General features: G+C 65.4%; 97 protein-coding genes, 1 pseudogene and 1 riboswitch. Of the genes and pseudogenes, 61 read left to right on the top strand and 37 right to left on the bottom strand.

The genetic code is table 11. From position 1 onward, the window contains the following. Positions 1-185: 185 nt before the first annotated feature. Complete coding sequence (locus AC13GI_RS13900) at positions 186-1,670, bottom strand: AAA family ATPase (RefSeq protein ID WP_482996601.1); 1,485 nt, start codon at positions 1,668-1,670, stop codon at positions 186-188. Between the two features lie 124 nt (positions 1,671-1,794). Here AC13GI_RS13900 and AC13GI_RS13895 point away from each other — a divergent pair, with 124 nt between their 5' ends. From AC13GI_RS13895 to AC13GI_RS13855, 9 genes are all read left to right on the top strand, one after another. Continuing rightward, positions 1,795-2,424 carry a ParA family protein gene (locus tag AC13GI_RS13895; RefSeq protein ID WP_099819504.1) on the top strand — a complete coding sequence of 210 codons (630 nt, stop codon included), beginning with the start codon at positions 1,795-1,797 and terminating at the stop codon, positions 2,422-2,424. Positions 2,425-2,461: 37 nt separating this feature from the next. Continuing rightward, on the top strand, positions 2,462-2,938 hold the full coding sequence (locus AC13GI_RS13890) for a SixA phosphatase family protein (RefSeq protein WP_482996600.1): 477 nt from the start codon (positions 2,462-2,464) through the stop codon (positions 2,936-2,938). Between the two features lie 4 nt (positions 2,939-2,942). Continuing rightward, positions 2,943-3,560 carry a YceI family protein gene (locus AC13GI_RS13885; protein WP_099819506.1) on the top strand — a complete coding sequence of 206 codons (618 nt, stop codon included), beginning with the start codon at positions 2,943-2,945 and terminating at the stop codon, positions 3,558-3,560. Beyond that, complete coding sequence (locus AC13GI_RS13880) at positions 3,557-5,611, top strand: phospholipase D family protein (RefSeq protein WP_482996599.1); 2,055 nt, start codon at positions 3,557-3,559, stop codon at positions 5,609-5,611. Before AC13GI_RS13885 ends, AC13GI_RS13880 begins: the two co-directional genes overlap by 4 nt. A gap of 10 nt (positions 5,612-5,621) precedes the next feature. Then, positions 5,622-6,056: a hotdog fold thioesterase gene (locus tag AC13GI_RS13875; RefSeq protein ID WP_099819508.1), complete on the top strand. Its 435-nt coding sequence runs from the start codon at positions 5,622-5,624 to the stop codon at positions 6,054-6,056. Positions 6,057-6,175: 119 nt separating this feature from the next. Then, positions 6,176-6,967: a lysophospholipid acyltransferase family protein gene (locus AC13GI_RS13870; RefSeq protein ID WP_380657310.1), complete on the top strand. Its 792-nt coding sequence runs from the start codon at positions 6,176-6,178 to the stop codon at positions 6,965-6,967. 7 nt (positions 6,968-6,974) lie between these two features. Continuing rightward, the gene (locus AC13GI_RS13865) at positions 6,975-8,009 is read left to right on the top strand and encodes a YheT family hydrolase (RefSeq protein WP_099819510.1); all 1,035 of its coding nucleotides are present in this window, start codon (positions 6,975-6,977) and stop codon (positions 8,007-8,009) included. A 56-nt stretch (positions 8,010-8,065) separates the two neighbouring features. Further along, the gene (locus AC13GI_RS13860; protein WP_482996598.1) at positions 8,066-10,144 is read left to right on the top strand and encodes a tetratricopeptide repeat protein; all 2,079 of its coding nucleotides are present in this window, start codon (positions 8,066-8,068) and stop codon (positions 10,142-10,144) included. 10 nt (positions 10,145-10,154) lie between these two features. Next, a complete protein-coding gene (locus AC13GI_RS13855; protein ID WP_099819512.1) occupies positions 10,155-10,766 on the top strand; it encodes a YbhB/YbcL family Raf kinase inhibitor-like protein in 612 nt (203 codons plus the stop codon). Positions 10,767-10,889: 123 nt separating this feature from the next. Here the strand turns inward: AC13GI_RS13855 and AC13GI_RS13850 are convergent, their stop codons facing one another. From AC13GI_RS13850 to AC13GI_RS13840, 3 genes are all read right to left on the bottom strand, one after another. Next, entirely contained in the window at positions 10,890-11,354 is a 465-nt protein-coding gene (locus tag AC13GI_RS13850) for an META domain-containing protein (RefSeq protein ID WP_099819513.1), read from the bottom strand. Between the two features lie 168 nt (positions 11,355-11,522). Next, positions 11,523-12,347 carry a DUF4377 domain-containing protein gene (locus AC13GI_RS13845; RefSeq protein WP_482996597.1) on the bottom strand — a complete coding sequence of 275 codons (825 nt, stop codon included), beginning with the start codon at positions 12,345-12,347 and terminating at the stop codon, positions 11,523-11,525. A 73-nt stretch (positions 12,348-12,420) separates the two neighbouring features. Beyond that, positions 12,421-13,215, bottom strand: coding sequence for an undecaprenyl-diphosphate phosphatase (locus AC13GI_RS13840; RefSeq protein WP_099819515.1), 795 nt, complete (start codon positions 13,213-13,215; stop codon positions 12,421-12,423). Between the two features lie 219 nt (positions 13,216-13,434). Between AC13GI_RS13840 and glnA the strand changes: the two genes are divergently transcribed. From glnA to AC13GI_RS13820, 4 genes are all read left to right on the top strand, one after another. Continuing rightward, the gene (gene glnA / locus AC13GI_RS13835; RefSeq protein ID WP_380655366.1) at positions 13,435-14,844 is read left to right on the top strand and encodes a type I glutamate--ammonia ligase; all 1,410 of its coding nucleotides are present in this window, start codon (positions 13,435-13,437) and stop codon (positions 14,842-14,844) included. Positions 14,845-15,193: 349 nt separating this feature from the next. Further along, complete coding sequence (locus tag AC13GI_RS13830) at positions 15,194-15,532, top strand: P-II family nitrogen regulator (protein ID WP_004134334.1); 339 nt, start codon at positions 15,194-15,196, stop codon at positions 15,530-15,532. A gap of 22 nt (positions 15,533-15,554) precedes the next feature. Continuing rightward, the gene (locus AC13GI_RS13825; RefSeq protein WP_089241711.1) at positions 15,555-16,985 is read left to right on the top strand and encodes an ammonium transporter; all 1,431 of its coding nucleotides are present in this window, start codon (positions 15,555-15,557) and stop codon (positions 16,983-16,985) included. Between the two features lie 201 nt (positions 16,986-17,186). After that, positions 17,187-17,933: an N-acetylmuramoyl-L-alanine amidase gene (locus tag AC13GI_RS13820; RefSeq protein WP_482996596.1), complete on the top strand. Its 747-nt coding sequence runs from the start codon at positions 17,187-17,189 to the stop codon at positions 17,931-17,933. Positions 17,934-17,963: 30 nt separating this feature from the next. Here the strand turns inward: AC13GI_RS13820 and AC13GI_RS13815 are convergent, their stop codons facing one another. Together AC13GI_RS13815 and AC13GI_RS13810 are read right to left on the bottom strand one after the other, a co-directional pair. After that, entirely contained in the window at positions 17,964-18,665 is a 702-nt protein-coding gene (locus AC13GI_RS13815) for a LytR/AlgR family response regulator transcription factor (RefSeq protein WP_482996595.1), read from the bottom strand. Further along, complete coding sequence (locus tag AC13GI_RS13810; RefSeq protein ID WP_482996594.1) at positions 18,653-20,251, bottom strand: histidine kinase; 1,599 nt, start codon at positions 20,249-20,251, stop codon at positions 18,653-18,655. The genes AC13GI_RS13815 and AC13GI_RS13810 overlap by 13 nt, the downstream gene beginning before the upstream one ends. Positions 20,252-20,489: 238 nt before the next feature. On the opposite strand from AC13GI_RS13810, the gene AC13GI_RS13805 reads away from it, so the two are divergent. From AC13GI_RS13805 to AC13GI_RS13790, 4 genes are all read left to right on the top strand, one after another. Then, positions 20,490-21,998 carry an alpha/beta fold hydrolase gene (locus AC13GI_RS13805; protein WP_482996593.1) on the top strand — a complete coding sequence of 503 codons (1,509 nt, stop codon included), beginning with the start codon at positions 20,490-20,492 and terminating at the stop codon, positions 21,996-21,998. 67 nt (positions 21,999-22,065) lie between these two features. Next, positions 22,066-23,223, top strand: coding sequence for a murein transglycosylase A (gene mltA, locus AC13GI_RS13800; protein WP_482996592.1), 1,158 nt, complete (start codon positions 22,066-22,068; stop codon positions 23,221-23,223). Between the two features lie 108 nt (positions 23,224-23,331). After that, positions 23,332-23,634, top strand: a complete 303-nt coding sequence (locus AC13GI_RS13795; protein ID WP_033832709.1) for a hypothetical protein — start codon at positions 23,332-23,334, stop codon at positions 23,632-23,634. An 83-nt stretch (positions 23,635-23,717) separates the two neighbouring features. After that, entirely contained in the window at positions 23,718-25,763 is a 2,046-nt protein-coding gene (locus AC13GI_RS13790; RefSeq protein ID WP_482996591.1) for a TonB-dependent receptor, read from the top strand. A gap of 43 nt (positions 25,764-25,806) precedes the next feature. Here AC13GI_RS13790 and AC13GI_RS13785 read toward each other — a convergent pair whose 3' ends face one another. Next, positions 25,807-26,103 carry a HigA family addiction module antitoxin gene (locus AC13GI_RS13785; protein ID WP_482996590.1) on the bottom strand — a complete coding sequence of 99 codons (297 nt, stop codon included), beginning with the start codon at positions 26,101-26,103 and terminating at the stop codon, positions 25,807-25,809. 266 nt (positions 26,104-26,369) lie between these two features. Here AC13GI_RS13785 and AC13GI_RS13780 point away from each other — a divergent pair, with 266 nt between their 5' ends. Continuing rightward, entirely contained in the window at positions 26,370-27,086 is a 717-nt protein-coding gene (locus AC13GI_RS13780; protein WP_482996589.1) for a histidine phosphatase family protein, read from the top strand. A gap of 139 nt (positions 27,087-27,225) precedes the next feature. On the opposite strand, the gene AC13GI_RS13775 is transcribed toward AC13GI_RS13780, so the two are convergent. Then, positions 27,226-28,176 (bottom strand): GlxA family transcriptional regulator, encoded by a 951-nt coding sequence (locus AC13GI_RS13775; RefSeq protein WP_482996588.1) that lies wholly within the window; start codon positions 28,174-28,176, stop codon positions 27,226-27,228. 117 nt (positions 28,177-28,293) lie between these two features. Between AC13GI_RS13775 and AC13GI_RS13770 the strand changes: the two genes are divergently transcribed. The 6 genes from AC13GI_RS13770 (at position 28,294) to AC13GI_RS13745 (ending at position 46,535) form a co-directional block, all read left to right on the top strand. Continuing rightward, complete coding sequence (locus AC13GI_RS13770) at positions 28,294-29,142, top strand: DJ-1/PfpI family protein (protein ID WP_482996587.1); 849 nt, start codon at positions 28,294-28,296, stop codon at positions 29,140-29,142. A 518-nt stretch (positions 29,143-29,660) separates the two neighbouring features. Continuing rightward, a complete protein-coding gene (locus AC13GI_RS13765) occupies positions 29,661-32,486 on the top strand; it encodes a response regulator (protein WP_482996586.1) in 2,826 nt (941 codons plus the stop codon). Then, positions 32,483-33,694 carry an EAL domain-containing response regulator gene (locus AC13GI_RS13760; protein ID WP_482996585.1) on the top strand — a complete coding sequence of 404 codons (1,212 nt, stop codon included), beginning with the start codon at positions 32,483-32,485 and terminating at the stop codon, positions 33,692-33,694. Before AC13GI_RS13765 ends, AC13GI_RS13760 begins: the two co-directional genes overlap by 4 nt. Before the next feature lie 463 nt (positions 33,695-34,157). After that, the gene (locus AC13GI_RS13755) at positions 34,158-42,584 is read left to right on the top strand and encodes an ESPR-type extended signal peptide-containing protein (protein ID WP_482996584.1); all 8,427 of its coding nucleotides are present in this window, start codon (positions 34,158-34,160) and stop codon (positions 42,582-42,584) included. A 93-nt stretch (positions 42,585-42,677) separates the two neighbouring features. Continuing rightward, positions 42,678-45,866: a hybrid sensor histidine kinase/response regulator gene (locus AC13GI_RS13750; RefSeq protein WP_482996583.1), complete on the top strand. Its 3,189-nt coding sequence runs from the start codon at positions 42,678-42,680 to the stop codon at positions 45,864-45,866. A gap of 27 nt (positions 45,867-45,893) precedes the next feature. Further along, a complete protein-coding gene (locus AC13GI_RS13745) occupies positions 45,894-46,535 on the top strand; it encodes a response regulator (protein WP_482996582.1) in 642 nt (213 codons plus the stop codon). A gap of 756 nt (positions 46,536-47,291) precedes the next feature. Here the strand turns inward: AC13GI_RS13745 and AC13GI_RS13740 are convergent. From AC13GI_RS13740 to AC13GI_RS13730, 3 genes are read right to left on the bottom strand one after another with little or no spacing between them, the layout of a single operon-like run. After that, entirely contained in the window at positions 47,292-48,428 is a 1,137-nt protein-coding gene (locus AC13GI_RS13740; RefSeq protein WP_482996581.1) for a hypothetical protein, read from the bottom strand. Further along, a complete protein-coding gene (locus AC13GI_RS13735; RefSeq protein WP_482996580.1) occupies positions 48,428-49,366 on the bottom strand; it encodes a PD-(D/E)XK nuclease domain-containing protein in 939 nt (312 codons plus the stop codon). The genes AC13GI_RS13740 and AC13GI_RS13735 overlap by 1 nt, the downstream gene beginning before the upstream one ends. After that, positions 49,363-50,373, bottom strand: coding sequence for a nucleoid-associated protein (locus AC13GI_RS13730; protein WP_482996579.1), 1,011 nt, complete (start codon positions 50,371-50,373; stop codon positions 49,363-49,365). Before AC13GI_RS13730 ends, AC13GI_RS13735 begins: the two co-directional genes overlap by 4 nt. Before the next feature lie 459 nt (positions 50,374-50,832). Between AC13GI_RS13730 and AC13GI_RS13725 the strand changes: the two genes are divergently transcribed. The 4 genes from AC13GI_RS13725 (at position 50,833) to AC13GI_RS13710 (ending at position 54,664) form a co-directional block, all read left to right on the top strand. Next, positions 50,833-51,894, top strand: coding sequence for a two-component system sensor histidine kinase NtrB (locus tag AC13GI_RS13725; protein ID WP_099819524.1), 1,062 nt, complete (start codon positions 50,833-50,835; stop codon positions 51,892-51,894). Then, positions 51,887-53,335: a nitrogen regulation protein NR(I) gene (gene ntrC, locus AC13GI_RS13720; RefSeq protein ID WP_447933789.1), complete on the top strand. Its 1,449-nt coding sequence runs from the start codon at positions 51,887-51,889 to the stop codon at positions 53,333-53,335. Before AC13GI_RS13725 ends, ntrC begins: the two co-directional genes overlap by 8 nt. Before the next feature lie 93 nt (positions 53,336-53,428). Continuing rightward, entirely contained in the window at positions 53,429-53,998 is a 570-nt protein-coding gene (locus AC13GI_RS13715; protein WP_099819526.1) for a superoxide dismutase family protein, read from the top strand. Between the two features lie 33 nt (positions 53,999-54,031). Further along, the gene (locus AC13GI_RS13710) at positions 54,032-54,664 is read left to right on the top strand and encodes a superoxide dismutase family protein (RefSeq protein WP_380655329.1); all 633 of its coding nucleotides are present in this window, start codon (positions 54,032-54,034) and stop codon (positions 54,662-54,664) included. A gap of 141 nt (positions 54,665-54,805) precedes the next feature. Here AC13GI_RS13710 and AC13GI_RS13705 read toward each other — a convergent pair whose 3' ends face one another. Further along, positions 54,806-55,693: a hypothetical protein gene (locus tag AC13GI_RS13705; protein ID WP_380655326.1), complete on the bottom strand. Its 888-nt coding sequence runs from the start codon at positions 55,691-55,693 to the stop codon at positions 54,806-54,808. A gap of 93 nt (positions 55,694-55,786) precedes the next feature. Here AC13GI_RS13705 and AC13GI_RS13700 point away from each other — a divergent pair, with 93 nt between their 5' ends. After that, positions 55,787-57,082, top strand: coding sequence for an acetyl-CoA C-acetyltransferase (locus tag AC13GI_RS13700; protein WP_088100805.1), 1,296 nt, complete (start codon positions 55,787-55,789; stop codon positions 57,080-57,082). 160 nt (positions 57,083-57,242) lie between these two features. Here AC13GI_RS13700 and AC13GI_RS13695 read toward each other — a convergent pair whose 3' ends face one another. The 3 genes from AC13GI_RS13695 to AC13GI_RS13685 all read right to left on the bottom strand — a co-directional run bounded on the left by AC13GI_RS13695 (position 57,243) and on the right by AC13GI_RS13685 (position 60,430). Continuing rightward, positions 57,243-58,550, bottom strand: a complete 1,308-nt coding sequence (locus AC13GI_RS13695; protein ID WP_380655322.1) for a heme biosynthesis HemY N-terminal domain-containing protein — start codon at positions 58,548-58,550, stop codon at positions 57,243-57,245. A 6-nt stretch (positions 58,551-58,556) separates the two neighbouring features. Then, positions 58,557-59,537 (bottom strand): uroporphyrinogen-III C-methyltransferase, encoded by a 981-nt coding sequence (locus tag AC13GI_RS13690; protein WP_482996578.1) that lies wholly within the window; start codon positions 59,535-59,537, stop codon positions 58,557-58,559. Positions 59,538-59,641: 104 nt separating this feature from the next. Next, entirely contained in the window at positions 59,642-60,430 is a 789-nt protein-coding gene (locus AC13GI_RS13685; protein WP_482996577.1) for a uroporphyrinogen-III synthase, read from the bottom strand. Positions 60,431-60,463: 33 nt separating this feature from the next. Between AC13GI_RS13685 and AC13GI_RS13680 the strand changes: the two genes are divergently transcribed. From AC13GI_RS13680 to AC13GI_RS13655, 6 genes are all read left to right on the top strand, one after another. Next, complete coding sequence (locus tag AC13GI_RS13680; protein WP_089242022.1) at positions 60,464-60,931, top strand: YiiD C-terminal domain-containing protein; 468 nt, start codon at positions 60,464-60,466, stop codon at positions 60,929-60,931. Between the two features lie 32 nt (positions 60,932-60,963). Next, complete coding sequence (locus tag AC13GI_RS13675; protein WP_099819532.1) at positions 60,964-61,395, top strand: hypothetical protein; 432 nt, start codon at positions 60,964-60,966, stop codon at positions 61,393-61,395. A 57-nt stretch (positions 61,396-61,452) separates the two neighbouring features. Further along, a complete protein-coding gene (locus AC13GI_RS13670; RefSeq protein WP_025875933.1) occupies positions 61,453-61,890 on the top strand; it encodes a rhodanese-like domain-containing protein in 438 nt (145 codons plus the stop codon). Positions 61,891-61,989: 99 nt separating this feature from the next. Beyond that, entirely contained in the window at positions 61,990-62,508 is a 519-nt protein-coding gene (gene secB, locus AC13GI_RS13665; protein ID WP_025875931.1) for a protein-export chaperone SecB, read from the top strand. A 20-nt stretch (positions 62,509-62,528) separates the two neighbouring features. Next, on the top strand, positions 62,529-63,554 hold the full coding sequence (locus AC13GI_RS13660; protein WP_025875929.1) for an NAD(P)H-dependent glycerol-3-phosphate dehydrogenase: 1,026 nt from the start codon (positions 62,529-62,531) through the stop codon (positions 63,552-63,554). Positions 63,555-63,687: 133 nt separating this feature from the next. After that, the gene (locus AC13GI_RS13655) at positions 63,688-64,374 is read left to right on the top strand and encodes a hypothetical protein (RefSeq protein ID WP_482996576.1); all 687 of its coding nucleotides are present in this window, start codon (positions 63,688-63,690) and stop codon (positions 64,372-64,374) included. Between the two features lie 30 nt (positions 64,375-64,404). On the opposite strand, the gene AC13GI_RS13650 is transcribed toward AC13GI_RS13655, so the two are convergent. After that, positions 64,405-64,773, bottom strand: coding sequence for a hypothetical protein (locus AC13GI_RS13650; RefSeq protein ID WP_482996575.1), 369 nt, complete (start codon positions 64,771-64,773; stop codon positions 64,405-64,407). Positions 64,774-65,201: 428 nt separating this feature from the next. On the opposite strand from AC13GI_RS13650, the gene AC13GI_RS13645 reads away from it, so the two are divergent. From AC13GI_RS13645 to AC13GI_RS13635, 3 genes are all read left to right on the top strand, one after another. Beyond that, positions 65,202-65,456, top strand: coding sequence for a hypothetical protein (locus AC13GI_RS13645; protein WP_482996574.1), 255 nt, complete (start codon positions 65,202-65,204; stop codon positions 65,454-65,456). A gap of 180 nt (positions 65,457-65,636) precedes the next feature. Then, positions 65,637-66,401 carry an EAL domain-containing protein gene (locus AC13GI_RS13640; protein WP_482996573.1) on the top strand — a complete coding sequence of 255 codons (765 nt, stop codon included), beginning with the start codon at positions 65,637-65,639 and terminating at the stop codon, positions 66,399-66,401. 212 nt (positions 66,402-66,613) lie between these two features. Then, positions 66,614-67,810, top strand: coding sequence for a GAF domain-containing sensor histidine kinase (locus tag AC13GI_RS13635; protein ID WP_482996572.1), 1,197 nt, complete (start codon positions 66,614-66,616; stop codon positions 67,808-67,810). Between the two features lie 58 nt (positions 67,811-67,868). Here the strand turns inward: AC13GI_RS13635 and AC13GI_RS13630 are convergent, their stop codons facing one another. After that, positions 67,869-68,570: a hypothetical protein gene (locus AC13GI_RS13630; protein ID WP_482996604.1), complete on the bottom strand. Its 702-nt coding sequence runs from the start codon at positions 68,568-68,570 to the stop codon at positions 67,869-67,871. A 156-nt stretch (positions 68,571-68,726) separates the two neighbouring features. Further along, positions 68,727-68,996: a hypothetical protein gene (locus AC13GI_RS13625; protein WP_099819538.1), complete on the bottom strand. Its 270-nt coding sequence runs from the start codon at positions 68,994-68,996 to the stop codon at positions 68,727-68,729. Between the two features lie 524 nt (positions 68,997-69,520). Here AC13GI_RS13625 and AC13GI_RS13620 point away from each other — a divergent pair. From AC13GI_RS13620 to AC13GI_RS13590, 7 genes are all read left to right on the top strand, one after another. Further along, positions 69,521-70,093 carry an OmpO family porin gene (locus AC13GI_RS13620; protein WP_176022450.1) on the top strand — a complete coding sequence of 191 codons (573 nt, stop codon included), beginning with the start codon at positions 69,521-69,523 and terminating at the stop codon, positions 70,091-70,093. A gap of 115 nt (positions 70,094-70,208) precedes the next feature. Further along, positions 70,209-70,976: a DUF6597 domain-containing transcriptional factor gene (locus tag AC13GI_RS13615; protein WP_482996571.1), complete on the top strand. Its 768-nt coding sequence runs from the start codon at positions 70,209-70,211 to the stop codon at positions 70,974-70,976. A 69-nt stretch (positions 70,977-71,045) separates the two neighbouring features. Then, complete coding sequence (locus AC13GI_RS13610; protein ID WP_482996570.1) at positions 71,046-71,414, top strand: VOC family protein; 369 nt, start codon at positions 71,046-71,048, stop codon at positions 71,412-71,414. Between the two features lie 54 nt (positions 71,415-71,468). Next, a complete protein-coding gene (locus tag AC13GI_RS13605) occupies positions 71,469-71,795 on the top strand; it encodes a hypothetical protein (protein WP_482996569.1) in 327 nt (108 codons plus the stop codon). Positions 71,796-71,810: 15 nt separating this feature from the next. Then, positions 71,811-72,077, top strand: a complete 267-nt coding sequence (locus AC13GI_RS13600) for a hypothetical protein (RefSeq protein WP_482996568.1) — start codon at positions 71,811-71,813, stop codon at positions 72,075-72,077. A 91-nt stretch (positions 72,078-72,168) separates the two neighbouring features. Further along, positions 72,169-73,143 (top strand): Dyp-type peroxidase, encoded by a 975-nt coding sequence (locus AC13GI_RS13595; protein WP_482996567.1) that lies wholly within the window; start codon positions 72,169-72,171, stop codon positions 73,141-73,143. A 163-nt stretch (positions 73,144-73,306) separates the two neighbouring features. Continuing rightward, entirely contained in the window at positions 73,307-73,723 is a 417-nt protein-coding gene (locus AC13GI_RS13590) for a hypothetical protein (RefSeq protein WP_482996603.1), read from the top strand. Between the two features lie 187 nt (positions 73,724-73,910). Here AC13GI_RS13590 and pnuC read toward each other — a convergent pair whose 3' ends face one another. The 7 genes from pnuC to AC13GI_RS13555 all read right to left on the bottom strand — a co-directional run bounded on the left by pnuC (position 73,911) and on the right by AC13GI_RS13555 (position 82,813). Next, positions 73,911-74,492 carry a nicotinamide riboside transporter PnuC gene (gene pnuC / locus AC13GI_RS13585; RefSeq protein ID WP_099819546.1) on the bottom strand — a complete coding sequence of 194 codons (582 nt, stop codon included), beginning with the start codon at positions 74,490-74,492 and terminating at the stop codon, positions 73,911-73,913. Beyond that, complete coding sequence (locus AC13GI_RS13580; protein ID WP_482996566.1) at positions 74,489-76,669, bottom strand: TonB-dependent siderophore receptor; 2,181 nt, start codon at positions 76,667-76,669, stop codon at positions 74,489-74,491. The genes pnuC and AC13GI_RS13580 overlap by 4 nt, the downstream gene beginning before the upstream one ends. 70 nt (positions 76,670-76,739) lie before the next feature. Then, a riboswitch (TPP riboswitch) is annotated at positions 76,740-76,835 on the bottom strand. 155 nt (positions 76,836-76,990) lie between these two features. Next, a complete protein-coding gene (locus tag AC13GI_RS13575) occupies positions 76,991-78,118 on the bottom strand; it encodes a phosphotransferase enzyme family protein (protein WP_482996565.1) in 1,128 nt (375 codons plus the stop codon). Between the two features lie 129 nt (positions 78,119-78,247). After that, entirely contained in the window at positions 78,248-78,658 is a 411-nt protein-coding gene (locus tag AC13GI_RS13570) for a glycine zipper 2TM domain-containing protein (RefSeq protein WP_059063181.1), read from the bottom strand. Positions 78,659-78,902: 244 nt separating this feature from the next. After that, a complete protein-coding gene (locus tag AC13GI_RS13565; RefSeq protein ID WP_482996564.1) occupies positions 78,903-80,930 on the bottom strand; it encodes an XVIPCD domain-containing protein in 2,028 nt (675 codons plus the stop codon). A gap of 107 nt (positions 80,931-81,037) precedes the next feature. Further along, a complete protein-coding gene (locus AC13GI_RS13560) occupies positions 81,038-81,814 on the bottom strand; it encodes a hypothetical protein (RefSeq protein ID WP_482996563.1) in 777 nt (258 codons plus the stop codon). A 360-nt stretch (positions 81,815-82,174) separates the two neighbouring features. Continuing rightward, positions 82,175-82,813: a response regulator gene (locus tag AC13GI_RS13555; protein ID WP_099819551.1), complete on the bottom strand. Its 639-nt coding sequence runs from the start codon at positions 82,811-82,813 to the stop codon at positions 82,175-82,177. 75 nt (positions 82,814-82,888) lie between these two features. Here AC13GI_RS13555 and AC13GI_RS13550 point away from each other — a divergent pair, with 75 nt between their 5' ends. Continuing rightward, positions 82,889-86,497: an ATP-binding protein gene (locus AC13GI_RS13550; protein WP_482996562.1), complete on the top strand. Its 3,609-nt coding sequence runs from the start codon at positions 82,889-82,891 to the stop codon at positions 86,495-86,497. On the opposite strand, the gene AC13GI_RS13545 is transcribed toward AC13GI_RS13550, so the two are convergent. Next, positions 86,491-86,892, bottom strand: a complete 402-nt coding sequence (locus AC13GI_RS13545) for a c-type cytochrome (RefSeq protein ID WP_482996561.1) — start codon at positions 86,890-86,892, stop codon at positions 86,491-86,493. The two genes, AC13GI_RS13550 and AC13GI_RS13545, sit on opposite strands and share 7 nt — an antisense overlap. Positions 86,893-86,957: 65 nt before the next feature. Then, entirely contained in the window at positions 86,958-88,634 is a 1,677-nt protein-coding gene (locus tag AC13GI_RS13540) for an electron transfer flavoprotein-ubiquinone oxidoreductase (protein ID WP_482996560.1), read from the bottom strand. 303 nt (positions 88,635-88,937) lie between these two features. On the opposite strand from AC13GI_RS13540, the gene AC13GI_RS13535 reads away from it, so the two are divergent. Further along, positions 88,938-90,101: an acyl-CoA dehydrogenase family protein gene (locus AC13GI_RS13535; RefSeq protein ID WP_100461852.1), complete on the top strand. Its 1,164-nt coding sequence runs from the start codon at positions 88,938-88,940 to the stop codon at positions 90,099-90,101. A gap of 118 nt (positions 90,102-90,219) precedes the next feature. Here AC13GI_RS13535 and AC13GI_RS13530 read toward each other — a convergent pair whose 3' ends face one another. Then, positions 90,220-90,699 carry a tRNA (cytidine(34)-2'-O)-methyltransferase gene (locus tag AC13GI_RS13530; RefSeq protein WP_482996559.1) on the bottom strand — a complete coding sequence of 160 codons (480 nt, stop codon included), beginning with the start codon at positions 90,697-90,699 and terminating at the stop codon, positions 90,220-90,222. 70 nt (positions 90,700-90,769) lie between these two features. Continuing rightward, positions 90,770-91,246, bottom strand: a complete 477-nt coding sequence (locus AC13GI_RS13525) for an XAC0231 family protein (protein ID WP_380655251.1) — start codon at positions 91,244-91,246, stop codon at positions 90,770-90,772. Between the two features lie 404 nt (positions 91,247-91,650). On the opposite strand from AC13GI_RS13525, the gene AC13GI_RS13520 reads away from it, so the two are divergent. The 4 genes from AC13GI_RS13520 (at position 91,651) to AC13GI_RS13505 (ending at position 97,166) form a co-directional block, all read left to right on the top strand. Beyond that, positions 91,651-94,500 carry a M16 family metallopeptidase gene (locus tag AC13GI_RS13520; protein ID WP_223487238.1) on the top strand — a complete coding sequence of 950 codons (2,850 nt, stop codon included), beginning with the start codon at positions 91,651-91,653 and terminating at the stop codon, positions 94,498-94,500. Between the two features lie 197 nt (positions 94,501-94,697). Continuing rightward, positions 94,698-95,015, top strand: a complete 318-nt coding sequence (locus tag AC13GI_RS13515) for a DUF4156 domain-containing protein (RefSeq protein ID WP_025875855.1) — start codon at positions 94,698-94,700, stop codon at positions 95,013-95,015. 102 nt (positions 95,016-95,117) lie between these two features. Beyond that, positions 95,118-96,134, top strand: coding sequence for a 3-oxoacyl-ACP synthase III (locus tag AC13GI_RS13510; protein ID WP_025875853.1), 1,017 nt, complete (start codon positions 95,118-95,120; stop codon positions 96,132-96,134). Between the two features lie 141 nt (positions 96,135-96,275). Continuing rightward, positions 96,276-97,166, top strand: a complete 891-nt coding sequence (locus AC13GI_RS13505; protein ID WP_099819558.1) for an alpha/beta fold hydrolase — start codon at positions 96,276-96,278, stop codon at positions 97,164-97,166. A 76-nt stretch (positions 97,167-97,242) separates the two neighbouring features. Here the strand turns inward: AC13GI_RS13505 and AC13GI_RS13500 are convergent, their stop codons facing one another. After that, positions 97,243-97,668, bottom strand: coding sequence for a YkgJ family cysteine cluster protein (locus tag AC13GI_RS13500; RefSeq protein WP_004135417.1), 426 nt, complete (start codon positions 97,666-97,668; stop codon positions 97,243-97,245). A gap of 102 nt (positions 97,669-97,770) precedes the next feature. Between AC13GI_RS13500 and oleC the strand changes: the two genes are divergently transcribed. The 3 genes from oleC (at position 97,771) to AC13GI_RS13485 (ending at position 100,689) form a co-directional block, all read left to right on the top strand. After that, entirely contained in the window at positions 97,771-99,429 is a 1,659-nt protein-coding gene (oleC, locus tag AC13GI_RS13495) for an olefin beta-lactone synthetase (protein ID WP_176019323.1), read from the top strand. Beyond that, a complete protein-coding gene (oleD, locus tag AC13GI_RS13490) occupies positions 99,426-100,412 on the top strand; it encodes a 2-alkyl-3-oxoalkanoate reductase (RefSeq protein WP_482996558.1) in 987 nt (328 codons plus the stop codon). The genes oleC and oleD overlap by 4 nt, the downstream gene beginning before the upstream one ends. 121 nt (positions 100,413-100,533) lie before the next feature. Next, positions 100,534-100,689: a DUF1328 domain-containing protein gene (locus AC13GI_RS13485; RefSeq protein WP_025875842.1), complete on the top strand. Its 156-nt coding sequence runs from the start codon at positions 100,534-100,536 to the stop codon at positions 100,687-100,689. A gap of 86 nt (positions 100,690-100,775) precedes the next feature. Here the strand turns inward: AC13GI_RS13485 and ddlA are convergent, their stop codons facing one another. Continuing rightward, positions 100,776-101,873 (bottom strand): D-alanine--D-alanine ligase, encoded by a 1,098-nt coding sequence (gene ddlA, locus AC13GI_RS13480; protein ID WP_482996557.1) that lies wholly within the window; start codon positions 101,871-101,873, stop codon positions 100,776-100,778. Between the two features lie 403 nt (positions 101,874-102,276). Here ddlA and AC13GI_RS13475 point away from each other — a divergent pair, with 403 nt between their 5' ends. Next, positions 102,277-102,912, top strand: coding sequence for a ubiquinone biosynthesis accessory factor UbiJ (locus AC13GI_RS13475; protein WP_099819562.1), 636 nt, complete (start codon positions 102,277-102,279; stop codon positions 102,910-102,912). Beyond that, positions 102,909-104,564 (top strand): ubiquinone biosynthesis regulatory protein kinase UbiB, encoded by a 1,656-nt coding sequence (ubiB, locus tag AC13GI_RS13470; RefSeq protein WP_482996556.1) that lies wholly within the window; start codon positions 102,909-102,911, stop codon positions 104,562-104,564. The genes AC13GI_RS13475 and ubiB overlap by 4 nt, the downstream gene beginning before the upstream one ends. 50 nt (positions 104,565-104,614) lie before the next feature. On the opposite strand, the gene AC13GI_RS13465 is transcribed toward ubiB, so the two are convergent. The 4 genes from AC13GI_RS13465 to AC13GI_RS13450 are packed head-to-tail and all read right to left on the bottom strand — an operon-like array spanning position 104,615 to position 107,748. Further along, complete coding sequence (locus tag AC13GI_RS13465) at positions 104,615-105,400, bottom strand: YaiO family outer membrane beta-barrel protein (RefSeq protein WP_482996555.1); 786 nt, start codon at positions 105,398-105,400, stop codon at positions 104,615-104,617. Positions 105,401-105,405: 5 nt separating this feature from the next. After that, positions 105,406-106,011 (bottom strand): LbetaH domain-containing protein, encoded by a 606-nt coding sequence (locus tag AC13GI_RS13460; protein ID WP_099819565.1) that lies wholly within the window; start codon positions 106,009-106,011, stop codon positions 105,406-105,408. Further along, entirely contained in the window at positions 105,998-107,137 is a 1,140-nt protein-coding gene (locus AC13GI_RS13455) for a glycosyltransferase family 2 protein (protein WP_482996554.1), read from the bottom strand. The genes AC13GI_RS13460 and AC13GI_RS13455 overlap by 14 nt, the downstream gene beginning before the upstream one ends. After that, the gene (locus AC13GI_RS13450; RefSeq protein WP_099819684.1) at positions 107,137-107,748 is read right to left on the bottom strand and encodes a PIG-L deacetylase family protein; all 612 of its coding nucleotides are present in this window, start codon (positions 107,746-107,748) and stop codon (positions 107,137-107,139) included. The genes AC13GI_RS13455 and AC13GI_RS13450 overlap by 1 nt, the downstream gene beginning before the upstream one ends. Before the next feature lie 308 nt (positions 107,749-108,056). On the opposite strand from AC13GI_RS13450, the gene AC13GI_RS13445 reads away from it, so the two are divergent. Both AC13GI_RS13445 and AC13GI_RS13440 read left to right on the top strand, forming a co-directional pair. Continuing rightward, positions 108,057-108,638: an O-methyltransferase gene (locus tag AC13GI_RS13445; RefSeq protein WP_099819685.1), complete on the top strand. Its 582-nt coding sequence runs from the start codon at positions 108,057-108,059 to the stop codon at positions 108,636-108,638. 107 nt (positions 108,639-108,745) lie between these two features. Next, positions 108,746-109,486, top strand: coding sequence for a pseudouridine synthase (locus tag AC13GI_RS13440; protein ID WP_099819567.1), 741 nt, complete (start codon positions 108,746-108,748; stop codon positions 109,484-109,486). Positions 109,487-109,592: 106 nt separating this feature from the next. On the opposite strand, the gene AC13GI_RS13435 is transcribed toward AC13GI_RS13440, so the two are convergent. Then, complete coding sequence (locus AC13GI_RS13435) at positions 109,593-110,111, bottom strand: DUF2059 domain-containing protein (protein WP_099819568.1); 519 nt, start codon at positions 110,109-110,111, stop codon at positions 109,593-109,595. A 134-nt stretch (positions 110,112-110,245) separates the two neighbouring features. Between AC13GI_RS13435 and arfB the strand changes: the two genes are divergently transcribed. The 3 genes from arfB to dcp all read left to right on the top strand — a co-directional run bounded on the left by arfB (position 110,246) and on the right by dcp (position 113,552). Next, positions 110,246-110,677, top strand: a complete 432-nt coding sequence (arfB, locus tag AC13GI_RS13430; RefSeq protein ID WP_089241560.1) for an alternative ribosome rescue aminoacyl-tRNA hydrolase ArfB — start codon at positions 110,246-110,248, stop codon at positions 110,675-110,677. 4 nt (positions 110,678-110,681) lie between these two features. Next, the gene (locus tag AC13GI_RS13425; RefSeq protein WP_099819569.1) at positions 110,682-111,284 is read left to right on the top strand and encodes a lysophospholipid acyltransferase family protein; all 603 of its coding nucleotides are present in this window, start codon (positions 110,682-110,684) and stop codon (positions 111,282-111,284) included. A 111-nt stretch (positions 111,285-111,395) separates the two neighbouring features. Then, a complete protein-coding gene (dcp, locus tag AC13GI_RS13420; protein ID WP_482996553.1) occupies positions 111,396-113,552 on the top strand; it encodes a peptidyl-dipeptidase Dcp in 2,157 nt (718 codons plus the stop codon). A 68-nt stretch (positions 113,553-113,620) separates the two neighbouring features. Here dcp and AC13GI_RS13415 read toward each other — a convergent pair. Further along, positions 113,621-113,861 (bottom strand): annotated as a pseudogene (locus AC13GI_RS13415) (IS110 family transposase); the annotation flags it as partial.

Here is a 113,861-nt window from a genome sequence, read left to right as displayed (position 1 = left end):
GGGGTGAAGGCGCTTTGCTTGCGAAGCACTGCTTCGCAAGCGCCTGAACGCACAGCCGCCAGCGGCTGGGCCGGGCCCCGGAGGGGGACTTGCAGCGTCCCCTGCGCAGCCTACCCACCCGGCCAACCCACAGCTGGCTCCTTCAGCGACCAACCACGAGGGGCTGCGCCGTTCGCAGGAAATCCTCAGTCGTCCGCGGACACCGTGCGCCCCGACGCCCACTCCCGCAACGCCGCCACCTGCTCGGCCATCAACACCGACAACGGCCGCGTCGTGCGGATCTCGCCCATCAGCAGCTCGGTATCCAGCGGCCGGCCTTCGGCGTGCGCCGAATACAGCCCGGCCACGATCGCCTGCTCGATCTCCGCACCGGAAAACCCGTTGGCCGCCGCCGCCAGTGCCGGCAGCGCGAAGTCGTCGGCATTGAGCTGGCGCCGCCCCAGGTGCAGCCGCAGCAGTTCCACGCGCACATCGGCCGAGGGCAGGTCGACGAAGAAGATCTCGTCGAAGCGGCCCTTGCGCAGCAGCTCGGCCGGCAGCTCGTGTACCTGGTTGGCGGTGGCCACGATGAACACCGGCGCCTTGCGCTCGGCCATCCAGGTCAGCAGGTAGCCGAGTACACGGCGCGACACGCCGCCATCCTCGGTGCCGGTGGCCAGGCCCTTCTCGATCTCATCCATCCACAGCACGCATGGCGCCAGCTGCTCGGCCGAGGCCAGTGCCTGGCGCAGGTTGGCTTCGGTCTCGCCGTGGTACTTGTTGTACAGCGCGCCTACGTCCAGGCGCAGCAGCGGCACGCCAAAGCCGGCGGCGGTAGCCTTGGCCAGCATCGATTTGCCGCAGCCCTGCACGCCCAGCAGCAGCATGCCGCGTGGCGGGTCCAGCCCGGCCGGTGCCGAGCCGGCGATGAAGGCGACGCGACGCTGGTTGATCCAGCGCTTCAGCCGGTTGGCCCCGGCCACGTCGCCGAAGCGCGCGCTGTCGTGCTCGAAGAACAGGTGGCCGCTGCGGTTGAGCAGCTCGAACTTCAGCCGCGCCAACTGTGGCAGGTCGTCGTCGCGCAGCGCGCCATCGGCATAGATCAGCTGCCGCGCGATGCGCCGCGCATCGACCAGGCTCAGCCCCTGCAGGTTCTTCAGGATCTTCTTGACCGCCTCGCTGTCCACTTCCACCCGGCGCCCGCCGTGTTCGCGTGCATAGGCATCGGCTTCTTCGCGCAGCATCTTCAGCAGTGCGTTGGCGTCGGGCAGGCGCGGATTGAAGCGCACCGCCAGGGCTTCCAGTTCGGCCGGCAGTTCCACCTTGGCGCCGATCAGCACCAGCACGTGCGATTCGCTGTGGCGGCGCTGGATCAGATCGCGCAGCGCACGCTGGTGGCTGGCATAGCCCAGGTAAGGGTGGAAATCGAGCAGCAGGTACACGCCGCGCTGGTCGGCCTGGCGGATCATCTGCAGTGCGGCGCTGGCGTCGGGCGGGCCCACAGGCTCGTCCTCGCGCTCCAGGTCGATGCGGCGCAGGCCCTCGGTGATCGACCAGCGGTGCAGGGCCCGCCAGACATGCATCAGCGTCTGCCGGAACAGCTCGACGATGCGACCCTCATCCTGGGTCTCGACCACGATCAACGGCGTGTTGGCGCGGATCAGTGCGCTCAGGTCCTGCAGTTCGCTCATGGCGGTTCGGTCCTTCGGGGGCGCCACGATAGCAAAGGCCGGGGGGCACGGGTTCAGCACGGCTCTACCTTCCGTCACCATCGGCGGTGTACGCTCGGGGCACGTACCCGGAAGCGAGGCTGGCATGAAGACGATCCTGGTGGCCGGTTCCAAAGGCGGGGTGGGCAAGTCCACCATCGCCACCCACCTGGCCGCGTACGCGGCATTGCAAGGCAAGGCCACGGTGATCGCCGATGCCGACCCGCAGGGCTCCAGCACGCGCTGGGCACAGCGCCGGGCCGGGCTGGAAAGCGCGGTGCTGCCGATCGACGTGTACCGCAAGAAGCAATGGGCGCAGAAGCTGCCCGACGGTACCGATACCGTGGTGATCGATGCACCGGCCGGCGCACTGGCCGACGATATCCCGCATTTCCTCGACGCTGCCGATGCCGTGGTGGTGCCGGTGCTGCCCTCGGCACTGGACATCGAAGCCATCGTAGGCTTCCTCAACAGCCTGGCCCAGGTACCGCGCGTGCACAGCCGCAAGCTGCCGGTCGGGCTGGTGCTGAACCGCACCAAGCCCTGGACCCAGACCTCGCAGCAGGCCCTGCAGATGCTGGCTGACTGGCCGTATCCGGTGGTCGCCCAGCTGCGCGACAGCCAGAGCTATGTGGTCATGACCGGCCTGGGCCGCAGTCTTTTCGATTACCGCTCCGCCCAGGTGCGCGAGCACCAGGCCGACTGGGAACCCCTGTTGTCCTGGCTGAAGCTGTAACAGCCGTAGGTCTCCATCCCTTTATTGGAATCCCGCAATGCGCGAACTGATCCTGCTCCGCCACGCCCACGCCGAACCGGCCACCACCGGCCAGGCCGACCTTGACCGGCCGTTGTCGCCGGTGGGCCTCGCCGAAGCCGAAGCCGCCGGCAAGTGGCTGAAGGAAAACAACCTGCTGCCCGATTGCGTGCTGTGTTCCCCCTCGCGGCGGACCCGCGAAACCCTGGAAGCGGTGATGACGGCCATCGGCTATGTCGAAAAGCGCCTGGAGGACCGCATCTACGAGGCTACCCCGGGCGCCCTGGCGGCGCTGGTGGACGAGCGCCGTGACCTGGACCGGGTGTTGATCGTCGGCCACAACCCCGGGCTGGAGCAGCTGGTGGCGCTGATGACCGATGGCACCAGCAGTGATTACCGTGGCATGCCGCCGGGCGGCGTCGCCGTGCTCGGTTTCGCCCGCGAGGCAACGATCGAGCCGGGCGTGGCCAGCCTGAACGCCTTCTGGTGGCCGTGAGCCGATGAGGGTGGCGTTGCCGGGCCGCTGCCTGCTGCCGGTCGTTCTGGCGATCGGCCCGGCCTGGGCCGCCGCACCGCCACCGACCGCGCTGCCGGCGGTCGTGGCCGAGTCGCCGCGTACGCTGCAGCTGGATGTGGTGCGCTCGCAGATCGGTTTCGAAGTCCGCACCCGCTTCGGCCAGCGCATCGAGGGCGTGTTCCCGCGTTTCGAGGGGCGTATCGAGGTGCTGTCCGATGGCCGTCACCAGGTCCACCTGAAGATGTTCACCCGCACCGTGGAGATCCCCGGCAAGGACCGCTATACCGGCTGGATGCGCGGCCCGGAGTTCTTCGACGCTGGCCGTTACCCGTTCGTGGAATTCGACTCGCTGCCGTACTGGCCGGAGACGGTCGCCGACGGAGGCGGCATCGACGGTCGGCTGACCCTGCGCGGCGTCAGCCATCCGGAGACACTCAAGGTCGAGAAAGCGGAATGTGCCCGACCCGGCTATGATTGCGACGTCGTCAGCCGCGGTACCGTGCAACGAGGCCGGTACGGCATGGACAGCTGGCAGCTTGCCTTGAGTGACCGAGTGACTTTCGTATTGCGTGCACGTCTCAGCGAGGCGTCGAAACCGTGAATCCCTTGCTGCGTGTACTGGTGCTGGCAACCGTGTTGCTGGGCAGTGGCTGTGCGTCGCTGTCGCACGCCCAGCGTGATCGCGCCGAGGCGATCGCCGTACAGGCACGCTCGACCCAGGTGGATTGCCAGCAGGCCGACCGCTGCGCGCTGGATTCGCCCCTGCGGGCTTTGGCCGGCCGGGCGTTCAGCGAATCGACCCCGGAACAGCCGCGGCACTACGCCACCCTGCTGGACGAGGGCGAAGGCGCGCTGGTCGCGCGCCTGAACCTGCTGCGCAGCGCCACCCGCAGCATCGACCTGCAGACCTACATCTTCGACAAGGACGACAGCGCCCGCTTGGTCATCGACGAATTGCTGGCGGCGTCGCGGCGCGGGGTGAAGGTGCGGTTGTTGATCGACCAGCTTTCGGCGATCTCCGACCTGCAGATCCTCGGCGCACTGGCCGGCGCCCACCAGAACTTCCAGCTGCGGGTCTACAACCCGACGTTCGGCAAGGCCCGGCTGAACTACTTCGACTATGCCGGCAGCGTGCTGTGCTGCTTCCGCCGCTTCAACCAGCGCATGCACAACAAGCTGCTGGTGGTCGACGATGCGATCGGCGTGGTCGGTGGGCGCAACTACCAGGACGACTATTACGACTGGGATCGCGAATACAACTTCCGTGACCGCGATGTGCTGATCGCCGGTCCTGAAGCGCGCGCGATGGCGGCCAACTTCGATGCCTTCTGGCGTGCGCAGCGCAGCGTGCCGGCCGAGCGCCTGAACGATGTCGGCCGTACCCTGCTCAAGCAGGGCGTGCCGCTGCTGCCGCCCGCGCAGTTCCGCAGGCCCGAACGGGTGGAGCGGGTCAGCGAGGAGGCCAACGATGTCGACTTCGTCACCCGTTCGTTCGTGGACACCGCCTTGCCGGTCGCCTCGGTGCGCTATGTGGCCGATCTGCCGCGCAAGCACCGCCGTGAGCGCGCCGACGCACCACTGGCCGGGCAGCATGTCACCGAGCCGCAGCTGGATGCACTGATCTCCAGTGCACAGCATGAAGTGATCCTGCAGACGCCCTACCTGGTGCTGTCCAAGCCGGCACAGAAGCTGTTCCGCGAGCTGCGCAAGCGGCCGGAACCACCGCGCGTGGTGGTGTCCAGCAACAGCCTGGCCGCCACCGACAACCCGATCGTGTATGCGCTGTCGTACAAGTACAAGCGCCGCAACATGCGCGAGCTGGGCTTCAACATCTTCGAATTCAAGCCGTTCCCGCTGGATGCCCCGGTCGATTACCGCAACCTGCTGCCCGACCCGATCGCCGCGCCGGGCAGCGATACCGGTCGCAATCCGCTGCTCGGGGGTAGTGCCGCTGGCAGCAATGCCGGTGGCGGCAGTGGTGATGTGGTGGCCACTGCGGAAGCGGACGCTCCGCCGGCGCGGGTGATCCATCCGCGTACCGGCAGCGCCTATGAGAACGGTCGTGCGCGTCGGCGTGCCGCCGGCAGCGAAGTCGAGACCCGCCTGCTGCGTACCGAAACGCGCCCTTCGTTCCTGGGCAGCAAGGCGGTCAACAAGCCGCTGCCGGTCACCCGCAAGGGCGCGCGCATGGGCCTGCATGCCAAGTCGCTGGTGGTCGACCGCCGTATCGGCGTGGTCGGTACCCACAACTTCGATCCGCGCAGCGAAAACTACAACACCGAAGGCGCGGTGATCATCGACGATCCGGCCTTCGCTGAGCAGCTGGCGCAGAGCATCCTGCGCGATACCCACCCGCAGAACTCCTGGACGGTGGCGCCGCGTGCCAAGCCGCCGGTCTTGTCCGGCCTGAACTACAGCGTCGGCAAGGCCTCCGAGGCACTGCCGATCCTCGACTTCTGGCCGTGGCGCTACGCCACCGACTACGAGTTCAAGCCGGGCCCGGACTGCCCGCAGCCACTGCCGCGGCAGAGCGCCGATTTCCACCGCTGCTATGTCGCGGTGGGCGACTTCCCCGAGGTCAACGTCGGGCCGAAGTGGCTGCTGGTGCGCATGCTGACCGCATTCGGCGCCGGCCTCGTCCCCATCCTCTGAAGGTAGCCGCATGACCCAGGTATTCCGCGAAGCCGTTTCCATCGAGCAGCTCAACGCACTCAGCCACAACACTGCCATCAGCACCCTGGGCATCGTCTTCAGTGCCGCTGGCGAGGACTGGCTGCAGGCGACCATGCCGGTGGATGAGCGCACCCGCCAGCCGTACGGCATCCTCCACGGCGGCGCCTCGGTGGTGCTGGCCGAAACCCTGGGCAGCAGCGCCGGCAACCTCTGCGTGGATACCGCCAAGCAGGTCTGCGTGGGCCTGGAGATCAACGCCAACCACGTGCGCGCCGTGCGTTCGGGGACGGTCACCGGCACCGCGCGCGCGGTGCACGTGGGCCGCAGCACCCAGCTGTGGGAAATCCGCATCGAGGACGAGCAGGGCCGGCTGGTCTGCATCTCGCGGCTGACCCTGGCCGTGGTGGCGGCCGGCCACGGTTGAGCCCTGGCGGCAGCAGTGACGGCGGCGGAACCCAGCGTTCCCCGCCGATGGCCGCCGTCAATGAGACTTATGGCCGAATTCGGCTGGCAGCGATGGCAGCCCTCCGGTATCGTGCGTGGATGACTTCCCCCACTCCGGCCCCCCGCGGCGGCGTGGCGCGTGTGTGCCGTTACCTGTACCGCGTACCGCTGCTGTTGGTCCACATCACCGTGTTCCTGCCGCTGATCCTGATCGGCATGCTTCCGCCATGGGGCGAGCTGCGCGTGGGCGACGATACCTTCGGCGCCAAGGTGGTGAACTGGTGGCAGGGCGGGCTGATGTGGATCTTCGGCTTCCGCCTGTCGCGTATCGGCCAGCCGCTGCCGGGCGCGGTGCTGTTCGTCGCCAACCATGTCAGCTGGGTCGATATCTCCATCCTGCACAGCCAGCGCATGATGGGCTTTGTCGCCAAGCGCGAGATCGCCAGCTGGCCGGTGGTCGGTTGGCTCGCCGCGCGCGGCCAGACCATTTTCCACCAGCGTGGCAACACCGAATCACTCGGTGGAGTGATGCAGGTGATGGCCGACCGCCTGCGCGCCGGCAAGGCCGTGGGCGTGTTCCCGGAAGGACGTACCCGCGGCGGCCACGACGTTGGCCCGTTCCATGCACGCATCTTCCAGGCGGCAGTCGAAACCAGCGTGCCGGTGCAGCCGGTGGCGCTGGTCTATGGCGTGCGCGGGGATGCACAGACCATCGTGGCCTTCGGCCCGGGCGAGAGTTTCTTCGCCAATTTCCTGCGCCTGCTCGGTGAGCCGGCGCGGCATACCGAAGTGCATTTCCTGGAGCCGATCGGCACCCAGGACCTGGAAGGCCGTCGGCGCATCGCGGAAACCTCGCGCGCGCGCATCGTGGCGGCCATGAGCGGGGATTGAGGCCAGGGTGGCCGTGTTTCCGCCACCGACCCTCGACGCTGATGCGCCGATGCTCACCGCGTCCGACTATCAGCCGCCGCGCTGGCTGCGCAATCCGCACCTGCAGTCGATGCTCAGCTCCAGCCGCATGCGCCTGCAACGCGGCCTGCTGCTGCTGGCCGCCACCGGCGCGGTCAGCGAGGAGCTGATCCTCGATGGTGGCGAGGGCGTGCGCCTGCAGGGCTGGCACAGCCATGTCGAAGGGCGCGAACCGCGCGGCATCGCCCTGTTGCTGCACGGCTGGGAAGGCAGCGCCGAATCCAGCTACATGCGCATGGCCGCTGCCCGCATGCTGGAGCAGGGGTTCGACGTGGTGCGGCTGAACTTCCGCGACCACGGCAATACCCATCACCTCAATCCCGGCATCTTCCACTCCAATCTCATAGACGAAGTGGTGCATGCCGCAGGCGATGTCGCCCAGCGCTGGCCCGATCTGCCGCTGGTTGCGGCGGGCTATTCGCTGGGTGGCAACTTCGTGCTGCGGCTGGCGCTGCGCGCGCCGGCCGCCGGTGTGCCGCTGCAGCACGTGGCCGCCGTCTGCCCGGTGCTGGACCCGGGGCTGACCATGGAGAACATCGAGAACGGCCCGGCGATGTACGACTGGTACTTCCGCCGCAAGTGGGCCGGTTCGCTGCGTCGCAAGCGCGATCTGTTCCCCGAACTGAGCGATTGCGACGACCGCGTGCTGAACATGGACATCCGTTCGCTGACCGCCTGGCTGGTCGAACGGCACACCACGTTTGGTTCGCTGCAGGCCTATTTCGATGGTTATTCCATCGCCGGCGACCGCCTGTCCACGCTGCAGGTGCCCGCTGACATCCTGATGGCGCAGGACGATCCGGTGATCCCCTACGCGACCTTCCGCGATTGGCAGCTGCCGCAGCAGGCGCGGCTGGAAACCGCCTGCTGGGGCGGCCACTGTGGCTTCCTGGAAAACTGGCGCGGCGATGGGTTCTCCGAACGCTGGGTCGCGCAGCGCCTGCGGCGCGTCCTGGCGGGCTGAACCGGCACCGGCGCGCGGCCCGCTACAATGCGGGTTTGACCTTGAACCGGACGGCCATGCAAGACCAGATCCTCCAAGCGTTGCGCCAGAACGATGCCGGCCAGGCCGTGCAGCTGGCCCAGGCGTGGACCCGTGACGAACCCGGCAAGGCCGAGGCCCACCGCTGGCTGGCGCTTGCGCTGCAGCAGCAGGGCCAGGCCGAGGCCGCGATGGAGGCGTTGCAGCAGGCGCTGCAGCTGGCTCCCGATGATGCGCAGCTGCACCTGCAGCATGCCGGCCTGCTGCTGGCACTGCGCCAGTTCGACGGCGCCGATGAAGCCCTGCAGCGCACCACCGGGCTGGACCCCAACGCCTTCCCGGCCTACCTGATGCAGGCGCACCTGGCGGTGGGCCGCAACGACTTCGACGAGGCCCAGCGGCTGTCGACCCTGGCCTCGCGGCTGGAGCCGGACCATCCGGAACTTCTGACCATCGATGGCATGGTTGCGCTGCGCCGTGGCGATGCCGACCGCGCGCTGGCCCTGCTGTCGGCGGCCAGCCAGGCGCTGCCGGACGATACCCGCGTGCTGTACGCACTGGGCTTTGCCTATCTGGGCAAGGACATGCTGGCGTTCGCCGAGCAGGCATTCCGCCGCGTGCTGGCGTTGAACCCGAAGATGTCCTCGCTGCACGGCATGGTGGTGCAGCTGGCCTTGCGCCAGGGCAACGTCGAGGCCGCCGCCGAGGCAATGCAGCAGGCGCTGCAGCAGCCGGAGCTGGACGTGCCGCCGATGCGCCGCCTGGCCGGTGAACTGGCACTGCGCAGTGGCCAGCCGCTGCAGGCGCTGGAGCACCTGCTGCCGCTGCTGGAATCGCTGCAGGGTGATCGCCAGGTGCTGCAGCTGCTGCTGATGTCCTGGCAGCGCCTGGGCCGCGAAGATGAAGCCCGCGTACGTCTGGATGACGCGCTGGAAAGCAATGACCAGCTGCATGACCTGTGGCTGGCACGGCTGGCCGTGGAAGACGTCGGCAGTGCCGGCGCCGTGGCCGTCGTGGAGCGCTGGATGGCAGCGATGCCCAGCCACTTGCCGGCGCTGGAAGCGCGCATGCGCCTGCATGACATGGCCGGCGAGCACGAGCAGGGCGAAGCCATCGCCGAGCGCATCACCACCCTGGAACCGGGCCGCGTCAGCGGTGAAAGCCGTCGCGTCGAGGGTCTGCTGCAGCGTGACCCGGCCGCCGCCGTGGAGCGCGTGCAGGCCTTGATCGCACAGGCACCGGAGGGACACCGCGCCGACCTGCGCACCTGGCTGGGCGAGATCCAGGATCGCGCCGGGCAGCCGGAAGAAGCGCTGCGTACGTGGATGGCGCTGCAGACCGACCAGGCCTCGCAGCGGCTGCCGCTGCCGCCGCAGGCCAAGGCACCGCCGAGCTGGCCGGAGATGGCCAGCATCGACGAAGCGACGCGCGACAGTGGCTCGGCACCGATCTTCCTGTGGGGCGCCCCGGGTTCGGGCGTGGAGCGGGTGGCAACCGGCCTGGCCGCTGCCAGCCCGGTACTGCGCAGTGATCGTTACACCGCCAATCCCCCCGACGATGCCTTCCAGAACTACAACACGCTGCAGGACCTGGCGTCGGGCGTGCTGAGCCCGGAACGCCTGGTCGAGCGCTGGCGCGAACACCTGCCGGCCCGCGGCCTGGAAAGCGACACCGTGATCGACTGGCTGCTGTGGTGGGACAACGCGCTGTTGTGGGCATTGCGCCCGCAGCTGCCGCAGGGTCGCCTGCTGCTGGTGCTGCGCGACCCGCGCGACATGCTGCTGGACTGGATCGCCTATGGCGCCGCTGCACCGCTGGCGATGACCTCGATGGCCGAAGCCAGCCAGTGGCTGGTGCGTTCGCTGACCCAGATCGCCGCGCTGCACGAGGAGGACCTGTATCCGCACGTGCTGCTGCGCATCGACGACATCGGCAACGATGCACATGCGATGGCTGACCTGCTGGGCCGCGTGTTCGGACGTCCGATGCCGCCGGCTGCACAGCTGGGTGCACCGCGTCTGCCCGCCGGCCACTGGCGCCGGTATCGCGACGTGATGGGCGCCGCTTTCGCCCAGCTCACCCCGGTCGCGGTGCGATTGGGTTACCCGGAAGAGTGAGGAGCATCAGATGCAACTGAGCAGTCACAGCCTGGTCAACGGTGCGCCGATCGACCGTGAGTTCGCCGCTGGCGATGCCAACGGCTTCGCCCCCGACCGCAACCCGCACCTGGCCTGGAGCGGCGCGCCCGACGGCACCCGTTCGTTCCTGCTGGTGTGCGTGGACCCGGACGTACCGACGGTGCCGGAGACGGTCGGCCGCGATGACATGCGCGTGCCGCGCGATCAGCCGCGCTGCGATTTCGTGCACTGGGTGATGGCCGACATCCCGGCCTCGGTGCAGGAAATTGCCGCGGGCAGCTGCAGCGACGGCTTCGTGGTGAAGGGCAAGACCGCGCCGGCCGGCCCGGCCGGCAGCCGCCAGGGCCTGAACGATTTCACCGGCTGGTTCGCCGGCAATCCGGACATGGCCGGTGACTACCTGGGCTACGACGGCCCGTACCCGCCGTTCAACGACGAGCGCGTGCACCGCTACTTCTTCCGCGTGTTCGCGCTGGATGTGGCCACGCTGCAGCTGCCCGAGCGCTTCACCGCCGCAGATGCGTTCCGTGCCATGCACGGCCACGTACTGGCCGAAGCGGCGTTGCACGGCACCTACACGTTGAACCCGGCGTTGGCCTGAGCGGGCAATGTGCTTCTGTAGAGCCGAGCCCATGCTCGGCTGCTTTTCCCGATAGACAGCAGCCGAGCATGGGCTCGGCTCTACAACGCACAACGAAGAAGGGCGACCTCGCGGCCGCCCTTTTCATTTCGCAGGCAGCGGCGCGGGTTTGAACACCAGCACTTCGCCCTTGGCATTGCGCACGACCAATGCGCCGGTGTCGTCCAACGCGAGGGTCGGTGCGGTATCGCGACCGTGAAGCAGCGTTTCGGCTCGCCGTTCCTGCGCATCCACCTTGGGATTGATGCACAGCGCGGTGGTCTGGATGCCGTTCTCCAGGATCAGCCGGTCGTCCTGCAGGTGGTAATGACTGCTGGCCTGGTTGCACAGGTTCAACTCGCTCATGTAGCCGGGCTGGAAGCGCAGGGTGTACGGCGCCCGGCCCCTTACGAACAACGCGTCGATGCGCTTGCCCTGCGCGTCGGTGGCGCGTGCGAGCTGCCACAGATGGGCTTCAAGCTGGTCGGTGGTGGGTGTGCTGGCGGCGTATGCACTGCTGCCACTACCGATGGCCAGCAAAGCCAGTGCGAGCATGTACGTCCGTTTCATGCCGATCTCCCTGATGCATGTGGGTAGTGCCGGCCGCTGGCCGGCATGTTCCGTATGTCGCCGGAGCGGTGTGCAGCAACCGGCCAGCGGCCGGCACTACCCCACAACGAAGAAGGGCGACCTCGCGGCCGCCCTTCAAGAGCCAGCCGACCAGCAGTCGGCTCTACATCACTTCTCGATGGCCGACTCGACCACCATGTCCAGCACGTACGCCTGCGACGGCGCATCGGCCGGCGGGTTCTTCACTTCGTAGCGCTTCACGCGCACCACGTTGCGCACGCCGTCTTCGTGGGTGTAGCCCTCGATGCTGCCGTAGAAGTTCTCGAACGCGCCCGGCTCACCCTGCTTCAGGCCCTTGTCGTCGAACTTCACTTCGCGCACCTGCAGGCACTGGTAGTCCGGGATCATCGGGTGCGAGCACTTCTCGGTCTTCGCCGCAACTTCCAGGAACACGGTTTCGCCGGCGCCGCCGTAGCGGGTTTCAGCGGTCGGTTCCGGGTTGAACACCAGCACGTCGCCCTTGGCGGTGGTCAGGGTCAGCACGCCGTTGGCGTCCTGTTCGGCCTTCAGTTCGCCCTGCAGGCGGCTGGAGACGGCTTCGTCCAGCGCCATCAGCGCCTTGTCGGTGCAGGCCATCAGGGTCGAGGCCATCGCGCTGACGCTCAGCTTGCCGTCGGCCAGGGTGTAGCCGCCGCCCATGCGGTTGCAGGTGTTGCTGACCGAAAGGCGGCCATCAGCGAAGTCCAGGGTGACCGGCTTGTCTTCGCGGGCGAACAGCGCATCGATGCGCTTGCCATCGGCCGCGGTGGCCTGCTGCAGCAGCCAGTGCTGGCTCTGCAGGCGCTGCGCATCCAGGTGTGCCAGCGCCTTCTGGTCGCCGGCCTTGGCCGCCGCCGGGGCCAGATCGTCACCGCCGGTACCGGCCGGGGCGGGGGTCTGGCTGCAGGCGGCCAGCAGGGCCAGCGGGAGGAGCAGGGTGAGCTTGCGGTTCATGGTGATTCTCCTTGGGGAACCGAGGGGGAAACGGATCGGGGCCGGCAACGGGGTTACCGTGCCCCGGCGCTGTTCAGCTGCCGGACGGCAACCACAGCAGCAACGCAGCGCCCAGGGCGATGCGGTAAATCGCGAAGGCCGTGAAACGGTGCGACTTGATGTAGCCCATCAGCCACTTCACTACGACGAAGCCGGTGACGGCGGCGGCAACGAAGGCGACACCGACGTCGGTCCAGTTCTCGCTGGCCAGGTTTCCTTCCTTGGCCAGTTCCAGGAAGGTGTAGGCGCTTGCGGCGAACATGGTGGGAATGCCGACCAGGAACACGAACTCGGCGGCGGCCGCGCGGCGGCTCAGGCCCAGCAGCATGGCCAGGAAGATCGCCGAAGCCGAGCGCGAGGTACCGGGGAACACACCGGCCACCACCTGTGCCAGGCCGACGCCGATGGCCACCGTCCAGGTCACCTGGTCGCGGTCGGGCAGGCGCGCGGTATAGGCCTCCACCAGCAGCATCCAGATGCCACCGATGATCAGCGCCCAGGCCACCGGGCTGACGGTTTCCGGCAGTGACCAGCCAGCCTTGCGCACCACCAGGCCGACCACGGCGGTTACCAGGAAGGCCGCGCCGAGCTTGAACACGTACTCGCGGTTCTCGCGCTGGCCGAAGCCGGTGGCCAGCTGCAGCAGGCGCTGCCGGAACACCAGCACCACGGCCAGGATCGCACCGGCCTGGATGATGATGTTGAAGAAGTCCGATCGCGCGCCCAGCCAGTGCTGGGCGATCAGCAGGTGGCCGGTGCTGGAGATCGGCAGGAATTCGGTCAAGCCTTCGAGGATGCCCAGCAGCAGGGCGGAGAGCAGATCGGACATGGACGGTGCGGGCGCGGGCGGCGGAAGAAGCTCGAAAGAATAGACGATCCATGCCGCACCAAACGGGTGCGTCTGGTCATCGGCGCACCCGTTTGGTGCGCATGGTTCTGCACCTCGCTGGGGCAGCGGCTTTGAAATCAACGACTTGTGAAGGCTGAAAAGTTGGCACGGTCATTGCTGTACCTCAGCAGGCATTCATTCCCATCCGAGGTCGTACCGATGTCCGTGGAAACCGTAGAGAAGCTGATCAAGGACAACCAGATCGAGTTCGTCGATCTGCGCTTCGTCGACATGCGTGGTGTCGAACAGCATGTGACCTTCCCGGTCAGCATCGTCGAGCCGTCGCTGTTTGAAGAAGGCAAGATGTTCGATGGCAGCTCGATCGCCGGCTGGAAGGGCATCAACGAGTCGGACATGGTGCTGCTGCCGGATACCGCCAGCGCCTACGTCGACCCGTTCTACGCCGATCCGACCATCGTGATCAGCTGCGACATCCTCGACCCGGCCACCATGCAGCCGTATGGCCGTTGCCCGCGCGGCATCGCCAAGCGCGCCGAGTCGTACCTGAAGTCCTCGGGCATCGCCGAAACCGCGTTCTTCGGCCCGGAGCCGGAGTTCTTCATCTTCGATTCGGTGCGTTTCGCCAATGAAATGGGCCACACCTTCTTCCAGGTCGATTCGGAAGAAGCGGCGTGGAACAGCGGCGCCAAGTACGACGGCGCCAACAGCGGCTACCGTCCGGGCGTGAAGGGCGGCTACTTCCCGGTGCCGCCGACCGACACCCTGCACGACCTGCGTGCGGAGATGTGCAAGACCCTGGAACAGGTCGGCATCGAAGTGGAAGTGCAGCACCACGAAGTGGCCACCGCCGGCCAGTGCGAGATCGGCACCAAGTTCAGCACCCTGGTGCAGAAGGCCGACGAACTGCTGCGGATGAAGTACGTCATCAAGAACGTCGCCCACCGCAACGGCAAGACCGTCACCTTCATGCCCAAGCCGATCGTCGGCGACAACGGCAGCGGCATGCACGTGCACCAGTCGCTGTCCAAGGGCGGCACCAACCTGTTCTCCGGTGATGGCTACGGCGGCCTGAGCCAGATGGCGCTGTGGTACATCGGCGGCATCTTCAAGCATGCCAAGGCCATCAACGCCTTCGCCAACTCGGGTACCAACAGCTACAAGCGCCTGGTGCCGGGCTTCGAAGCCCCGGTGATGCTGGCCTACTCGGCGCGCAACCGTTCGGCCTCGTGCCGCATTCCGTGGGTGTCCAACCCGAAGGCGCGCCGCATCGAAATGCGCTTCCCCGATCCGATCCAGTCGGGCTACCTGACCTTCACTGCGCTGATGATGGCCGGCCTGGACGGCATCAAGAACCAGATCGACCCGGGCGCACCGAGCGACAAGGATCTGTACGACCTGCCGCCGGAAGAAGAGAAGCTGATTCCGCAGGTCTGCTCCTCGCTGGACCAGGCCCTGGAAGCGCTGGACAAGGACCGCGAGTTCCTCAAGGCCGGTGGCGTGATGAGCGATGACTTCATCGACGGCTACATCGCGCTGAAGATGCAGGAAGTGACCAAGTTCCGCGCGGCGACCCACCCGCTGGAATACCAGTTGTACTACGCCAGCTGACCGGTTGCGATGGCGGTGGGTAACCCCTCCCACCCGCCGCCATCGCATCCGTCTTCGCGGCTGGGGAGCCGCGGTCAGATCGGGGTCGTTGCACGGGGTCGGATCCCTTTCATGCATGAAAGGGCTCTGACCCCACGCCAAGGACCCCTGATCCAGGGGCAAGAGAGAGACCGGATACGCGACATGGGCCGCCCTCCCTCCCGCGTCGGCCGTGCAAGGAGAGAGGCACGGCTGTCCCGGCCCGGTTCGTGTCCGGTGCAACAGCCACGGCCATCACCACGATGGCCCGTGGTTGCCTGATGCCATCGCGCGTTGGCGCGCTGGCCCCATCCACCATCGGGACATGCGCATGAAACTGATCTCCGCCATCATCCGACCGTTCAAGCTCGACGAGGTCCGCGAGGCCCTGTCCGATGCCGGCGTGTCGGGCATCACCGTGACCGAAGTGAAAGGCTTCGGCCGCCAGAAGGGCCACACCGAGCTGTATCGCGGTGCCGAGTACGTTGTCGACTTCCTGCCCAAGATCAAGATCGAAACCGTCGTCACCGACGAGCGTGCCGACGCCGTGATCGAAGCGATCCAGTCGTCTGCCGGCACCGGCAAGATCGGCGACGGCAAGATCTTCGTGACCGCTGTCGAGCAGGTCATCCGCATCCGCACCGGCGAAATCGGCGCCGACGCGCTGTAAACCCCCTTCCGGAGACTCCCCCATGAAGATGCGCCTTCTCACCGGGTGGCAAGCCCGGTTCCATCTGGTGTGCCTGCTGATGCTGCTCAGCGCGCTGGCCGCCGGTATCTGGCCCGGCAGTGCACATGCCCAGGCCCAGGTCACGCCGCTGCAGAGCGAGGCCGTGGCCGTCGAGCCCCTGCAGGACCCGACTGCCGCCGCGCCGGCTGCCGCCGAAGCGGTGGCAGCGCCCGCCTATGACCATGGCGACGTCGCCTGGATGCTCACCTCCACCCTGCTGGTGCTGCTGATGGTGGTGCCGGGCCTGGCCCTGTTCTACGGCGGCCTGGTGCGTTCGAAGAACGTGCTGTCGGTGCTCAGCCAGATCCTCGTGGTGTTCTCGCTGGTGCTGCTGTTGTGGGTGGCCTATGGCTACAGCGCAGTGTTCAGTGCCGGCAATCCGTTCTTCGGCTCGTTCACCGAATTCGCCTTCCTCAAGGGCTTCACCCCGGAGTCGGTGGGCAACACGCCGATCAAGGGCCTGCCGGATTACCTGTTCGTCGCTTTCCAGTCGACCTTCGCCGGCATCACCACCGCGCTGATCGTCGGTGCCTTCGCCGAGCGCATCAAGTTCCGCGCGGTGCTGCTGTTCTCGGCGCTGTGGTTCACCCTCAGCTACATCCCGATGGCGCACATCGTCTGGGGTGGTGGCTACCTGGGTGAGATGGGAGCGATCGATTTCGCCGGCGGCACCGTGGTGCACATCAACGCCGGCGTGGCCGGTCTGGTCGCTGCATGGTTCGTCGGCAAGCGCCTGGGCTACGGGCAGACTGCACTGAAGCCGCACAACGTGCCGTTCACCTATATCGGCGCGATGCTGCTGTGGGTCGGCTGGTTCGGCTTCAACGCCGGTTCTGCCGCTGCAGCCGACACGGTTGCCTCGCTGGCCTTCCTCAACACCGTGCTGGCCACGGCTGCAGCGGTGCTGGGCTGGACGCTGGTTGAAGCGATCAGCAAGGGCAAGCCGTCGGCACTGGGCGCGGCCTCGGGTGCGGTGGCAGGCCTGGTCGGCATCACCCCGGCGTGCGGTACCGTCGGCCCGCTCGGCGCGATCGTCATCGGCCTGGTTGCCGGCGTGGTCTGCGTGTGGGGCGTGACCGGCCTCAAGCGCCTGCTGAAGGTGGATGACACCGCCGACGTGTTCGGTGTGCATGGCGTGGGCGGCATCGTCGGCGCGATCCTCACCGGTGTGTTCAGCGCGCAGTCGCTGGGCGGCACCAAGGCCGATCTGGATATCGGCCACCAGGTGTGGGTGCAGGTGGTCAGCGTCGGCCTCACCGTGGTCTGGTCGGCGGTGGTGACCGCAGCCATCCTGCTGCTGGTCAAGGTGGTCGTCGGCCTGCGCGTGACCGAGGAGGCCGAGCGCACCGGCCTGGATGTGACCTCGCATGGTGAATCGGCCTACGAGGCCTGATGCATCTACAGGGTGGGTGCCGACCGTTGGTCGGCACTGCACCTGCTCTGGTAGGTGCCAAGCTTGCTTGGCACTGCTCCTGCTCTGGACTGCTCTGCTCTGCTCTGGTGGGTGCCGACCGTTGGTCGGCACGGTCGGTGGCCCAGCCACGCATGGCGTGGCGCTACTGCATCGTCCGCGCTTATCGCGCACAATCAGGGCATGCACCCGATCCGCACGTCCCTGATGCTCTCGGCCTGCCTGCTGCTGGCCGCCTGTGCCTCCACGCCGCAGGAGATCCGCAACCCGCTTGCCACCTGGGTGCCGTCGCCGAACCAGAACGCGCGTACGCCGGTCATCATCGTCATCCACCACACCGAGCAGAAATCGGTGCAGCAGAGCCTGCACACGCTGCGTACCGCCAACAGTGGCGGGCGGGTCAGCGCGCACTATCTGATCGGCGCCGATGGCCATCGCTACCAGCTGGTGGCCGATGAACGGCGCGCCTGGCATGCCGGTTCCGGGCGCTGGGGCACCATCACCGACCTCAACTCCGCGTCCATCGGCATCGAACTGGACAACGATGGCCGTACGCCTTTCAGCCCGGCGCAGATCGAATCGCTGATCGTGCTGCTGCGTGATCTCACTGAACGGCTGAACATCCCGCCGCGGCAGGTGATCGGCCACGCCGACCTGGCGCCGACGCGCAAGGAAGATCCCAGTCGCTTCTTCCCGTGGCAACAGTTGGCCGAAGCAGGTTTCGGCGTATGGCCGCGCGCGGCCGACGGTGCTGCGCCGGAAGGCTTCGATGCATGGGCTGCGTTGGCGCGCTTCGGCTATCCGCTGGACAACCGCGATGCAGCGGTACGTGCGTTCCACCGTCGCTTCCGTGGCAGTGACACCCTGCCGAAGACACTCGACGCCGAAGATGCCCGCATCCTGCATTCGCTGCTGCTGCAGACCCCCTGACCCAGTAGTGCCAGCCCATGGCTGGCAGCCTCACTCCATTCCCAGCGCAGCGCGTATTGCCGCGACATGCGCACGCCCAACAGGCAACTCGCTGCCGTCGCTCAACACCAGCCAGTAGCGGCTGCCTGAGGCCGCATGCAGCGTGCGGATCTGGTGCAGGTTGACCAGATAGGAACGGTGGCAGCGGACGAAATCCGCAGGCAGTACCGTGGCCAGCGCGGCCAGGGATTTGTCATGCAGTTCACTGCGGCCGTCGCGCAGGCGCACCTGGCTGTAGTCGCCGTCGGCACGGATCCAGAGCACGTCCGCCAGTTCGACGGTCGCTGTGCCCTGCGCGCGCCAGATGCCGAGATAGCGGGCGCAGCCGGGCCGGTAGCGGCTTGCGTCGAGCAGCCGTTCCAGCGCCTGGGCGAGGCGCTCGCGTGAGAAGGGCTTGGGCACGAAGTCGAGCACGCCGTGCTCGAACGCCTGCAATGCGCGTTCGCGGTGTGCCGACACCACCACGCACTGGTAGCGCCCGGCAACAGCGCGGCGCAGCAGCTCGAAGCCATCGTCGCCGCCAAGGTTGAGGTCCAGCAGCAGGCCGTCATAGACGCTGCGCTGCAACCGGTCGCCGGCCGCTTCCAGATCGGCTACTGCATCGAAACGCGCGCGTGCACCGGCCAACTCGCCGCACATGCGCAGCAGGCGCTGTTGCACCAGGGGTTCGTCCTCGACGATCAGGATGCGCATGTCAGCTCGATCCGGCCGCACCAGTGGTCGCCGTCGATGCCCTGCACGAAGCTCCAGCCGGCGGGGCTGGCCGCCGCCAGGCTGGCCTCGATGTAACGTGTACCGGTGCCACGGCCGCGGTGCGGGGCTGAGCCGCGCGCACTGCGCAGTTCCAGTATCCAGCGCGCCTCGTCGCGCTGCACGTGCAGGCGGAACGGGTGCAGTGCACAGGCAACAGCGCCGGCATGGGTCAGTGCGTTTTCCACCTGTGCGTGCAGGATGCCTGGCGGCAGCGAAAGCGCCGCATCGCCGCCATCGACTTCCAGCACCATGCGCCGGTCCAGGGCAAGGCCGACGATGTCCAGGTGGCTGCGGCACAAGGCCAACTCATCCTGCAGGGGAACGCTCTGGCGGCTGCTGCTGTCGCGCAGGCGATCGAACTGATTGGCCAGCGACTCCACCAGACGGCTGGCGCGCATCGGCGACTGCTCGATCAGTTCCTGCAGGCAGGTCAGCGTGTTCATCAGCCAGTGCGGCTGGATGCCCCGTTGCAACAACTGCAATGAAAGCCGTGCGCGCTCTTCGCGCAGCCAGGCGTTGTGCCGGTCCAGCGCCTGCAACTGGGCGACGTGGCGCAGCAGAAGGAACACCATCAGCACCGCCAGCAGCAAGAAGTATGGGCCATCAAGGAAGGCGCCGCGTGCGACCAGCAACGCCAGCAGGCCGGCAGACAGCAGCGCCAGGATCGGCCACCGGTCTTCCTGGTCAGCAGGTGCGCGCAACAGCACCCAGGCCGAAGCGAGCAGGCTCAACAGCAGCGCCGCAGCGGAGCGGGTGTCGAAGCCGGGCAGCGCGATGGCCGCTGCCATGATCAGCGCCAGATAGATGAAACAGCCAGCCCTCGGTAAGGCCACCTCGAAGCGACGCGCAAGATAGGCAGGCAGCAGCAGCGCTGCGGCCACATGCAGGGCCAGCAGCGCGACCAGGCGAACGCCGTGCCAGGGATAGGGGTAGCCCAGCAATGATCGCCACGCCTCGACCGCGGGCAGCGCCAGCCCCACCACGCCCAACGCCAGCAGCAGGTGCGCGCCGGGCGTGCGTGTCTGCCCACGCAGCACCGCCAGGAAATACAGGCATGCGGCTGCCAGCGCGCCGGTGGCGAAGGCCGCGATCAGCCATGGCAGGATGATCTGGCCGTACAGCACGGGGGCTGGCGCGATCAGCACCATCGCATCTGCGCCATGCAGGGCGAAATGCTGCTGCTGGCTGGATGCAAGCACCAGCAGTTCATCGGTGGCGTTTCCCGACGGCGGCGGTAGCACGCGCACGACGTCTATGCGCCCGGGCCTCTCTTCTTCCGGCGTGCGACCGACAGCGCCATTGCTGATCCATGGCATCCCGTTCCAGTACAGCTGGCTGGCAGCGCGCAACGACAGCCTCACTGTGCGTCCATGATCGGCGTCGCTTTCCGGCGCCGGCACCTGCCAGCGCAGCCAGTACGGGCCATGCCACTCCGCCAGCTGCTGCTGGTCCAGCGGCCGCCAAGCCAGGTTCTGCGGCGGGTGCGTTGGCAGGCCGCCGGATGCCCCGACATTCGCAGGTGCCATCTGTGCTCCCTGCACAACCCTCATTTCCGGTGGCGGCGTCGACACGATCAACCAGGCAGCCACGGCCGCAAGCAGTACAGCAAGGACAGCGAGGGTTCGTGTGATCTGCATGGCGGCCATCGTATCGGTTGCGTGGAGACATTGGACCGGCGTCTGGAGACGTTCGGCAGAGGGACGCGTCCGCAGCGCTGCGCGGGAGCAGATGCTGGCGGCGCACATCCTTCCATCGGAGCCCAACATGACCCGCAGCGCCTCTACGTCTTCCGGCAGTTTCCAGGTTCGTCGCCCCGTCGTGGCCGCCGCCCTGGCCGCACTCTACCTGGCCCTCGCTGTCGCCCTTCCTGCGCAGGCCGGTCCGGCGACTCTGGCCTTCGAGCCCTACACACTGCAGACCAGGAACCATGGCGATATTGCCGCCGAGATCGCCACGCTGGAGGTCCCGCGACGGCACAGCGAGCCGGACGGTCCGCGCCTGCACCTGAAGGTGGTGCGCCTGCGTGCGACGGCTGGCACTGGCCGCACTGCACCGGTGGTCTACCTGGCCGGTGGTCCGGGTGGTTCTGGAATCGATACCGCACGTGGTCCGCGCTGGCCAGTGTTCGACCAGGTCCGCCGCGAGACGGATGTGCTGCTGCTCGACCAGCGCGGTGCGGGTCTGTCCGAGCCGCCGCCGGAATGTCCGCACGAGAGCCGTTTCGACGATGCGCAGCCGTTGCAGCGCGATGCCGCGTTGGCCGTGTTGCAGGCGACGGCCGCCAAGTGCGTAGCGTTCTGGCGGCAGGCCGGTGTCGACCTTGGTGCCTACACCACGGCCGAGAGTGCCGGCGACCTCGACGACCTGCGGCGCGCGCTGGACGTGCCGAAGATCAGCCTGTGGGGTATGAGCTATGGCACCCATCTGGCCCTGGCCACGGTGCGCCTGCACGGCGCCGGTCTTGAGCGCGTGGTGCTGATGGGATCCGAAGGTCCCGACGACACGCTGAAGCTGCCGCTGAGCAGCGATGTGCTGCTGCAGGAGCTGGCGGTGCTTGCCCGCAAGGACGGCTTCGATGACCTCGCCGGATCGACCACCCGCGTGCTGCAGGCGCTGCGCGAGCAGCCGCGGCAGGGCCGCAGCCACATGCATGAGGGCCGCCAGGTCAACATCGGCCTGTACGACGCGCAGATCGTCATCGCCAACATGCTGGGGCAGCGCATCACCCAGCAGTGGCTGCCGTTGGTGCTGCGCGAGGCCGAGACGGGCAACTACGACCCGCTGGCCGACCTGGTGCTGATCGGGCGCGCCCAGTTCGCGAAGTTCCCGGCCATGGGTCTGGCGATGGACGTCGCCTCCGGGCAGAGCCCGCAGCGCCGGGCACTGGCCGAAGCACAGGCACGCCAGAGCCTGTTCGGCGACGGGCTGAACTTCCCGTTCCCGGCCATCGGTAATGGCCTTGGCCTGGCCGATCTGGGTGCGGGCTTCCGCGGCCCGCTGCACAGTGAGGTGCCGGTGCTGTTCATCAGCGGCACGCTGGATGGGCGTACGCCTTCGGCCAACGCCGAGGCACTGCGGCCGGGCTTCAGCAACGGCCACTCGCTGCTGGTGCGCAATGCAAGCCATCACAACGAGTTGTGGACAGGCAACCCGGCCATCGCCCGCAGCATCGTCGACTTCCTCGCCGGCCGCGTCGTCAGCGAAACCGTGCTGGACGTGCCGCCGCCGGTGTTCGCCACCCACAGCAGTGAGCTGCTGGGCGGCACGCGATAAGGCCCCTCGTGTGGTGCAGGATGCGATCCCGGTCCTGCGCCACGCCCGATTGCACTACATTGGGGCAATGACTGACCTCATCGCCCCCTTCAACCGCACGTGCTGGAGCCTTCTCGCGCTTGCCGTGCTTGCTGGTTGTTCCAGCACCGGCACCCGCCCTGAAGCCCCCGCCGCAGCAACGCCTGCCGCCACCTACGCCAAGGTCGACTGGAACACGTTGCCGACCGTATCCGATGCCGACCTGCAGGCAGGCTTCGCCGCCTGGCGCAGCAGCTGCACCCGGTTGAAGAACGATGCGATCTGGGCAAAACCCTGCGCGACCGCCAGCGCCGTGTCCGACAAGGACGCCAGCGCGATCCGCGCATTCCTGCAGCGCGATCTCGATGTCTATTCCCTGCGCGCCGGCGGTCATCAGGCCGACGGCCTGATCACCGGCTACTACGAACCCATCTATCCGGGAAGCCTCACCCGCACCGACACCGCCACCGTGCCGGTGTACGGCACACCCGATGATCTGGTGGTGGTGCAGCTGGAGAGTGTCTATCCCGAATTGAAGGGCAAGCGCCTGCGCGGCCGCGTGGAGGGCAAGGTGCTGAAGCCCTACGACGATGCCGGCAGCATTGCGACCAAGGGCGCCAAGGCGCCGGTGCTGGCCTGGCTGACCGATCCGATGGACCTGCAGCTGCTGCAGATCCAGGGTTCGGGGCGTGTGCGCCTGGCCGATGGCAAGCAGGTGCGGCTGGCCTACGCCGAACAGAACGGCCATCCCTATCGCGCGATCGGCCGCTGGCTGGTGGAGCAGGGCGAGCTGAAGAAGGAAGACGTGACCATGGACGCGATCCGCGCATGGGCGAAAGCACATCCGGCACGCGTACCGGAGCTGCTGCGCAGCAATCCCAGCTACGTGTTCTTCGTGCGCAGCGCGGACAGCCCGGAAGGTCCGCGTGGTTCATTGAACGTGCCGCTGACCGCCGGCTACAGCGTGGCGGTGGACCGCACCGTGGTGCCGCTGGGCAGCCTGCTGTGGCTGTCGACCACGCGCCCGGACGGCACGCCGGTGGTGCGCCCGGTGGCGGCACAGGACACCGGTGGCGCCATTGCCGGCGAGGTACGCGCCGACCTGTACTGGGGCAGTGGCGATGCCGCCGGCAAGCTGGCCGGCGACATGAAGCAGCAGGGCAGGATCTGGATGCTGTGGCCGAAGGGCGTGGCGTTGCCGCAGTAGGTCAGCAGGGGTCAGATCCCCTTCCGCAGGAAAGGGATCTGACCCCATATGCCTGATAATGGCGCCCTTCCGATCTCTCCGGCCGCACCTGTGGCCAGGACAAACGCAATGAAATACGCAAAGAACAACGCAAAATCCAACACCAAGAAGTACTACAAGCACTGGGCCGAATCGGGCCTGGGCAAGGGCAACGTGCTGATGGAAGCCCGTGGCGAGAAGATCGTGCGCCAGGTGGAAATCTACGGGGCCAAGGTCGTGTGGGCCGATGAAACCGGCCAGAGCGATGACCGCTTCGTGCTGGCTGACCAGCCGGTGTCGTTCATGGATTTCGACGAAGACGACGAGATCAGCGCGCGCGAGTTTGAGATCGCCTGGAAGAAGGCCCGGGAAGCCACCGGCTACCCCGTTTAAGGTCGAGGGGCCTGCAGTCATCGGATGGTCGGCGGAATCGAAATGTTATAAAGTTTCATTTCCAGCCTCCCCCCTGCCTCCCGATGAAGACTTCCACGCTGGTGGCCGCGCTCGCGGCCGCCCCGTTCGCCCCTGAAGCATTCGCCCAGTCCGCCGACGCCGCGCTCACCCTGGGCAAGGTCGATGTGCACCAGCACAGCGAGGGGCAACTGAGCGCGCACCAGGTGCTGACTTCGGTGGACGTGCTGGGCGCGGACCAGATCGAAAGCCGCAACGTGTCGCACAGCTGGGAACTGCTCGGGCAGATGCCCGGCATCCAGCTGACCGAAACCCGGCAGGGTGCCGAGTCGGGCAAGGTCAGCTTCCGCGCCTTCAACGGCGAGGGCTACCTCAATGCCATCAAGACCCTGATCGACGGCATCCCCAGCAACGTCAACAGCGGCAACCAGCGCTTCATCGACATGCTGTTTCCGCTGGAAATCAGCTACATCGAAGTGGTGCGCGGTACCAACGACCCGCGCTACGGCCTGCACAACATCGGTGGCAACGTGAACTTCGGCACGCGCCAGGGCGGCACCTACACCGACGCGCGCCTGGCCTACGGCAGCTACAACACCCGCGACGCGCAGCTGGCGGTGGGTCGCGAAGCCAACGGCTTCGCGCAGAACTACTTCGTCGGCACCCAGGCCAGCGACGGCTACCGCGACCACGACAGCTCGAAGAAGTACTCGCTGGGCGGCAAGTGGTTCTTCGGTTCGCTGGAGGACGGGCTGCGCATCGGCCTGACCGCGCGCGCCTACCACCACGAGGCCGACGAGCCCGGTTTCATGACAGCCGAAGAGCTGCACGCCGGCCGCCGCCGCAGCGACCTGCGCAACGCCAACGACGGCGATGACCGCGACATGCGCCAGTTCGCCGCGCACCTGGACATGAAGCTCAGCGACGCGGTGACCTTCGGCACGCGGCTGTACTACAACCGCTATGAAGACGACCGCCGGGTGACCTTCAGCGATCTGCCCACCGGTAATCTGCCGCGCCAGCGCAGGCTGTGGGACGAGCGCCAGGCCGGCCTGCTCGGCACGCTCACCTGGCAGGCCAGCCCCACGCTCACCGTGGAGGGCGGGCTGAACTACGAGCAGCAGGACAACGGCTACCTCCGCGAGCGTTACGCCTACGCCGAACCCACCGATTTCAGCCGTCCGCCGGCACGCGTGCAGAACAACGACCGCCACAGCTTCGACAACTGGGGCGCGTACGTGCAGGCGATCTACCAGCCCGCCGACGCATGGAAGATCGTGCCGGCCTACCGCGTGGACCGTTTCAGCGGCCACACCCGGCTGATGAACGGCGCCACCGGCCGCCTGCAGGACTACGGCAGCATCGGCCAGCCCAAGCTGAGCGTCATCCACAGCCTGGGTGAACACACCCACGTCTATGCCAACTGGGGCCGCACGTTCCAGGTGCTGACCGGTTCCACCGCGCCGGCCTATCTCACCCCGGGGCAGGCACCGATGCAGCCCTCCACCAACACGGGCATGGAACTGGGCCTGAAATTCCAGCCCTTCGCCGGCAGCCAGGCCCGCTTGGCGGTATGGCAGCAGGATGCGGAAAACGAAGTGTCCAACATGCCGGCCACCGGCACCACGGTCACGCTGGGCAAGACCCGTCGCCGCGGTGTGGATGCGCAGATCAGCGCGCAGCTGGGAGACGCGTGGACGTTGTGGGCTTCGCATGCCTACCAGGAAGCGAAGATCACCCGCGACGACCGCGCGCCCGGCGTGTCCCTGCAGGGACGCGAAGTCGCGGCCACGCCGCGCCACATCAGCAACCTCGGTCTGGACTACCAGGCCAGCGATGCCCTGCAGCTGGGCCTGCAGGCGCGCGCGCAGGGCGATTACTACCTGGAAGAGCGCAACGTCACGGGCAAGTTCGGTGGCTTCGCCGTGCTCGACCTCAGCGCCAGGTACCAGATCACCCCGGCCTGGAGCGTCGACCTGCAGCTGAAGAACGTCACCGGCCGTGAGTACGCCTACGCGTGGTACGACAGCTTCTTCTGGGACAGCGCCCGGCCGATGTTCTCGCCCGCCCCGGGCCGCGCGGTCTTCGTCGGCCTCAACATGAAGCTGTAACCGCAACGCCGGTAGCGGTCGAGCTTGCTCGACCCGCGCGGACTCACGTCACCGCGTTGTACGGTTCGATGCGGGCCAGCACGTCGGCCAGTCTCTCCTTGGTCATCGCAGCATCGAAATCGGCCTGCAGGCCGATCCAGAACTTGTCGGATACACCGAAGTAGCGGGACAGGCGCAGCCCGGTATCCGCCGTCACGGCGCGATGGCCAGTGACGATCTCGCCGATCCGGCGCTGCGACACGCCGATCGCCTTGGCCAGGCGGTACTGGGTGATGCCCAGCGGCTCCAGGAATTCGTGCAGCAGGATCTCGCCGGGAGTGGGGTAGGGAACGGTTCGCATGGGAGGGCTGCTCGAAAAGCTGATGCAGAGGGCAGTGTGTCGACGGCGTGTTGCTGTGGGAATCGGGTAATCCGACCACGTTCGACGCATTCGGCTTGATGGGGTCAGAGCCCTTTCCTTGTGGTGAACCCATCACCAAAGTGAGTGCTCATCGGACCTCTATAGTCTGTGCAGACCGTCAGGGTTTGGACCGAACTTTGCCCGCTCTTTGAGCGGCAAAGATTGTGTAGCGCAAGGCACGCGAGCGTAGCCCTCCTCAGCAGACAATGGTCCAGAACCATTGCGACAATGGGGGGCGGCCTAATAGCTCTTGGTACCAGGCCTATGCGTCGAATTTTGGGTGCATCCTAGACTCAGGAATCAGGCACCTGCCCGGGAGACAAGCAGAACAGAGGAGAGGGAAGATGCTAGTGGTAGTTAGGCATGCGCAAAGCCTGGCTAATGCGGGATTCGTAACTGCCGACCCGGAATCCATTGCCCTTACGGCCATGGGGGAGGAGCAAGCTCGCGCAATGGCAATGACCTGGTCGACTACGCCTGACCGCATCTTTACCTCACCATTCCTCCGGGCTAGGCAGACATCACAACCACTCGCCGAGCGCTTCAGGATGGTCGCTGCGCCCCTGGAGGTCCATGAGTTCACGTATCTGTCGCCCGAGCGGTGCGTGGGTACCTCGGCGGCAGACCGCAAGCAGTGGGTAGCGGACTACTGGTCCCGTTGCGATCCAAACTATGTGGATGGGCCTGGTGCCGAGTCATTTGCCCAGCTAATTGCCCGCGCTGGGCGAGCGCTGCACATACTTGAATCCTATTCTGAGCATGAGCAGGTGGTCGTGTTTAGCCACGGTCAGTTGATGCAGGCGATGCGCTGGATTTGCGGGAACAAGGCTCCCTCGGTGGTGAACGCTGCAGCGATGGATGCATTTCGAAAGCTGGATTTGGATCAGCCTATTGCCCATTGCCAGAGGCTGTTTATCGAATAGGAGGCGATCGCGGACACTGCCCAACCTCTCCGCCCCGCCCTCCGGTCGCAGATCGTTGGTCTCGTCGAGCCAGAAGGCTATCCGTTGCCGCATAGCGATGAATGCCCGACAGATGGCCCTGCAGGAATTGCAAAAAGACTCATCTCTGGGCCAGCCGCCTCAAATTGTCTCGCCTGACAGCTTGGGGAGGCGCTCCCAAGACTCTAATGAAGGCGCGGCGCATCCTTTCAGGATCTCCAAACCCAACGGAGCGAGCTATCCGCTCGACGGCTTCTGAGCCATCCTCGACACGTACTCGAGCTGCCTCAACCCGAAGGCGCTCCACCGCCTTGGCTGGAGTGATTCCGGTTTCCTTCTGGAACCTTCTGCCGAACTGTCGAACGCTCAGGTTCACCGCGTCTGCTAGGCGCTGAATAGATAAATCTTCGTGAAGATGATCACGTGCGAACGCGAGTGCAAATCGGATTCGATCTGACGCTGGCTCCAGACTGGACATTGCGGAAAACTGCGACTGCCCGCCTGATCGACGATGATAGACGACGAGCTCCCGGGATATCGAGTTTGCGACGTCTAAACCAATGTCCAACTCTATCAATGCAAGTGCGAGATCTATGCCTGCAGTAGTTCCCGCCGAGGTCCAAATGGGTCCGTCGGCAACAAATATCCGATCCGCTTCAACTTTTACGCTGGGATAGCTTTGCTGAAGCTGGCGAGCATTTCGCCAATGGGTCGTAGCCCGTCGGCTGTCGAGCAGACCCATTTCGGCAAGTAAAAATGCTCCAGTACAAACGCTTGCGACGCGCCCAGTAGTCTTTGCGACCTGTGCAACCTGCTGAACATTGCTCGGACAAAGCATGGAGGGGATTTCTCCCCCGACGATGATCAGCGTATCGAGCTGCGCCTCGCTTAAGCAGCTAGTTCCGACGGCAACACCGGAGCAGCTTAGTACTGGTCCTCCTTCAAGAGACAGCACCTCGAGCGAATAGAATTTCCGCCTAAAAAATCTTGGAACGAAATCAAACGCCGCGAGAGGCCCTGCGAGGTCAAGGATCTGATGGCCAGGAAAGATAAAGAAGCCGATCTTGTGCATGGTGGCCGATTCTGAGGGAATTTGGTCCTTTACGCCACAGGTCCATCTTTCACAATCTGGTCTGCCCTGAGAGCAACGCAAGGTAGGGCGGCCCCACCACATTAGGTAGAGTTCCATATGGTTGACAGTTCCGGAGATGGCTCCAACGAGCGAGGCCTTGATCGACGCGACTCGCGGCGATCGTTCCTCAAGCTTGGAAGCATTGCCACGTTGGGCGCAGTTCTGGGCGGCGGCTACCTCTATGGATGGCCATCTCTTGGTCTGGCGAAGACGAGAAGCGCGGGCAGCGCCACAGGCACAGTGTTCACTATTGTCATCGCCACTTATGCCGGCGGGACACTTCTCGACTTCGCGGGCCCCAGCGAGATCTTCCACAGACTACCCAACACCGAAGTCCGTATCGCGAGTCTGAATGGTGGTGCTGTCAATCTTGAGTTTGGCATCCAAATCGGCAGCACTGAGCGACTGTCCGACATTGCCACCGCCGATCTGCTGCTGATCCCGGGAGGACCAGATCTCACCGAACCGACCAAGCCAGAGTATCTTGCCGAGGTTCGTCGCCTGGCCGCGGGTGCCAAGCACATCACATCCGTCTGCACGGGTTCTCTCGTACTAGCAGCCGCTGGGCTGCTTAAGGGCAAGCGCAGCGCCTGTCACTGGGCCGCCATCAATAGGCTCTCTCACTACGGAGCCATACCTGTTTCGGAGCGATTCGTGGAAGACGATAACGGGCGCTTTATGAGTGGGGGCGGAATCACATCAGGGATTGATTTCGCTCTTAGGGTTGCTGCAAAGCTGCACGGGCGGGTTGCGGCGGAACTTGCACAAATGGTCGTTGAATATGATCCCGACCCGCCCTACCATTCCGGCCACCCGAGATTGGCGTCCCCAGAAGTGCTTGAGATGGTAAAGGAGATGATGCCAGGCGCCTTAGAAGGGCTTGCCCCTATTCCAGGCATCCTTTGAGCCCTCAAGCAGACTTAGGTCGTCAAATCAGTTCGTTTTCCTAACGACATGACGGAAGATTCGCCAATGCGCCTAGCGGGCGTTGGCGGATGCTCTACGGTCAAGAGACGGAGTGCAGAGATCGATCTTTTCAGCGCGCTCCCAGCTCAGGCTTTTAGAGTGGAACTGTGTACTGGCACAACCGCTCTTTGATTGCGGTCATGTGCTTCCGCAGGTGCGCCAGTTCCATCTCGCGCTACACCATGGCGCCCTCCTAGGTACGGCCAAACCCTCTTCCGCCGCATTCACTCCTAGGGGAAGGTGAATTGACTGGTCAACACAGAGCGCGAGACAGGCGGGGCAATGCCGTCGAAACAGCGCGCTCTGGTCGGAAGCAGTGCAGATCCCTCGTCGCAGAGTTGCTGCCGCGCTTGTCATACGGACGGTACTGGTCATCAATTTCTTAAGCCTCCGGCAGTCTGCATCTTTTTAGGGATCGCCTGATGGAGTAGCTCGGTACAGCCTTCTAGGATGCTGCCATGCATCGCCTCCTGCCGCAGCACCCTTCCACTAACGCCCCGTCCGTAGCGGCCACGGTTCTGTTGCGCTGGTTGTCGCTGTGCGCGCTTCTCTGTCTGCTGGGCACTGCCTCCTTCTACGTACTAGCTCAGTTGGGGGATGACGTCTCGGTGCATCGACGCGATATGAATGCTGCTGCCTATCGGGCTCAGCTCTATGTAGATCAGCGCGAGGCCCTGCTCAACCACTTGATTGATTCTGTGGTCGAATCACCCGCGCCAGAGCGCAACATCGCTACTAGCCGGAAGGTACCGGATTCAAGCGTGCAAGACCTGCAACTGGGAAGATCGCGTAGTGGGGGTGACTTAACTCTGCTGCTGCCAGAACGAGCAAAGCAAACTCTGGCCGAATTTGATGTGCAGCTGATACACGTCGGTAGCGCACCAGCCGTGGTGCGCGCAGCCCTTCCCAGTCAGTACGAGGACGCAGCGGCGTCTGCTAGTGGGCTGAGCGCAGAGGTTCTGCGTGCCCATGCGATGAATTCACCTAGCAACATGGGAGTGCACTGGTTGCCCCCGGTCCGCGCCGGCGCGCCGATCTACATCTACAGGGAAATTGAAGATGGATCGGATCCTAGACATTGGCTAGTACTGGCCTTGGATTCTAGGGCCATGTCTCAGATGATCGACGGAGGGGGCATTGGTGACTTTGCTCTTCTGGATGCGCGCAACCAAGCAGTACTCGCCAAAGGAAGCCACACGCTGCCCACGAGGTGGCTGCAAAGTCATCCTAAAGATGCATTTGGCTGGATCTGGCATGATCTTCGCCCAGGGGGGCTGGCTCTGCTGAAGGGAGTCGGAGAGGATGGATGGCGCCTCCTATACCGTCTTCCCATGAGCCTGCTGCTCGGCGACATCGCCCTGCATTTGGTCGCGTCGCTGTTTATGTGCGCGGGGGCCATCATCGCTCTGCATGCGTTGTTCAAACGCATCGATCGGCACTTGATTCAGCCTTCGTTGCGGCAGCATCAACATCTGTTAGAGAGTTTCGACTTTGCCAGCACGGTCATTGAGATGGCACCTGTCGGAGTGTGCGTACTGCATGGCCACGATGGCAGAGTGCTGTTGGAGAATCATCTCGCCCGCGACTGGCTGGGGAGCGACACCAATGCAGCCGATTGGATCGGCAGCTGGCGTCAGAGCGTGTGCAGCGCCGCGGACGAGCGGCGAACTGTCGAATACGCGACGCGGGTGGGCCGTCAACTGCAAGTATTGGGTACGCGCACCCGCTACCAGGGTGAAGATGTTTTCCTATGCGTTTTCAACGATATAGGTCGCCACCGTCAAGTCCAGGCGGCACTGTCGGCCGCCAAGATATCGGCCGATCAAGCTAGTCAAGCTAAGAGCATATTCCTAGCTACCATGAGCCATGAAATTCGGACGCCTCTATATGGGCTGCTTGGGACGCTTGAGCTGTTGGAGAACACCAGCCTGGACTGCCGGCAGACCCAATACTTGAACACCATCCAGCAATCATCTTCTACGCTATTGCAGCTGATCAGCGACATCTTGGATGTCTCAAAGATCGAATCAGGTCAGTTCTCTCTCAGCGTGGAGCCCTTCTCGCCGCTGGACTTGGCCGAATCCACTTTGCGCGCATATGCGGCAGCGGCAGCTCGGAAAAATCTACAGATCCTAGTCTGCGCAGACCCGCAACTCCCGGATCGAGTGCTGGGCGATGCCGGACGGATACGTCAGATCTTGGGCAACCTGTTGAGCAACGCAATCAAATTTACGGAGGGCGGGCAAATTTTTCTGCGCGTCAAACAGGTGGGCAGCGACGGCGATAGTGTTTCGATCAACTGGCAGGTCACCGACACCGGGATTGGCATCGCTCCGAGCGAGCATGCTGACCTTTTCGAACCATTCCGACAAGTTGGCGTGCACAGCCGAATGGAAGGCACGGGATTAGGCCTGTCGATCAGTGATCGATTGGTTCGCTTGATGAATGGAGAAATCCGCCTGGTCAGTGAGCCGGGTCTAGGTAGCAGCTTCAGCGTGGTGCTGCCAATGGCACTTGCTAAGTCGAAAGGCACCGATGAAGCTATGCCGGAGCTGTTGCCGAACCCGATCATCTATCTTCGATGCACAATTCCTGAGCTTGCTGCCAGTGGGCGTAAGTGGCTCGAGCGGTGGGGAGCCAGCGTGCGCCTCTATGCGGCCGGGGCGCCGTCGGCTGACAAACAGGATGCGATCCTGCTCGATGTCGCTCCGCGCGATGAGATGCCAATCTACTGGCCGGGTCCCAAGGTCACGGCGCTTCCCGATGCTGGCGACTTGGCTTATGTCGACCCAGCGAATCCCGAACGCCTGACTGTCAGCCTCTTCAGCATCCGCGCCATCGCTAACGCGCTCGCACAACTGCAACAAGGTAATCGTCCGGCTCTGCCAAGTGCCAATAAACTGCCTGCCAAGTTGAATCTCCGGGTGCTGGTGGTAGAAGACAATCCAATCAACAGGGTAATTCTGAAGGAGCAGTTGGAGTCGCTGGGTTGCAGTGTGGTCACCGCCGTTGACGGTCAGCAGGCATTAGAGCTGTGCCTGGCTAAGGCATTTGACGTTGTTCTGACCGACATCAACATGCCGCGGCTCAACGGGCATGCACTGATTCAGGCCCTGCGTGAACAGGAAATTGGAGTTCCGGTGATTGGGGCCACAGCTAGTGCCACATCAGATGATCGTATGCGCTGTCTTGCAAGTGGCATGATCGACTACATCGTTAAGCCGATTAGCACGAGCACGCTTCATCACGCATTGAGCGGGCTTATCCAAGGAGCGCCGGCATGACCAGTCCCCAAGTGCTTATCCTGGAAGATCAGCCGTTCCAGCGCGGCTTCTTGGCCAGCCTATTCAATGCTCTGCCGGGCATCTATTCCGACACCGCCGGTGACGGGACCGATGCTCTGGCGATGTGCCAATGGCGCAACTACGACTTGGTGGTGACAGATTTGATGATGCCAGGAGTGGATGGAATTCAGTTCATTCAGAGCTTGGCGGCGCAGGAGCAAAAGCCAGCGCTAGTGTTAGTGAGTTCGGCCTCAGAGCGGATGATGGCATCCGCCCGCCTAATGGCGGAGTCGCTTGGTCTTACCGTGCTAACCGTATTGCAGAAGCCGATCTCGCCCGGTGACGTCGCAGATGTGATGGGCCTACTAGATCAGTATCGCTTTAAAGGCCCCGTCCCATCTGCGCCCATTGACTCACCGCTAAACGTCACCCGTGAAGAGCTTTGTAGCGCCATAGCTAGTGGGGAAATCACGGTCTGGTTCCAACCGAAGAAGTCACTGGAATCGGGAAGGCTAGAGGCGGCCGAAGCGCTGGTGCGATGGTGTCACCCCGAGCTGGGGACAGTCTCACCTGGGCGCTTTCTGCCGCTCATCGAGTCCAATGCCTTGGAATTGGCGCTGCTGCGCCACGTACTCGCCGCGAGTATCCGTGCTCAGGCCGTGTGGAGGGAGAGAGGTTTTCGTGTTCCGGTTTCAATAAATCTGCCGCCGCACCTGCTAGAACAGAGCAGTCTGCCCGATGAACTGCTAGCGTTGACCCTGCAGCAGGGCGGGTTACCCGCAGACTTGTGCTTTGAGCTGATGGAAAGCAGCACCACCCAGCACGTCAGCGACTACTACGCCGGTGCTTGTCGCTTGCGCATGAAAGGATTCGGTTTAGCGCAAGACGACTTTGGGCAAGGGCTTAGCTCGGTACACAACCTTGTCAGTACACCTTTCACTGAAGTCAAGATTGATCGAGCCTTGGTGAAAGGCTGCGCTGAGAACAGTGCATTGCACAGTGCCTTGGCTACAGTGATTTCGTTGGGCCGCAGACTTGGTCTGAACGTCGTTGCGGAGGGTGTAGAGACCGACGAAGAGCTCGCGACGCTCCGAAACCTTGGTTGCACACAAGTGCAGGGTTTTCTCATATCGCCGGCCATTCCGGTGAAAGCGTTCGCCGCTCTACTGGATGCAGAGAAACCGGGTGACCACTCTGAGGGTCAATAAGTGCAAGGGATGGCTATCGAGCTGGCACTACACAACAAGCAGTCCGGTCCTCTGACAGTCTCGGAGTCGCGTCGAGCCCTACCTGAGTAGTCGAGCCACACCTGGGTATGAGGACAGAGATGACCCGCAGGCTTGTGGGTCCGCTCGTCATGGCCGGCCATGGGGTGAGTAAGGCGATGTACTTAGATGGGTTTCTCCCTTGATAGTGCCATCTTCGGCTGCGCGCGCATGCCGAGAGACCTGCCTAGGCGTGTGGGTTCAAGTTCCTGACTATTGATAGCTGTCCGTCAGGCTCGTTGGTCAGGTGTTGTGATCATGCTTGACGCCTGGCTGATGATCCACAAGTCGTAGTGCCATAAGCATGCGTCGTAGTTCACGAGGCAGGTGAGTGCAAGGTTGTGAGCGGCTGTGCTCTTGTATGGGAGAAGCTGGCGCACCTTGTGCATGTCTCAAATGAGCCTGTATGCGCAGACGTCCCGATAGTCTGCCGGGCGGCGATCCCAGGTTCAAAAAATTGATCGAAGGCGGGAAGAGCTTCGCCGTGTTGCAAGTGGGTACGCCACGCGAGAGCTCGCCCTACTCCTCGTTGTCAATCGTTGCATCAGCTCAACAGAGCTTTTCAATGCCATGCGAAAGACAGATGCAGCGCGGGACGGTGAGTCACAGAATTCCGTCCAAATCACAGGTTTTCGGTCAGACGATGCACTGGCTGAAGCTGAATATGCTTGATATCGCACCGATCAATAAGGCTAAGCCACCTGTCTTTAGGATTCTGCTGATTTCTCTAGAGGTGCCAGATGGCGAGGATGGTCCTATCCGGACAAACCGGAACCATGGCTCCCCCTCTACTTCGCGCTGCAGTCTACGCAGCTCCTGGGAAAATCTGATGAACTTTGTCTACAAGCTGATCTTCAATACATCAACTGGAACATGGGCTGTTGCCCATGAGCTTACGGCTTCTCGCGGCAAGAAGAGCCGCACTCGACTGGCTGCAGCAATGGCCATCGTGCTTGCACTGCCGGCGGGATCCGCGATGGCCGCAGAATCGCCCGGTCAGCTCGAATGCGAGAATGGAGACGTCATCGCCATTGGCAATGATGAGTGCCAGCCTTCGCCTTCTGCGCGACAGGGTTCCCGTGCCATTAGCGTCTTCAACACCTCGTTGGATGGCGGCACTGTTACCGGCCCGGCCGGTATCGCCGTTGGAAGCTCAGCGGTTGCCGCTGAGAATGCAATTGCGATGTTGCCCGGCGCCAAGGCAGCTCTTCAATCGATCTCGCTTGGCGTTGGTAGCGAGGGCGGCGTGGCGGCGGTCGCAATAGGTACCGGCGCAAAGGGGACTGGCGTTCGCTCTGTTGCAGTTGGCAACGTTGCCAGGGCTAATGCTAATTACGCCACTGCAATTGGCAATGATGCCAGTGTGACCGCCGAAGAGGCGATTGCGATCGGAAATCACTCGGTCGCTAACGTTGCGGGTACGGTTTCGGTTGGTAATGCCACGACAAAGCGCAGCATCGTCAATGTCGATGCCGGAAAACTTGCTTCGGATGCTGCCACTGTGGGTCAGCTGACCCCATTGGTTGCCGGATTGGGTGGAGGTGCCGCCATCGATGCTGTGACCGGTATTGTCACCGGTCCCACCTACAAGGTGGACGGAGAGGATAAGACGAACTTGGGGGACGCGCTGAGCACCTTGGATGCCAACACAACCGCGTTGAAGGCCACGCTTGCCAGTAGCGGCCTGGTAACTGCCGATGGCAAGTCCATTGCGGCAGTTGCGTATGATGTCGATGCCAAGGGCGCTGCCAACTATCGCGCCGTCACACTCGGAAACGGGACTGGTAACGTCACACTGAAGAATGTTGCAAATGGCTCCGCCGACACCGATGCAGTGAATGTTGCGCAGCTGAAAGGCAAAGTGGACAACAAGGAATTCGCAGCAAATTCCCGGGGAACTGTGGGGGCTTCAGCGACGGGCATCAATGGCTACGCCATCGGGCTCAGCGCAAAGGCTGAGGGTGAGGCCTCCGTCGCCATTGGCGCTTCTGCACTTGCGTCCGGATATCACTCGACTGCGATCGGTGTGAATTCCACCACTGCGTCCGGACAAGGCTCACAAACTGCGCTTGGTGACCGGGCGGCTAGCGGCTCAACGAACGCGACTGCGCTGGGCGCGACCGCCAACGCGCAGGCTAGGGGCTCGGTTGCGCTTGGTTATGGTTCTGTGGCCGATAGCGCCGACACTGTGTCAATTGGCAACACCACCACGAAGCGTCGCCTCGTCAACATGGCTGCGGGCACTTCTGATACTGATGCTGTCAACCTCGGCCAGCTGAAGCCGCTGGTGGCGGGGCTGGGCGGTGGCGCATCCATCGACGCAACGACTGGCCTCGTTACTGGGCCTACGTACGTGGTTGACGGCAAAGAGACGAGCAGCTTGGGTGATGCGCTGAGCAGCCTCGATGCGGGCACGATCGCCCTGAAGGAAACGCTGGTCAACAGCGGTGTGGTGGCTACAGATGGAAAGGCAATTGCGGCTGTCAGCTATGATCGGGATCTGAAGGGTGTCACGAACTTCGGCTCGGTGACGCTGGGCAATGGAACCGGTGCCGTACAGCTGAAGAATGTGGCTGCGGGCACCGAGGGTAGCGACGCGGTCAATCTGGACCAGCTGAATACCGCTGTAGCCAGCGCTTCGCCGGCTGAAAACAACTACGTAGCTGGCAAGGGTGGTGGTGTGGCGGCCAGGGCCACCGGCTTCAATTCGCTGGCCCTGGGCATCAACTCGGTAGCTGACGAGGCTAATACAGTGTCCGTTGGCTCGAAGAGCGCTCAGCGTCGTATCACCAATGTTGCCTCGGCGCAGGAAGAGAGCGACGCCGCAACTTATGGTCAGGTCACTGCTCTGGTGGGCAACGCCACCTCGACGACCCAGCGTGCGCTGAAGGATGTCGATAGCCGGCTGTCGGCGTTGACCGCACGGAGTGCCAGGGCCGGTGTTGAGGACACGTTCCTCAAGATCGACGCGCCGGAGGGTTCGGATGCCGCGTACGTGGATCTGAACAACTCCGCAGTCGCTATTGGCGCCTCGTCCAGCTCGATCGGCAGCGCTGCTGCAGCTATTGGCGCTGCCTCCTCCGCCGAAGGTTCGCAGGCCGCAGCAATTGGCGGTGGCTCCTACGCAAAGGGCCAGGGGGCGTTGGCAATGGGCTCGGCCCGCGCAGAGGGGAACAACACTACCGCCTTGGGTAACGGCGCCCGCTCTACGGGCAGCTTCTCTCTGGCTGCAGGTGCCAACGCACGCTCGGCTGGCATGAACGCGGTCTCGCTGGGCAACAGCACGCGTGCTAACTCCGATAACTCGGTGGCCATCGGCACTCTTGCCAACATCGACGTGACGGCCGTCAATTCAATGGCGATCGGGCGAAACGCCAGCGTGGGTGCCGGCGCAACGAATGCCATGTCGCTGGGTAGCAACACGACCAACACGCGTGCCAATACGGTGTCGGTCGGCAGCCTGAACAACGAGCGGCAGATCACCAATGTGGCTGCTGCTACGGCTGACACCGATGCAGTCAACCTCAGCCAGCTGAAGACCATGGTCGGTGCAAGCGGTGGCGGCCCGCTGGCTGTTTCCTACGCTGATGAAACCAAGGCTGGGCTTGCCCTGGCAGGTGAGAACGGCACTACGATCAGCAATGTGAAGGGCGGCGCCGTATCGGCCACCAGCACCGAAGCAATCAACGGCGCTCAGCTGCATGGCAATGCGGCTTCCGTGGCTGCTGCCCTGGGTGGTGGTTCGACCGTCAACGCAGACGGCACCCTTTCGGCACCGAGCTACACCGTTGGCGGCGGCACCCATGCCTCCATTGGCGGCGCGCTGGGCGCAGTTGACACCTCGCTGTCCAATCTGGATGGGCGCACCAATGACCTGGCCGAGCAGTTGGCCAGCAGTGGCCTGGTGGACGAGAAGGGCAATGCCATCGCGGCAGTGACCTACGACCAGAAGAGTGACGGCTCGGCTGACTACGCTTCGATCACGCTGGGCGAGTCGGGCACCGCAGTGAAACTGTCCAACGTGGCCGCCGGTGCCGTGACTGCAACCAGCACTGACGCTATCAACGGCGCTCAGCTGCATGGCAACGCCGCTTCCGTGGCTGCTGCCCTGGGCGGTGGTTCGACCGTCAACGCAGACGGCACCCTTTCGGCACCGAGCTACACCGTTGGCGGCGGCACCCATGCCTCCATTGGCGGCGCGCTGGGCGCAGTTGACACCTCGCTGTCCAATCTGGATGGGCGCACCAATGACCTGGCCGAGCAGTTGGCCGGCAGTGGCTTGGTGGACGAGAAGGGCAATGCCATCGCGGCAGTGACCTACGATCAGAAGGAGGACGGCTCGGCTGACTACGCTTCGATCACGCTGGGCGAGTCGGGCACCGCAGTGAAGCTGTCCAACGTGGCCGCCGGTGCCGTGACTGCCACCAGCACTGACGCCATCAACGGCGCTCAGCTGCATGGCAACGCCGCTTCCGTGGCTGCTGCCCTGGGCGGTGGTTCGACCGTCAACGCAGACGGCACCCTTTCGGCACCGAGCTACACCGTTGGCGGCGGCACCCATGCCTCCATTGGCGGCGCGCTGGGCGCAGTTGACACCTCGCTGTCCAATCTGGATGGGCGCACCAATGACCTGGCCGAGCAGTTGGCCGGCAGTGGCTTGGTGGACGAGAAGGGCAATGCCATCGCGGCAGTGACCTACGATCAGAAGGAGGACGGCTCGGCTGACTACGCTTCGATCACGCTGGGCGAGTCGGGCACCGCAGTGAAGCTGTCCAACGTGGCTGCTGGTGCCGTGACTGCCACCAGCACTGACGCCATCAACGGCGCTCAGCTGCATGGCAACGCCGCTTCCGTGGCTGCTGCCCTGGGTGGTGGTTCGACCGTCAATGCAGATGGCACCCTTTCGGCACCGAGCTACACCGTTAGCGGCAGCAATCATGCTTCCATCGGCGGTGCGCTGGGCGCGGTTGACACCTCGCTGTCCAATCTGGATGGCCGCACCAATGACCTGGCCGAGCAGTTGGCCGGCAGTGGCCTGGTGGACGAGAAGGGCAATGCCATCGCGGCAGTGACCTACGATCAGAAGGAGGACGGCTCGACCGACTACGCTTCGGTCACGCTGGGTGACTCCGACACCGCCGTGAAGCTGTCCAACGTGGCCGCTGGTGCCGTGAATGCCACCAGCACTGACGCCATCAACGGCGCTCAGCTGCACGGCAATGCGGCTTCCGTGGCTGCGGCCCTGGGTGGTGGTTCGACCGTCAATGCAGATGGCACCCTTTCGGCACCGAGCTACAGCGTTGGCGGCAGCACTCATGCCTCCATCGGCGGCGCCCTGGGCGCGGTTGACACCTCGCTGTCCAATCTGGATGGCCGTACCAATGACCTGGCCGAACAGTTGGCCGGCAGTGGCCTGATGGACGAGAAGGGCAATGCTATCGCGGCGGTGACCTACGACCAGAAGAGTGACGGTTCGACCGACTACGCTTCGATCACGCTGGGCGAGTCGGGCACCCCGGTGAAGCTGTCCAACGTGGCCGCCGGTGCCGTGACTGCAACCAGCACTGACGCCATCAACGGCGCTCAGCTGCATGGCAACGCCGCTTCCGTGGCTGCTGCCCTGGGTGGTGGTTCGACCGTCAATGCAGACGGCACCCTCTCCGCGCCCAGCTATACCGTGGGCAGTGTCAAGCACGGTGACGTGGGTAGTGCCTTTGGCGCGGTCAACACTTCGCTGGATGACTTGGACGGACGTACCAAGCAGCTGGACGAAAAGATCGCCAACACTGGGCTGGTGGATGACAAGGGGAACGCATTGGCCGCTGTTGTGTACGGCCAGAACGCGGACGGCTCCACCAACTATGGCTCGGTGACCCTGGGCAGCGCCGCTGGGAGTGCACCCGTGCGGCTGAAGAACCTGGCTGCCGGCGTGGATGCCACTGACGCGGTCAACGTCAGTCAGCTGACCGCTGCAACGACCAACCCATGGTTCAGTGGCAAGGGTGGCGGTACGGCGGCCAAGGCAAACGGGTTTGGTTCGGTAGCCATCGGCATCAACTCGGTCGCTGACGGGAACAACGTCGTGTCTGTCGGCAGCGCCAACCTGCAGCGTCGCATCACCAACGTCGCTGGCGGTGAAGACGACAACGATGCAGCTACCTACGGCCAGCTGGTTTCGATGGTGTCCACCCAGAGCACCCGTACCCAGAGCGCGCTGAAGGATGTGAGCACCCGGGTTGCCGCGCTGGATGCGCGAGGCACTGTGGACGACTCGTTCCTCAAGATCGATGCGCCGGAAGGCTCCGACGCGGCGTTCGTTGATCTGAACAACTCCGCTGTTGCTATTGGTGCCTCGAGCAGCGCCATCGGCAGTACTGCAACTGCCATCGGCGCGACCGCTCATGCCCAGGGCTCACAGGCTGCTGCGATCGGTGGCAACTCGTTTGCCGAAGGACAAGGTGCGCTTGCAATGGGCTCGGCCCGCGCGGAAGGGAACAACACTACCGCCCTGGGTAACGGCGCCCGTTCCACCGGTAGCTTCTCCCTCGCAGCCGGTTCCAACGCACGGGCGGCCGGCATGAACGCGGTCGCATTGGGCAACAGCACGCGGGCCACCTCTGACAATGCAGTAGCCATCGGTACCCTCGCCAACATCGACGTCACAGCCGTGAACGCCATGGCGATTGGCCGCAACGCCAGCGTGGGTGCAGGTGCAATCAATGCGATGTCGCTGGGCAGCAACACGACCAATACGCGTGCCAATACGGTGTCGGTCGGTAGCCTGAACAACGAGCGGCAGATCACCAATGTGGCTGCCGGCACCGCCGAAACCGATGCTGTCAATTTCAGCCAGCTGAAGAAGTACGTCGGCGAGAACAGTGGCAGTGGTGGCGCAGCTAATCCGCTGGCCGTGGCCTACACCGATTCGGACAAGGGCACGGTCAGCCTGGGCGGAACCGAAGGCACCACTCTGTCCAACGTCAAGGCCGGCACCGCCGATACCGACGCGGCCAACGTGGCCCAGGTCAAGGGCGTAGCCAGTGCGATCGGCGGTGGCGCCGCAGTGGCAGCCGACGGCACCATCACCGCACCGAGCTTCAGCATCGGTGGCAAGAGCTACAGCAATGTCGGTGATACGTTCGGAGCGGTGGATACCTCGCTGACGGATCTGGATGGCCGTGTCACGGGCAACAGCACCAGCGTGACCAACCTGACCAAGCAGTACGAAGCACTTTCGGCGGGCACCAGTGGTCTGGTTACCTTCGATGCGTCGTCCAGCACGGTCAAGGTAGCGTCGGCTCAGGCAGGTAGCACGGTGGATTTCGCCAACAGCGACGGCGAAGCACGCACGCTGGCCAACGTGTCAGCAGGAACGGCCGATGGTGATGCAGTGAACGTGTCGCAGCTGAAGGGCACCGCAGCGAGTGTTGCCAACGCCCTTGGTGGCGGGTCAGTCGTCAATGCGGACGGTACCGTATCGCAGCCGAGCTACACCGTGGACGGCAAGACGGTGAACAACTTCGGCGATGCCATCACCAACATCGATGAGCGCACCACCAACATCGATAACCGCACCACCGCCAACGCTGCTGAACTCAGCAGCCTGGGCACCACCGTCAGCGACCTCTCCAACGGTACGGCGGGTCTGGTCACCCTCGACAAGACCACCGGCAACGTCCAGGTTGCAACGGCGCAGGGCGGCAGCGTAGTGGACATGGAAGGCACCGAAGGCAAGCGTCGCGTCAGCGGCGTGGCTAACGGCACCGAAGAGGACGACGTAGTGACCATTGCCCAGCTGCGTGCGGCTGGAGCAATCGACCCGGTCAGCGGCCAGACGCTCAGCGTGCTGACCTATGACGGCGCCGACCTGTCGCGTGCCACCTTGGGCGGTACTCATGGCACTGTGCTGGCCAATGTGGCCAACGGCGTCATCGGTACCGGCAGCATGGAAGCCATCAACGGCGGCCAGCTGTTTGAGATGAAGAACGCGCTGCAGGGCAAGATCGACGGACTGGATGGGCGCGTGGGCACTATCGAAAAGGGCATCGCCGACGGTTCCCTTGCGACGGGCAGTGGCGGCAATGGTAGCGGCTCTACCGGTGGAACCGGCAGTGCTGAAGGCGGCTTGGTGGCCCCGGGCGCGGGTGAGGGCGCTGTGGCCATCGGTGGTGGTTCGGCCGAAGGTACGGGCTCGATCAGCGTGGGTGGTGGCAGTTCGGCCGGTGGCAACAGCTCGGTCGGCGTCGGTGGCGGTAGCTCGGCCGGTGGCAACAACTCGGTCAGCGTCGGCAGCGGCAGCTCCGCTGGTGGTACCGGTTCGATCAGTGTCGGCGAAGGCAGCTCCGCCGGCGGTACTGGTTCGGTTGCCATCGGTGAGGGTGCCAAGGCGACCAATGAAAGCTCTGTTGCCATCGGCAGCGGCTCCTCCACCAGCCGTGACAACGAGGTGTCGGTCGGTACGGTGGGTGCGGAGCGTGTCATCAGCAACGTAGCCGCTGGCACTCAGAGTACCGACGCTGTCAACCTGCAGCAGATGGATGACCGCTTCAAAGCCGCTCAGGACTGGTCCAACAGTCGCTTCCAGGCGGTGGACAAGCGTATCGACCGGATGGGCGCCATCAGTGCGGCTTATGCTGGTATGGCGATCAATACAGCCGGCCTGAATGGTGACAACCGCTTGGGCGCCGGTGTTGGCTCGCAGAACGGTCGCACTGCCCTGGCGGTGGGTTACCAGCGCATCCTGGGCGAGAAGAAGAACGTTTCGGTCTCGCTGGGTGGCGCATTCAGTGGCAGCGACCAGAGCGTGTCGGCCGGTGCCGGCTTCAGCTGGTAAGTAGCACTCTGTGAAGATGTAGTGATAAGCCAAGCCCGCGGTCGCAAGACCGCGGGCTTTTTCCGTCATAGGTTGACGCTATGCACTATTCTTATGATTGACGCCTACGTCTGGCCCGAAGAGAGCTGCATGCCCAACGACGCGTCCCCTGTCCGCCTCCTCGCTCGCCGTTCGCTATGGCTACACGGCCTGCTGATCGGGACTATTGTGCTGGCTACGGTGCAGGCCGGGTTGGTACTTTCGAGCTCGCTTCAACTGTTGCGTGAGGAGCAGCAGAAGATCGACTTTCACTTCCGACGCTTATCCGGAGCGCTACACGAGCAGGAGCGCTTCATGGATCGCTGGCGGGGCCGCCAGCAGGGAGCTTATCCCGCAGCTCAGCACACGCCTGGCTTTCTTGATCCCAGCGCTCATCCTGCGGCGTATTCGCCATTTTCCGTGGCGGGCAACGGCAACCGTGCATCACAGGGTGCGCTTGAGCTGGGTACCGCGTTCTCACACTTCTATGGCGCGTTCTGGTCAGATTCGCGCTATCCATCGCCACGCTGCTTGCTGCTGGATGGAACCGGAAGTGAGGCTGTTCTGGTTCCGCACGCATTGACCTCAAATCCCACCGGGCAGATGGTGGAACCCGGGTTGCAGCGAGTGATGGACACAATCCATGCGCAGGCCATTGCCGGTAGCGCTCAGGGGCAGGGCATGGGCTGGCAACGACGTGATCTAGCCGATGGAAGTCGCTGGTTGCTCTCTGTGATGCGTTCACCGCAGGACGCAGTTACATGGGCCGACGGAGCCGGGATGCCAGCGATATCGTGCATGCTAGATGTGGCGCGTCTCGACGACTATCAGCAGGTGCTGGGCGAACCAATCTATGATCGTTTGTCGATTGTGGCACCGGATGGCCAGCTTCTGTACGGACCGGAGGTGGCCAGCCGCGGTAGCCAGAGCAAGCGCTACACCACACGTAGCGCGATTTATCGCATGCGCGACGCAGACGGCTGGCAGGCCGTGTATCAACTGGATTGGGCCCGGCTGCTGGTTCACCAGCGAGGCCCATTGCTGGGCAGTGTGATTGCCGCAATTCTCTTGGCGCTCGGTGGCATTCTGGCCCTGCGCAGCTATCGGCGATCAGTACTGGTGCCATTGCGCAATAACCAAAAGCGTCTACTGGAAAGTGAGGCGTTCAGCCGTACGGTGCTGGAGGCTGCGCCAATCGGGCTGTGCCTGTTGCGGAGCAGCGATGGTACGGTTGTGCTTGAAAATGCTCTGGCCCGGACTTGGCTTGGCGATCAGCACGACGCACCAGGTTGGGGCGGCGCCTGGCGCAGCGATGCGCTGGCGCAGGCCCAGCGTGGCCGTAGCGTCCCCTATCAGACCCCTGATGGCCGACACCTGTTGGTGACTGCCACCCAGGCGCGCTACCGTGGCGAACCGGTGACGTTGTGTCTGTTCATTGACCTAACCTCTCAGCACGAGGCTGAGCAGGTCCTGCAGCAGGCACGTCAAGAAGCCGATCAAGCCAACCGTGCAAAGAGCCTGTTCCTGGCGACCATGAGCCATGAGATCCGCACCCCTTTGTACGGCGTGCTAGGAACGCTGGAGCTGCTTGGTCTAACTGCGCTGGACAGCCATCAGAAAGAATACTTGAGCACTATCCAGCATTCTTCGGCGACGTTGATGCAGCTGATCAGCGACATCCTGGATGTCTCCAAGGCTGAGGCCGGGCAGTTGATTCTGGAGCCCGTGATGTTCTCACCTGCAGAGCTCACTGAGGACGTGCTGCGCTCGTATGCCGCCTCAGCAACGCGCAAGCACCTGCAGCTGTATGCCTGTATTGATGGCGACGTGCCCGACCTGGTGCGTGGCGACGCGGCTCGCATCCGTCAGGTGCTCAACAACTTGCTCAGCAATGCGATCAAGTTCACCGAGGCCGGCCGTGTGGTCGTTCGTCTGCAACTTCATGCATCCGAAGCGCAGTTGCCACGGATAAGTTGGCAGGTTGCTGATACCGGCATTGGTATCCAGAAAACTGATCAGGCGCAACTGTTCGAGGCATTCTACCAAGCCAATCCAAGTGCTGATGCACAGCGTGGTACCGGACTGGGCTTGGCCATTTGCGCGCAGCTGGTTGCGCTAATGGGCGGGGAGCTGCAAGTGGTCAGTGACGTAGGCTTGGGCAGTAGCTTCAGTTTCCATCTCGGCCTTGAGCTCGGCTGCAGCAGTGCGACAGCCTCGGTTCTGAACGGTGCGTTGCAGCCGATCTATGTACGCTCTCCCGCGCGAGAACTCGTGGACAGCCTCTGCGCTCGCCTACAGCGGAGAGGCTTCTTGGCGCAGGGATTGCATCGAGAATCCGAGATTGGCATTGAGCCAGGATCGGTATTGCTGGAGGTCCCCTTGGATAGTGCCATTGGCGCTTGGGATGGTCCGCACGTAGTGGCGCGAACTGGAGGGGGCGATCATCCGCAGCTAGTGGAGGGCTATTGGCTGGCGTCCATGCATCGCCTGGATGCAATCATCGACGCCCTCCTGCTTGCGTCTGGCCACACTCTGCCTCCGCTTGCTGAACCGATCCAGCTCGGATTCCCTGCGCTCGGGTTGAACGTACTGGTCGCCGAAGACAATCCCATTAATCAGATGATATTGCGTGAGCAACTGCAACAGCTGGGCTGCTACGCGGTGGTCGCCTCTGATGGAGATGAAGCTCTGGGTTACTGGCCGAGGCGCAACTTCGATGTGGTCCTTACTGATCTGAATATGCCGCACCTGGACGGATATGCGCTCGCCCAGCAGCTGCGTGGCCGCGGCGTGACGGTTCCAATTTTCGGCGCCACAGCCAATGCGGATCCAGCCGAGCTGCATCGTTGCCGCAGCGTTGGAATGGATGATTGCTTGGTCAAGCCGATTCAGCTTGCCGATCTGTTCCGCTGCCTAGCCACCGTAACCATGTCTGAGAGGTCCGAGCCGGACATCTTATCGGTGTCTCCGCGCATGCAGGCTCTGTTCCTCGAAACCATGCAGACGGATATGGATGAGCTACGCCATGCACTGCGAGGCGAGGATCCGGAGCGAACCAAGCAAATGCTACATCGACTTCGTGGCGCTCTGGTAATGGTGTCAGCGCAGGGACTGGCAGACGAGAGCAAACGGATCGAAGACAGAATCGATGCCGGCGCTAGCATGAAGGAATGCACTGCGGCCATCAACGATTTCTTGGCCCGCTTGGATGTTGCTTTAGCGCAGCTGCCATCATCGCTCACCGATGCGACCGATCCATCTTGAATGCCCAACCGGCTGGAGAAATTTGCAATGAAGACCAAGATCGTCATCGCGGATGACCACCCCATCGTGCTGGCCGGAATCGGTGAAATTATCGACCGAGACCAGCGTTTTGAACTTGTCGGCCAAGCGCAGGATCCGGCAGGGTTGGTCGAATTGGTCCGGCAGCACGCGCCGGATATTGTCATCACTGACTACAGCATGCCTGGCGATGAGCGCTTGGGTGATGGGATCAAGCTGATCTCATACCTTACCCGCAATTTTCCCGAGACCCGAGTGCTGATGTTGACCATGGTCTCCAGTCCGTCCATCGTGGCCGAAATGTATCGAGCAGGTGCCAACGGAGTCGTACGCAAAAGTGGCGACCTGAAGGAGCTCAACACTGCCTTGAACAGCCTGCTTGCGCAGCGCGTGTATCGCTCGCCAGAACTGCCGCGCGAGGACGCTGTTCCGGAGATGGGCGATGTTGCTTCCGCTTCGAATCTGTCGCCACGCGAGTTCGAGGTAGTTCGACTGTTCGCTAGCGGTCAGTGTGTCACTGATATTGCGCGCGCGTTGAATCGCAGTAGTAAGACTGTCAGCACCCAGAAGATAAGCGCGATGCGTAAGTTGGGAACCCGAACCGATCAGGAACTAGTGGCGTTTTGCCTGTCGTCCGATATGTTTGGCTGAGCGCTACATAGCGATAATTTAAGAATCGTCTGATGTTGTAGCAGGCGGGCATTGCCTAATCTGAATTTGCTGATTTTGCAGCAGAACGCATCCCCCGAATGCTGCAGATGCCAGCGTGGTTGCATGGACCAGAGTTTTCTTGTCTGCTTCGCCGCCACGCCGCTGCCTGTCCCCGCAGGCAGCGGCTTTTTAGGCTCTCCGTTACATGGGGGCGCCAGGATCGACTTGCAGGATGATTTGTTATTGGCCGGCGGACCGCTAAAAGGAACGGGGTGAGGATGACGACTGACTGGTCTGGTACGCCCTCTGCGTTGCCAATTCATTCCGCGTAGGCCCTGTTCGCAGCCACTAGACAGGTTCACGTTTAAGCGTGCGGCACTGCACCACGGCGAACAAGCCGATGGATGCAGGCCGATTGTGTCGGCTTATGGCCGGAAGCAGACATCCAATGGGGGGTGCTGCCTGTCTATTGCATCTTGGGATATTCGCTGACCGAGCCAGCGCGATACCCAGACAAGAACATGGGCTGATGCATCAGGCTGGTGGCCGGCCGAGAGCGGTGGCCTGACCTGAAGCAGCGTAGCGTGTCCCGGCTCTAGGATCCGGCGCATATCGCGGACGAACCCAAGTGGGATCACCAGATGCAGCGACGGCTCCAACCTCCAGGCCCAGCGACGACTTCATGCGGATTGCTGCGTCCGATTATGTGTAATCGCGCTGGAATGGAAAATCGCCAAAGCGCGTGCGACATTCCATTTAGAGCGAGCGAAGGGCTGTGAAGTGCCGATCCACTGCCGCGAGGATTGCCGAACTAAGATCCTTCTTGGCCTGCGGCTGCCGCTCCGTCTTGCGCTTACCTGTAACAGAGATGTTTTCGATGCTAAACGAGAACGGCGCATTAGCGACATCCTGGCTTCCTCGAGCTATTTGGAAGTAGTAAACGACCGTGCATTTCCCCTTGATGCCGTCGACCTCATACTTATGGTCTACGGAAATGCGCGTCATCAAAAACGAGCCGTGGTATTGCTCGTCGGCGAGGAGGCTAATTTCATTGAGCTTGTCGCCGTCCATCCGCATGTTACGTATTGAGCCCTCGAGAAGTTTGAGCTCTGGAGGTAGTTCAGCGTTTGCCCGCGCACCATTGGGTTTGAGAGTCAGATCCACAATCTGGCCCGGGTCCTTACCAACGGTGCCAGGACCGGCCAGCCGCAGTAAGAACGTGACATGGTTGTGCCCATCAAAAGAACCCAGCCTGATCTTCACGGGCGCTTCGTCTTTTGAGACGCCAGCGGCCCCGAGCTCGCGCGTTACATGGTTGATTATGAGGTCATTGATGCGGTCGGTTTCTTTCGCTGTATGTGTGGACAGAACATCGAGAACCAGTGAGCCTGCATCCTGGCGGATGGAGATATCCGCCGTGAACAACAATTCTCTATGCAGAAGATCTCGGCTGTAGTCCTCCCGTCTGATCTCATAAGAAACGACGAGATGATTGCGGTCGGACCTCTGTATCGACGGCTCACGGGCGAACGACACCCCCGGGAGGCGCTCGATGCCCGCCACCGTGACAAAGTCTGTCTTGAGGCCTTCAATAACGGCCTGCCAGCGCGCATCGGCTGCGGTCAATGTGACCTTCTGGGGCTGCGCCTTCGGTTTGGCCTCACGGGAGACGCTGTCGTCGAGCAGCTTTCCAATCTCGAAGGGTTGGAGGAGCGTCGTTGAGAGAAATTGGATGAGCTGGGTGCGTTCAGGATTGGCGACAAAAAGCCCCTTCCTGCGGGCCAGGGCGGTAAGGTCACCTGTCGAGATACGATCTCCTGAGAGAAGCACGCGCAATTGTTCGCCAAAGGGAAGCCAAGTCGAGATGTCGACTTTATTGGGTCCGTCAAGCATCAGGCGTTCTCCAGCGCGTTGAGATTGGAGCGAACGTAGCAGAAGGCCAAAATATCGGCCTCTCTGTTGTCAAAAGGCAGCTTTGCCTTTGCGGCGATACTTGCATGTTGCGCAGCGTTATAGTCCGGGAAGCCAATGCGAACCGCTTGGCCCCAACCCCCGGTCAGCGAAAGTGCAAGTGCGATGGAGCGCGTGTACGCCTCCTCATCAAAGTTCTGCCTGACATAGAGGTGGAGTCGCTCACCTTCAGATGTCGAGACCTTCAAAGGCAGCATGTCGGCGACAACTAGCTCCAGGGGCAGAAATCTTCCATGTCGCTCATCGCTTTTGTTGACTAAGCCCGTATCAGGGAAGTAAAAGCGGTATGTGGCGCTCTGCTCACGACCAACATGGTCGAGCGCGCTAAGAATGAAGTTGATGCGTGCGCCGTCGACAAGATGGACATTGTAAATGCAGACTTCATCAAGCGCACGAGCCGTAGCACAAGCTCCTAGTATGTCTCGATCAAAGGAGTCGTTGTGTGAGCTGGTCCAGATGAGTAGGCTGCTGTGCTCGTGACGCCTACGGCCGGCAAACGCCGTGGCGAGCTCGTGGATGGTGATGTCGTACTGGGCGCAGGCGATGATCTCGTTCGCCTCGAGAACAAAGCCTTTGAGCGCACTCTTCAGGTCGCTATCCTTCTCTGAATAGCCGCCGATATTGTTCTTTACGGTGACGTGGACAATGTCAGTCCGGCTTTCATAAAAAGGATTGTTGTAGATGAACACTCGGTCGTCGCCATGAGTGTTCCGCGGATTTCCGCCGGACCCAGTGTGGTTGCCGTCAGTGCACGGAATAGTCAGAGCTTTCAAGTCCTGATGCCATCCGATGGCCTTCAGAAATGACTCGGCCAGCTTCTCGCCATACTCACCGGACTTTTTGGATTGCTCACCGCTCATCGTGGTCCTTCTAGTTTGATGACAATATGGATTGCATCTGTGCCATCCGGATGGCTGATCTCAATGGACGAAGGAGTCACGCCTTTCGAGAAGACAAGGTCGACACCGGGTGAGACGGGCGTGCTGCGAAGCGTCGCGTTCAACGAACGTCTTATCTGACGGACGTCCGCTGCGGTCTCACGGTCAACCTTGTATCCGAGTCCAACCTCAATTTTTTCGGCCATAGCCTCGATTGAGTCTTGGCCGACGAAACTGGCGCCTAAGTCGAGAAGATCATCAACACTAGGCGTTGCTCCGGGAGTAAGTTGGGCGGCAAGGCATGCCTTAAAAACCACCTGCGCTGTCGGATCCTTGAGCTCCGTACTTGCCAGCTTGGCAATACTGCTAACAAAGGTGGTGACGCCCTGGTCGCTCTGGATGGGGACCACCTTCAAGAAGTCCTCAAGCCAGTACCGTGTCCGCGATTTGCCCCGCTCCAAAGCGACAACCGTTCCATCGTGGCCAAATACGAGTGCGGCCTTCTGCAGCTGGCGTGGATCTATCCCAGAAAGTCCTGTGATGGAGAGATCGGTGGTCGCGTCGTCGACCACGAGAAACCGCTCGGTCACCTCTGTTTTGAACAGGCCTAGCACTCGACCACCATCATTCAGCCCCCCTCGCAATTCGAAAAGAACGACGAAGAGGTCGCCACCGGCTACGCCTGGATGCGTCGATTTGCTGTAGAGATGACGCGCGACGGCCCTCGAACTCTCGACGAAATTTTCATCGTCGACGAGAGCGTCAGCTGCAAAACGTCTCACGTCGTTGAGGTCGAGCGTGGATTCATGGGTGAACGCGTAGCGCTCGCCTCCCTCTTGGGTGCCCCTGAGGTAGTGGTCAACCAGAATCGCGTCAACGTCCGGACCGGCGTCAATGGCATCGCTTGACAGCCGCGTCCCTTCTTCCCGAATGCGGTTGCCTACTCGGTGAACGATGAACTTCACCACACGCGCACTGTCGACGCTCATCCTGCTCCTTGCTGTACGCCCCCTGTAGACGTCCATTACAAAAAGGGTACTCGGCCTTCATTACGACGTGCAAGGCCGCTGTGCGAACATCAAGGCTCACCATCGGATATCGTTGATCGATTGAAGGTGCATCTCGGCTAGCGGTTGCGGCTTGAGCGGTGGTCGACATATCCGTTGCGTGGCGCCGAGTTTCTGGCCTAGTTGGATCAAGGGGCACGTCGGCTTGCCGTAGAGGCCAGCAGCGTAGGTACCCAATGACTGTGCCCAGGTTAGACTGGAAATGTCTTCTACCGATTTGGGTGCCAGGAGCGAGAGCCAGGCTGAATGAGCCATTCGGCATAGTTCGTACTTATCCAGTTCACCATAGTTGGTGCGAAGAGCACAGACTTTGCCAATCCGTCCAGTGGAAAGGGAACCGACCCCGGACCCCATGCCCCTGTTTTGCACTACATTGGTGCAATGTCCGACCCTGCACCCCCGCCGTCCCTCGACGCCCTCGGCACACCGCTGGCCTGGTCCGGGCCCGATGGCCGCATCGCCGGCTGTAATCCGGCCTTCGCGCGCTGGCTGGGCGTCAGCGGCCGGCGCCTGCTCGGCCAGCCGTTGGCCGCGCTGGAAGTGCAGGGCGAGGCGCTTGCCCATTTCCTGGCCCGCGACGAGCGCGACAGCCTGCGCCTGAACCGGCTGGCGCTGGCCTTGCCGGGTGAGGCGGCGCGTTTCGCCGAAGGCTGGATGAGCCGACGCGACGATGGCGGCTGGCTGCTGGAGGCGCATCCGGTCGATGAGTTCCCCGGGCTTGACCCGACCCAGGCCCTGCCCAGCGCGCTCAGTGCGGCGCTGAAGGGCCTGGCGCATGAACTGCGCAATCCGCTGGCCGGGTTGAAGGGCGCCGCACAGCTGCTGGCCCGCCGCGCGGCGCAGCGCGATGCCAGCGAACGCGAGTTGATCGATCTGATCGGTTCGGAGATCGAGCGGCTCAATGGCCTGCTGGAGCAGCTGCTGTCACCGGCGCCGGCCGCACCGCACGCGGCGCTGAACATCCACGCCGCGTTGGAGCGCGTGCTGCGCCTGGCCGAGAACGAGGCCGGCTGGGCGGTGCGCCTGCAGCGCGATTACGACCCCAGCATCCCCGAATTCGACGGCGACGCCGACCGCCTCACCCAGGCGGTATGGAACCTGGTGCGCAATGCCATCCAGGCCGGCGCCGGCAACATCACCCTGCGCACCCGCGTTGAACACGGGGTGCGCATCGCCGAACAGCTGCACACCCTGGCGTTGCGCCTGGAAATCGCCGACGACGGCCGTGGCGTGCCCGAGGAACTGGCCGAACACCTGTTCCTGCCGCTGGTCAGTGGCCGCGCCGAAGGCACTGGCCTGGGCCTGGCGCTGGCCCAGCAGGTCGCACGCGAGCATCGCGGCACGCTGACCTACCGGTCGCGTCCGGGCCATACCGTATTCACCCTGCTGCTGCCGATCGGCAACGGCACCGCTGCCGCCGAGGAGGCCCCGCGCGATGTCTGAGTCTTCCTCGTCCGCGCCGTGCATCTGGGTCGTCGACGATGACCGCGCCGTGCGCTTCGTGCTGTGCACCGCGCTGCGCGAGGCCGGCTACCAGGTGGTCGACTTCGACAGCGCGGCACCCGCGTTGAAAGCGCTGGCCGAAAGCCCGCCGCCGGCGCTGCTGTTCACCGACGTGCGCATGCCCGGCGACGATGGCCTGGTGCTGCTGGACAAGCTGAAGGCCGCGCTGCCGCAGCTGCCGGTGGTGGTGATGTCGGCCTACACCGATGTCGCCAGTACTGCCGGTGCGTTCCGCGGCGGTGCGCACGAGTTCCTGTCCAAACCGTTCGACCTGGATGATGCGGTAGCGCTGGCCCAGCGCGTGCTGCCTGCAGTGGAGCCGGCCTTGGCTGCGCCCACTCCCGCCGCAGACGCAGCCAGCGACCAGCCGCCGCAGCTGGTGGGCGACACGCCACCGATGCGCGCGCTGTTCCGCGCCATCGGCCGCCTCGCGCAGGCGCCGCTGGCGGTGTTGATCATCGGCGAGACCGGTACCGGCAAGGAGCTGGTGGCCAACGCGCTGCACCGCGAATCGCCACGTGCGCAGCATCCGTTCGTCGCCCTGAACACCGCCGCCATTCCCGCCGAGCTGCTGGAAAGCGAGCTGTTCGGCCACGAGGCGGGTGCGTTTACCGGCGCGCAGCGGCGCCACATCGGCCGCTTCGAACAGGCCAACGGCGGCACTCTGTTCCTCGATGAAATCGGCGACATGCCGTTGCCGCTGCAGACGCGCCTGCTGCGCGTGCTCGCCCAGGGCGAATTCTTCCGCGTGGGTGGACGCGAACTGATCCGCGTCGATGTGCGTGTGGTCGCCGCTACTCATCAGGATCTGGAAGGCCTGGTCGCGCAGGGAAAATTCCGTGCCGACCTGCTGCACCGCCTGGATGTGGTGCGCCTGCAGCTGCCGCCGCTGCGCGAGCGCCGCGAGGACATCGCACAACTGGCCACCACCTTCCTGGCCGCGGCCGCACGCAAGCTCGATACGCCGCCCAAGCGCCTGACCGCTGCCGCCCTGCAGGCATTGCGCGAGCACGACTGGCCGGGCAACGTCCGCGAACTGGAAAACGTGTGCTGGCGGATGGCTGCACTGGCTGCCGCAGACACGATTGGCGTGGCCGATGTCGATACCGCGCTCAACCGCACCCGCAGCCGACGCAGCAGCACGGCCGCCGGCGATCCAGGCCAATGGGAAGCGCTGCTGTCCGAATGGGCACGCCGGCAGCTCGCCGAAGGCACCGAGGGCCTGCACGCGCAGGTCCGCGAACGGGTCGACCACGCCCTGCTGGAGGCGGCGCTGCAGATCACCCACGGCCGTCGCGCCGAAGCCGCCGCGCGGCTGGGCCTCGGCCGCAATACGCTTACCCGCAAGCTGGGCGCCGGTCGCCGTCGCGGTGGCCATTGAACGATACCTGCACGCGATCCTCGCACCCGCTTGCCGAACTGTTGATCCTCCATGGACGATGCCGTCCGTAGTGTTACCTGCAAGGAGTCCTCGATGCGTTTGTCCTTCGCCCTTCTGCCGCTGTCCGCCGCCGTGCTCCTGTCTGCCTGTGGCAGCGCGCCGAAGAAGCCGCAGCCCACACCGCCTCCGGCCACGGTGGTCAGCACCGCCAAGCAGGCCGAAGCCAATCTGGCGCCTGCCTCGGCCAGCATCGTCAGTGGCCGCCTGGCGTTGATGGTGGAACCCGGTGGCGTGCACCTCACCGGTCTGGTGGGAGGCCTGCAGCCGATGCAGCAGGCCGGTTTCCACATCCATGAGCGCGGCGACTGCAGCGCGGTGGATGCCAGCAGCGCCGGCAACCACTTCAATCCCGCCGGTGTCGCGCACGGTCGTGCCGGCAGCGGCAAGCACCACCTGGGCGACATCGACAACCTGCAGGCCGATGCGCAGGGCCGCGCCAACATCGATGTGCACCTGAAGGGCGTTACCCTGGGCGGAGGCGCCGCCACGGATATCGCCGGACGTTCGCTGGTGGTGCACGCCAGGGCCGACGACTATCGCAGCCAGCCCGCCGGCAATGCCGGCGTCCGCATCGCCTGCGGCGTGATCCGGGTAACCCGCTGATCACACCCCCGGCATTTTCCAAGGAGAGTTTTCATGCGTCTGATCCACACTTCGCTGTTCGCCGCCATCGCTGCACTGGGCCTGGCCGCCTGCAACCAGCAACCGGCCGCACCGGCCGCCGAAGCCCCGGCCACCACCCCGGCCGAAGGTTCGGCAGCACCGGCCGATCCGGCCACCGCACCGGCTACCGCAGCGGCCCCGGCAGCCAATGCCTCGGCCACTGCCGAACTGGCACCGACCCAGGGCAATGAAACCAAGGGTTCGATCACCTTCAAGCTGGTCGACGGCAAGGTTCACGCATCCGGCCAGATCACCGGCCTGAAGCCAGGCAGCGAGCACGGCTTCCACATCCACGAGAAGGGCGACTGCAGCGCGCCGGACGGCATGAGCGCCGGCGGCCACTTCAACCCGGGCAAGCAGGACCACGGCAACGTGGCCACCGATCCGCACCACGGCGGTGACATGCCCAACATCAAGGCCGACGACAAGGGTGTAGCCACCATCGATGGCCCGGTGTCGAGCAACGTCAACATCGGCAAGGGTGATGATTTCGACATCATCGGCCGCGGCCTGATCGTCCACGCCGACGCAGACGACTACAAGACCCAGCCGACCGGCAACGCCGGTGCGCGACTGGCGTGCGCGGTGATCAACAAGGCTCCGTAAGAAATGAAAAAACGCCGGCGCAAGCCGGCGTTTTTCTTTGCACTGCTTCCTGTAGAGCCGAGCCCAGGCTCGGCTGCTCTTCCGGGGCCCTGAGCCGAGCATGGGCTCGGCTCTACAACACGTCGCGGCCACCGTTTCCTATCAGCGCGCCAGCAGCTCGCGTGCGTCCTGCCCAGCTTCGCAATGCACGAACAGCACCGGCACACCGTGCGCTTCCAGCACTGCGGCCATCTGCCGCTGGCGCATCAGGAACTGCTCGTAGATGCCCTGCAGTCGCTCGCAGTCGCCCTTGCCGTGGTTGTAATGCGCGCACCAGCCGGCCGGGTCGAACAGCGCCATGCGCGCTTCGCCCTGCGTATAGCGCAGCAACGGCTCCGGCGCGTCACTCAGCCACTCGTCCTGGCCCGGGGCCATGATCGCGGTTTCAATCAGCGGCCACAGCGCGGCCAGGCCCTGGTTGTCGTACTGCATCGACATCATCGCGGCCAGATCGTTCACGGTGAAATAGCGCGCATGCTCGACGCGCGCACCGAACGTGTTCTGTGCCATCAGCGCGGTATCGGCATGGGCCATGCCATTGGCCAGCAGCACCTCTTCCAGTGCATCGGCCACGGCCGACGTGGTTGCCACCTCGCTGCCGGTCAGCAGGAACGGCACCACCCGCAGGCCACCGCCGACCAGGGTGGCGTCGGCCTGGAACGGCAGCGGCACATCACCGTTGGCATCGGCGCCGAAGGCCAGCACGCGCGGGCCCTGGTTGCGGCCGGGCGCACGCATCTGCAGTTCTTCCAGGCGGCGATGGATCGGCCAGCCCGGGCGAAGCACTTCGGCCGGATCGAAATGGGCGGCGGCGAACACCAGGTCCAGCTCGGCCACCTGTGGCACCAGCTTGGACAGGTCGCGGCCGACGCGTTCGGCCAGTTCACCGGCCTGTTCAGCGCTGAGCACCGCCTGGCGGGGGATTTCGCCGCCGGCCAGTTCCAGGGCCAGCACGCCAAGGGCATTCATCGCAGGGTCGGGTTTGCTCATGGTTCCACGGTTGGCCCATCACAGGGCGGCAGCTACACTTGGCCCCATTATGCCTGCTCTGTCGTGCAGGCCATGTTGCAGACACCCTCATCCATGCCAGGTATCTCCATGCCCAACGCTCGTCCCGTCGCCATCCTCGGTGGCGTCCGCATTCCGTTCTGCCGTCAGAACACCGCGTATTCGGATGTCGGCAACCTCGGCATGTCGGTGCGCACGCTGGGAGCGCTGGTCGAGCGCTTCGGCCTGCACGGCCAGCAGCTGGGCGAAGTAGCGATGGGTGCGGTCATCAAGCACTCCAGCGACTGGAACCTGGGCCGCGAAGCCACGCTGTCTTCGGGCCTGTCGCCGTTGACCCCCGGCATCACCCTGCAGCGTGCCTGCGGTACCTCGCTGGACAGCATCATCACGGTCGCCAACAAGATTGCGCTGGGCCAGATCGAGTCCGGCATCGGCGGCGGTTCCGATACCACCTCCGACGTGCCGATCGTGTACGGCAAGAAGCTGCGTGCGCGCCTGCTGGCGGCCAACCGTGCCAAGAGCACGGGCGACAAGATCCGCGCGCTGACCTCGGGCTTCAAGTTCGCCGAGCTCAAGCCGGAGTTCCCGGGCGTGGCCGAGCCGCGTACCGGCAAGAGCATGGGCGACCATTGCGAGGACATGGCCAAGGAGTGGAACATCTCGCGCGACTCGCAGGACGAGTGGGCGGTGTCCTCGCACAAGAAGCTGGCTGCCGCCTATGAGCGCGGCTTCTTCAACGACCTGATCGCACCGTTCCGCGGCGTCGAGCGCGACAACATCCTGCGCGCCGACACCTCGCTGGAGAAGCTGGCCACGCTGAAGCCGGCCTTCGACAAGGTGTCCGGCCGCGGCACCCTGACCGCTGCCAATTCCACCCCGCTGACCGACGGCGCCGCCGCCGTGCTGCTGGCCAGCGAAGAGTGGGCGCGGGCGCATGGCCACGAGCCGCAGGCCTACCTGCGCGACGCACACGTGTCGGCCGTCGATTTCGTGCACGGCGAAGGCCTGTTGATGGCACCGACCGTGGCCGTGCCGGAGATGCTCAAGCGCAACGGCCTGACCCTGCAGGACTTCGACATCTACGAGATCCACGAAGCCTTCGCCGCACAGGTGCTGTGCACCCTGCGCGCGTGGGAGAGCGAGGATTACTGCCGCAACCGGCTGGGCCTGGATGCACCGATGGGCCGCATCGACCCGGACAAGATCAACCTGCTGGGCTCGTCGCTGGCCACCGGCCACCCGTTCGCCGCTACCGGCGCACGCGTGATCGCCACGGCCGCCAAGCAGCTGGCCGAGCGCGGCGGTGGCCGTGCGCTGGTGTCGATCTGCACCGCCGGTGGCATGGGCGTGGTGGCGATCGTCGAACGTTGATGCGACTGCTCGGGTAGATGCCAAGCTCGCTTGGCACTGCTCGAAGAGCATCCACGCATGGCGTGGATCTACACACGAGAACGCCGCCCGATGGGCGGCGTTTTCGTTGATTGCATCCTCTGATGGGTGCCGACCGTTGGTCGGCACACTTCAACCATGGTTACGGCATCCGCGGGTTGCCGAATTCGTCGCGTTCCTCGTTGGCGTCATACACCGGCGGCAACGGTGCAATCGACTGCTCTTCAACGGTCGCATGCAGCGGCGGGTCGACCACTGCTGCCGATGCGCGCACCAGCGCCACGCTGTCCTCGCCACGCTGCAGGCGCAGTGCGTTGGTCAGGCACTGCGCGGCCAGCACGTGCTCGCCACGCTGTGCGAAGGCTTCACCCAGCGCCTCCCATGCAGGGGCGCCGGCACCCGCGGCAATGGCTTCATGCAGGAACGCATCGGCGGCATCCCACTGCTGCTGCGCCAGCGCGATGCGGCCCTGGGCCAGGCGCAGGGCGGCGGAGTCGTCGTGCACGTTGCGCCAACGCTGCAGGTTGGCCTGGCGTGTAGCCAGACGCTCGGCTGGCAGACGGCCATACACGGCCACCAGCTCGTCATCCCAGCGATGGTCCAGCGCCTGCTCAAGCGCCAGCAGTGCCGGTTCGTCCCAGTCCAGTGCAACCGCACGGGTGGCGTAGGCGGCAACCACGTCCGGGGTCGGTCGCAGCGCCTTCGGCGTGGCTTCCCATTGCGTAGCCAGTGCGTTGACGTCGCCTGCTTCCAGCAGCGCCTGCGCGGCCAGGCGGGCTTCCAGTTCGCTGCTGGCCTCGGCCGGCAGCACCTTGGTCTGGCGTAGCGCACCCAGCTGGCCATAAGCCTCGTGCGCGCGACCAGCGCGTGCCAGCGCTTCGGTACGCAGCCACAGACCGCGCGGCGGCAGCGGCTGGATCGCCGCCACGTCCAGTGCGTTGATCGCATCCACCGGCAGATCGTTGGCCAGCAGCTGTTCGGCGCGCAGCAACGCCTGCAACGTCGCATCGCTTTCGCCCAGACGCTGCAGCAGCGCCTCGGCAGCGGGTGCATCGGCGCGCACCTGTGCACTGCGCACGGCATTGGCCAGCGCAACGCCACTGACTTCCGGATCCTTGGCGGCGCCGTCCAGCAGCTTCTCAGCGCGCTGCCACTGACCATGCTCGTAGGCCAGCAGGCCATCGATCAGGCGCACCCGGCCCTGCTTGCGGCGGTAGCGGCCCCAGGCACGGAACGGTGCGGCGATCAGGCTCCACAGCAGCCACAGCACCAGCACGCCGATCACCGACAGCAGCGCCACCTTCGGCAGGTTGCTGTGGTAGTCGTAGCCGGCGTAGCGCAGGGTTACTTCGCCGTAGCGGTTCAGGTCATCGGTGCCGAGCCATTGCGCGGCAACCACGCCAATGGCCACTGCCAGCAACAGCACGACCAGTGATTGCAGGGGTTTCATACGGGCTTACCTCCGGTCGGTCTGGGTACGCAGTTGTTGCAGGGTGCTGCCAAGCACGGTGTCGTCGGCCTGCAATGGCAGCGTGCGCAGGGCATGGAGTTCAGCACGTTGCGCGCGCAGGTCCGGTGAATCCGGCCAGCGCCGCTGCGCCCAGAGATCGATTCTGTTCAGCGCGGCGTCGCGGCCGCTGCCGTCGCCGCGCTCGATCGCGGCGCGGGCCAGGGTCAGTTCCAGCTGCAGCGCCGTGTCGATGGTGGTGCGCTCGGCCGAGGTCAGCGGGCCGTTCAGACGGCTCGGGGTGATGTCCACGAAGGGCGCCAGCGCGGCCTGCCACCACGGTTTTGCGGTGTTGTCGGCCGGCGTCTGCGTGATCTGCGAAGGCAGGCCCTGCAGCGCCTTGCCCAGTGCGTCCAGGCGTTGCAGCGACTGCACGCGAGGGCCCGCGCCCAACGCATCCAGCGCGTTGCGTTCCTGCACCAGTGCCTGGCGCAGGTTCAGGCCGTCGCTGTCGGGAAGATCGGCCAATGCCGTGGCGGCCAGCGCATACAGCCGGCGCGAGCCCTCCACGTCATCGGCGAAGGCCAGACGCTGCGCAGCCTGGGTCAGCAGCAGTTCGGCCTCGTCGCGCTGCACCGCCTGGCGGCCCTGGTTGGCGCTGTCGGCCAGTTTGGCCAGGTTTTCTTCGAGCAGGGCGCTGCGCTGCGACAGGCCCAGCACTTCGTCGCGCAGCACCCGGTTGGTGGTGGCCGCATCCTGCAGGCGCTGGCTGGCGGCGCGCTGGTCGCGGCGCAGGGCCTCGACCGTGTCCTCCAGCCCCTTCAGCTGCACGGCGGTGGTCTGCGCCTGCGCCAGCTGGTCGCTCTGCTGTTTCTGCCAATAGTGGTAACCGGCATAGCCGCCCGCGCCCAGCACCGCCAGCGCGGCAAGCGGCAGCAGCCAGCGCATGGGGCGATGGGGCGATGGAGCGGGCGGCAGAGTGTCGTTCATCGGGCTTCCTTGTCGGCGGCAACACCGGAACAGATCCGGCAGGCAGCGTTGTGCACAGCATCACTGTTGCCGACGACACCGGCAAGCCGCTGCCGGGTGCCTGTTCAGGTCGCTGCCGGGCCGGTGAGCGCAGCGTGTGCAGCGGCGATCAATTGAAGGTGGGTGGGACCCTCGCTGCGTACTACCCGGGTCAGCCCCAGCGCCTGCGCCTGCACGCCCAGCCGGTCGCTGGCCACCAGCGCGATCGCGTTCGCCTGCAGCCGCTGCTGCCAGTGCGCAGGCAGCTGCTGCCAGAAACGCTGCAAGGCCTCGCCGCTGCTGATGGCCAGCAGCCAGGGCGTCGGAGAACGGGCCAAACGCGCCAACATGCGCCGCGACAAGCGCAGCGGCAGCCGTCGGTAAACATCGGCGCGGATGATCTGTGCGCCGGCGGCCTGCAGTTCGGCGGCAATCAGGCCACGCCCTCCCGGTGCGGTCACCAGCCCGATCCGCATGCCGCGTACATCGCCCAGCACCGGCAGCGCCAGCAGGCCTTCGCTGTCCATCCGCTGGGGCGCATGGACGTCGGCGACGCCATGCGCCAGCAGCGCGCGCGCGGTGCCTTCGCCCACCGTCAGCCACGGGCTGCGTTGCGCAGCTGCCAGCGGTATCAGGCTGGCCGCCGCCGCGACGGCCGCCGGGCTGGTGAACACCACCCGATCGCTGGTCAGCGCCCGTTGTAGTTGCTGCAATGCGGCAATGTCCTGCAAGCGCTGCAGCCGCCAGGGCGAAAGCGCGACGGTACGGCCTCCCAGCCCTGCTGCGGCGTGGCGCAGCGCCGCCTGCTGACCCTGCGGGCGCAGTGAGATCAGGGTCCAGCCAGTGGGTATCGTATGGTCGGCCATTCCCGTCATTATGCGGGCCCTTTGTTGTCGTGGTTGCTGCTGATGGCTGTTGATGCCCTGACCTCTTCGCTGGCTGCCCTGCAGGACGTGCTGGACTGCATGCCGGCGGTCCGCGCGATGCAGATCCGCCTGGATGGCTATGCCGACGGCGTGCTGCGCATCACCGCGCCGCTGGTGGCCAACGTCAACGACAAGGGCAACGCGTTCGGTGGCAGCCTGGCCTCGGTGCTGACCCTGTCCGGCTGGGCGCTGGTCAGCCTGCGCCTGCGCCTGGCCGGCCACGACGCCGAGGTCTACGTGGCCGACAGCAACCTGCGCTACCTGGCGCCGGTCTATGAAGACCTGCATGCCCACGCCGAAGCCACCGGAAGCGGCGCCTGGGACACCTTCCTGGCCACCTTCCGCCAGCGCGGCAAGGCCCGCATCAGCATCGTCGCGACCCAGCCCGGCGCCGATGGCAAGGCCGCGGCCGAATTCAGCGGTCGTTTCGTTGCCTTCGCCAAAGGGTAGGATGGCAGGCTGACGCCCTGCGGAACCCACCGATGCGCCGCCTCATCCAGATCCTCCTGTGTTCCCTGCTGCTGCTCAGCGCCGCTGCCGGTGCTGCCGCCGACGACCTCAGCCGCAAGCAGCGCAAGCTGCTGGAAGAGACCCAGATCGCCTACGGCGCCACCATCCGCTGGGGCAGCATGGACGATGCCATCGGTTACCTGGACCCGCAGCTGCGCAAGTCCAAGCCGCCGACCGAGTTCGAGCTCAACCGCTATGCGCAGCTGCGCGTGTCGTCCTACCGCGAGCGCAGCACGGCAGCGCTGGAGGGTGGCGTGGTCGAGCGCCGGGTCGAAATCGGGGTGATCAACCAGAACACCCAGGCCGAGCGCACCGTGGTGGTCACCGAGCGCTGGCGCTGGGATCCGGAAGCCAAGCGCTGGTGGCAGAGTGCAGGCCTGCCGGACCTCTGGCAGGGGCAGTGACGGCGCGCGTCCGGCTTGTGCGACAATCGGCGCCCGCTTAATCGACCCGTGACCTGAGTGAATTACGAAGAGTTGCTGGCCTTCGCTGGCCGAAACCCGATGCTGTCCGCGGCCCTGGTCGGCCTGACCGTGGCCCTCATCGTCACCGAAATCCGCCGCCTGTTCAGGGGCTTCAAGGGCATCAAGCCCGCCGAACTGACCCAGCTGATCAACGCGGGCGGCACGGTGGTGGTGGATCTGTCGCCCAGCGCTGATTTCGAAAAGGGCCACATCGCCGGCAGCCGCAGCGCCCAGGCCAGCGCGTTCGGCCCCGAGCACAAGCTGGTGGCCAACGCCAAGCAGGCCCCGGTGGTACTGGTGTGCCGCAGCGGCAACGCGTCCGAGACCGCCGCCAAGGCGCTGAAGAAGGCCGGCTTCGAGAAGGTCTTCGTGCTCGACGGCGGCATCCCCGCATGGCAGCAGGCAGAACTGCCGCTGGTCAAGGGCCGCAACTGATCGCAGGCGGTGGCGGATGTGGCCTTGTTTGCGCCCTCCGCCGCCCCCATCGCAGTAATTCGACCATCGTTTTCATTGCATTCACTGGAGTTACTGGAAATGTCCGAAGAGACCACCAACGGCGCTGTCGCGCCGGTCGATGCCGCCACCGGCCCCGCGTTCACCGTCGAGAAGATCTACGTCAAGGACGTTTCCTTCGAGTCGCCGAATGCGCCGTCGATCTTCAACGACCAGGTGCAGCCGGAACTGCAGCTCAACCTGAACCAGCAGGTCCAGCGTCTGGGCGAGAATGCCTTTGAAGTCGTGCTGGCCGTGACCCTGACCTGCCAGGCCGGCGAGCGCACCGCGTACGTGGCCGAAGTGAAGCAGGCCGGCGTGTTCGGCCTGGTCGGCCTGGACCCGCAGTCGATCGACGTGCTGCTCGGCACCCAGTGCCCGAACATTCTGTTCCCGTACGTGCGCCAGCTGGTCAGCGACCTGATCCAGGCCGGCGGCTTCCCGCCGTTCTTCCTGCAGCCGATCAACTTCGAAGGCCTGTACGCAGAAACCCTGCGCCAGCGCCAGGAGCAGGGCGACGCACCGTCGCTGGCTGACTCCGAGCCGGCCGGCAACGCCTGATCCCGGCCGCGACGTCACGGATGAGCACTACCGCTGACAAGATTGCCGTACTCGGCGCCGGTTCCTGGGGAACCGCGCTGGCTACGCTGCTCGCCCGGCACGGTCGCCAGACCGTGCTGTGGGGGCGCGATGCCGCCGTGGTTGAAGCCATCGACCAGCGCCACGAGAATCCGCGCTACCTGCCGGGCATTCCGTTGCCGGAATCGCTGCGCGCCACCACCGACCTGGCGTCGGCGGTGGAGGGTGCCGCCTGGATCCTGGTGGTGACCCCGTCGCACGCATTCGGTGAAACCGTCCGCGCGCTGGCGCCGCTGCGACCGGCCGGTGCCGGCGTGGCCTGGGCGACCAAGGGCTTCGAGCCCGGTTCCGGCCGCTTCCTGCATGAAGTGGCGCGCGAAGTGCTGGGTGAGGACGTGCCGCTGGCCGTTGTCACCGGGCCGTCGTTCGCCAAGGAGGTAACCCTGGGCCTGCCGACCGCGATCACCGTGCACGGCGACGTGCCCGAGTTCGCGCAGACGGTGGCCGAGGCGATGCATGGCCCGGCGTTCCGCGCCTACACCGGCGACGACATGGTCGGTGCCGAACTGGGCGGTGCGATGAAGAACGTGCTGGCCGTGGCCACCGGCGTGGCCGATGGCATGCAGCTGGGCCTGAACGCCCGTGCCGGCCTGATCACCCGTGGCCTCAACGAGATGCTGCGCCTGGCCGCAGCGATCGGCGCCAAGCCGGAAACGCTGATGGGCCTGGCGGGTCTGGGCGACCTGGTGCTGACCTGCACCGGCGACCTCTCGCGTAACCGCCGCCTGGGCCTGGCCCTTGGCCGCGGGCAGACGCTGCAGGACGCCATCCGCGAAATCGGCCAGGTGGTCGAGTCGGTGCAGACCGCCGACGAAGTGATGCGACAGGCGCGCCGTCATGGCATCGACCTGCCGATCTCCGACCGTGTGCGCGCCGTGCTGCATGGCGAGCAGACCCCGGAAGAAGGATTGCGTGCGCTGTTGGCACGCGAACAGAAACCGGAGTATCCGGATACGCTGTTCAAGTGAATCGAAGAACCCCGGCTCAGCGCCGGGGTTTTTTTTGTGCGTGCGCGAAACCCATCCACGCATGGCGTGGATCTACTGGCTGGCGGGTAGAATCACGCGGGCGCCAGCTGGGCGAATGCACACAGGACAGGGAATGACGTCTCGAATGATGGGAATGGCGGCGATGGTCGCGTTGCTGGCCGCGTGCACGCAGACGCCGGCACCCGCACCGGACGCAGGCACCGCTGCCACGCCCGCCGCTACCGCCGCACCGGCAAAGGAAGCCCCAGCCGCCACCGCCACGGTGGTCGAGAACGAGCCGTCCATCGAAAACGGCGTGGACCCTTCGGTGTGGGACAACGAAGGTGAACCGGAAGGAGAGAGCCCCGGCGCGGAGCTCACCTGCAAGGACAATCCGCTGGCCACCTATTTCTTCACCCTGGTCGGCGGCAACAGCGTGGACGACTGCGGCCGCAAGGACCCGAAGGTGCTGGCCGCGTTCAATGCTCTGATGAAGAACACTGCGGCGGCCGAATCGCCCGACAAGAGCATCCCCTCCCTGCGCGAACGCCTGCTGAGCGGTCCCAGCGGGCCTGGCGAACTGATGGTGCTGCAGGGCGAGCCGTGGTGGCTCTACACCGCCTGCCAGGCGCACCAGTGCCCGACCACCGCGTTGGCGATGCTGTACTCGCCGACGCAATCGAAGATGGTCGGTCGCCTTACCGCCCGCTGCAAAGTGTGGTGGCTGGGCGAGCCGACTGCGGAGCAGCGCGCCCTGATCGAGCGCGAGCGGCCGGTGGACGAGGCGATGCTGAAGGAAGAAGGCGATCCCTGCGAATGATGGGCGGTAACGCCGGAAGCGTTGCCGGCGTTATTCCTCCGGCCGCATCCGCGCGCTGACCTGCGCGGTCAGCGCCAGGCACGCCATCATCAGGCCTTCCATCACCCGATCGCCCACGTATTCGTCGTCCGGGCCGTTCTGGCGGACCCGCTCGGCCGCCAGCAGCATTTCCAGCGCTACGCGCAGGCCCGCCAGTGCGCAGTCCGCATCGGCCAGAGCCATGCGACGGCCGGGCATCTGGTGACGCTCCGGCCAGGGTTGACCATCGGCGGCTGCGCCTTTTCCAATCCGCGTCAGCGTGGCGATGAAGGCCGCGGGATTGAGCGCAGGTGCTTGTTCTGATGACGCATCGTCCGCAGCGCGATAGGGGTGGGGACGGGGGAATTCCGGTGCAGTCATGGCTGGGGCTCCGTGCAGGACAGACGGTAGCCGCCACACAAAGGTGGCGGGCGGAGACGTGGCTCGAAAACCGGGACAATGAACCGGCAGGCACAGGGCCTCCACGCTCCGCCCGCCGCAGCCGGCAGACGGATTGCCGACCGGCGCCACGCGAGGTGACGCCGGCCGGCAAGCGTAATCACTTCATTGTCGATACGGGTTTTCGAGGCCCGGCCACCCCAGATGAGGTGGCCCGTCATCTGTACCTGTGCCGACGCGTAGCGCCAATCAGAAGAGTTGCATTCAACGCCTGATGCAAGACGCTTTCAGCATTCTCCCACGCTGTTAAGCCGCCCCAGACGCCGATGGCGCAAGGGCCCTAAGCGATAGAGGAATATGCGACATGGGTCGTGGTTGCCGGCGTAGTGTGCTGTCACCTCAGCGAGGCAATGACGACAGAGCAGCCAAAAGGCGGGCGCAACTGGATGACGCGCACCCGACCCTACGGCGAGATCGCCAGGGTGGACGATCGGAAGGCCCCCGGAACCGAGAACGTGGTGCTGGAGTTCCACGGAGCGAAGATGACTTTCATCGCCAATACCGGCTTGGTTCGGCGGACCAGGCAAGCCATCACGCTGCTGCACCAGCAGGGCTGCCCGCTTTCAGAACGAGCGCAGGCGTTGCTGTTGCCTTCTGGCCCGTAGGTTCGGTGCCGACCCCGCCACCCTGCTCAGGCGCCTCACATCGGCGGCGAAGCTGCATGCTCTACGCGCTCCGCGCGCGAGCACTGCCGATAACAGGGATGGGCGCGCCGATGGCCTCCACATGGCGCTGATGGGCGTCGGCTATTCTCGTGGCGTTAGCCCGAACATGGAATCAACCGCATGCCTCCCTCCGATATGCGCGCCGGATGTGCACAGTGCCGCAATGCGGATCCGCTGCAGTTCGAATTCAGTTACGCATTCCAGCCGATCGTCGATGTGCATGCACGCAAGGTGTTCGCGCATGAAGCGCTGGTCCGCGGTCCGGCCGGAGAGCCCGCAGGTTCGGTGCTGTCACGTATCACCGCGGACAACCGCTATTCGTTCGACCAGGCCTGCCGTGAGAAGGCGATCCGGATCGCGGCGTCGTTGAATCTGCGCTCTCATCTTTCAATCAATTTCCTGCCCAATGCGATCTATCGGCCCGAGGTGTGCATCCGTTCCACGCTGCAAGCTGCGGCTCGGCATGGTTTTCCTGTTGAGCGGATCATCTTTGAAACCGTGGAGGGAGAGCAGATCAGCGATGGAAAATGGTTGGCCGAGATCCTGAGCGAGTACAAACGTATCGGCTTCAAGACGGCCATTGATGATTTCGGTGCCGGTTTTGCCGGCCTGAATCTGCTGGCCGACTTCCAGCCGGACATGGTCAAGCTGGATATGGCGCTGATCCGGGGAATCGACCATAGCCCCTCGCGTCGCGCGATCGTAGCGGGCGTGGTGTCCATGTGCGGGCAACTGGCCATCAATGTCATTGCCGAGGGCATAGAAACCCGCGATGAGGCGCACTGCCTGTCTGATCTCGGCATCAGCCTGATGCAAGGCTACTGGTTCGGTCGGCCGCAGTTCGAGTCTGCCGCCCGCGAGGCTGACATCACCTGGGCAATGTGATCGGCACACGGCGCGTCCGATCCCGGTCAGGTGTGGCCGCCTGAGGCACGCCTGCCTTCGCCATGCCCGTGCCAACCCATGGATTGGCCTGGCAGATCCGGGTATTCGACCCAGGGCCCGTCACGGCTTGGCCTGAAAAGGCGGCAATCGCCCTCGCATCAGCCTTCGCCCGGGTTCCATGGGATGATGCGCTGCCCACCGGACGAACGACCATGCAGAAGCTGACGGACCCCCATCTGCTGGACGACATCGCCGAGATTGGTCGAATCCAGGCCGTGCCGCGCATCCTGGAGACCGTAGCCCACATCACGGGCTCCCGATTCACCGCCATTGCCCGTGTGACCCAGACCACCTGGACCGCCTGCGCCACATTCGACACCCTGGGGTTTGGGCTGGTTCCCGGTGGCCAACTGGTGCTCGAGACAACCATCTGCGATGAGATCAGGCAGTCGGCAACGTCGGTGGTATTTGCGCATGCGAGCAAGCACCCGGTTTACGCCACGCATCACACGCCGCGGATCTACGGGCTCGAGAGTTATGCGTCCGTTCCCATCCATCGGCCGGACGGAAGTTTCTTCGGCACACTCTGCGCGATTGACTCGGCACCGGCCAGCTTCGACGTCGCCCACGTGCAGAGATCCATGGAGCTGCTGGCCGATCTGGTAGGAAGCTACCTCGACAAGGAAGATCGCCTCGAGCGAGCGGAAACTGCGCTCTCCGACGCGCACCGCGTCGCCGACCTGCGCGACCAGTTCATTGCCGTGCTGGGTCATGACCTGCGCAGTCCTCTGCAGGCAATCAGCATCGCTGCGGAGTCTCTGGCATGTGAGCTGAACGCTGAGCGTCAGCAACGAATGCTCGCGCACATCGCTTCAGGCGTTGCGAGAATGGATGGACTGATCAACGACGTGCTTGATTTCGCCAGGGGGCGCCTGGGTGGCGGCATTCCCATCGCGCTGCAGCTGACCAGCACGCTGGAAGAAGACCTGAAAAAGGTTGTGGAAGAGGTGGCCATCGCCACCGGCCGCCAGGACATCAAGGTCCGCATGCAGATGGACGACGGCGTGGTCTGCGATCCGAGCAGATTGGCGCAGCTCCTGGCCAACCTGCTCACCAATGCAGCCGAACACGGAGTGAGCTCGTCGCCAATTGCGCTGACCGTCAACGCCACGCCCGACATGCTTACGCTCGACGTACACAACGACGGACACATTCCATCAGAGAGGATGGACGCCATATTCAGTCCGTTCTCTCGCGAGAAGAGTGAGCAGCCACGGCCCGGCCTCGGCCTCGGCATCTACATTGCGTCGGAGATTGCGCGCGCTCATGGCGGCACGCTGGAGGTGGAGTCCAGCGCGGCCACCGGCACCTTGTTCACGTTCAAGATGCCGCGGCTGGAGCTTGCGTAGCGAAGCACGTCTCGCTGCGCTCCGCCGTGACTGCTTCCTCAGCCTTCACAACCGCGCTTCATTTGCGGGCGTGGCGTGCGTCTTTCTCATCGTCGCCCTTCGCAGCTGCGCGACTCTTCGCGAACTCCGGGAACGTTTCCTCGATCGAGTCCTTGTCCGGCAGCACGTAGAACACGCCGCCCTTCTCGAACGTGGAATGCACGATCTGCTCGTAGAACCCGGGCGAGACGTTGATACAGCCGTGGGTGACGCGGTTGTCGTCCGGCGTGGCGGATGCCAGTCGTTCGCTGCGCTTCTCTTTCGGGGTGCCAGGGGGGAGCGGATGCATCGACACGGCGGAATCGTAGTCGACCCACAGCACGCGTCCGGCGTCGTCGGACGGCCCATAGCCGCCAATGAAACGGCCAGCCGGGGTAGTGCGGTCGTGGCCTGGAATCGCGCTCAGCGCGAGCTTGGCAACGCCGGGCGCCGAGTGATCGCCGATGGCCGAACCAAACAATGCCGGCGCCGCGCCACGCAGCTTGCCGTCACCGCCGAAGACCAGGACCTGTGCAGCGGCCTTGTCCATGATCGCGAACGGATAGCCCTGGTTGTCCTTGCTGGCGACTACCCAGCCGGCCAGTGCAATCACGGTCTCGGATACTTCCTGGCCCTGCGGAAGTTCATCGGCGGCGTTCGCCGCTTCTGCGGCAGGTGCTTCTTTTGCTTCCTTGCCATTCTTGGCACTGGCCACGCTGGTGCCTGCCAATGCCAGCGCGATGGTCAGCGCGGCCGACACGGCCCGGCGTGCAGGGAATGAGTACGTACGAATGGGTCGGCTCCTTCGGATCAAGACCGGGAGGCTGAAAGACACCAGTGGCCGGTGAAGGCCACTGGTGTCTGGTTCAAGCGTTCATCAAAGTGGGTGGGAGAGCGGTTACCCGCGCGGCTTGCGGCCCGGGACCCTTTCGAGCTGCTGGACGCGGCCTTCAATCTGATCCAGACGCTGGTTGGCCTGCTGTGCGGACTGGTTGGCGGATTCGGCGCTCTGCGCCGCGCCCTGCACCTTCACGTCGAGCTGATCGAGACGCGAGTTGATCGTCGCAAATTCGTCTTTGTAGGTGGCGCAAGCACCGAGGCTTACGGTAGCAACGATGGCTACGGTGACGGCACGTGCCGCGTTGATGTGCTGCTTGGTCAGGAACATTCCACTCCCTCCTTCGTCTGGGGAGTCTGGAATATAGCGGCGTTTGTTCCCGCCGCTGCGAAGTGCTTTCAGCTGCAGTTGGAAGACGTGGATGGGCTGTGAAGGTGCGGCAAGCAGCCAACCTTAACAAGCGGGAACACGCGCGCTGTGCTGCATCGGTCGATGCCCTTGCGCCGCTTCGATACAGCCAATTCATCAGGATGAAGCGGGCTCACGCTGTCCTAATGAATGGGCGCAGATGAGCGTCGCGCAACATCGACGCCCGCACCTCACTGCTACACGTGCAGTTCTCCTCGTCGATCAGATGTACGAAGCGGTCATGCCCTTCGTCCTGCGCCCGGCGGGCTGCTACATGACGTATCGAGAGTTCCCTGAACAGGAGCCTCATTCATGTACCGGTCAGTTCAATATTCAGGGCTGATTTCATCAACAAACGGATAATTCACACCTGTCGAACGCCCCTTATCCCTCCCCTCCCGAGGGGCGTTCGACGAAACCAAAATAATTAAAGGTGTATCCCGATGATCAAGAATTCGCTGCTTGCCCTGGGTCTGTTGGCCGCGCTGCCGTTCGCCGCATCGGCTGCCGATGGCCTGTCGTACAACTACGTTGAAGGCGGCTATGTGAACACCGATGCCAAGGGCGGCGACGCTGATGGCTGGGGCGTGAAGGGCTCGGTTGCCGTGCACCCGAACTTCCATGTCTTCGGTGATTACAGCAAGCAGGAAACCGACACCTTCAAGAACGATGTCGCCCAGTGGCGCATCGGTGCCGGCTACAACTACGGCATCGCACCGAACACCGACCTGGTGGCTCGTGTTGCGTACCAGAAGTTTGATATGAAGCACGGCCTGGACTTCAACGGCTACTCCACTGAAGTGGGCGTGCGCACCGCGTTCAACCCGTACCTGGAAGGCTATGCGCTGGCCGGTTACGAGGATTACAGCAAGAAGCACGGTATCAACCCGGACGGCGAGTTCTACGGCCGCGTCGGCGCCACCGCCAAGTTCAACCAGAACTGGGGCCTGAGTGGTGAAGTGAAGCTGGCCAAGGCCGGCGATCGCGAGTGGTTCGTGGGCCCGCGCTTCAGCTGGTAACAAACGCCTGTCGTTAGTGCGTATAACTGGCGTGTGACCTCTCTCCCATACGCCAGTGAAGCCCGGCCTCGTGCCGGGCTTCTCTTTTTCCGGCGTCGCTTTGCCACAATGGGGCATGGGCGATCCCTCCACTCTCGCTGGCACTGGCACGGCCTACCAGGAACACCTGGCGCCTGCGCCGCTGCGTGGCCAGTTCGGCCAGCTCTGGCAGAGCCAGTTGTCGGCCGACGCCAGCGGCAGCATCACCGTGCTGCCGGATGGCTGCGTGGATATCCTCTGGCGTGATGGCGCGTTGTTCGTGGTAGGACCGGACCGTACCGCCGCACATCCGGAGCTGGCGCCCGGTGCGCAGGTGCTGGGCGCGCGTTTCCGGCCAGGGCAGGCATCGGCTGCGCTTGGCATCGACTTGTCCGACGTCGTCGGTCAGGCCGTGCCGCTGATTGAATTCAATGCCCGGTGGGCAACGCAGGTTGCGGCCTCGATCGGTGAGGCCGCGCCTGAGCAGCGCCTGCAACGCTTGGCCGACAGCCTGCAACAGAACATGCCTGCGGCCGTGGCGGACGAACAGACGAAACGTGCGCATGCGCTGTTCGCGCACGCTGCCAGGGGCGACGCCAGCATCGATGCACTCGCCACACATCTGGCGATGAGCCCGCGCACCCTGCGTCGCTTCAGCCAGGCGCAGTTCGGTTACGGGGCAAAGTCACTGGAGCGGATCCTGCGCCTGCAACGGTTCCTGCGCTGCAGCCAGGCGCAGCCCGCGCACAGCCTGGCGATGCTGGCCGCAGAGGCAGGCTATGCCGATCAGGCGCATCTCAGCCGCGAGGCCCGCGAGCTGTCCGGCCTGACCGCCAGTGCGCTGCGCCAGGAGTGGGGGCGTTGATGGCCGTTTCGTTCAAGACCGCAGCCCAACGCTGACCGATGCTGTGCGCTCCAACCACGGAGTCGCACCATGAGCCACGCAGACACCACCGCTGCCGAACGCCGCATCGACAACATCGAATTCAACGTCGCCGACATCGCCCGCAGCAAACAGTTCTATGGGCAGGTCTTCGGCTGGTCTTTCACCGACTACGGCCCGGCCTATACCGAGTTCGACGATGGTCGCCTCAAAGGGGGTTTCGTCGCTGACGAGGCGGTGACAGCCACGGGAGGCGCGCTGGTGATTCTTTACTGTTCGGATCTGGCAGATGCACAGCAGCGCATCCTCGCCGCCGGCGGTGAGATCGTGCAGGACGTGTTCGCTTTCCCCGGTGGCCGTCGCTTTCACTTCCGCGATCTGGACGGTTACGTGCTGGCGGTGTGGAGCGATGCCACCTGATGTGCGGTCAGCAGCGCGATGCCTCTGGGCGCGCGCTGCCTCTACAATCCGCCAATGGAAACGCACATCGACGCCTACGTGAGGCAGGCCGACGGCAACTGCATCAAGGTGATGTTGTTGAACGGCCGCCCGCGGACCTCGCTGCAGGCGCTGGGATTCACCGCTGGCGAGGCAGACACCCTCACCCTGCCGGTCGCCGACGACGCAGCCAAGGCCACCGTCTTCATCCGTCTGCGTGGCCTCGGCGTAGCCTTCTCGGCGGGCAGGGAGTGGTGCCCGGCCGACGTGTTCGAACACTTTCGCGATGGCGGCTTGCTGCAGGGCGCCTACCTCCGGGTTGCGTGGCGCGCGCCGCAACAGTTCACCGTGACCACGGCGTAGCCGCACAGGATGGACGTGATCGAAATCGCCGGGGCGCATCTGCTGCGCGATGCGGCGGATGGCTGGCAGCTGCTGGACGCTGTTGTCTCCCAGGACGGCATCCGGCTGGTCTGCATCCATGCTGTCGGGCAGAGCTTCCGCGTCCAGCGTTTCCTGCGCGGACACATGCTGCCGCAATGGCAGGGAGAGTGGTGGCTGCAGCAGCCGGAGCATTCGATCACCGACAGCGAACAGCGGGCACGCGCGCTCGCCAACGAATGGCTCACGCTCGCCGCGAACTGAGAACCGCTCCGTCGCCGGCAAGGCCGTTCCGCTATGATCGCCCGCACATCGCCGCATGCGGTGTGCCCGCCTCAAGCCAGCAGGAACTGCCGTGAACGCCCAGCCCGCCCCCATCACCGCCCTCAACCACACGCTCGACAACGAGCCGCAGCAGATCACCGCGCCGCTGACCCATTCGGCCGCGTTCCTGGTGCTGACGGTGAAGGACGATGAAGCGTCGCTGGCGAAAGTGCGCGAGGTGCTGGCCAGCACCGATGACCTGATCAAGAACACCGCCATCCGCGATATCGAGCGCACCTTCACCTGCAACGTGGCCATCGGCCACCGCGTGTGGGCGCCGCTGGTGGGCAGCACGCCGCCGCGCGAGTTGAAGCCGTTCCAGGAAGTGAAGGGGGCGACCCACACGGCAGTCTCCACGCCGGGCGACCTGCTGTACCACATCCGTGCACGCACGATGGACCTGATCGTGGCGTTCGAGAAGAACCTGCTGCTGGCCTTTGGTGATGCCGTGGAAGCGGTGGATGACGTGGCCGGTTTTCGCTACTTCGACGGCCGCGACCTGCTCGATTTCGTCGACGGCACCGCCAACCCTGAGGGACTGTCGCTGCCGGCGGCGACCATCGTCGGCGACGAGGATCCCGACCATGCCGGTGGCAGCTACGTGGTGGTGCAGAAGTACCTGCACAACCTCGATGCCTGGCGTGCGCAGAAGACCGAAGCGCAGGAAGCGATCATCGGCCGCACCAAGCACGACAACATCGAACTGGACGACGCGCCGGCCGACGCGCAGAAGTCGCACAAGACGCTGTGCACCATCGAGGATGCCGACGGCGAGCACGAGATCCTGCGCGACAACATGCCGTTCGCCAATCCGGGGCGCGGCGAGTACGGCACCTATTTCATCGGCTACACGCGTCGGCTGTGGGTGATCGAGCAGATGCTGGAACGGATGTTCATCGGCAATCCCGCGCCGCTGCACGACCGCATCCTCGATTTCTCCACCGCGACCACCGGCGTCACCTTCTTCGCCCCCTCGCGCAAGGTGCTGGCCGACCTGGGCGACTGATCACGCCGGGTGGGGCAGCCAGGTAGATCCACGCCATGCGTGGATGGATCAACCGGTTGCCCAGAACGGCCACGCATGGCGTGGCTCTACTGCGGCGTCCGCCATCTGCCTGTCATCTACAGCGCCGACCATGATGCGTTGGACGGCAGTGGAGGCGTGGGTGATGGTTTCTGCAGGCAACAGGCGCAGCACGCGCCGTGGCTGGCGCCCGTTGGCATGGTTGCTGGGCCTGCTGGCGCTGGGCAGCGCCAACGTGTCCGCACAGGACGCGCCTGCGCATTGGATGGCCTATGCCGCCTCCGTCAGCGGCGAACTGCAGCAGCGCCTGCAGCAGGAACAGGATCCACGCGCCCAGCGCCTGCTGGCCTGGCTGCAGGAGCATCCCGATACGCCGGCACCGTTGGTGGTGAGCGTGTGGATCGCCCGCGATGGCGCGATCTCCAAACTGGAATTCGACAGCCTGGGTGATGCCCAGGTGGATGCCGACCTGCGTGCGACGCTGCAGGCCACGGCGTTGCCGGCGGCGCCGCCGAAGGACATGCGCCAACCGCTGCGCTTGGGGCTGGTGCTGACCCAGTAGATCCACGCCATGCGTGGATCGCGTGCCGATTGCCCACAACAGCCACGCATGGCGAGGCTCTACTGTGTGTCTCCGCATGCGTGGCTGCGTTTGGCACGTGCCAACCAAGGTTGGCGACTACCAGTAGATCCACGCCATGCGTGGATGGCGCGACGGTCGCCCCACAACAGCCACGCATGGCGTGGCGCTACCGCGTTGCCAACTGCGGTTCCCGTGCGGCGGCACGCCACGCCCGCAGCCCGAACAGCGCCAGGCCCAGGAAGAACACGTACAACGCAGCAGTCACGTGCAGCGACTTGAACAGGTACGCGCCCACGTAGACCACGTCCACCACGATCCACACCCACCAGCAGGCGGCGTGTCGGCGTGCCTGCCACCATTGCCCGACCAGGCTCAGCGCGGTCAGCATCGCGTCCAGCCACGGCAGCGCCGCGTCGGTGAAGGTGTGCATGCCGGCGCCAAGCGCGACGCCGCCACACAGGCCGATGGCGAGGTCGCGCAGCATCGTGCCGCGCGCCAGCGGCACGATGCGGATGCTGCCTTCATCGGCCGCGTGCTGGCGCCAGTTGATCCAGCCGTAGACCAGGAAACCACCGAAGGCGACCTGCAGCAGCGTGTCCGAGTACAGCTTGGCCTCGGCGAACACTGCGCCATACAGCGCGACCGACAGCAGGCCGACCGGCCACGCGGCCAGCCGCCGCTTCGCCATCAGCCACACCCCGAGGATGCTGAAGAGGGCCGCAGTCCACTCGAGCGCCACGCCGCTCACAGCGCGAACGTCACCGACAGGCGAGCCTGTCGCGGCGCACCCGGGAACAGGTAGTAGTCACCGCCGCTGCTGCCGGTGTCGCGCCAGTAGAAGCGGTTGAACAGGTTGTCCACCGACAGGTTCCAGGTCACGGCACGCCCGTGCAGGCGGTGCTGGAAGCGCAGGCCAGCGTCGAACACCGAGTAGTCCGGTGCGCGCACACCGCCGTCGGCGCGGGCGACGTTGGCGGCGGCATAGCGCCAGCCACCGGTCACATCCAGGCCTTCAACGAACGGCAGCGCGTAGGCCAGGTGCACGCTGGCGCGCATCTTCGGCACATTCACCAGCTGATGGCCTTCATAGACCGGGGTGCCGGTGTCGCGGGCGCGCGCCTGCAGCACGCTGGCGCTGGCGACGATCTGCAGCGCATCGGTCAGCTGGCCGTTGGCGGTCAGTTCCAGCCCGGTATGGGTCTGCTGGCCTTCTTCGACGAAGGTGTAGCCGGCATCACTGCCGTCGGGCTTTGCGTACTGGTAGGGCTGGGTGGTGCGGAACACCGCGGCACCCAGGGTGAGGGCGTCCACCGGCACGTACTTCACACCCACTTCCAGCTGCCGCGACTGCATCGACGGCAGGAAGGTATCGGCGTTGGACGTCCAGAACGGTGCTTCCTGGCCCAGCGAAATGCCGCGCACGTAGCTGGCGTAGGCGTTGAGCTGGTCGGTGGCCTTCCACACCAGCGCGGTCTGCGGCAGGAAGCGCGACAGGCGGCTGTGGCGTTGCGGCGTGCCGCGCTTGTCATAGGCGCGCTCGTCCAGGCGCACGAAGCGGCCGCCGGCCAGCCACTGCCAGTCATCGCCGAAGCTCATCCGGTCCAGCGCGAAGAACGCGGTCTGGCGGCTGTCCAGGCGTCGTGCCGATGCACCCGGCATTTTCGGTGAGGGCTCGAACACCGGCACCTGCGCATCGTGGATGTTGCTGGTGCCGACGTACTCGTTGACGCTCGGGCGCTTGTCGACGGTGCGGCGGAAGTAATCGGCGCCGATGCTCAGCTGATGGCCGACGCTGCCGGTGTCGAAGCTGCCACGCAGTTCGGCACGCGCCTGCTGGTTGCGGCGGGTGTCATCCGGGCTGCGGTAGTCGTAGATGTCGTAGTCGCCGTTGGGGGCGAAATAGTTGCCCGGCACGCTGCCGTCTGCGCACCCTGCGGTGTAGTAGCAGCCATAGGCGAAGGCGACGTTGTCATCGATCACCGACCGGCTGTGACCGATCGACAGCCGCGACTGCCAGGCGTCGTTGAAGTCGTAGGTGTGCAGGGCGGTGATGTTGGTGCTGGCGATGTCCACCGGCCGCTGCCACGGCTGGTAGCCGAGCAGGCGCTCGCGGTCGACGCCGCGCGGCAGCTCGCGCGCGCCCAGCAGCTGGAAGCCGGACACCGAGCGCTGCGCGCTGGTCTGGTAGTTGGCATCCACTTCCAGCTTGCCGTGTTCGCCGATCAGCCAGTCGGTGGCCAGCGAATAGAAGTTGCGGCGGCCGTCGGCATGCTCGACGTAGGAATCACTGGCATCCCAGGCGGCATTGAAGCGGACGCCGAAGCGCGGGGTCAGCCAGTGGCCGACATCCACGGCGGCATAGCGCGAGCCTTCCGAATCCGTGCCCAGAGTGACCGTGCGCACTTCCGCCGGGCGCTTGCCCACGTAGTTGATGATGCCGCCGGGTGCCATCACGCCAGCCGCGAGGCCGGCTTCGCCCTTCAGGATCTGCACTTCCTGGATGTTCTCCAGCGCCAGGCGCTGTTCGCCGGCGATGGACATGCCGTTGAAGCGGTAGCCGGTGGCCGCGTCCAGCGCGAAGCCGCGGATGGCGATGTTCTGGTAGTAGCCCACCGGCGCATAGGCATCGCCCAGCGAGGCGTCATTGCTGGCCAGCTCGGACAGCGAACGCACCTGGCGGCGGTCGAGGTAGTCGCGCTCCAGCACATTCACCGAAGCGGGCGTGTCCTTCCAGGAGCCGCCACCGAAGGCGTTGACGCGCGAGGTGTCGGTGGCCGGCTTGCCGGCCTGCACGCGCACTGCCGCCAGATCGGTGGGCGAGGACGGCGGAGCATCAACGGCGTCGGTGCCTGCCTCGCTGGCGTACAGCGGCAGGGCAGCGCAGAGGGCAAGGGCGAGCAGGGTGGGGCGCAGGCAGCGGTTCATTCGATTCGTCTTCAGACAACAAGGGAGACGAAGCGACGGCGCGCAGGTGCACCGGCCCATGACGGGGGTGTGGCTGCGGCTCAAAGCTCCCTACGCCGGTGCAAACCGGATCAGGTTCCAAGGGACTCTCTCAGCCTGGCAGATCCAGGCACCCCCGCTTCAGGTGACCATTTCACTACAAATGGTACGGATTTGCGAGCTACCGCCCTTCAGCCGGGGTCAGATCCCTTTCCAGCGGAAAGGGATCTGACCCCGGCCGAGCGCATCATCGACGCATGGCGTCGATCTACTCGGTACCCAGCGGGTTGGGGGGCTCGCGGCTTACGCGGCGGCGTGCAGGGCCGCCAGCAGGGCCTGGCCGGGGCCCGTGGCGAACCAGGCCGGATGCCCGAGCATGAACGGTTGCCAGGCGACGTCGGCATTCGCGGTGGAGCCGGTGACGCCCTCGAAGTACTCCACTTCGGACAGAGCGAAGTCGAAATGCACCATCGGCAGCAGGTCGGCCAGCAGGTGCACGCGCTTGGGCGACAGCGGCAGTTCCTGCCGGTAGCCGTCCAGCAGGGCCAGGGCGATATCGATGCGTACCGCGTCGGTGCCGCGCTCCAGCTGCAGCCAGGCCACCGCGTTGCGTTCGATCGCAGTGGCCAGGTCGAACAGCGCGCTGGTTGGTGAGGCCAGGCCGAAATCGAGCACCGTGGCAATCGTGCCGTCGTCGTTCCACAGCAGGTTGGAGACGTGCCAGTCGTTGTGCGCCCACAGCCGTTGTTCGTCCTGCAGGCGCGCGGCCAGGCCATGGTGCCAGGGCAGCACATCGCGGTGCAGCTGTTCTTCCCAGGGAATGCGCGCCAGGTAGCGGGCCAACCCGGGGCGGTTGCCGAGGTCGGCCTTCAGCGCAGCGATCGGGTCATCGGCGCGGATCAGGTCGTCGCGTGCCACCAGCAGATGGGTACTGCGTTGCGGGGCGTGGTAGCCGGCTGCCGCGCGGTGCAGCGTGGCCAGCATGCGCCCTGCCTCGCGGGCCTGGGCGACGTCGGTCAGCGGTGACCATGACGGCAGCTCGCGATACAGGTCCATGCCGGCGCCCACCGCATGCAGTTCGTAGGTCCACTGGCCGTGTTCGAGTGCGGTGCGGCCCTCGTTGCTGGCCAGTACCTGCACTACCGGCATGCCGGCAGTCGCCAGATGCGCGATGAAACGGTGTTCCTCTTCCAGGCTTCCCGCACTGCGCACACTGTGGTGGTGGCGCTTGATGAAGACCGGACCGCGCGTGCCGTCGACGATGGCCGCGGCCGACAACGGACGCGGGCTGTGCCAGCGCAGCGTGCTGTCCGCGCCCAGCTGCGGAAAGTGGCCACGCAGCCAGGTGATCTCCTGCGCGTCGATCGCCGGCCAGTCGGCGGCGACCTCGTCGTTGTTGAGGCCCTGCACGCGATGGGGGGAAGAAGTCATGCCACGGCCGCTGGTGAGTAAAGGAACATCCAAGGCTGCGCATTCAACGCCATGGACGCCACAGACGCAAACGGGCGGGTCATCGACCCGCCCGTCAGGGACATCATGTGCGGCCTGCGGCCGGCACGCTTACCAGCCGCGATGGCGGCCGCGGTCGTGGTAGTAACGGTTGTCATGGCGCTCGCGCTGCCAGCGACGGTCATCGCGGCGGTCGTAGCCATAACCCCGGTTGTAGCCCCGGTCATAACGGCGATCGTAGCCACGATCGTAACGGCGGTCATAGCGCCCGTCGTAGCGGCGATCATGGCGGTCGGAGGTGGTCAGGTTGCCGATGGCGCCGCCGGCAACCGCGCCGCCGACGGTGGCGGCCGGGTCGCCGTTGGAGATCAGGTGACCCGCCACACCGCCGACGACGGCACCGACCACGGTGCGCTTGTCCTTCCTCGACATCGCGCTGGCATCACTGACCACGGCCACGCCGGCAAGAAGTGCCAGGGCCATCGCCAGACCACGGAAGCTGAGTGCGGAAGTGCTGAGCATGTTGGGTTCTCCTGTGAGGTGCATGCCACGGTGGGCAGGGAGGGCGCTGGGCGCCCCGGCTGCCGTAGGGACCACGCTGGTGCCCGGACATTGCCGGAACATTGCGCGCGATCCCCGTGCGGCTTGCGCATTCATCTAGCGTCAGGCGGCATGAAGCGAGGCTGAAAGCGCCGCGGCCGCTCAGCTGCCAGAAAGGAAAAGGGCCGCAGTACGCGGCCCTTCCCCAGGTCTCCCCCGGCCTGGCTCAGTGGCCCATGGCGCGCTGGGCCTGCTTGACCTGCTCCTGCTGGGCGTCCTGCTGCTGCAGGACATTCGGTGCACCGTGCACCGCACCACTGCTGAGCGCCATGCTCTGCTCGCTGGCAGCGCGGGTGTCCACCGCCGCGCGGCAGGCGGCCGGGTCGCCGGCGGTACCCTGTACGGCAAACATGCGCTCACCATTGGTGCTGGGCACCACCGAGTCGATGCGCTGCATGCCGCTGGCCTGCGCTTCCTTGGTCAGTGCGGCGGCAGCGGCCTCCAGTGCATGGCGGTCCTTGAAGGTGCCTGCCGGCAGCCCTTCCATGCCCTTCACGGCCTGGTTGTACATCGGGTTCTGCGGATGGCGCTCGTCATTGAGCAGCGGGCGCTCGCGCGCATCCTTGATCGCATCCAGCGTCTTCGGGCCGATGATGCCGTCCACCGCCAGGCCGTTGTCCTTCTGCAGCTGGCGCACGGCAGCCTCGGTGTTGCGACCGAACTTTCCATCTTCGACCAGCGGCTTGCCGTCGGCACCCACATACCCCAGGTGGCCCAGCTGTTCCTGTGCACTGCGCACACCTTCGCCGTGCGCACCCTGCTTATGCACTTCGTTGCCGGCCTGCGGCTTTTCCTGCGCCGCCGGCTTCGGCTCGGCCGCGCCCTTGGCCTGCGCCTGCTCATGCGTCTGGCTGCGGTTTTCCAGCAGGTCGCGTGCCTGGTGCAGCGGATCGGAGGCGAACAGCTTCCAGTTCGGGTGGTCCTTCACCTGTTTGAGGTAATCCTCCACCGGCATCGTGTGCACGCCCAGCTTGCCGGTGGACTGGCTGATCAGCAGCTTGTCGGTGTTCGGATCACGCACCACCATCACGATGTGGTCGATGCCATTCCAGTGCTCGTGCTTGGTCTTGGCCGTATCCAGGCCGATCACCATGCCTTCCTTCAGCGCACCCGGCTTGAGGATGTCGTCGCGCTTGAGCAGCACGCCCGAGTCCTTGTAGGCCTCGTGCACGATCCCGCCGGAGCCGGCGAAGCCCAGCTTGATCTTGTCGGCGTCGGCGAACACCGCGTGGCCGGCCTTCTGGTTGATCTCGTCCTGGGTCTTGTTGAGCATCGTGCCGACCCAGCCGGAGCAGTCGATGTAGCCCTGCTCGACGTTCTTGCCGGTGACGCCCTTGCCACGGTAGTACTGGCTGGACTCGATGTTGATCGCGTACTTGACGTTGTCGTACTTCACGCCGGCGTTGTAGGCCGCATCCAGCGAAATGCCGGGTGCATCCGGCTTGGCTGCGGCAGCCGTGGCGGTGGCGGCGATGGTCGCGGCACCGGCGGCAACAGCGGCCTGCGCGGCCGGGGTCACGGTCTGCGTCGGTGCGGCCTGCACCGGTGCCGGACGTGCCTGGGCCTCGGTGATCGGCGCGATGTTCTTTTCCGGGATGCTGATCGCGTCGTACTTGCGGTCGTAGTACTGGGCGAAGGTGCTGGCCAGGTCACGATCATTCATCGTGCGCATCTCGGCGCGCGTATGCCCGGTCAGCGCTTCCACGTCACCGCCGATCTGGCCCATGATGCGCGGGCGCATGTCGATCGGATCGCCGTGGCCGTCGCGCACCAGGCCGAACGTGCCGGTGGCGATCGCGGTCTGGATCGAACCGTAACCGGCCGCACCCTGCTGGTGTGCCAGATACAGGTCCAGGCCGCTCGGCTTGTCATCACCGGACAGGTACGGGTGGCCGGTGCGGTCATGGCGCTTTTCCATGTCCACCAGGTTGCGCTTGAACATCTCCGCTGCCGCTTCGGTGTTGCGGGTCGGGTCGTACTCGTGGCCGCTCAGGCCGTACTGCTTGGCCGACGACGGCAGGAACTGGAACAGGCCCTTGGCATCGGTCTTGTCGTTGTGCGCGCGCTCGTCAAAGCGGCCACCGGTCTCGATGTGGGCAAAGCGCAGGAAGTCTTCGCTGGCGATGCCCTTGCGCTGTGCAACCTGCTCGATGATGTCGAGAACTTCCTTTCTGCTGTAGTCACGTTGTGCCATGACACTTCCTCTGGGGTTGATGGTGCGGCCTTTGCCGCGATACGCCAACCGGACTCATCCGTGAGTCTTCAACATGTCGGTCAACAGGTGCTGCGGGGTGGTGCGTCTTACTTTTCGACGTAGGCCTTGCGGGCGGCGTCGTAGTGGTACTGGCGTGCATCGGCCGCACCCAAGGCACGGGTCTGGCCCGGGCCGGAAATGGTGGTGCCGGTGGCGGTGATACTGATGCTGGGCAGGTCGCTGCCGGCGACGGCGTTGAAGGCCAGAACGCCCCGGTTGCTGACGCACGGCATCACCTGGCCGTCGTCGCAGGCGGCCGAATTGTCTTCGCCGGTGATCACCGTGCCCAGGCTGGCCCAGACCTGGCCGTCTTCGGATTTCTCATAGTCCGGGTTGAACACCAGCACGGTGTAGCTTTCGATGCTGGTACCGGTGGCGAAGGTGCTGGTCGGCACCGCCAGCACCAGCTTGCCGGCCGGGGTGCGGTACTCCAGCGGCTTGCGCTTGCTGTCGATGTCCGGCGCGGTGCCGTTGGCGCCGACGGTGCCGATCCACGGCTCGGCACCCTTGAACACCCACGGCCGGTCCGGCTTGTCGCCGGTCAGGGTGAAGGTGGCCTCGGTCAGGGTGACCTGGCTGTCCGGACCGACATCGTCTTCGCCCGGCTTGCCGTACTTCTGCGGCGTGTTCCAGGCAAAGCCGGTGTAATAGCGGGTGCCGGCCACTTCGAAGGCATGGCCGAACCAGAAGGTGGCGACACTGCCATTGGCTACTTCGTACGAAACGGCACCATCGCCGTCGACGTCGTAGATGAAATACAGCACGCTGCCGGCATCGGGGGGCGTGGCGGTGGCCGTGGTGGCGGGTGTGGCGGAGCTCTGCATCGGGGCAACATCCTGTCGTGGCGCGGTGGCGCCCTGTGGTGACGCGGTCGAAGTCGAGGGGGTGCAGGCGCTGGCAAGCAACGCAACGAGCAGGCCAGCGAACGTCGCACACAGGCGTGGGCGGACACGGGCCAAGCGGGATTGCGGAAGGATTTTCATGCACCTCTCCATGGTTTGCGGGCGTCGGGCAGGAAGGCCAACGCAGAACACGCCCCGCCCTCGATGAGGGGGAACGTCGTGATGAGCCGGTCGATTCCTTCGACCTCGCATAGGAAAACCCATCGGGGCGGATGATGGCACAGATGCGACGGCGATCACAGGGGGCAGGGGAGCCCCCGCCAGAGAGTTGTGAACGGCGTCTCAGATCCTGCCGTCGCGCAGGTAGTCGAACAGTTCCGCATCGCCCTTCAGCCCCAGCTTGAGCATGGCATCACCCTTCTGGCGGCTGATGGTGCTGACGCTCTTGTGCAGCTGCAGCGAGATTTCCTTCACCGTCATGCCGGTACCGAGCAGGCGCAGCACCTCCACTTCGCGCGGCGACAACGGCTTGCCGTCGCCCTCGCGCATGCGCCAGCTGCCGGCTTCCTCCACCCGCTCGCGCAGGCTGCGGCTGATGTAGGACTGGCCGCGGTAGACCGCCTGGATCGCCTGCGGCAGTTCATCCATCGACGAACTCTTGTCGACCAGGCCGAGCACGCCGCTGTCGAGCACCATGCGCAGGATCGCCAGGTTGTTGGAGACGCTGAGCATGAGCACCGGCAGGTCGGGATGGCGGCGGCGGATCATGCCGATCATGGCGAAGCCATCGGCCTGGGGGCTGCCGGGCATCGAATAGTCGGTAACCAGCAGATCGCAGGCCTGGGTGGTCAGCAGCGTCATCAGCGCCTGGGCGTTGTCGGCCTCGCCAACGACTTTGCCAACGCCGCTGGACTCGATGACGGCGCGGGTACCGATGCGGACCACGGGGTGATCGTCTGCGATGATGATGCGCAAGGTCATGCTCTAGTATGGCCACCGGCACGCCGGACCGCGACCGTCGCGGTCCCTGGCAGGACTTCCAGGAGATCGTTGCAGATGTGCAGCTGGGCGGCTCGTGGACTGATCCTGTTGACGACCCTGCTGGCTCTGCCGGCGCTGGCCCAGTCCGCGTCCGTACCGGGGCCGTTGCCGCTCAGCCCCCTGCAGCGCGAATACCTGGCCGCACATCCTGTTGTCGTTGTTGGACAGTATGACAGTGGCTGGCCTCCTTTTGAGTCGATCCAGGACGGCAAGCAGGTGGGGCTCGGCCCCGACTACCTGACGCTTTCGACCCGTCAGCTTGGCCTGAAGGTGGAGACGCGCCGCTATCCGGACTGGCCTTCGGTGCTGGATGCGGCATGCCGCGGCGAGATCGACGTGGTGATGAACATCGCGCTCAGTGCCGAGCGTACCCGTTGCATGGTCTACACCGCCGCCTATGCCGAAGCACCGCTGGCCATGGTTGGGCGGCCCCAGGACCTGCGTGCCTCGGAGGCACCCGATCTGGATGGGCTGCGCGTCGTGGTCGAGCAGGACTTCATGACCGGACCGCAGGTGCGTGCACGGTTCCCACGGGCACGCCAACTTGTCGCAGACAACACGCTGACCGCCTTGAATATGGTCAGAGACGACAAAGCCGACATTTTCATCGGCAATGCCTACGTGGCAACCGAACTGATCGCCGCCACCGGATTGAAGGGTGTGGCGTTGCTGCGGCCCAGCGATCTGCCCCCGGAGCAGTTGCATTTCGGTGTGCCCAACAGCAAGCAGCCGTTGTCCGAAGCACTGGATCTGGCGCTCGCCGCCATCAGCGAGGCCCAGCGCGACGCCCTCGCGCAGCGCTGGCTGCCGCCTCCGCAATGGTCGGCATCGGCGCAGCTGGCGTTGAGCCAGGCCGAAAAACGCGTGCTGCAGCAGCCGTTGAAGATTGGTTTTGCGCCCAATGCCGCACCGCTGTCGTTCGCCGACAGGCATGGCAAGCCCAGTGGCCTGACCAATGAGTACCTGCAGCGCCTGCTGCAGGCCGGCGCCAACCTGCAGGTTGAAAACAGCCATGACTGGTACGAGGTGCGCGAGAAGGCGCGTCGCGGGGAACTGCAGGCGGTGATCGGCATTCCTGCCGATTCGCGCTATCTGGGCCCGGAATGGGTGTTCAGCCAGCCCTTCATCACCGTGCCCAATGTGATCGTCACCCGCACCGACAGTCCGTCGATGCTGGGCTTGTCGGACCTGGACGGCAAACGCGTGCTGCTGTCCGATCCGGAGCGCGTCCGTGGCTACGTGCAGCAGCAGGCGCCGTCGGTGAAGATCGTCGCTGCGCGCAGCGCCGAGCAGGCCCTGCAACGTCTTGCTGATGGGGAGGCCGATGCCTACGTGGGCAACCTGGCGCTGGTCGACCAACTGCTGCGCAACCGCTTCCCGGGGCGCCTGCAACTGGCCGCGCCCGCCGGGTTCAACGACCAGCTGGTGCTGGCGGTGGAACGTCGTCATGCGGCGTTGGCCACCACCTTCGACCGCCTGCTGCTGCAGATGGGGCCACGCCAGCGCGAGGCCCTGCGTGGCGATTGGCTGTCGGTGGAATACCGCGATGGGGTGGACTGGCGCACCCTCCTGCGCTGGGGCCTTCCGCTGCTGCTGGTGCTGGCCACTGCAGTGGCGGTGCACGGGCTGGGCCACTGGCGGTTGCGCCGCGAGGTGGCCGGCCGCCGCGAGCTGGAGCAGCGCTTGGCCGAGGTGACCGACAACCTGCCTGCCATCGTCTACCAGGCCCGCCGCGAAGCGGACGGCACCTTGAGCTTCCCCTTCATCGCCGGCGATGTGCAGTCGATGTTCGGCATCAGCCGCCAGCAGGCGGAGACGGATGGGCAGGCGCTGCTGGCATGCATCAATGCCGATGACCGCGAAAAGGTGTTGCGCGCGATGGAACTGGCGGCGCGCAATTTCGCACCGCTTTCCTTCGAGTTCCAGGTCCATCGTGAAGGAAGCGCACCCTGCTGGGTGCGCAGCCAGGCGCACCCGTATTCCACCGAAGCGGGCGCGGTGACTTGGAGCGGTTACTGGGTGGACGTGAGCCAGGCGCGCGCGCAGGCCGACGCACTTGCCGCGGCGATGGTCGAAGCCGAACAGGCAGCGGCAGCGAAGTCGCGCTTCCTGGCCACCATGAGCCATGAAATCCGCACGCCGATGAGCGGTGTGCTGGGCATGCTGGAAGTGCTGGCGCATTCGCCGCTGGACGCCGAACAGCAACGCATCCTCGGCGTGATCGAAGACTCCGCGCAGATGCTGCGGCAGATCCTGGACGACATCCTCGACTATTCGCGGATGGAAGCGGGCGCACTGCGCCTGGAGCCGGTACCGCTACCGGTGCGGCCACTGCTGGAGGGGGTCCATCGATTGTTGCTGCCGCAGGCCACGGCGCGCGGCCTGGACCTGCAGCTGCACATCGACGAACAGCTGGCGCAGGCGCATGAAGTGGATGGCGTGCGTTTTCGGCAGATCGTGTTCAACCTGCTCAGCAATGCCATCAAGTTCACTGTGAAGGGCACGGTGCGGCTGCAGCTGGAGGTGCTGGGCCCCACTGCGGAGGATGGCAGCCAGCCGCTGCGCCTGAGCGTCACCGATACCGGCATCGGCATTGCGCCGGAGCAGTTGCCGACCCTGTTCGAACCCTTCACCCAGGCCGGCGCGTACATCCAGCGCGACCACGGGGGCACCGGGCTGGGCCTGAGCATCTGCCGGCGCCTGGTGCAGAAGATGGACGGCGAACTGAAGCTGGAAAGCACGCTGGGCGAAGGGACGCGGGTCGAGGTGCTGCTGTCGCTGGTGGAGGCGCGCAGCGAGGATGTGATGGCGCTGCAGGCCGAGCATCAGCAGAGCGCGCTGCTGCCCCCTGATCTGCGCCAGGCGCGGGTGATGGTCATTGAAGACCATCCCACCAACCAGGCAATGATGGCCTGGCGCCTGCAGCAGCTGGGCGTGCCGCATGTGCTGGTCGATGACGGGCAGCAGGCACTGGACCGGCTGGCGGAGGAATCCTTCGATCTGGTCATCACCGATTGCCGCATGCCGGTGCTGGATGGATTCGGTTTCACCCGCCTGCTGCGCGAGCGCGAGGGGCGTAACGGCCAGCCGCGGATGCCGGTGCTGGCGCTGACCGCCAGCGTGCTCGACGACGACGCGCGCCGCTGCCGCGAAGCCGGCATGGATGACATGCTGGCCAAGCCGTTGTCGTTGGCGACGCTGCGACAGGCGCTGCTGCGCTGGCTTCCGCGCGCCGACGGTGCGGAGGATGAGCAGGCCGCCGTGGACAGCGACGATGAACCCGATGGCGATGAGGGACTCCCCGACCTGGCGACCCTGCAGCGGCGCTTTGGTTCACGCGAGATCGCCCGGCAACTGCGCGACAGCCTGCTGAAGGCCAGTGACGAGGACATCGCGGTCCTGCAGCGCGCGCTGCACGAAGGCGACCGGGTGACGGCCGCGCTGCACCTGCATCGGCAGGCCGGTGCGCTGGGGGCGGTGGGTGCACGCGGCCTGGCCGATCGCGCCAACGCGCTGGTGGAACGGTTGCAGGCTGCAGGCGGGGAAGAGATCGCGGCGGCGATCGTCGAGACCGGACAGTTCGTGGCGCATCTGCAGCAGCAGCTGCAGCGCCTGGCTCACTGAGCTGCGTGTTCCTGCAGGTAGGCGATCACCAGCGCGCGACGCTCCGCGCTGGGGAACGCGTTGTACATGCGGGTGCCGGGTACCAGATGGGTGGGCGACTGCAGGAAGGTGTCCAGCGTCTGCGCACTCCATACGATGTCGGCGCGGCGCATGGCCGGGGAATAGCCGTAATCGGGCAGGCTGCCTGCACGACGGCCGATCACTCCGTGCAGGTTGGGCCCGTAGCGGTGGATGCCGCCGGCCTTGACGGTGTGGCAGCCGGCACACAGTTCGAACGCCTGCTGCATCGCCTGCTGGCGCGCCTGTTCCGGCGTGCTGGGCGCAGCCGGTGGGCGCTGGCACGCGCTGGAGGCCAGGGTCGTGGCAACAACAAGAAGCAGATGAAAGGCGCGCATGGCGGGCAGGATACCGGTCGCACGCAACGTGGGGCTGTGACCGCCGGTCGCAGCCCCCTCACCGGTCACATGCCGGAGTAGTTCGGTCCACCGCCGCCCTGCGGGGTCACCCAGACGATGTTCTGGGTCGGATCCTTGATGTCGCAGGTCTTGCAGTGCACGCAGTTCTGCGCGTTGATCTGCAGCCGCGCATCGTTGCCGTCGCCGACGAACTCGTACACGCCCGCCGGGCAATAACGTGCTTCCGGGCCGGCGTACTCGGCCAGGTTCACCTTCACCGGGATGCTCGCATCCTTCAGCGTCAGGTGGCTGGGCTGGTTCTCGTCGTGGTTGGTGCTGCTCAGGAACACCGAGCTGAGGCGGTCGAAGGTCAGCACGCCATCGGGCTTGGGATAGGCAATGCGCGCGTGCTTCGACGCCGGCTCCAGGCAGGCATGGTCCGGGATGCTGTGGCGCAGGGTCCACGGCGGATTGCGCACGCCCAGCTTCGGCAGCAGCCACTGCTCGATGCCGGTCATCAGCGTGGCCACGGTCTGGCCCTTCTTGAACCACTGCTTGAAGTTCTTCGACAGCTTCAGTTCGTCGTGCAGCCAGCTGCTTTCAAAGGCGGCCGGGTAGGCGCTGAGCTCGTCGTGCTGGCGATCGGCCACCAGCGCGTCGAAGGCGGCATCGGCGCACAGCATGCCGGTCTTGATCGCCGCGTGGCTGCCCTTGATGCGGCTGACGTTGAGGTAGCCGGCCTCGCAGCCGACCAGTGCACCGCCGGGGAACACGGTCTTCGGCAGCGACATCAGGCCGCCGGCGGTGATCGCACGCGCGCCGTAACCGATGCGGGTGCCACCTTCCAGGTGCTTGCGGATCGACGGATGGGTCTTGAAGCGCTGGAACTCCTCGAACGGGCTCAGCCACGGGTTCTTGTAGTCCAGGCCGACCACGTAGCCGATGGCGACCTTGCCGCCGTCGGCGTGGTACAGGAACGCACCGCCGTAGGTATCGGTGTCCAGCGGCCAGCCGGCGGCGTGCACCACCAGGCCCGGCTCATGCTTGGCCGGGTCGATCTGCCACAGTTCCTTGATGCCGATGCCGTAGGCCTGCGGATCCTTGCCTTCGTCCAGCCTGAAACGGCTGATCAGCTGGCGGCCCAGATGGCCGCGCGCGCCTTCGGCGAAGATCGTGTACTTCGCCTGCAGCGCCATGCCGCGTTCGAAGGCCGGGCCGATGCTGCCGTCCTTTTCGATGCCCATGTCGCCGGTGGCCACGCCGATCACCGCGCCGTCGTCGCCGTACAGCACTTCGGCGGCGGCAAAGCCGGGGAAGATCGCCACTTCCAGCGCTTCGGCCTGCTGCGCCAGCCAGCGGGTGACCTCGCCCAGGCTGATGATGTAGTTGCCTTCGTTGTGGAAGCACTCGGGCAACAGCGCGTGCGGGGTGGTGCGCGCGCCGGTCTCGCTGAGGAACAGGAACTCGTCGCGGGTGACCTTCTGCTTCAGCGGTGCGCCGCGCTCGGCCCAGTCCGGGAACAGTTCGGTCAGCGCGCGCGGGTCCATCACTGCGCCGGACAGCACGTGCGCACCGGGCTCGGAGCCCTTCTCCAGCACACAGACCGACAGTTCACGACCGGCTTCGATCGCGCGTTGGCGCAGACGGATCGCGGTGGCCAGGCCGGCCGGGCCGGCACCGACGATGACCACGTCGAATTCCATGACTTCACGCGGGGGCAGGGCGTTGGCTTCAGCACTCATCGATTGCATGACTCGTGGGTAGTGCCGGCATCGGGGCCACCGGCGGTTGCCTGGGAATCGCGCGTGCAGCCACGGGCGAAACGGTTGTTTGAATGTTGTCAGGGTACCGGGCTGCGCGTGATCGAGCTAGATCGCCGATGTTCACACCGCGATTGCTGCAGTGCAGCGTACGCAGCGTCGGTAGCCGCCAACCTGGGTTGGCGTCCGCGGAAACGCCAGCGCCGACCGAGGTCGGTCTCTACCGGCACACCAAACCCACCCGGATGACCGACAATGGCCGGGTCCCGTCTGCGTGTGAGTGCCATGGCTTTGGATCCGTACGACCTGTTCGATGTCCGTTCCCTGCTCAGCGAGGAAGAGCGCGCAGTCCAGGAAAGCGTGGCCCGCTTCACCAACGAGCGCGTGCTGCCGATCATCGGCGATGCCTTCGACCAGGCGCGCTTCCCGTCGGAACTGGTGCCGGAGATCGCCTCGCTTGGCCTGCTCGGCGCCACCCTGCCGGCCGAGTACGGCGGCGGTGACCTGGGCGCAGTCAGTTACGGCCTGATCTGCCAGGAGCTGGAGCGCGGTGATTCGGGCCTGCGCAGCTTCGTGTCGGTGCAGAGCTCGCTGTGCATGTATCCCATCTACGCGTACGGCAGCGAAGAGCAACGCCGGCAGTGGCTGCCGGCGATGGCGCGCGGCGAACTGATCGGTTGCTTCGGCCTGACCGAGGCGCACGGCGGTTCCGATCCGGCCAGCATGAAGACCCGCGCGGTGCGCGATGGCAGCGACTGGCGCATCAGCGGCAGCAAGATGTGGATCACCAGCGGCCCGGTGGCCGACCTGGCCATCATCTGGGCGCAGACCGAAGACGGCATCCAGGGCTTCGTGCTGGAAAAGGGCATGGCCGGCTTCACCACGCAGGAAATCAAGCACAAGATGAGCCTGCGTGCGTCGCTGACCGGCGCGCTGTTCTTCGACGACGTGCGCGTGCCCGACAGCCACCGGCTGCCGAATGTAAAGGGCCTGAAGGGGCCGCTGGGCTGCCTGACCCAGGCGCGTTTCGGCATCAGCTGGGGCCCGATCGGCTCGGCCATCGCCTGCCTGGACGAAGCGCTGGGCTATGCCAAGGAGCGCGTGCTGTTCGGTCGTCCGCTGGCCGCCACGCAGAGCGCGCAGATCAAGCTGGCCGACATGGCCCGGCGCATCACCATGGCGCAGCTGCTGGCTCTGCAGCTGGGCCGCTTGAAGGAAGCCGGTCAGGTGCAGCCGCAGCAGGTCAGCCTGGCCAAGTGGAACAACTGCCGCATGGCGATCGATATCGCCCGCGAATGTCGCGACCTGCTGGGTGGCGCCGGCATCACCACCGAGCACGTGGCGATCCGCCATGCGCTGAACCTGGAATCGGTGATCACCTATGAAGGCACCGAGACCGTGCATCAGCTGGTGATCGGGCGCGAGCTGACCGGCATCAACGCGTTCTGAAAGCCCTCCACGCACGGCGTGGATCTACCGGGATGGCGGTAGTCGCCAACCTTGGTTGGCGCTCCGGTGCCGACCAAGGTCGGCATCTACCAGACGATCATCCACGCATGGCGTGGATCTACTGGCCGCCGGCAAACCCGTGCTGGCGCCACGCTTCGTACATCACCACCGCAACGGTGTTGGAAAGATTGAGGCTGCGGTTGTCCGGCCGCATCGGCAGGCGCAGGCGGCGACCGTCGGGCAGGGCATCGAGCACCTCCTGCGGCAGGCCACGACTTTCCGGGCCGAACAGGAAGGCATCACCGTCGTCGAACGCCACGCTGTCATAGCGGACGCTGGCACGCGTACTCAGGGCGAACAACCGCTTCGGTGCGATCCGTGCCAGCGCAGTGTCCAGGTCGGGATGCACCTGCAGGCGCGAGTACTCGTGGTAGTCCAGGCCGGCGCGCTTGAGCTGCTTGTCTTCCAGTGCGAAGCCAAGCGGCTCGACCAGGTGCAGCTGCGCGCCGGTGTTGGCGCAGAGCCGGATCACATTGCCCGTGTTGGGCGGGATTTCCGGTTGGAACAGGATCACGTGGAACTGGGGCGCGGCATTCATCGGCGCAGTGTACCTGCGACGGCCGCCGCCTTTACGACGCACGCCCTGCGATGGGCAGGGCGGACGTCGCTTACGGGCGCAGCAGGACCTGGGCGGTTTCGGCAGCGAAGGCCTGCAGCTGGGCGGCGCTCGGACGCACCTGCAGGGCCGGCAGGTTGACGATCACCTGGTTGGCGACGCTGGTGGCGGCGGCGGCCAGGGTGGCGGCGTAGCGCTGGGCTTCCTGCTCGGCAGCCAGGGCGACACGCTGCTCCAGGCTCGGGCGCACTTCAACCGAGGCCAGGGTGGTGATCGGCAGCGCGGCGGCGACCGGGGCGGCGATGAAGCCGTCGCGCTCGCTCAGCTGGTCCGCGCTCGGGCGCACTTCAACGGTGGCCAGGGTGCGGATGCCGCTGGCCTGTTCCCAGGCCTGCTGGACCAGCTGGTCGGCGGCCGGGCGGACCTGCACGGTGGACAGGGTCTTGATGGATTCGGAGGCCTGCACCGACGAAACAACCGCGGTGCCGGCAATCAGGGCGATGGCGATGGCAATGGTCTTGGCGTTCATGACGGGGCCTGTTTAGTGTTGGTGATCAGTGGTGTGGTAGTAAGGTAGAACACTAGTTCTGGGGATGCAAGCGGAATTTTCGATTTCCTGCTTTTGTTCAGTCTTCAGTCAGGTTTTGTCTGAAGCCCTTGCTGGCGCAGGAAGGACAAAGCAATCCCCGTGCCAACTTTTAATCATTGATTCATAAGGGTTTTATGGCGTATGAAAAGTGTCCGCCGGGCGGACACCTGTCCATTCGGGGTGCCGCGGACACTGTCCGGACGTGAATCACCGCCGTTCGTGACCCTGAAAACGTGATCGCGATGGCCGATGTGGCCGATCACCCCCAGTGACTGGTGGCCGATACCGGTGGCCGCACGCCCGCGCTAGGATCGGGATTCACCTATGTGACCAAGGACCCGGATATGTCGCTCACCCTGCGCCCGCGCGCCGCGCTGCTCGCTGTTGCTCTCAGTACTGCTCTCGGCACGCTCGCGCCGACCTACGCGCTGGCGGCCAAGCCGGCCGCGACCAGCAAGGTCGATATCCCGTTCGAGCAGTTCACCCTGCCCAACGGCCTGCGCGTGGTGGTGCATACCGATCGCAAGGCACCGATCGTCGCGGTCAACATCTGGTACCACGTCGGCAGCAAGGATGAGCCGGCCGGCCGCACCGGCTTCGCGCATCTGTTCGAGCACCTGATGTTCCAGAGCAGCGAGAACCACGACGGCGAGTACTTCGAGCCCTTCAAGCAGGTGGGTGCCACCGGCCAGAACGGCACCACCAATACCGACCGCACCAATTACTTCGAGAACGTGCCGACCACCGCGCTGGACATGGCGCTGTGGATGGAATCGGATCGCATGGGCCATCTGGTCGGCGCGATCGACCAGGCCGCGCTCGACGAGCAGCGTGGTGTGGTGCAGAACGAGAAGCGGCAGGGCGAGAACCAGCCCTATGGCCAGGTGTGGGAACAGCTCAACCGCGCGCTGTATCCGGTGGGCCACCCGTACCACCACAGCGTGATCGGCTCGATGAACGATCTCAACGCCGCCTCGCTGGACGACGTCAAGACCTGGTTCCGCACCTGGTACGGCCCGAACAACGCGGTGCTGGTGCTGGCCGGTGACATCGATCTGGCCACCGCCAAGGAAAAGGCCGCCAAGTACTTCGGCAGCATCCCGGCCGGCCCGACCATGGCACAGCCGAAGGTGGACGTGGCCAAGCGCCCGGCCGACACCCGCGAAGTAATGACCGACAAGGTGCCGCAGGCGCGCATCTACCGCGCCTGGAACGTGGCCCAGGTCGGCACCACCGACGTCGACCAGCTGCAGCTGCTGGCCTATGTGCTCGGCGGCGCCAAGTCTTCGCGCCTGAGCCAGCGCCTGCAGCACCAGGACAAGCTGGTGGACAACATCAGCGCCGGCGCCTACGCCTCGCAGCTGGGGTCCAACTTCATGGTGATGGCGACGGTGAAGCAGGGCCAGGATCCGGCCAAGGTCGAGAAGATCATCGATGAGGAAATCGAGCGCCTGCTCAAGGAGGGCCCGACCGCCGAAGAACTGGCACGCGCCAAGACCGGCTCGCGCGCTGCCTTCATCCGCGGCATCGAGCGCATCGGCGGCTTCGGCGGCAAGGCCGACGCGCTGGCCGAATGCACGGTGTACACCGGCGACCCGGGCTGCTTCCGCACCTCGCTGGCCAACATCGACAAGGCCACCGCTGCCGACCTCAAGCGCCTGGGCGCGCAATGGCTGGACAAGGGCAGCCACACCCTGGTGGTCGAGCCGGGTGAACGCGTAGCGCTGAAGGAAGATCCGTCGCAGGCGCCGAAGCCGTTCAACGTGCCGGCGGTGGACAGCAGGTACAGCACCCTGCCCGAGCAGGTGGACCGCAAGGCCGGCGTGCCGCAGACCCGCGAGTTCCCGCAGTTGAAGTTCCCGGCACTGCAGCGCGCCACGCTGAAGAACGGCACCCAGGTGGTGCTGGCCGAGCGCCATGAGATTCCGGTGGTGCAGTTCAGCTACCAGTTCCCGGGCGGCTTCACCGCTGACCAGGGCCGCAAGCCGGGTACCGCCAACTTCACCATGAGCCTGATGACCGAAGGCGCCGGCAAGCTGGGTTCGCTGGCCTTCGCCGATGCGGCCGATGCGCTGGGTGCGGACCTCGATGCTTCCGCCGGCCTGGATTCGGTGGACGTGGAACTGTCCGCGCTGAAGGAGAACCTGGTGCCGTCGCTGGCGCTGTATGCCAGCCTGCTGCGCGAGCCGCGCTTCGAGCAGAGCGAGATCGACCGGGTCAAGGCGACCTGGATCGCCGGTATCCAGCAGGAGAAGGTCAATCCGGGTGCGGTGGCGATGCGCGTGCTGCCGCCGCTGTTGTACGGCAAGGGCCACCCCTACGCGATTCCGTTCACCGGCAGCGGTGATGAAGCGGCGATCAGCAGCCTGGGCCGCGAGGACCTGGTCGACTTCCACCGCGACTGGCTGCGTCCGCAGGACGGCACCCTGATCGTGGTCGGCGATACCACCTTGGCCGAGATCGTGCCGCTGCTGGACAAGCAGCTGGGCGACTGGAAGGCCACCGGTGATGCACCGACGATCAAGGCCACCACCGCCGTGGCACTGCCGAAGAGCCCGCGCGTGTTCCTGATCGACCAGCCGGGCGCGGTGCAGGCCAACCTGTTCGCCGGCCAGGTCGTGCCGCCGTCCAGCGACGCCAGCTCGACCCGCTTCGACATCGCCAACGGTGTGATCGGTGGCGACTTCACCTCGCGCCTGAACATGAACCTGCGCGAGGACAAGCACTGGTCCTACGGTGCCCGCACCAGCGCCAGCAACACCGTGGGCCAGCGCCCGTGGATGGCGATGGCACCGGTGCAGATCGACAAGACCGGCCCGGCCATGGCCGAAATGCGCAAGGAGATCGCCGAGTTCGCCAACGGCAGCAAGCCGGCGACCGACGCTGAAGTGGCGCGCATCCGCAACATCCAGACCCTGAGCCTGCCCGGTGCCTACGAGACCGCCAGCGCGGTGGCCGCGACCATCGGCACGATCGTGCAGTTCAAGCGCCCGGACGACTACGTGCTGCGCCGCAAGGCCGAGATCGAAGCGATGACCCCGGCACAGGTGCAGCAGGCGGCGGCGGAGATCAAGCCGCAGGCGCTGACCTGGGTGGTGGTGGGTGACCTCAAGCAGACCGAAGCGGCCGTACGCGCCTTGAACCTGGGCGAAGTGACCGTGATTGATGCCGAAGGCAACCCGGTCAAGAAATAAGGGGGAGGCCTGCCCGCTTCGGCGGGCAGGCCTGCCGCGGGTAGCGCCGGGCCATGCCCGGCGAGCGCGTAGCGCGGCATCTGGACGTCTTCGAAGAACCGCCGGGCATGGCCCGGCGCTACCGCAGCCCCGTCCCGGCTATCCCTGATTCAGACGGTTCAGGCACACTCCTGACATTCCCTTCCAGGATCCTGCCCATGCGCGTTCTGCTGCTGTCGTCCCTGTTGCTCACCGTCACCGCCTGCACCTGGGTGCCGATCGAACCGGCCGGCAAGGCGACCCGCGTGCTGCCGGCGGGCCCGGTACCGGCCGGGTGCATCTCCAAGGGCGAAGTGGTGGTGACCGTGAAGAGCAAGGTCGGCTTCTACAACCGCAACCCGCTGCGCGTGCAGGAAGAGCTGGAGACCCTGGCCCGCAACGAGGCCCCGACCACCGGCGCCAACGCCGTGCAGGCCGCTGCGGCCCCGGCCGATGGCAGCCAGCGCTTCGCTGCTTTCCAGTGCCCGCCGCGCTGAATCCTTCACCATACGGCCAAGGCTGAATTCGTAAAGATGCGGTGAAGGCCCGGGGGGTTATAGAATAGCGCCCCCTTTGCCTGAGCCTTGGCGCTAACCTCGATGCTCTTCAAGAATGTCTCGATTGCCGGCCTGGCTCACGTTGATGCGCCGCACACGCTGACGACCAAGGAAATCAACGAACGGCTGCAGCCGACGCTGGATCGCCTTGGTATCCGTACCGATGTCCTCGGCGACATCGCCGGCATCCACGCGCGCCGCCTGTGGGACAACGGCGTGCTGGCGTCCGACGCGGCCACCATGGCCGGCCGCAAGGCACTGGAAGACGCAGGCATCGATGCGACGCAGGTGGGCCTGTTGATCAACACCTCGGTCAGCCGTGACTACCTGGAGCCGTCGACCGCCTCCATCGTGTCCGGCAACCTCGGTGTCAGCGACGAGTGCATGACCTTCGACGTCGCCAATGCCTGCCTGGCCTTCATCAACGGCATGGACATCGCGGCGCGCATGCTCGAGCGCGGCGAGATCGACTACGCGCTGGTGGTGGATGGCGAAACCGCCAACCTGGTGTACGAAAAGACCCTGGAGCGGATGACCGCGCCGGACGTCACCGCCGATGACTTCCGCAATGAGCTGGCGGCGCTGACCACCGGTTCCGGTGCGGCCGCGATGGTGATGGCCCGTTCGGAGCTGGTCCCCGACGCGCCGCGCTACAAGGGGGGCGTGACCCGCTCGGCCACCGAGTGGAACCAGCTGTGCCTGGGCAACCTGGACCGCATGGTCACCGACACCCGCATGCTGCTGATCGAGGGCATCAAGCTGGCCCAGAAGACCTTCACCGCCGCCAAGATCGCCTTGGGCTGGGCCGTGGAAGAGCTGGACCAGTTCGTCATCCACCAGGTCAGCCAGCCGCACACCGCTGCGTTCATCAAGAATTTCGGCATCGACCCGAAGAAGGTCATGACCATCTTCGGCGAGCACGGCAACATCGGTCCGGCCTCGGTGCCGATCGTGCTGAGCAAGCTCAAGCAGCTGGGCAAGCTGAAGAAGGGCGACCGCATCGCGCTTCTGGGCATCGGCTCGGGCCTGAACTGCTCGATGGCCGAAGTGGTCTGGTAAGACCCTTCTGCCAGACTCCCTGTAGAGCCGAGCCCACGCTCGGCTCACGCGCGCAGCGCGGTTCTTCCGCGGCCTGACCGGAGAGCAGCCGAGCATCGGCTCGGCTCTACACTGCGCCGCGATTCTTCCAAGGTGCTCCGCATGCGCGATCTTCCCGGTTACCCCGCCCACCCGCAGCGCTTCGAGGTCCGCCCCGGCCTGTCGATGAACTATCTCGACGAAGGCCCGTGCGACGGCGAGGTGGTGGTGATGGTGCACGGCAACCCGTCGTGGAGCTATTACTGGCGCACGCTGGTGGCCGGCCTGTCGGACCGGTACCGCTGCATCGTGCCGGACCATATCGGCATGGGCCTGTCGGACAAGCCCGACGACAGCCGCTACGAGTACACGCTGCAGTCGCGCGTGGATGATCTGGATGCGCTGCTGAAGCATCTGGGCATCACCGGCCCGGTGACCCTGGCCGTGCACGACTGGGGTGGCATGATCGGCTTCGGCTGGGCGCTGTCGCACCACGATCAGGTCAAGCGCCTGGTGGTGCTCAACACTGCCGCGTTCCCGATGCCGGCGGCGAAGAAGATGCCGTGGCAGATCGCGCTGGGGCGGCACTGGAAGATCGGCGAGTGGATCATCCGCACCTTCAATGCGTTCTCCTCCGGCGCGTCGTGGCTGGGCGTGGAGCGGAAGATGCCGGCCGACGTGCGCCGCGCCTATGTGTCGCCGTACAACAGCTACGCCAACCGCATCAGCACCATCCGCTTCATGCAGGACATCCCGCTGTCGCCGGCCGACAAGGCGTGGTCGCTGCTGGAGCGCGCCGGCAAGGCGCTGCCGTCCTTCGCCGATCGCCCGGCCTTCCTCGGCTGGGGCCTGTGCGACTTCGTGTTCGACCACCACTTCCTGAAGGGCTTCCAGGCCGCACTGCCGCAGGCGCAGGTACACGCGTTCGAAGATGCCGGTCACTACGTGCTGGAAGACAAGCATGAAGTGCTGGTGCCGGAAATCCGCGCGTTCCTGGACGCGAATCCGATCTAAGAGGTGTGCCGACCAACGGTCGGCACCCACCGGGAGAAGGAGAGGGTAGGTGCCGACCGTTGGTCGGCACGCCGGACTACGCCGCGATCGGGGCCTGCGGCGAGGGGCTGTTGCCGTTGTCGTCCGGGTGGTCGTCGTCGTTGCCTGCTTCGTCGCGCCAGCGCCAATCGGCCAGGGTCAGCGGATCCAGGCCATAGGCGATGCGCGCCTTGTCGCACTGCGGGCTGGCCTTGCCGTATTCCCATGACGCATCCACTTCGCGGCACACGCTGGGCCGGTTGGGATGGATCGTGCAGCGCGAATAGACGCCGATCTGCGCATCCAGCGCTACGCAGCGCACCGGCTTGGAATGGGTGCCGCGCATGCACAGGCGATGCGGGTCGAGCACCTCGGTGAGCTGGTGCGGCACGCCGCCGGGGGTGACCTCGTCCGATTCCATCCAGTGGAAGGCCACGCGGTACTGGGTGCAGCAGGCGCCGCAGGTCATGCAGGGATGTTGCATGGGCAAGCCGCCTCGGGCGGCATCGGGAAAGGGACGAGGATGCGGATTTTCCACGCTGGCGGCCGTCGCGCAAGAAATTCCGTAAGCGGCGACAATGAACGGATGAACCGATCCTGCAACATCGCCGCGCGGCTGCCCGAGCTGGCGCGTGAACGCCCCGACCAGATCGCCATCCGCTGCCCCGGCCGACGCGGCGCCGGCAACGGCATGGCGGCCTACGACGTGACCCTCGATTACCGCCAGCTGGACGCCCGCAGCGATGCGATGGCGGCCGGCCTGGCCGGCTACGGGATCGGCCGCGGGGTGCGTACGGTGGTGATGGTGCGGCCGTCGCCGGAGTTCTTCCTGTTGATGTTCGCCCTGTTCAAGCTGGGCGCGGTGCCGGTGCTGGTCGATCCGGGCATCGACAAGCGCGCGCTGAAGCAGTGCCTGGACGAGGCGCAGCCGCAGGCCTTCATCGGCATCCCGTTGGCCCACGTGGCGCGGCTCGCGCTGCGCTGGGCGCCTTCGGCGACCCGTCTGGTCACCGTCGGCCGTCGCCTGGGCTGGGGCGGTACCACCCTGGCCGCGCTGGAGCGTGCTGGCGCCAACCGTGGTGCGATGCTGGCCGACACCGATGGCGAGGACACCGCGGCGATCCTGTTCACCAGTGGCTCCACCGGCGTGCCCAAGGGCGTGGTCTACCGCCACCGCCACTTCGTCGGCCAGATCCAGCTGCTGGGCAGCGCCTTCGGCATGGAGGCGGGCGGGGTGGACCTGCCGACCTTCCCGCCCTTCGCGTTGTTCGATCCCGCGCTGGGCCTGACCTCTGTGATTCCGGACATGGACCCGACCCGGCCGGCCCAGGCCGATCCGGGGCGCCTGCATGACGCCATCCAGCGTTTCGGCGTGACCCAGCTGTTCGGCTCGCCTGCGCTGATGCGGGTGCTGGCCAAGCATGGTCGACCGCTGCCGACGGTGACCCGGGTGACCTCGGCCGGTGCGCCGGTGCCGCCGGACGTGGTTGCCACCATCCGCAGCCTGTTGCCGGCCGACGCGCAGTTCTGGACCCCATATGGCGCCACCGAGTGCCTGCCGGTGGCAGTGGTCGAGGGGCGCGAGCTGGAGCGTACGCGCGCGGCCACCGAGGGCGGTGCCGGCACCTGCGTCGGCAGCGTGGTCGCACCGAACGAGGTACGCATCATCGCCATCGACGACGCGCCGTTGCCGGACTGGTCACAGGTGCGGGTGCTTGCGGTGGGCGAGGTCGGCGAGATCACCGTGGCCGGGCCGACCGCCACCGACAGCTACTTCAACCGCCCGCAGGCGACGGCGGCGGCGAAGATCAGCGAAACCCTGGACGATGGCAGTGTCCGTATCGTGCACCGCATGGGCGATGTCGGTTACTTCGATGCGCAGGGGCGGCTGTGGTTCTGTGGCCGCAAGACCCATCGCGTCGAAACCGCGCACGGACCGCTGTACACCGAACAGGTCGAGCCGGTGTTCAACACCGTGCCCGGGGTGGCACGCACGGCGTTGGTCGGCGTCGGCGCAGCCGGTGCGCAGGTGCCGGTGCTGTGCGTGGAGCTGCAGCGTGGCCAGTCCGACAGCCCTGCCTTGCGCGAGGCGCTGCATGCCACGGCCGCCGCGCGACTGCCCGAGCTGAAGCTGCAACACGTGCTGATGCATCCGTCGTTCCCCGTCGATATCCGTCACAACGCCAAGATCGGCCGCGAGAAGCTCGCCGTCTGGGCACGCGCCGAACTGGAGAAGCGCGCATGAAGATCCTGGTCACTGGTGGTGGTGGTTTCCTTGGCCAGGCGCTGTGCCGTGGACTGGTCGAACGTGGTCACCAGGTGCTGGCGTTCAACCGCAGCCATTACCCGGAGCTGCAGGCGCTGGGCGTGGGCCAGATCCGCGGCGACCTGGCCGACCCGCAGGCGGTGCTGCATGCAGTGGCCGGCGTCGATGCGGTGTTCCACAACGGCGCCAAGGCCGGTGCGTGGGGCAGCTATGACAGCTACCACCAGGCCAACGTGGTCGGCACCGACAACGTCATCGCCGCCTGCCGCGCGCATGGCATCGGCAAGCTGGTCTACACCTCCACGCCCAGCGTGACCCATCGCGCCACGCACCCGGTGGAAGGACTGGGTGCGGACGACGTGCCCTATGGCGAGGACTTCCAGGCGCCGTATGCAGCAACCAAGGCCATTGCCGAACAGCGGGTGCTGGCGGCCAACGACGCCACGCTGGCGACCGTGGCATTGCGCCCGCGACTGATCTGGGGCCCGGGCGACCAGCAGCTGGTGCCGCGCCTGGCCGATCGTGCACGCGCTGGCCGCCTGCGCCTGGTGGGCGATGGCAACAACAAGGTCGACACCACCTACATCGACAATGCCGCGCTGGCGCATTTCCTCGCCTTCGAGGCGCTGGCACCGGGCGCGGCCTGCGCCGGCAAGGCGTACTTCATTTCCAATGGCGAGCCGCTGCCGATGCGCGAGCTGGTCAACAAGCTGCTGCAGGCGGTGGGGGCACCGACCGTGGACAAGGCGATCAGCTTCAAGACGGCGTATCGCATCGGCGCGATCTGCGAGCGGCTGTGGCCGCTGCTGCGCCTGCGTGGCGAGCCGCCGCTGACGCGCTTCCTGGCCGAGCAGCTGTGCACGCCGCACTGGTACAGCATGGAGCCGGCACGTCGTGATTTCGGCTACGTGCCGCAGGTCAGCATCGAAGAAGGACTGCGACGGCTGAAGGCTGCATCATGACGGCGGCATCACCGCGCTGAAGCCTTCATTACGCGCAGAGATCGCCATCACCGGTTGCACACCGGCAGATGCGCAGGATGGACACAACGCCACCCACGGCCGACCACCTGCGAGGAGCACCATGCTGCATTACGCCGTCATCTTCTTTGTCATCGCCATCATCGCCGCCGTGCTCGGTTTCTCCGGCATTGCCGGTGCCGCCAGCAACATTGCCTGGATCCTGTTCGTGGTGTTCCTGGTGCTGGCCGTGATCTCGATGTTCCGCAAGCGCACATGACCGCTTGAGCCGTAGTGCCGGCCGTTGCCCGGCAACCTCGACAGTTGCGGGGTTGCCGGCCAGCGGCCGGCACTACCAGCGCGCGGTTACCGCACGGCGCTGTGCAATCCGCGATCGGCTTCGTGCCGTTCCAGCGCCAGCTCGATCAGGCGCGTGATCAGCGTGGTGTAGTCCACGCCACTGGCGCCCCACAGCTTCGGATACATGCTGATGCGGGTGAAGCCCGGTAGCGTGTTGACTTCATTGATGACGATCTGGCCATCGGCGGTCAGGAACACATCCACACGCGCCATGCCGGCGCACTCCAGCGTCTGGTAGGCCTGCAACGCGATCTGCTGGATACGCGCCTGCGTTGCCGCATCGATTGCGGCCGGTACCACCACCTCAGCACCGTCTTCGTTGATGTACTTGGTGTCGTAGGCATAGAACTCGTCGTGCAGTACCACCTCGCCACAGACGCTGGCCTGCGGCCGCTCGTTGCCGAGCACGGCGCATTCGATCTCGCGGCCGGCCACGGCCGATTCCACCAGGACCTTGTGGTCGTAGCGCAGCGCGGTCTGCAATGCCGCGGCGAAACCCGCTGCATCCTTGACCTTGCTCACGCCCACCGATGAGCCCTGGTTGGCCGGCTTCACGAACAGCGGCAGGCCAAGCACTTCGATCAGCGCCGCGACATCGACCGCATCGGCTTCATGGCGACGGATGCACACCCACGGTGCCACCTGCAGGCCTGCATCACGCAGCAGGCGCTTGGTCACGTCCTTGTCCATGGCCACCGCCGAACCCAGCACCGGCGAGCCGACGAAGGGCAGGTTGACCATGCGCAGCAGCCCCTGCAGCGCACCGTCCTCGCCCAGTGGTCCGTGCACGATCGGCAACACCACATCGATCTGCCCCAGCGCGCTGCCCGCATCGGTCGGCTGCAGCTGCGCCTGCTCGGTACCGGGCAGCACCGCCAGCGCGGTACCGGAAGCATGCAGGGCGATCCGCGCCGGATCATCCGCATTGAGCAGGAAAGTATCCGGCTGGCTCAGGTGCCACTGGCCCTGCTTGTCGATGCCGACCAGCACCGGCTCGAAGCGCTCCCGATCCAGCGCATCGAGAATGTTCTTCGCCGACTGCAGTGAAACCTCGTGTTCGGAAGACCTGCCACCGAAGATGATGCCAACCCGGGTCCGTGCCATGGAAGTGCGATGTCCTGTGCGTTGCGTGGCTGCATAGCATGAACCTTCATCGGCCTTCCGCGTGAGGCACAGATGAACCAGAAATCCAGTCGCGCGTGGGGTCAGAGCCCGTTGCGCGGCAACGGGATCCGACCCCGTGCCAACCCCGTGCCGACCCCGCGCCGTTCCGACAGATCACGGGAAACTGTCGAAGGCGGGGTGGGTCCGGTTGCGGGGGCGTGAGCGCCATGGATGGCGCGACCGAGCTTACAGGGACGTACTTGCAGCGTCCCCCGCAACCGGACCCACCCCACCTCCCCACTGCACGCCGGCGTTTGACCTTGCGGTTGCCCTGGCCGTTGCGTCTGCGGGTGCCGGGCGGCAGCCCGGCCCAGCCCCCCACCCACGCAGGTAGAATGCACACATGGCTCTTTCCCTGCTCAAGTCCCTCAAGCCGGTCGCTGGCCGCGCGCTGCAGATCGCCCTGAACCGCGCGCTGGCGCTGGATCCGGATACCCGCCATGCACTGGCCAGCCTCGACGGTCGCCACATCGACCTGACCCTGGACGCACCGCCGCTGGCGATGCGCATCAGCGTCGATGGCAACCAGCTGCGGGTGGGCCCGGTGGATGCGCAGGAAGCCGACCTGGCCGTGCGCAGCAGCCTGGCCGGTGTGCTGGCGCAGCTGCCGCTGCTGGCGCGTGCCCGCCAGGGTGCTGACAACGGCAAGGGCCGCGTACGCGTGGCCGGCGACGCCGAGCTGGCGCGCCGCCTGCAGCAGCTGGCCAAGGGCTTCGATCCGGACTGGCAGCAGCCGTTCGTCAGTGTGTTCGGCGACGTGCTCGGCGTGCAGGTGGCCAACACTCTGCGCAGTGCCCTGCAGCACGCTCGCCAGGGTGCGATCGACCTGGCCCACAGTGCCGCTGAATTCATCACCGAGGAATCGCGCGACGTGGTGCCACGTGCTGAACTGGATGCTTTCCACGACGACGTGGACGTACTGCGCGATGATGTCGAGCGCCTCGGCGCACGCGTGCAGCGCCTGCGGGGTGCCGCATGAAGGCGCTGCTGCGGGCCAGCCGCATCGGCCGGGTGATCCTGCGTTACCGTCTCGACGACCTGCTGCAGGACACGCCGGCCGAGCGCTGGCTGCGCCTGGCCAAGCCGTTCGTGCCGCGCGCTTCAGCCGACATCGCCGCACAGTCGCGCGGTGCACGCCTGCGCCTGGCGCTGCAGGATCTGGGGCCGATCTTCGTCAAGTTCGGGCAGATCCTGTCGACCCGCCGCGATCTGGTGCCGCCGGATGTGGCCAATGAGCTGACCCTGCTGCAGGACCGGGTCAAGCCCTTCGACGGCGACGCCGCGCGCCGCATCGTCGAGGAAGCGCTGGGCCTGCCGGTCAGCGAAGCCTTCGCCAGTTTCGACACCGAACCGCTGGCCTCGGCCTCGATCGCGCAGGTGCACGCGGCCACCCTGGCCGATGGCCGCCAGGTGGTGGTCAAGGTGCTGCGCCCGGGCATCGAGAAGCAGATCGACGCCGACATCGCCCTGCTCAACTCGCTGGCAACGCTGGTCGAGCGCACCCATCCGCGGGCCGACAAGATCCGCCCGCGCGAAGTGGTGGCCGAAGTCGAAAACACCCTGGCGGCCGAGCTCGACCTGCAGCGCGAAGGCGCCAATGCCAGCGTGCTGCGCCGCTTCTGGGAGAACTCCGACGACCTGTACGTGCCGGAAGTGATCTGGAGCCATACCGCCGAGCGCGCGCTGACCCTGGAGCGCGTATGGGGCATTCCCTCCGATGACATCGCCGCACTGGACAAGGCCGGCATCGACCGCAAGGCGCTGGCCGCCAAGGGCGTGCGGGTGTTCTACACCCAGGTGTTCCGCGACAACTTCTTCCATGCCGACGCGCACGCCGGCAACATCTGGGTCGACATCGATCCGGCGCGCCGCGACAACCCGCGCTTCATCGCGCTGGACTTCGGCATCATGGGCCAGCTCTCGCAGGAAGATCAGTACTACCTGGCCGAGAATTTCATGGCCATCTTCAACCGCGACTACCGCCGTATCGCCGAACTGCACGTGCAGGCACGCTGGATGCCCGACAACGTGCGCATCGATGATCTGGAAGCGGCAGTGCGCTCGGTGTGCGAGCCGTACTTCACCCGCCCGCTGTCGCAGATCTCGCTGGCCGAAGTGCTGATGAAGCTGTTCCGCGTGGCCCAGCGCTACCAGTTGACCCTGCAGCCGCAGTTGATCCTGCTGCAGAAGACCCTGCTCAACATCGAAGGCGTCGGTCGCCAGCTCGATCCGCAGATCGACATCTGGGCCGTGGCCAAGCCGGTGCTGGCGAAGATCCTGCGCGAGCGCTACAGCCCGCGCCGCGTGGTGCGCGAGATCGGCAAGCGCCTGCCGGAAATCATGACCCATGCGCCGGACATGCCGCGCCTGGTGCACGCCTGGCTGACCCAGCAGGTGGAAGGTCGCCATGAACTGGCGATGCGCTCGCGCGATCTGGTCGCACTCGATGCCAGCCTGCAGCGGCTGCAGAAGCGCGCGGTCGGGGCGATCACCGGCGTTGGTCTGCTGGCGATTGCCGCATTGATGTACGTGCTGCAGCCGCCGGGCTGGTACTGGGGTGACGTGCCGGCGTGGAGCTGGTTGTCCGGTACCGTTGGCGTGTTCGCGCTGGCGCGTGCCTGGTGGCGATGACCGCAGCCTGCTGAAACGGCGACGACAGCGGACCGTCGTCGCCGGCTGGATTACCAGCGGTAGCCCAGGCCCACCTGCGTATGCACGCTCTGGAAGCGGTCCAGGCGTGTCTTGTGCCAGTTCTTGCCCAGTCCGATGTCGAGCACGAGGTGCTCTCCCAGTGGCTGGCTGCGGCGCAGGAACACGCGCTTGGCATCGTGCTCGCGCAGCAGCAGCGGGTCGGCGTCCGCGGTATAGCCCGAGGTGCCACTGCCCAGCCACAGCTGGGTCGAGCCATGGCCCTGGCGATCCTTCAGGCGCAGCGACACGGTGCTGCCATGGCCATCAGGCCCGTTGGACTGGCGATGGCGCTCATGCTTGACCGATGCCGTCACCCGCGGGAAGTAGTGGGAGGCACCGATCGACCAGCCATTGACGTAGCCGCTGCCGTGGTACTCGGCGTACTTGCCACCTACGCTCAGGACGGTCTTCCTGGCCACCTTCCACAGGATGTCCTGGTTGATCTGGCGGTTGACGAAGACCGAATCGTCGTTGGACGCCATCACCGATGTACGCGTGGTGACGGTGTCTGACCAGTCGTGGTGCAACGAACCCTGCACCCGGTTTCCGCTGTAGCGCGAGCTGCCGTAATCGCGCTCGCCGTGGGCCAGGCCCAGGTGCCAGCGACTGGCGCCGGTGCGACCTGCCACATCCACTGTCTGCACATCGCGCTTGCCGAAGCCTTCGTTGTAGTCGGTGTGGTCCAGTTGCAGGGAAACACGGTCGACACCGGCATGGGCGCTGGCGGCGGCCAGCAGCAGGGCGCACGGCAGTACGCCACGATTGATGAATCGCATGGTGATTACTCCAGGGGTTGGGAATGCAGGTGTTGCAGCAGGCGATAGCGGCCCGCCGGCAGGTTCCGTTCCACGGTGATCCGCGGGCCGAACTGGCTGCCCGGTGCGACGATGCGACCGGGCAGGATGATCACGCCGACGCCCAGCGCCGCACCTGCGCCGACCCACGCGCCGAGCTTGTCGCGCTGGCTGTCGATGACCTGGCCATCGACATGCACGGCGATCGACGCGCCGTCCAGGCGGTGGTTGCTGGTGCGCACGAGGGCACCCAGATAGGCGTGGTCGTCGATGCGGCTGTCGCCGATGAAGCACTGCGGACCGATGCTGACCCGCTGGCCGACCACGGTGTTCTTGAGCTCGCTGGCAAAGCCGATGCGGGTGCCGTCACCGATGCGCAGCGGACCACGCAGCAGCGCATCGTTGCCGATCAGGCAGTGGCGTCCGATCGACACCGGCCCCTGGATATGGGCACCATCGCAGATGCGGCTGCCGACGCCGATGCGCACCGCACCGCGTATCGTGGCCTGTGGCGATATGTCCGCGCGTGGATCGAGGCAGGGCTGCAGCGATGCCAGTTCGCCGGCCATTGCTTCCAGGTCATTCCACCACATGCGGATACCTCGTCGGCTTGTCGCGTTCCGGCTCGCGGCCGGTGAACAGCCCCTTCAGTCCATGGATCAGCCAGACCGCATAGGCCAGCAGCACATACAGCACGGAGAACGCTGCAGCCGGTACCAGCCAGGCGCGCCGGTGGTGCACGGCACTGACCAGGCCCAGCGCCATCACGATGCCGATCCAGACCAGCGGCACCACCGCCACCACCAGGCCGGCGGGGCCATGCACCGTAGCGGCGCCGAATGCCACCTGCAGCCCCGCAGCGATGCCCAGCAGCGCCAGCAGGATCATCGGCAGGATGCTGAAGAGGCCGAAGCGGGTCAGCAGCAACCGCCGATGCAGGCGCATGCACACGGCATAGCCGACGATCCAGCGCCGCCAGCGGCGCCATTCCTCCAGCAACGTGCTGCATTCCTGCGGGTAGACCACGCAGCGGATGCTCTGCCGTACCCGATAGCCCTGGGCCACCAGCGACCAGGACATGTCCAGGTCTTCGACCCGGGTGCGGTCGGAGAAACCGACCTTGCGCAGCACGCTGGTGCGGAACAGCCCGCACGAGCCGGAGACGATGAACGGCGCACCGCCCAGCCACTGCTGGAAGCTGCGCTTGATGACGATCATCGGCAGCTTCAGGCTGGCCCGCACGTGCGGAAGAAAGCCGGCGCCCTGCAGGCATGACGATGGCACGCCACCCACCGCGTCGGCGCCACGTTCTATTTCCGCCAGCAGGTGGCCCAGGCCGGTACTGCGTGGATCGACGCGTGTGTCAGCATCGGTCAGGAATACCTGGGCGGTGGTCACATGCTGCAGCCCGTGCATCAGCGCACCGCCCTTGCCGGTATTGGCCTGGTGCACGGCAAGCAGGCGACCAGGCCACTGCAGTTGCAGCGCATCCAGCACCTGCGCGGTGGTATCGGTGGAGCCGTCGTTCACGCAGATCACCCGCGCGATGTAGGGGTTCTGCAGCAGGTCGGTGAGCGAGCGTCGCAGGCACGGTGCTTCGTTGTAGGCCGGCACGATCGCATCGATGCTGCGCAGTTGCCCGCTGGGCCTGCGCGTTGCGTGGACCAGCAGACGCACGACGATGAAGACGCACATCGCCACGAACAGCAGGGTTTTCATCACAGCACCAGCCGATGCGGCACGAAGCCTTCGCTGGGGCCGACACCCGCCTGTTGGCCGCGGAACTGGGCATGGCAGCGCAGATGACTTTCCTGCATGTAAGGGCGATCACCCTGGCTGGCGTGTTCGCGCAGTGCGCGGATCTTCAGTTCCAGCTGCACGCTGATGTCTTCAAACACCTGCGGGACGAACTGCGGCAGCGTGCTTGGGCTCTCGTAGCACAGGATCTGCGGCACGCTGCGGCAGGCGACGATCGAGGCTTCATGGGCGGTGCGATGATCCTGGTGATGGTCTTCGCCGCACATCGTGTAGACGCGCTGTGGCCGGATGGCGTCGCAGGCCTGCTCCAGCGCGCTGATGATGGCGTTGCGGCAGGACGGGAAACAGGTATCCGGGAAGTCATGCTGCAGCACCTGGCGGACGCCGAGCTGCCGCAGCGCGCGATGCGATTCGTCGCTGCGGTCAGCGCCATCGTGACAGCCGCGCCCGCCGCGGCTGAGTACCAGGGCATGGATGCGGGCGCCGGCGAATGCGAGCTTGGCCAGGCTGCCGCCACAGCCCAGTTCGATGTCATCGGGATGGGCGCCGATTGCCAGGATGTCGTGGGCCATGGCCATGTCCTTGCGGGAATCCAGGGGAAATGCGGCAGACGCGTTGAACGCACTGCAGCGGGCGCGGACTATCGCAATGGCCAGGTGAAAAAGGGCCTAGGAACATTACGAAAACGCGTCGACGCTCGGCCCAGGCCTTGCCGTGCAACAACGCGGCGAGACAAGGCATCGGCCGCCGGCAGTGGGTGAACGGCTCCACGGAGGCCGATGACGTCAATGCACAGATGCGGACAGGCGCTTTGGAAGCAGCGAGAATGCTGCTGGCGCATCGCCATCCGGCGTTTGCCCGTACCGCGGAGATCGAGCCGATGGATCTGGCTGCACTGAAGGATGAACTGGCCCGCTTCGGCAGCCACAACGATGCGTGCGAAACCGAACGCGGCCGGCGCATGCTCAACATCACCGCCGATACCGGTGAGCTGCTGTCGGTGCTGGTGCGTTTCGGCAATGCCCGCCGCGTGCTGGAGATCGGCACCTCCAATGGGTATTCCACGCTGTGGCTGGCCGAGGCTGCCGCTGCCATCGATGGCAGGGTGACCACGCTGGAGTTCGCCGCCGACAAGGTGGCGATGGCCCGCGCGAATTTCGCCCGCAGTGGATTGGGTGAGCGCATCGACCTGGTCCACGCTGATGCCGGGCAATGGCTGGCGCAGGCGGTGGAGGGCTGCATCGACCTGCTGTTCCTGGATTCGGATCGCGGGCAGTACGCAGGCTGGTGGCCGCAGCTGCGCCGGGTGCTGCGCCCCGGCGGCCTGCTGGTGGTCGACAACGCCACCTCGCATGCCGAGCAGATGGAACCCCTGCGCGCCCTGCTGGCTGCCGATGCGGCGTTCACCACCAGCCTGGTGCCGGTGGGCAATGGCGAGCTGCTGGCGCTGCGCAACGCCTGACTGCTTTACAGGTAGGTGCCAACCTTGGTTGGCACGCTATTGCCGGGCGCGCGGAGCAGTCGAGCGTGGGCTCGGCTCTACAGAGGGCAGGCCTTTATAATCGCGCGGTGAGTACCGAACCTGACACCCTCGCTGCGGTCGAGATTGAAACCGCGCCCCTGCAGCTGCTGCACCTGGACGAACGCCTGGCGGTGGTCAACAAGCCGGCCGGGCTGATGGTCCACGACAGCAAGCTGGCCCGTGGCGAAGATGATTTCCTCGCTGATCGCCTGCGCGAGCAGCTGGGCCGGCCGATCTTCCTGGTCCATCGCCTGGATCGCGCCACCAGTGGCTGCCTGCTGCTGGCGTTCGACCGCGACGCCGCCAGCATGCTGGGCAAGGCGCTGATGGGCGGCGAGGTGAGCAAGGACTATCTGGCGATCTGCCGCGGCTGGCCGGCCGAGGAGGCCTGGCAGGTCGACCATGATCTGGACGGTGGTCCGGGCAAGCCGGTGAAGAAGCCGGCGGTGACCGATTTCCAGCGTCTGGCTGCCGGCGAACTGTCGGTGCCGGTGGGGGAGTTCGCCAGTTCGCGCTACGCGCTGCTGCGCTGCCAGCCGCAGACGGGGCGCTTCCGGCAGATCCGCCGGCATCTGAAACACCTGTCTCACCACCTGATCGGCGATACCAGCCATGGTGATGGCCGGCACAACCGCAACTTCCGCATGCAGGGGGTGCACCGCATGCTGCTGCATGCCGAGCGGCTGCGCTTCCCGCATCCGGATGGCGGCACGGTGGACGTGCGGGCCCCGGTCGACGGTGAGTTCCAGAAGGCGCTGGACCTGTTCGGCTGGAGCCAGGACCTGTAGAGCCGAGCCCACGCTCGGCTGCGCTTCCCGGCGCTGCGCGCCGCCGCCCGAGCATGGGCTCGGGCGCTACGGAAATCCGGGTTGCCGGCCAGCGGCCGGCACTACCTCACTTCTTTTCCGGCTCGTTGACGATCGCTTCCAGATCCTTCTGCAGATCGGCGAACAGCGGCTGCATGCGCGTCTGGATCGCCACCATCACGTTCTGCATCAGCGCCGGGGTCTTGTCGAGCAGGCTCTGGCCGGCCGGGCTCTCGTAGAACTCGGCCATGGCCAGCACGTCTTCCTTGCTGAAGGTCTTCTTGTACAGGTCCACGTACATCGGCCGCAGCTGCTGCCACGACAGTGCTTGGCGCAGGGTCTGGCTGGTACGCGCCTGGATGCGCTGCAGCTGTTCCTGCTGCTGGGCGTTGAGCTGGCGCTGTGCGGCCACCTGCTGGAACTGCTGCTGCTGCATCGCTTCGATCTGCGGCAGCATGGTGTCGATCATGCTCTGCGCACGCGAGGCCGACAGCAGGCGGTTGATGTCGCCATCGGTGGGCGCTGCGGCCAGCACCGGCGCGCTTGCTGCGGCCAGCACCAGCAGCAGGGTTGCGCGGCGCAACACGGAGGGAACGAAGCGGATCATGCGGAGCGTCCTGCAGTACACGGGACGGCAAGCATACCCCCGGCAAAGGCGAAGGCGGCGTGTTCGGTGCCTGATCGGCGGCATACGGCGCGCGATGGCAGCCACGGCAACGCGGCTGCCGCTACAATGCGCGGATGGGCAACGGACCGGTCACCATCAGCGCGCAGCTTGAAATCCCCGACGGCGAGATCGTCGAGCGTTTCGTGCGTGCCAGTGGCGCCGGCGGCCAGAACGTCAACAAGGTCTCCACCGCGGTGGAACTGCGTTTCGACGTGGCCGGCTCGCCCTCGTTGCCCGAACCGTTGCGCGAGCGCCTGCTGGCGCGGCGCGACCGGCGCATGACCGGCGAAGGCGTGCTGGTCATCGACGCGCAACGGTTCCGCACCCAGGATCGCAATCGCGAGGATGCGCGCGAGCGGCTGGCGGCCTTCATCCAGGCCGGGCTGAGCGTGCCCAAACCACGCAAGGCCACCAAGCCGACCTTCGGGTCGAAACTGCGTCGTCTGGACGCCAAACGCGGGCGCGCGCAGATCAAGCGCGGGCGCTCATCACGTGACTGGGAGTGATTGCTTGAACAACCCGACGCCGTTGCTGCCGGCCATTCCGCCGAACATGCCGCAGGTCAGACCCAACCGTTTCCTGCGCTGGCTGGCGCGCTGCACGCTGCGCATGGGCGGCTGGAAGGTCACCGGCACCCTGCCGGACATCCCGAGGCTGGTGTTCATCATCGCCCCGCATTCGTCCAACTGGGACGGCCTGTGGGGCATGGCGGCGAAGATCGCGCTGGGCATGAAGGTGAAGGTGCTGGGCAAGGCCTCGCTGTTCTGGTGGCCGCTGGGTCCGCTGCTGCACAAGCTGGGCGTGATCCCGCTGGACCGCAGCTCGCCGCAGGGCACCGTCGGCCAGGCCGTGGACCTGCTGCGCGACAACGAGAAGATGTGGTTCGCGATCACCCCGGAAGGGACCCGCAAGGCCGTCAAGGAATGGAAGGCCGGTTTCCTGAAGATCGCGCGGATGGCCGACGTGCCGATCCTGGCGGCGTACTTCCACTACCCGGAGAAGATCATCGGCATCGGTCCGGTGTTCACGCCGACCGGCGATGACGCCGCCGACATGGCCGCCATCCGCGAGTTCTACCGGCCGTGGATCGGCAAGACCCGCGGCACGGTCTGAGCCGGCCGCTGCCGGCAGCGCAGACGCCACGTCCGGCACATGCCGGGCGCCCGTGACAGGAGTAGGGTGGACGGCTGCCATCCCGTACCGTCTGCCCAAGGAGCGTTTTACATGTCGCGTACCGTAGTCCTGGCCGCCGCCATCAGCCTGGCGCTGGCGGCCTGTTCCGGCAAGGAGTCCACCCCCGTGTCCGAAGCCCAGAAAGCACCGGCCCAGCAGCCGGCCGAAGCCTCCACCAACCCGCTGCTGACCGCCAGCAGCCTGCCGTTCCAGGCACCGCCGTTCGACAAGATCAAGGACAGCGATTACCTGCCGGCCTTCGAAGAAGGCATGCGCCAGCATCTGGCCGACGTGCGCAAAATCGCCGACAGCGCCGAGCCGGCCACCTTCGACAACACCATCGTGGCGATGGAGCGCAGCGGCGAGACCCTGACCCGCGTGTCGCGCATCTTCTTCGGCCTGGTCCAGGCCGATACCAACGATGCCCGCCAGAAGATCCAGGAAGAAGTGGCGCCGAAGCTGGCCGCGCACCAGGATGAGATCAACCTCGATCCGAAGCTGTTCGCGCGCGTGAAGTCGCTGTACGACCAGCGCGAGGCGCTGGGCCTGGATCCGGTGCAGAAGCGCCTGGTCGAGCATTACTACGACGGCCTGGTGCGCGCCGGTGCACAGCTGTCCGACGCCGACAAAGCGTCGCTGCGCAAGCTCAACGTGGAAGAGACCACGCTCTCCACCCAGTTCCACACCCGTCTGGTGGCTGCAACCGCCGCTGCCGCGGTGGTGGTGGACGACAAGGCCAAGCTGGCCGGCCTGGACGAAGATGCGATCAACAACGCTGCGTCCGCTGCCAAGGACCGCAAGCTGGATGGCAAGTTCCTGCTGCCGCTGCAGAACACCACCCAGCAGCCGGTGCTCGGCTCGCTGAGCGACCGCGACCAGCGCGCCGCCGTGCTGAAGGCTTCGGAAACCCGCGCCGAGCGCGGCGATGCCAACGACACCCGGCAGACCGTGCAGCGCCTGGCCCAGCTGCGTGCGCAGAAGGCCAAGCTGCTCGGCTTCGACACCTTCGCCGACTACCAGCTGGGCGACCAGATGGCCAAGACCCCGGCGGCCGCGCTGAAGCTGCTGACCGACACCGTGCCTGCCGCCACTGCCAAGGCGCGTGCCGAAGCCGGCGAGATCCAGAAGGTGATCAACGCCCAGAAGGGTGGCTTCCAGGTGGCCGCCTCGGATTGGGATTTCTACGCCGAGCAGGTGCGCAAGGCCAAGTACGATCTGGACGAGTCGCAGATCAAGCCGTACTTCGAACTGGACAACGTGCTGCAGAACGGCGTCTTCTACGCCGCCACCCAGCTGTACGGCATCACCTTCAAGCCGCGCACCGACATTCCGACCTACAACCCGGACATGAAGGTGTACGAAGTGTTCGACAAGGACGGCACTTCGCTGGCCCTGTTCTACACCGACTACTTCAAGCGTGACAGCAAGTCCGGCGGCGCCTGGATGGACGTGTTCGTCGAACAGGACGGCCTGACCGGTGCCAAGCCGGTGGTCTACAACGTCTGCAACTTCACCAAGCCGGCCGCTGGCCAGCCTGCGCTGATCAGCTTCGACGACGTCACCACGATGTTCCATGAGTTCGGCCATGCACTGCACGGCATGTTCTCGAACGTGAAGTATCCGTCGATCGCTGGCACCGCCACCTCGCGCGATTTCGTCGAGTTCCCGTCGCAGTTCAACGAACACTGGGCGCTGGACCCGAAGGTGTTCGCCAACTACGCCAAGCACTACAAGACCGGCGAAGCGATGCCGCAGGAACTGGTCGACAAGATCCTCAAGGCGCGCAGCTTCAACCAGGGCTATGCGACCACCGAGTACCTGTCGGCCGCACTGCTCGACCTGGCCTGGCACACGCAGAAGGCCGATGCGCCGCTGCAGGATGTCGGCGCCTTCGAAGCCAGCGCACTGAAGAAGTTCAAGGTCGACCTGCCGCAGGTGCCGCCGCGTTACCGCACCACCTACTTCGACCACATCTGGGGTGGCGGTTACTCGGCCGGCTACTACGCCTACTTCTGGGCGGAAGTGCTGGACCATGACGCCTACCAGTGGTTCACCGAACACGGTGGCCTGACCGCCGCCAACGGCCAGGAATTCCGCGACAAGATCCTCTCGCGCGGCAACAGCGTGGAGCTGTCGACCCTGTACCGCGATTTCCGCGGCAAGGACCCGTCGGTGGAACCGCTGCTGAAGTTCCGCGGCCTGAAGTAAGCAACAGAAAACGGCGGGGGAAACCCCGCCGTTTTTCTTTCTGTAGAGCCGAGATCCTATGTTTGTGGTCAAGCCTGCTGGAAGCAGGCTTGACCCACTTTCAGCATGGCTGGATCAAAGTCCCGACCGCTCTTGAAGACGCCCCAGGCGATCTTGGCCAGCTTTCTGGCCAGGATGTTGAAGCTGGCGGTACTGCTGTGGCCGCGTTCGCGGATGGCCGTGTAAAGGGGTTTGCCGCCTTTCGATCGGGTCAGGCCCATGGCAGCCATGTAGAGGATCTGGCGCAGGCTGGCGTTGCCACGCTTGGAC

This window comes from Stenotrophomonas sp. 82F1 (genome assembly GCF_056861525.1).
This window is presented reverse-complemented; position numbering and strand designations above follow the sequence as displayed.

Excerpts from the sequence above, each read along its gene's own strand:
- AC13GI_RS13900 (WP_482996601.1), bottom strand. The coding sequence starts at position 1,670 with ATGAGCGAACTGCAGGACCTGAGCGCACTGATCCGCGCCAACACGCCG.
- AC13GI_RS13895 (WP_099819504.1), top strand. The coding sequence starts at position 1,795 with ATGAAGACGATCCTGGTGGCCGGTTCCAAAGGCGGGGTGGGCAAGTCC.
- AC13GI_RS13890 (WP_482996600.1), top strand. The coding sequence starts at position 2,462 with ATGCGCGAACTGATCCTGCTCCGCCACGCCCACGCCGAACCGGCCACC.
- AC13GI_RS13885 (WP_099819506.1), top strand. The coding sequence starts at position 2,943 with ATGAGGGTGGCGTTGCCGGGCCGCTGCCTGCTGCCGGTCGTTCTGGCG.
- AC13GI_RS13875 (WP_099819508.1), top strand. The coding sequence starts at position 5,622 with ATGACCCAGGTATTCCGCGAAGCCGTTTCCATCGAGCAGCTCAACGCA.
- AC13GI_RS13870 (WP_380657310.1), top strand. The coding sequence starts at position 6,176 with ATGACTTCCCCCACTCCGGCCCCCCGCGGCGGCGTGGCGCGTGTGTGC.
- AC13GI_RS13860 (WP_482996598.1), top strand. The coding sequence starts at position 8,066 with ATGCAAGACCAGATCCTCCAAGCGTTGCGCCAGAACGATGCCGGCCAG.
- AC13GI_RS13855 (WP_099819512.1), top strand. The coding sequence starts at position 10,155 with ATGCAACTGAGCAGTCACAGCCTGGTCAACGGTGCGCCGATCGACCGT.
- AC13GI_RS13850 (WP_099819513.1), bottom strand. The coding sequence starts at position 11,354 with ATGAAACGGACGTACATGCTCGCACTGGCTTTGCTGGCCATCGGTAGT.
- AC13GI_RS13845 (WP_482996597.1), bottom strand. The coding sequence starts at position 12,347 with ATGAACCGCAAGCTCACCCTGCTCCTCCCGCTGGCCCTGCTGGCCGCC.
- AC13GI_RS13840 (WP_099819515.1), bottom strand. The coding sequence starts at position 13,215 with ATGTCCGATCTGCTCTCCGCCCTGCTGCTGGGCATCCTCGAAGGCTTG.
- glnA (WP_380655366.1), top strand. The coding sequence starts at position 13,435 with ATGTCCGTGGAAACCGTAGAGAAGCTGATCAAGGACAACCAGATCGAG.
- AC13GI_RS13830 (WP_004134334.1), top strand. The coding sequence starts at position 15,194 with ATGAAACTGATCTCCGCCATCATCCGACCGTTCAAGCTCGACGAGGTC.
- AC13GI_RS13825 (WP_089241711.1), top strand. The coding sequence starts at position 15,555 with ATGAAGATGCGCCTTCTCACCGGGTGGCAAGCCCGGTTCCATCTGGTG.
- AC13GI_RS13820 (WP_482996596.1), top strand. The coding sequence starts at position 17,187 with ATGCACCCGATCCGCACGTCCCTGATGCTCTCGGCCTGCCTGCTGCTG.
- AC13GI_RS13815 (WP_482996595.1), bottom strand. The coding sequence starts at position 18,665 with ATGCGCATCCTGATCGTCGAGGACGAACCCCTGGTGCAACAGCGCCTG.
- AC13GI_RS13810 (WP_482996594.1), bottom strand. The coding sequence starts at position 20,251 with ATGGCACCTGCGAATGTCGGGGCATCCGGCGGCCTGCCAACGCACCCG.
- AC13GI_RS13805 (WP_482996593.1), top strand. The coding sequence starts at position 20,490 with ATGACCCGCAGCGCCTCTACGTCTTCCGGCAGTTTCCAGGTTCGTCGC.
- mltA (WP_482996592.1), top strand. The coding sequence starts at position 22,066 with ATGACTGACCTCATCGCCCCCTTCAACCGCACGTGCTGGAGCCTTCTC.
- AC13GI_RS13795 (WP_033832709.1), top strand. The coding sequence starts at position 23,332 with ATGAAATACGCAAAGAACAACGCAAAATCCAACACCAAGAAGTACTAC.
- AC13GI_RS13790 (WP_482996591.1), top strand. The coding sequence starts at position 23,718 with ATGAAGACTTCCACGCTGGTGGCCGCGCTCGCGGCCGCCCCGTTCGCC.
- AC13GI_RS13785 (WP_482996590.1), bottom strand. The coding sequence starts at position 26,103 with ATGCGAACCGTTCCCTACCCCACTCCCGGCGAGATCCTGCTGCACGAA.
- AC13GI_RS13780 (WP_482996589.1), top strand. The coding sequence starts at position 26,370 with ATGGTCCAGAACCATTGCGACAATGGGGGGCGGCCTAATAGCTCTTGG.
- AC13GI_RS13775 (WP_482996588.1), bottom strand. The coding sequence starts at position 28,176 with ATGCACAAGATCGGCTTCTTTATCTTTCCTGGCCATCAGATCCTTGAC.
- AC13GI_RS13770 (WP_482996587.1), top strand. The coding sequence starts at position 28,294 with ATGGTTGACAGTTCCGGAGATGGCTCCAACGAGCGAGGCCTTGATCGA.
- AC13GI_RS13765 (WP_482996586.1), top strand. The coding sequence starts at position 29,661 with ATGCATCGCCTCCTGCCGCAGCACCCTTCCACTAACGCCCCGTCCGTA.
- AC13GI_RS13760 (WP_482996585.1), top strand. The coding sequence starts at position 32,483 with ATGACCAGTCCCCAAGTGCTTATCCTGGAAGATCAGCCGTTCCAGCGC.
- AC13GI_RS13755 (WP_482996584.1), top strand. The coding sequence starts at position 34,158 with ATGCGCAGACGTCCCGATAGTCTGCCGGGCGGCGATCCCAGGTTCAAA.
- AC13GI_RS13750 (WP_482996583.1), top strand. The coding sequence starts at position 42,678 with ATGATTGACGCCTACGTCTGGCCCGAAGAGAGCTGCATGCCCAACGAC.
- AC13GI_RS13745 (WP_482996582.1), top strand. The coding sequence starts at position 45,894 with ATGAAGACCAAGATCGTCATCGCGGATGACCACCCCATCGTGCTGGCC.
- AC13GI_RS13740 (WP_482996581.1), bottom strand. The coding sequence starts at position 48,428 with ATGCTTGACGGACCCAATAAAGTCGACATCTCGACTTGGCTTCCCTTT.
- AC13GI_RS13735 (WP_482996580.1), bottom strand. The coding sequence starts at position 49,366 with ATGAGCGGTGAGCAATCCAAAAAGTCCGGTGAGTATGGCGAGAAGCTG.
- AC13GI_RS13730 (WP_482996579.1), bottom strand. The coding sequence starts at position 50,373 with ATGAGCGTCGACAGTGCGCGTGTGGTGAAGTTCATCGTTCACCGAGTA.
- AC13GI_RS13725 (WP_099819524.1), top strand. The coding sequence starts at position 50,833 with ATGTCCGACCCTGCACCCCCGCCGTCCCTCGACGCCCTCGGCACACCG.
- ntrC (WP_447933789.1), top strand. The coding sequence starts at position 51,887 with ATGTCTGAGTCTTCCTCGTCCGCGCCGTGCATCTGGGTCGTCGACGAT.
- AC13GI_RS13715 (WP_099819526.1), top strand. The coding sequence starts at position 53,429 with ATGCGTTTGTCCTTCGCCCTTCTGCCGCTGTCCGCCGCCGTGCTCCTG.
- AC13GI_RS13710 (WP_380655329.1), top strand. The coding sequence starts at position 54,032 with ATGCGTCTGATCCACACTTCGCTGTTCGCCGCCATCGCTGCACTGGGC.
- AC13GI_RS13705 (WP_380655326.1), bottom strand. The coding sequence starts at position 55,693 with ATGAGCAAACCCGACCCTGCGATGAATGCCCTTGGCGTGCTGGCCCTG.
- AC13GI_RS13700 (WP_088100805.1), top strand. The coding sequence starts at position 55,787 with ATGCCAGGTATCTCCATGCCCAACGCTCGTCCCGTCGCCATCCTCGGT.
- AC13GI_RS13695 (WP_380655322.1), bottom strand. The coding sequence starts at position 58,550 with ATGAAACCCCTGCAATCACTGGTCGTGCTGTTGCTGGCAGTGGCCATT.
- AC13GI_RS13690 (WP_482996578.1), bottom strand. The coding sequence starts at position 59,537 with ATGAACGACACTCTGCCGCCCGCTCCATCGCCCCATCGCCCCATGCGC.
- AC13GI_RS13685 (WP_482996577.1), bottom strand. The coding sequence starts at position 60,430 with ATGACGGGAATGGCCGACCATACGATACCCACTGGCTGGACCCTGATC.
- AC13GI_RS13680 (WP_089242022.1), top strand. The coding sequence starts at position 60,464 with ATGGCTGTTGATGCCCTGACCTCTTCGCTGGCTGCCCTGCAGGACGTG.
- AC13GI_RS13675 (WP_099819532.1), top strand. The coding sequence starts at position 60,964 with ATGCGCCGCCTCATCCAGATCCTCCTGTGTTCCCTGCTGCTGCTCAGC.
- secB (WP_025875931.1), top strand. The coding sequence starts at position 61,990 with ATGTCCGAAGAGACCACCAACGGCGCTGTCGCGCCGGTCGATGCCGCC.
- AC13GI_RS13660 (WP_025875929.1), top strand. The coding sequence starts at position 62,529 with ATGAGCACTACCGCTGACAAGATTGCCGTACTCGGCGCCGGTTCCTGG.
- AC13GI_RS13655 (WP_482996576.1), top strand. The coding sequence starts at position 63,688 with ATGACGTCTCGAATGATGGGAATGGCGGCGATGGTCGCGTTGCTGGCC.
- AC13GI_RS13650 (WP_482996575.1), bottom strand. The coding sequence starts at position 64,773 with ATGACTGCACCGGAATTCCCCCGTCCCCACCCCTATCGCGCTGCGGAC.
- AC13GI_RS13645 (WP_482996574.1), top strand. The coding sequence starts at position 65,202 with ATGACGACAGAGCAGCCAAAAGGCGGGCGCAACTGGATGACGCGCACC.
- AC13GI_RS13640 (WP_482996573.1), top strand. The coding sequence starts at position 65,637 with ATGCCTCCCTCCGATATGCGCGCCGGATGTGCACAGTGCCGCAATGCG.
- AC13GI_RS13635 (WP_482996572.1), top strand. The coding sequence starts at position 66,614 with ATGCAGAAGCTGACGGACCCCCATCTGCTGGACGACATCGCCGAGATT.
- AC13GI_RS13625 (WP_099819538.1), bottom strand. The coding sequence starts at position 68,996 with ATGTTCCTGACCAAGCAGCACATCAACGCGGCACGTGCCGTCACCGTA.
- AC13GI_RS13615 (WP_482996571.1), top strand. The coding sequence starts at position 70,209 with ATGGGCGATCCCTCCACTCTCGCTGGCACTGGCACGGCCTACCAGGAA.
- AC13GI_RS13610 (WP_482996570.1), top strand. The coding sequence starts at position 71,046 with ATGAGCCACGCAGACACCACCGCTGCCGAACGCCGCATCGACAACATC.
- AC13GI_RS13605 (WP_482996569.1), top strand. The coding sequence starts at position 71,469 with ATGGAAACGCACATCGACGCCTACGTGAGGCAGGCCGACGGCAACTGC.
- AC13GI_RS13590 (WP_482996603.1), top strand. The coding sequence starts at position 73,307 with ATGGTTTCTGCAGGCAACAGGCGCAGCACGCGCCGTGGCTGGCGCCCG.
- AC13GI_RS13580 (WP_482996566.1), bottom strand. The coding sequence starts at position 76,669 with ATGAACCGCTGCCTGCGCCCCACCCTGCTCGCCCTTGCCCTCTGCGCT.
- AC13GI_RS13575 (WP_482996565.1), bottom strand. The coding sequence starts at position 78,118 with ATGACTTCTTCCCCCCATCGCGTGCAGGGCCTCAACAACGACGAGGTC.
- AC13GI_RS13570 (WP_059063181.1), bottom strand. The coding sequence starts at position 78,658 with ATGCTCAGCACTTCCGCACTCAGCTTCCGTGGTCTGGCGATGGCCCTG.
- AC13GI_RS13565 (WP_482996564.1), bottom strand. The coding sequence starts at position 80,930 with ATGGCACAACGTGACTACAGCAGAAAGGAAGTTCTCGACATCATCGAG.
- AC13GI_RS13560 (WP_482996563.1), bottom strand. The coding sequence starts at position 81,814 with ATGCAGAGCTCCGCCACACCCGCCACCACGGCCACCGCCACGCCCCCC.
- AC13GI_RS13555 (WP_099819551.1), bottom strand. The coding sequence starts at position 82,813 with ATGACCTTGCGCATCATCATCGCAGACGATCACCCCGTGGTCCGCATC.
- AC13GI_RS13550 (WP_482996562.1), top strand. The coding sequence starts at position 82,889 with ATGTGCAGCTGGGCGGCTCGTGGACTGATCCTGTTGACGACCCTGCTG.
- AC13GI_RS13545 (WP_482996561.1), bottom strand. The coding sequence starts at position 86,892 with ATGCGCGCCTTTCATCTGCTTCTTGTTGTTGCCACGACCCTGGCCTCC.
- AC13GI_RS13540 (WP_482996560.1), bottom strand. The coding sequence starts at position 88,634 with ATGAGTGCTGAAGCCAACGCCCTGCCCCCGCGTGAAGTCATGGAATTC.
- AC13GI_RS13535 (WP_100461852.1), top strand. The coding sequence starts at position 88,938 with ATGGCTTTGGATCCGTACGACCTGTTCGATGTCCGTTCCCTGCTCAGC.
- AC13GI_RS13530 (WP_482996559.1), bottom strand. The coding sequence starts at position 90,699 with ATGAATGCCGCGCCCCAGTTCCACGTGATCCTGTTCCAACCGGAAATC.
- AC13GI_RS13525 (WP_380655251.1), bottom strand. The coding sequence starts at position 91,246 with ATGAACGCCAAGACCATTGCCATCGCCATCGCCCTGATTGCCGGCACC.
- AC13GI_RS13520 (WP_223487238.1), top strand. The coding sequence starts at position 91,651 with ATGTCGCTCACCCTGCGCCCGCGCGCCGCGCTGCTCGCTGTTGCTCTC.
- AC13GI_RS13515 (WP_025875855.1), top strand. The coding sequence starts at position 94,698 with ATGCGCGTTCTGCTGCTGTCGTCCCTGTTGCTCACCGTCACCGCCTGC.
- AC13GI_RS13510 (WP_025875853.1), top strand. The coding sequence starts at position 95,118 with ATGCTCTTCAAGAATGTCTCGATTGCCGGCCTGGCTCACGTTGATGCG.
- AC13GI_RS13505 (WP_099819558.1), top strand. The coding sequence starts at position 96,276 with ATGCGCGATCTTCCCGGTTACCCCGCCCACCCGCAGCGCTTCGAGGTC.
- AC13GI_RS13500 (WP_004135417.1), bottom strand. The coding sequence starts at position 97,668 with ATGCAACATCCCTGCATGACCTGCGGCGCCTGCTGCACCCAGTACCGC.
- oleC (WP_176019323.1), top strand. The coding sequence starts at position 97,771 with ATGAACCGATCCTGCAACATCGCCGCGCGGCTGCCCGAGCTGGCGCGT.
- oleD (WP_482996558.1), top strand. The coding sequence starts at position 99,426 with ATGAAGATCCTGGTCACTGGTGGTGGTGGTTTCCTTGGCCAGGCGCTG.
- AC13GI_RS13485 (WP_025875842.1), top strand. The coding sequence starts at position 100,534 with ATGCTGCATTACGCCGTCATCTTCTTTGTCATCGCCATCATCGCCGCC.
- ddlA (WP_482996557.1), bottom strand. The coding sequence starts at position 101,873 with ATGGCACGGACCCGGGTTGGCATCATCTTCGGTGGCAGGTCTTCCGAA.
- AC13GI_RS13475 (WP_099819562.1), top strand. The coding sequence starts at position 102,277 with ATGGCTCTTTCCCTGCTCAAGTCCCTCAAGCCGGTCGCTGGCCGCGCG.
- ubiB (WP_482996556.1), top strand. The coding sequence starts at position 102,909 with ATGAAGGCGCTGCTGCGGGCCAGCCGCATCGGCCGGGTGATCCTGCGT.
- AC13GI_RS13465 (WP_482996555.1), bottom strand. The coding sequence starts at position 105,400 with ATGCGATTCATCAATCGTGGCGTACTGCCGTGCGCCCTGCTGCTGGCC.
- AC13GI_RS13460 (WP_099819565.1), bottom strand. The coding sequence starts at position 106,011 with ATGTGGTGGAATGACCTGGAAGCAATGGCCGGCGAACTGGCATCGCTG.
- AC13GI_RS13455 (WP_482996554.1), bottom strand. The coding sequence starts at position 107,137 with ATGAAAACCCTGCTGTTCGTGGCGATGTGCGTCTTCATCGTCGTGCGT.
- AC13GI_RS13450 (WP_099819684.1), bottom strand. The coding sequence starts at position 107,748 with ATGGCCCACGACATCCTGGCAATCGGCGCCCATCCCGATGACATCGAA.
- AC13GI_RS13445 (WP_099819685.1), top strand. The coding sequence starts at position 108,057 with ATGGATCTGGCTGCACTGAAGGATGAACTGGCCCGCTTCGGCAGCCAC.
- AC13GI_RS13435 (WP_099819568.1), bottom strand. The coding sequence starts at position 110,111 with ATGATCCGCTTCGTTCCCTCCGTGTTGCGCCGCGCAACCCTGCTGCTG.
- arfB (WP_089241560.1), top strand. The coding sequence starts at position 110,246 with ATGGGCAACGGACCGGTCACCATCAGCGCGCAGCTTGAAATCCCCGAC.
- dcp (WP_482996553.1), top strand. The coding sequence starts at position 111,396 with ATGTCGCGTACCGTAGTCCTGGCCGCCGCCATCAGCCTGGCGCTGGCG.